This is a genomic window from Pseudomonas silensiensis (genome assembly GCF_050434865.1).
GTDB lineage: Bacteria > Pseudomonadota > Gammaproteobacteria > Pseudomonadales > Pseudomonadaceae > Aquipseudomonas > Aquipseudomonas fluorescens_W.
The window spans coordinates 326,860-423,125 of the sequence record NZ_JBNDJH010000002.1 but is presented as its reverse complement, the minus strand read 5'-3'; the positions used below and the strand labels follow the sequence as shown (position 1 = coordinate 423,125).

118 protein-coding genes (1 of these 118 running past the window's edge) are annotated in these 96,266 nt (G+C 54.9%); 30 read left to right on the top strand and 88 right to left on the bottom strand.

The window, feature by feature from the left end:
- The first annotated feature begins 341 nt into the window (after positions 1-341).
- The 3 genes from QF010_RS04620 to QF010_RS04610 are packed head-to-tail and all read left to right on the top strand — an operon-like array spanning position 342 to position 1,787.
- On the top strand, positions 342-1,016 hold the full coding sequence (locus QF010_RS04620) for a hypothetical protein (protein ID WP_429532496.1): 675 nt from the start codon (positions 342-344) through the stop codon (positions 1,014-1,016).
- Between the two features lie 58 nt (positions 1,017-1,074).
- Entirely contained in the window at positions 1,075-1,335 is a 261-nt protein-coding gene (locus QF010_RS04615; RefSeq protein WP_429532495.1) for a hypothetical protein, read from the top strand.
- Between the two features lie 47 nt (positions 1,336-1,382).
- Positions 1,383-1,787 carry a hypothetical protein gene (locus QF010_RS04610; protein WP_429380899.1) on the top strand — a complete coding sequence of 135 codons (405 nt, stop codon included), beginning with the start codon at positions 1,383-1,385 and terminating at the stop codon, positions 1,785-1,787.
- A gap of 36 nt (positions 1,788-1,823) precedes the next feature.
- Here the strand turns inward: QF010_RS04610 and QF010_RS04605 are convergent, their stop codons facing one another.
- The 7 genes from QF010_RS04605 to QF010_RS04575 form a co-directional block, all read right to left on the bottom strand.
- Positions 1,824-2,468, bottom strand: a complete 645-nt coding sequence (locus QF010_RS04605) for an SOS response-associated peptidase (RefSeq protein WP_429380901.1) — start codon at positions 2,466-2,468, stop codon at positions 1,824-1,826.
- Between the two features lie 55 nt (positions 2,469-2,523).
- On the bottom strand, positions 2,524-3,825 hold the full coding sequence (locus QF010_RS04600; protein WP_429380903.1) for a phospholipase D-like domain-containing protein: 1,302 nt from the start codon (positions 3,823-3,825) through the stop codon (positions 2,524-2,526).
- A 66-nt stretch (positions 3,826-3,891) separates the two neighbouring features.
- Positions 3,892-4,338, bottom strand: coding sequence for an RES family NAD+ phosphorylase (locus tag QF010_RS04595; protein WP_429380905.1), 447 nt, complete (start codon positions 4,336-4,338; stop codon positions 3,892-3,894).
- Entirely contained in the window at positions 4,335-4,784 is a 450-nt protein-coding gene (locus tag QF010_RS04590; RefSeq protein WP_429380907.1) for an antitoxin Xre/MbcA/ParS toxin-binding domain-containing protein, read from the bottom strand. The genes QF010_RS04595 and QF010_RS04590 overlap by 4 nt, the downstream gene beginning before the upstream one ends.
- Positions 4,785-4,898: 114 nt before the next feature.
- The gene (locus tag QF010_RS04585; RefSeq protein ID WP_429532494.1) at positions 4,899-5,678 is read right to left on the bottom strand and encodes a hypothetical protein; all 780 of its coding nucleotides are present in this window, start codon (positions 5,676-5,678) and stop codon (positions 4,899-4,901) included.
- Positions 5,679-5,739: 61 nt separating this feature from the next.
- Positions 5,740-6,453, bottom strand: coding sequence for a hypothetical protein (locus QF010_RS04580; RefSeq protein WP_429380911.1), 714 nt, complete (start codon positions 6,451-6,453; stop codon positions 5,740-5,742).
- A 74-nt stretch (positions 6,454-6,527) separates the two neighbouring features.
- Positions 6,528-6,872 carry a DUF3085 domain-containing protein gene (locus tag QF010_RS04575; protein ID WP_429380913.1) on the bottom strand — a complete coding sequence of 115 codons (345 nt, stop codon included), beginning with the start codon at positions 6,870-6,872 and terminating at the stop codon, positions 6,528-6,530.
- A gap of 632 nt (positions 6,873-7,504) precedes the next feature.
- On the opposite strand from QF010_RS04575, the gene QF010_RS04570 reads away from it, so the two are divergent.
- From QF010_RS04570 to QF010_RS04540, 7 genes are all read left to right on the top strand, one after another.
- On the top strand, positions 7,505-7,774 hold the full coding sequence (locus QF010_RS04570) for a hypothetical protein (protein WP_429380915.1): 270 nt from the start codon (positions 7,505-7,507) through the stop codon (positions 7,772-7,774).
- On the top strand, positions 7,771-8,169 hold the full coding sequence (locus QF010_RS04565; protein ID WP_429380917.1) for a hypothetical protein: 399 nt from the start codon (positions 7,771-7,773) through the stop codon (positions 8,167-8,169). Before QF010_RS04570 ends, QF010_RS04565 begins: the two co-directional genes overlap by 4 nt.
- A 318-nt stretch (positions 8,170-8,487) precedes the next feature.
- Entirely contained in the window at positions 8,488-8,757 is a 270-nt protein-coding gene (locus QF010_RS04560) for a hypothetical protein (protein ID WP_429380919.1), read from the top strand.
- 109 nt (positions 8,758-8,866) lie between these two features.
- Entirely contained in the window at positions 8,867-9,319 is a 453-nt protein-coding gene (locus QF010_RS04555; RefSeq protein ID WP_429380921.1) for a hypothetical protein, read from the top strand.
- 366 nt (positions 9,320-9,685) lie between these two features.
- The gene (locus tag QF010_RS04550) at positions 9,686-9,898 is read left to right on the top strand and encodes a hypothetical protein (protein ID WP_429380923.1); all 213 of its coding nucleotides are present in this window, start codon (positions 9,686-9,688) and stop codon (positions 9,896-9,898) included.
- A 93-nt stretch (positions 9,899-9,991) separates the two neighbouring features.
- On the top strand, positions 9,992-10,543 hold the full coding sequence (locus QF010_RS04545; RefSeq protein WP_429380925.1) for a hypothetical protein: 552 nt from the start codon (positions 9,992-9,994) through the stop codon (positions 10,541-10,543).
- Positions 10,540-11,772 carry a hypothetical protein gene (locus tag QF010_RS04540; protein WP_429380927.1) on the top strand — a complete coding sequence of 411 codons (1,233 nt, stop codon included), beginning with the start codon at positions 10,540-10,542 and terminating at the stop codon, positions 11,770-11,772. The genes QF010_RS04545 and QF010_RS04540 overlap by 4 nt, the downstream gene beginning before the upstream one ends.
- Before the next feature lie 30 nt (positions 11,773-11,802).
- Here the strand turns inward: QF010_RS04540 and QF010_RS04535 are convergent, their stop codons facing one another.
- The 13 genes from QF010_RS04535 to QF010_RS04475 all read right to left on the bottom strand — a co-directional run bounded on the left by QF010_RS04535 (position 11,803) and on the right by QF010_RS04475 (position 19,570).
- On the bottom strand, positions 11,803-12,102 hold the full coding sequence (locus QF010_RS04535; protein ID WP_429380929.1) for a hypothetical protein: 300 nt from the start codon (positions 12,100-12,102) through the stop codon (positions 11,803-11,805).
- 16 nt (positions 12,103-12,118) lie between these two features.
- Positions 12,119-12,472 carry a hypothetical protein gene (locus QF010_RS04530; protein WP_429380931.1) on the bottom strand — a complete coding sequence of 118 codons (354 nt, stop codon included), beginning with the start codon at positions 12,470-12,472 and terminating at the stop codon, positions 12,119-12,121.
- Positions 12,472-12,834, bottom strand: coding sequence for a hypothetical protein (locus QF010_RS04525; RefSeq protein WP_429380933.1), 363 nt, complete (start codon positions 12,832-12,834; stop codon positions 12,472-12,474). The genes QF010_RS04530 and QF010_RS04525 overlap by 1 nt, the downstream gene beginning before the upstream one ends.
- Before the next feature lie 16 nt (positions 12,835-12,850).
- Positions 12,851-13,114 carry a hypothetical protein gene (locus QF010_RS04520; protein ID WP_429380935.1) on the bottom strand — a complete coding sequence of 88 codons (264 nt, stop codon included), beginning with the start codon at positions 13,112-13,114 and terminating at the stop codon, positions 12,851-12,853.
- 5 nt (positions 13,115-13,119) lie between these two features.
- On the bottom strand, positions 13,120-13,572 hold the full coding sequence (locus QF010_RS04515; protein ID WP_429380937.1) for a hypothetical protein: 453 nt from the start codon (positions 13,570-13,572) through the stop codon (positions 13,120-13,122).
- A gap of 172 nt (positions 13,573-13,744) precedes the next feature.
- Positions 13,745-14,323, bottom strand: a complete 579-nt coding sequence (locus QF010_RS04510; RefSeq protein WP_429380939.1) for a hypothetical protein — start codon at positions 14,321-14,323, stop codon at positions 13,745-13,747.
- A gap of 351 nt (positions 14,324-14,674) precedes the next feature.
- Positions 14,675-15,709 carry a protease SohB gene (gene sohB / locus QF010_RS04505; RefSeq protein ID WP_429380941.1) on the bottom strand — a complete coding sequence of 345 codons (1,035 nt, stop codon included), beginning with the start codon at positions 15,707-15,709 and terminating at the stop codon, positions 14,675-14,677.
- Between the two features lie 276 nt (positions 15,710-15,985).
- Positions 15,986-16,360, bottom strand: coding sequence for a hypothetical protein (locus QF010_RS04500; RefSeq protein WP_429380943.1), 375 nt, complete (start codon positions 16,358-16,360; stop codon positions 15,986-15,988).
- Between the two features lie 193 nt (positions 16,361-16,553).
- On the bottom strand, positions 16,554-16,916 hold the full coding sequence (locus QF010_RS04495) for a hypothetical protein (RefSeq protein ID WP_429380945.1): 363 nt from the start codon (positions 16,914-16,916) through the stop codon (positions 16,554-16,556).
- 62 nt (positions 16,917-16,978) lie between these two features.
- Positions 16,979-17,227, bottom strand: a complete 249-nt coding sequence (locus tag QF010_RS04490; RefSeq protein WP_429380947.1) for a hypothetical protein — start codon at positions 17,225-17,227, stop codon at positions 16,979-16,981.
- Between the two features lie 208 nt (positions 17,228-17,435).
- Complete coding sequence (locus QF010_RS04485) at positions 17,436-18,005, bottom strand: hypothetical protein (RefSeq protein ID WP_429380949.1); 570 nt, start codon at positions 18,003-18,005, stop codon at positions 17,436-17,438.
- Positions 18,006-18,233: 228 nt separating this feature from the next.
- Positions 18,234-18,920 carry a DUF4262 domain-containing protein gene (locus QF010_RS04480; RefSeq protein ID WP_429380951.1) on the bottom strand — a complete coding sequence of 229 codons (687 nt, stop codon included), beginning with the start codon at positions 18,918-18,920 and terminating at the stop codon, positions 18,234-18,236.
- 98 nt (positions 18,921-19,018) lie between these two features.
- Complete coding sequence (locus tag QF010_RS04475; protein ID WP_429380953.1) at positions 19,019-19,570, bottom strand: hypothetical protein; 552 nt, start codon at positions 19,568-19,570, stop codon at positions 19,019-19,021.
- 326 nt (positions 19,571-19,896) lie between these two features.
- Between QF010_RS04475 and QF010_RS04470 the strand changes: the two genes are divergently transcribed.
- Positions 19,897-20,370: a hypothetical protein gene (locus QF010_RS04470; protein WP_429380955.1), complete on the top strand. Its 474-nt coding sequence runs from the start codon at positions 19,897-19,899 to the stop codon at positions 20,368-20,370.
- A 15-nt stretch (positions 20,371-20,385) separates the two neighbouring features.
- On the top strand, positions 20,386-20,898 hold the full coding sequence (locus tag QF010_RS04465; protein ID WP_429380957.1) for a hypothetical protein: 513 nt from the start codon (positions 20,386-20,388) through the stop codon (positions 20,896-20,898).
- 581 nt (positions 20,899-21,479) lie between these two features.
- Here QF010_RS04465 and QF010_RS04460 read toward each other — a convergent pair.
- Positions 21,480-21,689: a hypothetical protein gene (locus QF010_RS04460; RefSeq protein ID WP_429380959.1), complete on the bottom strand. Its 210-nt coding sequence runs from the start codon at positions 21,687-21,689 to the stop codon at positions 21,480-21,482.
- 186 nt (positions 21,690-21,875) lie between these two features.
- Positions 21,876-22,418: a hypothetical protein gene (locus tag QF010_RS04455; protein WP_429380961.1), complete on the bottom strand. Its 543-nt coding sequence runs from the start codon at positions 22,416-22,418 to the stop codon at positions 21,876-21,878.
- Between the two features lie 216 nt (positions 22,419-22,634).
- Here QF010_RS04455 and ligD point away from each other — a divergent pair, with 216 nt between their 5' ends.
- On the top strand, positions 22,635-23,588 hold the full coding sequence (gene ligD / locus QF010_RS04450; protein WP_429380963.1) for a non-homologous end-joining DNA ligase: 954 nt from the start codon (positions 22,635-22,637) through the stop codon (positions 23,586-23,588).
- A gap of 19 nt (positions 23,589-23,607) precedes the next feature.
- Positions 23,608-23,892 (top strand): hypothetical protein, encoded by a 285-nt coding sequence (locus QF010_RS04445; RefSeq protein WP_429380965.1) that lies wholly within the window; start codon positions 23,608-23,610, stop codon positions 23,890-23,892.
- 113 nt (positions 23,893-24,005) lie between these two features.
- Here the strand turns inward: QF010_RS04445 and QF010_RS04440 are convergent, their stop codons facing one another.
- From QF010_RS04440 to QF010_RS04430, 3 genes are all read right to left on the bottom strand, one after another.
- Positions 24,006-24,677 (bottom strand): hypothetical protein, encoded by a 672-nt coding sequence (locus tag QF010_RS04440; protein WP_429380967.1) that lies wholly within the window; start codon positions 24,675-24,677, stop codon positions 24,006-24,008.
- 96 nt (positions 24,678-24,773) lie between these two features.
- Positions 24,774-24,983, bottom strand: coding sequence for a hypothetical protein (locus QF010_RS04435; protein ID WP_429380969.1), 210 nt, complete (start codon positions 24,981-24,983; stop codon positions 24,774-24,776).
- 10 nt (positions 24,984-24,993) lie between these two features.
- Complete coding sequence (locus QF010_RS04430; RefSeq protein WP_429380971.1) at positions 24,994-25,620, bottom strand: hypothetical protein; 627 nt, start codon at positions 25,618-25,620, stop codon at positions 24,994-24,996.
- A 576-nt stretch (positions 25,621-26,196) separates the two neighbouring features.
- On the opposite strand from QF010_RS04430, the gene QF010_RS04425 reads away from it, so the two are divergent.
- The 6 genes from QF010_RS04425 (at position 26,197) to QF010_RS04400 (ending at position 30,291) form a co-directional block, all read left to right on the top strand.
- Positions 26,197-26,448, top strand: coding sequence for a hypothetical protein (locus tag QF010_RS04425; protein ID WP_429380973.1), 252 nt, complete (start codon positions 26,197-26,199; stop codon positions 26,446-26,448).
- Between the two features lie 142 nt (positions 26,449-26,590).
- Positions 26,591-27,322, top strand: coding sequence for a riboflavin biosynthesis intermediates N-glycosidase (gene ybiA, locus QF010_RS04420; RefSeq protein ID WP_429380975.1), 732 nt, complete (start codon positions 26,591-26,593; stop codon positions 27,320-27,322).
- Positions 27,323-27,673: 351 nt separating this feature from the next.
- The gene (locus QF010_RS04415) at positions 27,674-28,333 is read left to right on the top strand and encodes a hypothetical protein (protein ID WP_429380977.1); all 660 of its coding nucleotides are present in this window, start codon (positions 27,674-27,676) and stop codon (positions 28,331-28,333) included.
- A gap of 530 nt (positions 28,334-28,863) precedes the next feature.
- A complete protein-coding gene (locus QF010_RS04410) occupies positions 28,864-29,616 on the top strand; it encodes a hypothetical protein (RefSeq protein ID WP_429380979.1) in 753 nt (250 codons plus the stop codon).
- Positions 29,617-29,749: 133 nt separating this feature from the next.
- Positions 29,750-30,046 (top strand): hypothetical protein, encoded by a 297-nt coding sequence (locus tag QF010_RS04405; protein ID WP_429380981.1) that lies wholly within the window; start codon positions 29,750-29,752, stop codon positions 30,044-30,046.
- Positions 30,047-30,063: 17 nt separating this feature from the next.
- On the top strand, positions 30,064-30,291 hold the full coding sequence (locus tag QF010_RS04400) for a hypothetical protein (RefSeq protein ID WP_429380983.1): 228 nt from the start codon (positions 30,064-30,066) through the stop codon (positions 30,289-30,291).
- A gap of 261 nt (positions 30,292-30,552) precedes the next feature.
- On the opposite strand, the gene QF010_RS04395 is transcribed toward QF010_RS04400, so the two are convergent.
- The 18 genes from QF010_RS04395 to QF010_RS04310 form a co-directional block, all read right to left on the bottom strand.
- Positions 30,553-30,867 carry a hypothetical protein gene (locus tag QF010_RS04395; protein WP_429380985.1) on the bottom strand — a complete coding sequence of 105 codons (315 nt, stop codon included), beginning with the start codon at positions 30,865-30,867 and terminating at the stop codon, positions 30,553-30,555.
- A gap of 273 nt (positions 30,868-31,140) precedes the next feature.
- Complete coding sequence (locus QF010_RS04390) at positions 31,141-31,443, bottom strand: hypothetical protein (RefSeq protein ID WP_429380987.1); 303 nt, start codon at positions 31,441-31,443, stop codon at positions 31,141-31,143.
- 57 nt (positions 31,444-31,500) lie between these two features.
- A complete protein-coding gene (locus tag QF010_RS04385) occupies positions 31,501-32,040 on the bottom strand; it encodes a hypothetical protein (RefSeq protein ID WP_429380989.1) in 540 nt (179 codons plus the stop codon).
- A gap of 128 nt (positions 32,041-32,168) precedes the next feature.
- The gene (locus tag QF010_RS04380) at positions 32,169-33,074 is read right to left on the bottom strand and encodes a hypothetical protein (RefSeq protein WP_429380991.1); all 906 of its coding nucleotides are present in this window, start codon (positions 33,072-33,074) and stop codon (positions 32,169-32,171) included.
- On the bottom strand, positions 33,067-33,249 hold the full coding sequence (locus QF010_RS04375) for a hypothetical protein (protein WP_429532493.1): 183 nt from the start codon (positions 33,247-33,249) through the stop codon (positions 33,067-33,069). The genes QF010_RS04380 and QF010_RS04375 overlap by 8 nt, the downstream gene beginning before the upstream one ends.
- A 193-nt stretch (positions 33,250-33,442) precedes the next feature.
- Positions 33,443-34,480, bottom strand: coding sequence for a DUF5131 family protein (locus QF010_RS04370; protein ID WP_429380993.1), 1,038 nt, complete (start codon positions 34,478-34,480; stop codon positions 33,443-33,445).
- A complete protein-coding gene (locus tag QF010_RS04365; RefSeq protein ID WP_429380995.1) occupies positions 34,477-35,004 on the bottom strand; it encodes a DUF7688 family protein in 528 nt (175 codons plus the stop codon). The genes QF010_RS04370 and QF010_RS04365 overlap by 4 nt, the downstream gene beginning before the upstream one ends.
- A 77-nt stretch (positions 35,005-35,081) precedes the next feature.
- Complete coding sequence (locus QF010_RS04360; RefSeq protein ID WP_429380997.1) at positions 35,082-35,906, bottom strand: hypothetical protein; 825 nt, start codon at positions 35,904-35,906, stop codon at positions 35,082-35,084.
- A 174-nt stretch (positions 35,907-36,080) separates the two neighbouring features.
- A complete protein-coding gene (locus QF010_RS04355; protein WP_429380999.1) occupies positions 36,081-37,001 on the bottom strand; it encodes a class I SAM-dependent methyltransferase in 921 nt (306 codons plus the stop codon).
- Positions 37,002-37,350: 349 nt separating this feature from the next.
- On the bottom strand, positions 37,351-37,602 hold the full coding sequence (locus QF010_RS04350) for a hypothetical protein (RefSeq protein WP_429381001.1): 252 nt from the start codon (positions 37,600-37,602) through the stop codon (positions 37,351-37,353).
- Positions 37,603-37,636: 34 nt separating this feature from the next.
- Positions 37,637-38,089, bottom strand: coding sequence for a phage protein NinX family protein (locus QF010_RS04345; RefSeq protein WP_429381003.1), 453 nt, complete (start codon positions 38,087-38,089; stop codon positions 37,637-37,639).
- Between the two features lie 10 nt (positions 38,090-38,099).
- Positions 38,100-38,303, bottom strand: coding sequence for a hypothetical protein (locus QF010_RS04340; protein ID WP_429381005.1), 204 nt, complete (start codon positions 38,301-38,303; stop codon positions 38,100-38,102).
- Between the two features lie 86 nt (positions 38,304-38,389).
- Complete coding sequence (locus QF010_RS04335; RefSeq protein ID WP_429381007.1) at positions 38,390-39,439, bottom strand: hypothetical protein; 1,050 nt, start codon at positions 39,437-39,439, stop codon at positions 38,390-38,392.
- On the bottom strand, positions 39,429-39,839 hold the full coding sequence (locus QF010_RS04330; RefSeq protein WP_429381008.1) for a hypothetical protein: 411 nt from the start codon (positions 39,837-39,839) through the stop codon (positions 39,429-39,431). The genes QF010_RS04335 and QF010_RS04330 overlap by 11 nt, the downstream gene beginning before the upstream one ends.
- A 38-nt stretch (positions 39,840-39,877) precedes the next feature.
- Positions 39,878-40,114 (bottom strand): hypothetical protein, encoded by a 237-nt coding sequence (locus tag QF010_RS04325; RefSeq protein ID WP_429381009.1) that lies wholly within the window; start codon positions 40,112-40,114, stop codon positions 39,878-39,880.
- Positions 40,111-40,470 carry a hypothetical protein gene (locus QF010_RS04320; RefSeq protein ID WP_429381010.1) on the bottom strand — a complete coding sequence of 120 codons (360 nt, stop codon included), beginning with the start codon at positions 40,468-40,470 and terminating at the stop codon, positions 40,111-40,113. Before QF010_RS04320 ends, QF010_RS04325 begins: the two co-directional genes overlap by 4 nt.
- Before the next feature lie 274 nt (positions 40,471-40,744).
- Positions 40,745-41,062, bottom strand: a complete 318-nt coding sequence (locus QF010_RS04315) for a DUF5983 family protein (protein WP_429381012.1) — start codon at positions 41,060-41,062, stop codon at positions 40,745-40,747.
- Between the two features lie 121 nt (positions 41,063-41,183).
- A complete protein-coding gene (locus QF010_RS04310; RefSeq protein ID WP_429381014.1) occupies positions 41,184-41,714 on the bottom strand; it encodes a hypothetical protein in 531 nt (176 codons plus the stop codon).
- Between the two features lie 145 nt (positions 41,715-41,859).
- On the opposite strand from QF010_RS04310, the gene QF010_RS04305 reads away from it, so the two are divergent.
- Entirely contained in the window at positions 41,860-42,195 is a 336-nt protein-coding gene (locus QF010_RS04305) for a hypothetical protein (RefSeq protein ID WP_429381016.1), read from the top strand.
- Positions 42,196-42,304: 109 nt separating this feature from the next.
- Here the strand turns inward: QF010_RS04305 and QF010_RS04300 are convergent, their stop codons facing one another.
- The 5 genes from QF010_RS04300 to QF010_RS04280 all read right to left on the bottom strand — a co-directional run bounded on the left by QF010_RS04300 (position 42,305) and on the right by QF010_RS04280 (position 47,482).
- Complete coding sequence (locus QF010_RS04300; protein ID WP_429381018.1) at positions 42,305-42,961, bottom strand: hypothetical protein; 657 nt, start codon at positions 42,959-42,961, stop codon at positions 42,305-42,307.
- A 336-nt stretch (positions 42,962-43,297) separates the two neighbouring features.
- The gene (locus QF010_RS04295; RefSeq protein ID WP_429381020.1) at positions 43,298-44,284 is read right to left on the bottom strand and encodes a ParB/RepB/Spo0J family partition protein; all 987 of its coding nucleotides are present in this window, start codon (positions 44,282-44,284) and stop codon (positions 43,298-43,300) included.
- Positions 44,285-44,613: 329 nt separating this feature from the next.
- Positions 44,614-45,255 (bottom strand): hypothetical protein, encoded by a 642-nt coding sequence (locus tag QF010_RS04290; RefSeq protein ID WP_429381022.1) that lies wholly within the window; start codon positions 45,253-45,255, stop codon positions 44,614-44,616.
- A 122-nt stretch (positions 45,256-45,377) separates the two neighbouring features.
- Positions 45,378-45,998 carry a hypothetical protein gene (locus tag QF010_RS04285; protein ID WP_429381024.1) on the bottom strand — a complete coding sequence of 207 codons (621 nt, stop codon included), beginning with the start codon at positions 45,996-45,998 and terminating at the stop codon, positions 45,378-45,380.
- Positions 45,999-46,342: 344 nt separating this feature from the next.
- A complete protein-coding gene (locus tag QF010_RS04280) occupies positions 46,343-47,482 on the bottom strand; it encodes a hypothetical protein (protein WP_429381026.1) in 1,140 nt (379 codons plus the stop codon).
- Positions 47,483-47,673: 191 nt separating this feature from the next.
- Between QF010_RS04280 and QF010_RS04275 the strand changes: the two genes are divergently transcribed.
- A complete protein-coding gene (locus QF010_RS04275; protein WP_429381028.1) occupies positions 47,674-49,233 on the top strand; it encodes a GGDEF domain-containing protein in 1,560 nt (519 codons plus the stop codon).
- A 60-nt stretch (positions 49,234-49,293) separates the two neighbouring features.
- On the opposite strand, the gene QF010_RS04270 is transcribed toward QF010_RS04275, so the two are convergent.
- The 4 genes from QF010_RS04270 to QF010_RS04255 form a co-directional block, all read right to left on the bottom strand.
- Positions 49,294-50,526, bottom strand: coding sequence for a hypothetical protein (locus QF010_RS04270; RefSeq protein ID WP_429381030.1), 1,233 nt, complete (start codon positions 50,524-50,526; stop codon positions 49,294-49,296).
- Between the two features lie 12 nt (positions 50,527-50,538).
- Complete coding sequence (locus QF010_RS04265; protein WP_429381032.1) at positions 50,539-51,321, bottom strand: hypothetical protein; 783 nt, start codon at positions 51,319-51,321, stop codon at positions 50,539-50,541.
- A gap of 310 nt (positions 51,322-51,631) precedes the next feature.
- Complete coding sequence (locus QF010_RS04260) at positions 51,632-53,008, bottom strand: hypothetical protein (RefSeq protein ID WP_429381034.1); 1,377 nt, start codon at positions 53,006-53,008, stop codon at positions 51,632-51,634.
- The gene (locus QF010_RS04255; protein ID WP_429381036.1) at positions 53,005-53,736 is read right to left on the bottom strand and encodes a helix-turn-helix domain-containing protein; all 732 of its coding nucleotides are present in this window, start codon (positions 53,734-53,736) and stop codon (positions 53,005-53,007) included. The genes QF010_RS04260 and QF010_RS04255 overlap by 4 nt, the downstream gene beginning before the upstream one ends.
- 465 nt (positions 53,737-54,201) lie before the next feature.
- Between QF010_RS04255 and QF010_RS04250 the strand changes: the two genes are divergently transcribed.
- The gene (locus tag QF010_RS04250; RefSeq protein ID WP_429381038.1) at positions 54,202-54,546 is read left to right on the top strand and encodes a hypothetical protein; all 345 of its coding nucleotides are present in this window, start codon (positions 54,202-54,204) and stop codon (positions 54,544-54,546) included.
- 2,323 nt (positions 54,547-56,869) lie between these two features.
- On the opposite strand, the gene QF010_RS04245 is transcribed toward QF010_RS04250, so the two are convergent.
- Positions 56,870-57,307 (bottom strand): hypothetical protein, encoded by a 438-nt coding sequence (locus tag QF010_RS04245; protein WP_429381040.1) that lies wholly within the window; start codon positions 57,305-57,307, stop codon positions 56,870-56,872.
- Between the two features lie 606 nt (positions 57,308-57,913).
- On the opposite strand from QF010_RS04245, the gene QF010_RS04240 reads away from it, so the two are divergent.
- From QF010_RS04240 to QF010_RS04230, 3 genes are read left to right on the top strand one after another with little or no spacing between them, the layout of a single operon-like run.
- On the top strand, positions 57,914-58,930 hold the full coding sequence (locus QF010_RS04240; RefSeq protein WP_429381042.1) for a hypothetical protein: 1,017 nt from the start codon (positions 57,914-57,916) through the stop codon (positions 58,928-58,930).
- Positions 58,931-58,947: 17 nt separating this feature from the next.
- Positions 58,948-60,006: a ParM/StbA family protein gene (locus tag QF010_RS04235; RefSeq protein WP_429381044.1), complete on the top strand. Its 1,059-nt coding sequence runs from the start codon at positions 58,948-58,950 to the stop codon at positions 60,004-60,006.
- Positions 59,993-60,586 carry a hypothetical protein gene (locus tag QF010_RS04230; protein ID WP_429381046.1) on the top strand — a complete coding sequence of 198 codons (594 nt, stop codon included), beginning with the start codon at positions 59,993-59,995 and terminating at the stop codon, positions 60,584-60,586. Before QF010_RS04235 ends, QF010_RS04230 begins: the two co-directional genes overlap by 14 nt.
- A gap of 21 nt (positions 60,587-60,607) precedes the next feature.
- Here QF010_RS04230 and QF010_RS04225 read toward each other — a convergent pair whose 3' ends face one another.
- The 27 genes from QF010_RS04225 to QF010_RS04095 all read right to left on the bottom strand — a co-directional run bounded on the left by QF010_RS04225 (position 60,608) and on the right by QF010_RS04095 (position 85,024).
- On the bottom strand, positions 60,608-60,883 hold the full coding sequence (locus QF010_RS04225; protein WP_429381048.1) for a hypothetical protein: 276 nt from the start codon (positions 60,881-60,883) through the stop codon (positions 60,608-60,610).
- A 130-nt stretch (positions 60,884-61,013) separates the two neighbouring features.
- A complete protein-coding gene (locus QF010_RS04220; RefSeq protein WP_429381050.1) occupies positions 61,014-61,562 on the bottom strand; it encodes a hypothetical protein in 549 nt (182 codons plus the stop codon).
- A 2-nt stretch (positions 61,563-61,564) separates the two neighbouring features.
- Positions 61,565-62,509, bottom strand: coding sequence for a hypothetical protein (locus QF010_RS04215; protein ID WP_429532492.1), 945 nt, complete (start codon positions 62,507-62,509; stop codon positions 61,565-61,567).
- 186 nt (positions 62,510-62,695) lie between these two features.
- Positions 62,696-64,918, bottom strand: a complete 2,223-nt coding sequence (locus QF010_RS04210) for a proline-rich domain-containing protein (RefSeq protein ID WP_429381054.1) — start codon at positions 64,916-64,918, stop codon at positions 62,696-62,698.
- Positions 64,918-66,384 (bottom strand): hypothetical protein, encoded by a 1,467-nt coding sequence (locus QF010_RS04205; protein WP_429381056.1) that lies wholly within the window; start codon positions 66,382-66,384, stop codon positions 64,918-64,920. Before QF010_RS04205 ends, QF010_RS04210 begins: the two co-directional genes overlap by 1 nt.
- Complete coding sequence (locus tag QF010_RS04200) at positions 66,381-67,268, bottom strand: TlpA family protein disulfide reductase (protein WP_429381058.1); 888 nt, start codon at positions 67,266-67,268, stop codon at positions 66,381-66,383. The genes QF010_RS04205 and QF010_RS04200 overlap by 4 nt, the downstream gene beginning before the upstream one ends.
- A 6-nt stretch (positions 67,269-67,274) precedes the next feature.
- Complete coding sequence (locus tag QF010_RS04195; RefSeq protein ID WP_429381060.1) at positions 67,275-68,072, bottom strand: sel1 repeat family protein; 798 nt, start codon at positions 68,070-68,072, stop codon at positions 67,275-67,277.
- Positions 68,041-68,790, bottom strand: a complete 750-nt coding sequence (locus tag QF010_RS04190) for a lysozyme family protein (RefSeq protein WP_429381062.1) — start codon at positions 68,788-68,790, stop codon at positions 68,041-68,043. The genes QF010_RS04195 and QF010_RS04190 overlap by 32 nt, the downstream gene beginning before the upstream one ends.
- On the bottom strand, positions 68,742-69,398 hold the full coding sequence (locus QF010_RS04185; RefSeq protein WP_429381064.1) for a hypothetical protein: 657 nt from the start codon (positions 69,396-69,398) through the stop codon (positions 68,742-68,744). Before QF010_RS04185 ends, QF010_RS04190 begins: the two co-directional genes overlap by 49 nt.
- A complete protein-coding gene (locus tag QF010_RS04180; RefSeq protein WP_429381067.1) occupies positions 69,382-70,737 on the bottom strand; it encodes a hypothetical protein in 1,356 nt (451 codons plus the stop codon). The genes QF010_RS04185 and QF010_RS04180 overlap by 17 nt, the downstream gene beginning before the upstream one ends.
- A gap of 2 nt (positions 70,738-70,739) precedes the next feature.
- Positions 70,740-71,117, bottom strand: coding sequence for a hypothetical protein (locus tag QF010_RS04175; RefSeq protein ID WP_429381069.1), 378 nt, complete (start codon positions 71,115-71,117; stop codon positions 70,740-70,742).
- Positions 71,101-73,974 (bottom strand): VirB4 family type IV secretion system protein, encoded by a 2,874-nt coding sequence (locus QF010_RS04170; RefSeq protein WP_429381071.1) that lies wholly within the window; start codon positions 73,972-73,974, stop codon positions 71,101-71,103. Before QF010_RS04170 ends, QF010_RS04175 begins: the two co-directional genes overlap by 17 nt.
- Complete coding sequence (locus QF010_RS04165) at positions 73,967-74,443, bottom strand: hypothetical protein (RefSeq protein WP_429381073.1); 477 nt, start codon at positions 74,441-74,443, stop codon at positions 73,967-73,969. Before QF010_RS04165 ends, QF010_RS04170 begins: the two co-directional genes overlap by 8 nt.
- Positions 74,431-74,754, bottom strand: coding sequence for a TraV family lipoprotein (locus tag QF010_RS04160; RefSeq protein WP_429381075.1), 324 nt, complete (start codon positions 74,752-74,754; stop codon positions 74,431-74,433). Before QF010_RS04160 ends, QF010_RS04165 begins: the two co-directional genes overlap by 13 nt.
- 13 nt (positions 74,755-74,767) lie before the next feature.
- Positions 74,768-76,294, bottom strand: coding sequence for a conjugal transfer protein TraB (locus tag QF010_RS04155; protein ID WP_429381076.1), 1,527 nt, complete (start codon positions 76,292-76,294; stop codon positions 74,768-74,770).
- Positions 76,291-77,085: a hypothetical protein gene (locus QF010_RS04150; protein ID WP_429381078.1), complete on the bottom strand. Its 795-nt coding sequence runs from the start codon at positions 77,083-77,085 to the stop codon at positions 76,291-76,293. The genes QF010_RS04155 and QF010_RS04150 overlap by 4 nt, the downstream gene beginning before the upstream one ends.
- Positions 77,082-77,717: a hypothetical protein gene (locus QF010_RS04145; RefSeq protein ID WP_429381080.1), complete on the bottom strand. Its 636-nt coding sequence runs from the start codon at positions 77,715-77,717 to the stop codon at positions 77,082-77,084. The genes QF010_RS04150 and QF010_RS04145 overlap by 4 nt, the downstream gene beginning before the upstream one ends.
- A 1-nt stretch (position 77,718) precedes the next feature.
- Complete coding sequence (locus tag QF010_RS04140) at positions 77,719-78,102, bottom strand: hypothetical protein (protein ID WP_429381082.1); 384 nt, start codon at positions 78,100-78,102, stop codon at positions 77,719-77,721.
- Position 78,103: 1 nt separating this feature from the next.
- Positions 78,104-78,493, bottom strand: coding sequence for a hypothetical protein (locus QF010_RS04135; RefSeq protein ID WP_429381084.1), 390 nt, complete (start codon positions 78,491-78,493; stop codon positions 78,104-78,106).
- Complete coding sequence (locus QF010_RS04130) at positions 78,490-78,843, bottom strand: hypothetical protein (protein ID WP_429381086.1); 354 nt, start codon at positions 78,841-78,843, stop codon at positions 78,490-78,492. Before QF010_RS04130 ends, QF010_RS04135 begins: the two co-directional genes overlap by 4 nt.
- 94 nt (positions 78,844-78,937) lie before the next feature.
- On the bottom strand, positions 78,938-79,282 hold the full coding sequence (locus tag QF010_RS04125; RefSeq protein WP_429381088.1) for a hypothetical protein: 345 nt from the start codon (positions 79,280-79,282) through the stop codon (positions 78,938-78,940).
- 40 nt (positions 79,283-79,322) lie between these two features.
- Positions 79,323-81,122 carry a type IV secretory system conjugative DNA transfer family protein gene (locus tag QF010_RS04120; protein ID WP_429381090.1) on the bottom strand — a complete coding sequence of 600 codons (1,800 nt, stop codon included), beginning with the start codon at positions 81,120-81,122 and terminating at the stop codon, positions 79,323-79,325.
- Positions 81,097-83,178, bottom strand: coding sequence for a helix-hairpin-helix domain-containing protein (locus tag QF010_RS04115; RefSeq protein WP_429532491.1), 2,082 nt, complete (start codon positions 83,176-83,178; stop codon positions 81,097-81,099). The genes QF010_RS04120 and QF010_RS04115 overlap by 26 nt, the downstream gene beginning before the upstream one ends.
- Before the next feature lie 125 nt (positions 83,179-83,303).
- Positions 83,304-83,795 carry a hypothetical protein gene (locus QF010_RS04110; RefSeq protein ID WP_429381094.1) on the bottom strand — a complete coding sequence of 164 codons (492 nt, stop codon included), beginning with the start codon at positions 83,793-83,795 and terminating at the stop codon, positions 83,304-83,306.
- Positions 83,796-83,923: 128 nt separating this feature from the next.
- A complete protein-coding gene (locus QF010_RS04105; RefSeq protein ID WP_429381096.1) occupies positions 83,924-84,196 on the bottom strand; it encodes an HU family DNA-binding protein in 273 nt (90 codons plus the stop codon).
- A gap of 118 nt (positions 84,197-84,314) precedes the next feature.
- Entirely contained in the window at positions 84,315-84,644 is a 330-nt protein-coding gene (locus QF010_RS04100) for a hypothetical protein (RefSeq protein WP_429381098.1), read from the bottom strand.
- 32 nt (positions 84,645-84,676) lie between these two features.
- On the bottom strand, positions 84,677-85,024 hold the full coding sequence (locus tag QF010_RS04095; protein ID WP_429381100.1) for a hypothetical protein: 348 nt from the start codon (positions 85,022-85,024) through the stop codon (positions 84,677-84,679).
- 160 nt (positions 85,025-85,184) lie between these two features.
- On the opposite strand from QF010_RS04095, the gene QF010_RS04090 reads away from it, so the two are divergent.
- The 3 genes from QF010_RS04090 to QF010_RS04080 all read left to right on the top strand — a co-directional run bounded on the left by QF010_RS04090 (position 85,185) and on the right by QF010_RS04080 (position 87,762).
- Positions 85,185-85,598: a TraR/DksA family transcriptional regulator gene (locus tag QF010_RS04090; protein ID WP_429381102.1), complete on the top strand. Its 414-nt coding sequence runs from the start codon at positions 85,185-85,187 to the stop codon at positions 85,596-85,598.
- Between the two features lie 476 nt (positions 85,599-86,074).
- Positions 86,075-86,308 carry a hypothetical protein gene (locus QF010_RS04085; RefSeq protein ID WP_429381104.1) on the top strand — a complete coding sequence of 78 codons (234 nt, stop codon included), beginning with the start codon at positions 86,075-86,077 and terminating at the stop codon, positions 86,306-86,308.
- Between the two features lie 278 nt (positions 86,309-86,586).
- Positions 86,587-87,762 (top strand): hypothetical protein, encoded by a 1,176-nt coding sequence (locus QF010_RS04080; protein WP_429381106.1) that lies wholly within the window; start codon positions 86,587-86,589, stop codon positions 87,760-87,762.
- A 207-nt stretch (positions 87,763-87,969) separates the two neighbouring features.
- Here the strand turns inward: QF010_RS04080 and QF010_RS04075 are convergent, their stop codons facing one another.
- The 8 genes from QF010_RS04075 to QF010_RS04040 all read right to left on the bottom strand — a co-directional run bounded on the left by QF010_RS04075 (position 87,970) and on the right by QF010_RS04040 (position 95,124).
- Complete coding sequence (locus QF010_RS04075; protein WP_429381108.1) at positions 87,970-88,926, bottom strand: hypothetical protein; 957 nt, start codon at positions 88,924-88,926, stop codon at positions 87,970-87,972.
- Between the two features lie 63 nt (positions 88,927-88,989).
- The gene (locus QF010_RS04070; protein ID WP_429381110.1) at positions 88,990-89,295 is read right to left on the bottom strand and encodes a hypothetical protein; all 306 of its coding nucleotides are present in this window, start codon (positions 89,293-89,295) and stop codon (positions 88,990-88,992) included.
- 521 nt (positions 89,296-89,816) lie between these two features.
- A complete protein-coding gene (locus tag QF010_RS04065) occupies positions 89,817-90,881 on the bottom strand; it encodes a hypothetical protein (protein WP_429381113.1) in 1,065 nt (354 codons plus the stop codon).
- Between the two features lie 13 nt (positions 90,882-90,894).
- A complete protein-coding gene (locus tag QF010_RS04060; RefSeq protein WP_429381115.1) occupies positions 90,895-91,911 on the bottom strand; it encodes an AAA family ATPase in 1,017 nt (338 codons plus the stop codon).
- A gap of 142 nt (positions 91,912-92,053) precedes the next feature.
- Positions 92,054-92,491 carry a hypothetical protein gene (locus QF010_RS04055; RefSeq protein WP_429381117.1) on the bottom strand — a complete coding sequence of 146 codons (438 nt, stop codon included), beginning with the start codon at positions 92,489-92,491 and terminating at the stop codon, positions 92,054-92,056.
- Positions 92,492-92,585: 94 nt separating this feature from the next.
- Positions 92,586-93,359, bottom strand: coding sequence for a hypothetical protein (locus QF010_RS04050; protein ID WP_429381119.1), 774 nt, complete (start codon positions 93,357-93,359; stop codon positions 92,586-92,588).
- A 71-nt stretch (positions 93,360-93,430) separates the two neighbouring features.
- Positions 93,431-94,744 (bottom strand): type II toxin-antitoxin system HipA family toxin, encoded by a 1,314-nt coding sequence (locus QF010_RS04045; RefSeq protein ID WP_429381121.1) that lies wholly within the window; start codon positions 94,742-94,744, stop codon positions 93,431-93,433.
- Positions 94,738-95,124: a helix-turn-helix domain-containing protein gene (locus QF010_RS04040; protein WP_429381123.1), complete on the bottom strand. Its 387-nt coding sequence runs from the start codon at positions 95,122-95,124 to the stop codon at positions 94,738-94,740. Before QF010_RS04040 ends, QF010_RS04045 begins: the two co-directional genes overlap by 7 nt.
- A 408-nt stretch (positions 95,125-95,532) precedes the next feature.
- On the opposite strand from QF010_RS04040, the gene QF010_RS04035 reads away from it, so the two are divergent.
- On the top strand, positions 95,533-96,266 hold the 5' portion of the coding sequence (locus QF010_RS04035; protein WP_429381125.1) for a hypothetical protein. It continues 631 nt past the right edge of the window; only the first 734 of its 1,365 coding nucleotides appear in the window; the start codon lies at positions 95,533-95,535; its stop codon lies off the right edge, out of view.

The window sequence follows — 96,266 nt, the reverse complement described above, 5'->3', positions numbered from 1 at the left end:
GAACTGCGTGTCCTTGAGGATGGATGGCGTGCACTTTCGTTGTGCCAGGACCTCGTCGTTTTGGTCGCAAACGCGGAAAGCAGACCGTTAACCCCTGAAATGCTTCGTGAGTGCTTGAACACTTCTGGTTTTGAAGATGCGACTGAAACCTCACGGCCCTCTGTCTAGAGCACCGGCAGAAAATGAGCGTCACACCTTTTGTTGACTGTTCCACCCTCAACGCTGAATGAACAACAAGGAAAATCATGCGCGGCCTTCTATCTATCGCAATCGCGGCAACTTTCGTTTCAACTCCCATTTTTGCAGCTGGCGGTTCGCACGGCTTTGACGGGTTCGGCGGGGTGTACAAGCACTGGGAACCGGACACCAAAAAAATCTTCACCCTGATCATCGACGGCGATAAAGCCACGTTGAAAGGCCAGGGCCTGACACCGGAACAATCCGAAGGGTTGACGGTTGAGGTGTCCAGCGATGGCCGTACAGCTGTTCTGAAGGACGCCACCGGCAAAAAGGTCGCGGGTTTCAGCCCTGAAGCTGGCGATTACACCTACGGTTCACTGGCAAACGGCGGCTTCGCCAAGGGGTACGGCATCTGGCAGGGCTTTTGGGTGAAGGAAGTGGCGGTGGGCTCCACGGACAGTTGGAGCAACCAGGGTGCCCTCAAGGAAGGCGTTTACCAGCCTGTTGGCTTCAACCTGCAAAACACACAAATGAACATCGCCTACGCGACGCCTGGCAAGTTCACAGACGGTACGTTCCTTCGCATGAGCGCCGATCGTGCGAAAGATGACCGAATGACATTCAGCTTCAGACGTCGGGTTGAAAACAACAAGCTCTTGCTGACGCAGTACAGCGTGGACTACTCGACCACCCCCCTCAAAGAGGTCAAGGGCGTGACAGTGACCTTCGACATGTCCGACCCCATGAAGCTGACGTGTCTGGATTGCGACGTGGTTGATACCAGCTTCCCATCGGTTTGGGTTTTCACCAAGCCGGCCAATGTAGCGTGGAAGTAGGTCATTCGTTTCCAATTGTTGGGCCGCATACGGCCCAACCTGAGCAGGAGTGAACACCGTGATTCAAACCGTAATCAAAACGCCGGAGTCCCACCCGGCTCACCGCACAATTGGTCGTACGTTTCATGCCTGGGACGGTCACCAGTATTACTGCGACTCCTGGGAGTCTGGTCGCGGCTACTGGATGACCCGGGTTGATACTCAGCCTGAAGTCAGTGACGTCGCGCCTTCGGCGTTCCGGCGCAACGTTTCTGAGCAAGCGATCGGACGTAACTTTTACCTGGTCCCCGCCCAGTCAAGGTCGCATACCAGGCACTGACCTGAAACTGGGCCAAGATCTCAAAACTCAATATTAGGACTGAACACATGCTTAAAACTCAGCGTCATTCACACACTCTGCTGATTGCTTTTGCATTCGCGTGCATTTCGACTGCAGCAGCTGCCGCCGAAGAAGTAATCGCCCCTATCCAGGATATCGATCCAGAGGCCGGCCAGGTTGTGTCCCTTGCTAGCGCCGATGGCTGCCGGTATCTCGGCGAACTGTCCAGTCAAGCGGCACCGGAAGCAACCGGGTTCTTCGCGCGCTTGTTCCAAAAGGTAGCGAAAACCTTTGATCAGGAGCCATTGAAGTACTGGATTTTGACCGTTCAGCGTAAGCAATGTGGCAGCGCAAACGTCGTTGAAGCTGTAAACGGAACCATCAGGCTGGGTGAGTTGCCGGAACCCATACCAGCTGGCACCAAGATGAAAGTCACTCTCCAGCCAGGCTAATAGAGGGGTGCCGCGCGGCGTTGTCGCCGGCGTCGACTACTTTGGCTGGGCTTCGGCCCTGAGTCGATCAGCGGGGTACATCCGCAGGAATTCATGGCTTTCTTCCGCCGTGGCATTCAACCAGTCCTTGATTACCCCATTGCTGAGGATCACCACCATTCGTTTCTCATCTTGGGGCTTGTGATAGTTTTTCATGAGCTCGTGGTCGCCGGCCGCAACTGTCAACATCGAGTAGCTGTGCACTATCTCGCCGCTAGGGCTCCGCCATTGCTCCCATAGCCCGGCGATCGACATGACGCCTTCGTCGCTGCGCGTAATCCTGGTCGGTACCGCCTTGCCGCTTCTCCAATCGGGCTCGTAGATCGCTGCGGCCGGTATCACACAGTGCTGTGCCTTCTTCCACGCAGACTTGTATGAGGGTTTGCTGTCGGCAGTTTCTGAACGAACGTTGTACGTGCGCCGGCCCAGGGTTCTGTCCTTGGCCCAGAACGGGAGCAGGCCAAACTGCCCGGTCAGTGCCTCGAACTCGTGGTCGCCGTCATCCATGGATTCCTGTGCGCGGGAACGAATAAAGGGTCCGGTATAGGTTGGCCACAGGTCATTTTTGAAGGGCTGGTCAGGGGTTACGCCGTAGCCGAACAACAGGCGGTCGGCCGTGGGCGCTTCGTAGTGGCTGCACATTTCGGGGCTCTCTCAGCGGTCTGTTCCTAGGATAGACCGCAGGAGGCCCATCCTGTTACCCGTGGTTTTCACGCGGTGTGACGTACAGGATCGGATGCTTGCCGAACTTGGTGACGCTCACATTGACTCGAGTGCCAACCTCTCCAAAGAACGCAGAGGCGCTGACGCCGGCCAACTTCCTTCCTTCCGCATAGGTGAAGCTCTCAGTGGCGCGCTTGCACACGAGCAGCTCAAACTTTGTTTTATTGGCGGCAATCCAGGTTGTCACCTCCCTGGATAATGCCGGGCTGGCTGGTGGTGGCGATGGTAGGTGGCCAGGACGTCTTGGGGGACGAGGAAATTTCGGCCGGCGCGCGGGGAAGGCAGTGACTTCATCGAGCAAGAATGACACCGGTACCGTGCACACCGATTTCTTCCCGTCTAAGAGCTTAACCACTAGGTTGGTGCCGTCAGGCTTCCCTACAAGATCCTTTGGGCGCACCGACAGCACCATGGTCAGGGTAGGGAATTCCTTGACCGTGCCTTGGCCGTATTTGATATTCAATCCGATCCGGGTAATTTGCTTCTCAGCAACCCTGGCCCATCCGAAAGCGTTTGAGTCCAGGAAACATAGGTAGCGCATCCCCTTGCGCAGTTCAATATCGTTCCCGCGCTGGCGCTCCCACGTCAACAGGCTCGCATTGTTATCGATCTTGAGAAATGGGGTGGAGACCACGTCCTTTCTTGTCACCAGTCCGGTCTTCGTCGCACCCGAAGATAGGGCTTTATTCAATTTGGCCCCGATCACCGCCCGGTTTTTCGCTTGCGCCGCCTGGCGCTCCCGGCGCGCGTACTGCTTTGCCGCGGCATCAACTTTCCCCTGATGCTTGTCACACTCTTCCTTGAACTTGCGGTACATCGCCCGGAGCCGCTCGATGTCCTTCTCCATGTCCGCGACCATTGCTGGCGTGATCAGGGTTGCACCCTCAAGCCAGGGCTCAACGATGGCCATTGCTTGTTGGCGCGCCGGTTTATCCCAGAGGTGTACGCTGAGTTCATTGTTGAACTGCCCGCCTCTGGTGAGGTTCTGGCTGCCGACGGTGACGAAGCTGGCGTTGTCGGTCACTAGCTTGGCGTGCAGGCCATCTAGGCGATACACCTGGTGGTCTTTCATTAGCCGCTTGATGTCGTCCAGGGACGATCCGCGGGCAACGAAAACTTCGGCCTCGAAGAGTGTGTAGATCCGGGCGTGGGCTTTGCCTTTGACCAGGTTGAGGGCTACGTCACCTGTGATATACGGCGAGAGGATGGTCAGTGGTTTGGTCGAACGCTTGGCGTCCTGTTTCCAGCGTGGGGAGATTTCGTCATACATGCGCATCGATGGCTTCTTCCTGAAATGCCGCTTGTCCTGGGCTGCCAGCCAATCCCAGGCGTTGGAATGGAATTAGGGTTTCTTGAAAAGTCGATTGTCGAACCTGAATGCCTCGCCCGTGAGTGTGGCCCTCGCTGAATCGACGTGAAGCGGGTTGAAAAGATAGTTGACGGCGTACGGCATGATCGCGCTCGGCACCGGCAGTAGCAGAGAAGGGCAGCCTTTTAAAAAGGTGTCACCTAAGGCCTTGGTGTATTTCATGTCGGCCTCCCAGTCCGGCTTGAGAGATGGTGTCGCACCGATATGGACATCGTCCGGAATCTCGACCCTCAGCAGTTGAAGCGTATCTGGCAGGTCCTCCTGGTCCACTTCTAAATGCACCAGGATCTCAAGCAAGGCCCCGGCCGGCGTGCCAGCCAGATAAACAACAGGCCGACCAGCGTTGTGCCACCGCCCGCCGGCCAGCACGCCACCGCGGCCTGTCAGATCTGCAAAGGCGCTGATACGCCAGAGGATCAAAAAGAATACCCCTCGGCCAGCTGGATGAGCATTTCCTCGACCTGCCTCGTTCCTTGGACGGTGGACAACATTGCCATCGGGCTGCGCCCTGAGAACCGGTCCTTGGGTTTGGACAGCCAGCGTTTAGCCTTTTCATCGTTGCCAAAGACGGCGTCGGCCATGGCCGTGATGTGGGCGGCACGGAACAGGCGATCACTCTCATCAACTGTCAGCTTCTGCTCTTTGGCCACTCGGTTCTTGAGCGTCTTGAGTGGAATGATCTGGTCTCGCTCAAGAGGCGTCATCTCCCCTTGGTCGCAGAGCGACATTAAGCGGCCAGCAGCGAACCCGTCCTGGATGATGTCGTGGATCTCCAGTTCGGATGCGTCGGTGGGGATTTGCAGCAGGGCGTTCAGCCGGATGCGGTACGCACCGTAGGCCGGTTCACGCATGACTTCGGCTAACATGGCCATCTCCTAATTATTCGGCATATGCCGGATATTAGTCGGCATATGCCGATTTGGCGAGTTGTCTTCGACCACCGGTACCCGCCATCGAGAACCGCCACGCCCTGAATACCCTTACTTGGCGGTTACTGGAAGGGCGGCGATGTCTTCCAAATCGGTGATCCTCACGTCAACTTCGCTCATAGTGAGCATGCTCGCTCCGCGGCTCACAGAATTGGTGATTCCAACGATCTTCCCTGAGGGGAGTCGCGAGGTAATCAGGGCGGCCAGTACCTTACGGCTGGCATCGTTGTCGACGACGGCCACATCTCCATTGGATGACTCCAGTTCGAAACCCCGATCGCGCAGGCTCTCGTACCACAAAGCTTTGCGTTCCTTGTCGGTGATCGGGGTCGGAGAGTCAACGAGTGGAAAGTCACCGTACAGATGGCAACACAGCTTTGCTCGGCAACCATAGGACTCGAAAATAACTTCACTCACGTGCCCGAACCCTTCCAGCTCCCACCAGCGGGTCAACTGCTCTTTGAGGCTGCGCAGCGCCAGCAGTGTTGTTGACGGTGTTTGGGCCTGGCCGAGTTGTGCTTCCAATGCACGCACGCGTAGGTTGGCGGTGCGCAGCTTGATGTGGCGCTCCTCAATCGCCGCGGCCGTTTGCGTCTCTACTTTGAGGATGCCTCCCACTTTCTGGATCGTGTGCTCCACACTCCGTAGGGCCATCGCGGCGGTCGCATGGGGAATTTCCCTGCCACTCGCCGCCATCTGCACCAGCATGCTCAGTGTCGAGGCCATGGACTTAACCTCTTTGGCGACTACGGCCTGCTCATCGGCGTTCAAAACAATGTCCGGGAGTGGGGTAGAGGCTGCCGAACTGGCCGATTCAATTCCGATACTCAATGGGGATCTCCAATTTGGGTGGGCGCTTGTGCCTGAAGGTGAATAACACCTCCAGCACGCTTTACTGCTCTAGCGAACTGGATACGCAGAGAGAATTCAGTTCCTGGATTGCGTAGGCCAGCAGTTGCCAGTCAGGCGCTCGCTTGCCAGCAGTCCAGCCGCTGCCGAGTATGTCGGGCCGGACACTCACAACATAACCTCGATCTTCGGCACCCTTGCAGAAAAAGTAAGGAGACCGGAGGGCCTCTGGCTTGTTCAGCATGAACCCCAAGTGGCATGGACGCTGGAGAGCAGGGGACTGACACAGGCGGATATCGATTCCGACCTTTGGGACCGTCAGCGTTTCGCCCCGGCTTCCCAGTTCGAACCCTTCGCAGAGCTCAATTGCGATCAAGAATGTTTGGGACTGGGTGCGCAGAACGAACGATTTGAAGCGATCCTCGTCCGCCATCGCGCACGCGTAGCGCTCGGCACTCCCCAATTCCCATTCGTTGCCATGGGTGTAGCCCTCCTTGACCATCCACTGGTGAAGGGCAATCCACCCCTTGATCTGTGAGCCAACATGGCCGGCGGCTGCGTTGGCCAGGCTCTCAGAAATCACCGTTTCAATAAAGCCACTGGGCTTGGTGAAGGCACTCTGGAGAACGCGGCTCAGGACCTCAGTCAGCAACTGCTCACCTCTGGGACCCGTTGCCCGGGATTCGATCAGCGACAAGACGTCCTGAGTGGTTTGCTGGGTGTTGACACGGTGTGCATCGTATTCAGAGAAGCTCATTGATTTGGCCTTTGGTAAACGTGCCAGATCGCAGCATCGAGCAGTGCCCGGTTGTTTGAGCTGGCACTGACGAATCAGGAAATCATGATGATTTTGATTTGGCGGGTGGTGACCACAACTTCAATAGCGGTCATCGTCGTATCAGCGAGCGTGCTTTTGAGGGATTCGATGTCCTGCATTTCGCTGAAGTCATCACCACCGAACTTGGCGCGCGCAGTGTCGTACCAGTCTTGGTCTTTTTGAGGGTCGCAACCCTTGAAGAAGAAAATCCATTTTTGTTCTTCCGCTGGTCCAGCCAACGCGCCGACATACGCGCCTTGGTTCTTTGCGATAAACCACTGTTTGAGGTTGTGCTTTTCGCAGTGATCAACCAGTTGCTGAACTTGAACGCGGGACAGTTCGATTTTTTGAGTCTTCATGTATTTCTCCAAGGGATTTATCGAAATTCGATGTGGCAATCCTATGGAGTGGTGTCCTGTGCCAGAACCGGCATACGCAACTTTTCGAATCACTTAGATCGTCGGGCCCAGGGGCTATTTAACCACCAGTCAGCCGTCATCCGGCTGCTCTTGAAGGTAAGGCGTGCGGCGTTATGCTGGCGGCTCACAACTCATCTGCCCTTTGGAAATACGAATGCGGACCGAGCACCTCGAACGCTACGCTGCCCGTTTACGAGCTGAGGCGGCCGGGCACTATTCGATAAACGTCGATGTGCCCTATATGAGTGGGCGAAAACGCCGTCAGGCAGGGTTGCCATGGTCATTTGCCGGAGTGCTCACGTACCGGGCGCAGCGGTTGGCTCGCTTGGGGTATGTAGACGCTGCGCGGGGTTTGCCGGTACGACCGGAGTCTGAGGCTTGGCCATACACTGATCATTGATTGTAGGGCAACAGCTTCGCCTGGAGCACCTAATCGAGGTGCTGGCTTGTGAAGCCCGGTGTTGGGAAGTAAAGGTAGAATGATCCACTCATCCCCCGGATGTACCCGACGCCCACAGGGAAGCCTGAAACACCAGTCGCCCTGAAACCTAACAGCTGCAGGAAGGAACCCAATGGAATCCGATTCTGACTTTTTAACTAATTGGAAGCCCTGGGAGACCTGTCGGTTTAATGGTCAGGTGTTCATCATCAAGTTCGACAATCCGCTGGTCACCGGGGAATTTTGCCCAGCGAATATGGATGATCCTTTGTTTAAGGACCCTGACAAGGTAAACCCCGGGGCGCTTCAAGCAATCAAAGACATGCTCGATCAGAGTTACGCGAAATACCTCGGTACCCGACCAACCGTTAACCCACTTTCAGAAACGAGGGGTGAATCATGATCTATCGTGCGGTCGCAAGTTCTACGGCTTCCAATTGGAAGGACCGTAAAGCAATGGAGCGCGTCGTATTCTTTGAAGCGCCGAGCCGGCCAGAGGCCCGTCGATTGTTAAGGGAACTGCTGGTAGCGATTTGGGAGGTCAGTCCCGACTCCATCGAGTACTACAACCTGGATGACGAAAACGATCTGTTCGCTAACTCAATGGGTGGTGAGGAAACCGGCGATCTTCGGTTGTTTGAATGTGGTGTGGCATGTGGGCAAGCGATGTACACCGGCGGCGTCGGTCATCCCTTGATGCTTCTGGATCGGAGCCTTGACCGGGTGATGACTGCTTACCTTTCTTTGCCCCATCGCGGCGAGGCCGGTTTGCGCAAATACCTTGGCAAGATCGACTAGCCAGATAAGCCCAGCTGATGAACAAATTAGTGAAAGGAAATCATGATTATTCGACCTGAAACGCTCAGCGAAGCGGAATGCGCGTTGGTGTTGCAACACCGAGCCCGTCAAGCCTCGAAAACTCGTCGGTTTGTTAGGTATCTCGCAAGCGCTGCGACCCTCGGTACTGCAGTTCTCATAGCCATACTTTGGGTTCAAAGCGCAGAGTTACAAAGCGAGTTACTACGCGATGGGTACCCCGGTGACATTCCTGCACCCCTGTCCTGGATTGTCGCTGTCATCCTTGGCGGAAAAAATTAACGGGCTTTGGAAAGTCGTATGGACAAATTGATAGAACTTGCCGTTGTGGGATTCAGCATTTTGATTGTGATGCTGATTGCCTGGCCTTTCTTGAAGAAAGGGGCACAGTCAGATGAAGAACTGGCTGATCGTAGGAAAACACTTTGGCAAGGTGGGCTTATCTGCTGGATAGGAGCCGTCGTTTTGGTTCAGGTTGTTGGCCATCTGCGTCAGGAAAAAGAGTCGATCGACCGGAATAATGAAAACCGCATGCAGCAGATCAATGAGCAATATCGGCAACAGAATTGACCCGGGCCCTGAGCGGCTAACTGCACACCTCGGCCCTTGATTGGGCTTTTGGTAGAATCTCATCACCAGGGTGCGACATTCGCGTCCGCGATTTGCAGGTAGACCTCAAATGAACAAACCAGAACTCCCTGATCGCATCAAAGCCAAGCTCACAATCGAACTGGATTTCGCCAGGGAAGATCAGCCAATGATTGGTCAAGTGTTGCTGAACATCATCGACTGCCTTGGGATTTCAAGCTCAGGTAGCGGCTCCCACACCAGGCAAAGCCACTACAGCTACAAACTGGAGTCGAACCTTCCTTCCGAGCCTATGACGATGGATCACCTGCTAGACATGGCTGATGAGGCCTGCGAGCCAGGTGAACCGACCGCCAGGGAGCGAATCGCTGAATCCATGCACCCGGACTACGAAGAGGCAGACGCCTGGTGGGAAGGTCTGACCGAATCCCAAAAGGAGTGGTTTATCAACAAGTATCCCGGAACGAAATTGGTGACTGTGGCCTGGGCAACGCACAAACAGATGGATTTTGCCGACCGGGTCATTTTTCAGGCCCTAGAGTAAGGCCGCTCCAGCCCCGATGAGACACGACCTGAGTTCGCCGCGTTGATTGACACCCATTTCCGCTTCCACTTACCGATAGGGATTTTATGAGCCGACTTGACACCACAGCCTTAAACTTTGCTTCCATGCTCCTTGGGTTCGCCATTTACTTCACGGTCGCAGACCAAGGCAATTCGGCGTTCGTGGTCATGAGCAGCTTTATCACCCTTGCCTTTTCTGGGATGAATGGGTTCTATTTTGTCAGGGGAGCATTGCTGTATCTCCGAGAGGGTGAGCCGGAAAAAGTTACTGAAGGCACTGAGCCTCGAGCTGAATAGGTCAGCCTCGGACTGACTTTTGACATCCGCATTTACGAGGGATTGCTACATGGCCACCATCGCCGAGATTCGTCAAATGCTCGTCCGCGGCGAGACCGTCAGTTTGCAGCGACGGTATGTCGCTGCGGTATTGGAGGGATTGGCAGCTGATCCGCAAGGAACCGAGGTATACCGCGTGACGCCCCGACCTGGGCGAATGAGCGACATCGTTCTTGAGCCGCAGGTGCGAATCATTTCCGACCTTCAGAAACAGGGGTACTGAGTCGGATCTTACCTGTGGTTCGTCAATTGTGGCCGCGTGGGGGCATAACCGCCGGGTATAATCGCCAGATCGATTAAAGAGCCCAGACCTCCAATGTCTTCTGCCCCTGCTGATTCTCTTCACCTGTCCTTCCCTGAAGCGCCAGCGTTGTCGGCCACCGTCGAATACATGTCCCGCGTGCTGACAGCAGATGGGTACCCGGTGACCTCTTCCCGACGGCTTCAGCTGCTGCAAGATCTGCCATCCAAAGAGTCGAGCGGGATGCTGCTGGAGCACTTGCCGGCGGCGCTGGCTGATCCGGATCTGCCTTTACACCCGCTTTGCATGCTGCCTCTGTTCCTCGCTTGGTTTCCACTGGTTGGGAATGAGTTGGGATTGTCGCCGGTGCCTGGTAGCCACCCTAACAGCTGGCTGCCCAGTGCCATGACGCACACTCAAAGCATGGTCACAGAATGGATGAGTTACATCCGGCTCGTTGCGGCTGAGTTGAAGCGGGTAGCGGCCGCTGAGCTCGGGGTTTCAACCGGTGAGCCTTCCTCGCTTGCGGGTGCGACTGGTGTGAGTTTAAACCAGCTGGAAACGCGGCTTCAGTTCCTACGGTCTGGCCTGACGGTCGCTGATTCGAGCAAGGAGCTGGCGCGATGATTACCGACGTCCGCATGGACGATTTCCCCCAGATCTACTCGGACCTGGTCCACCATTTTGACCGCAAGCCTTGGATGAAGACTGTGGAGAATCTTCAGTACCAGGTGAAAGCCAACTCGCTCATGGAAGACTGGATACTCCGGGTTTATATGATCGCCTACGGTTTGGTCGAGTTCGACAAGTTCGGCCTTGGGGCGGCGTACGGGCCGAAATGGGAGTCGGTTAAGCACGCCATGGGCTTTGCCGCGCAGGTTTTGGCAATACTGGATGTCTCCACACCCGACAATGCTCGCAAAGCCATAGCGCGCGTAGATGGTGCTTTACGTAAGCCAGACACGATGCGCGGGATCGAGTTTGAATTCAGCATCGCCACCCACTTAAGTCGTTTGGGGTGTTCCATTGAGTGGCGGGAGGAAGACAAGCCCGGCAAGAACTTCGACATGCTGGTCGACGTGCCCGGAATCGGGTTGGTCGATTTCGAGTGCAAGACGTTCGATTCCGATACGGGCGAAGCCATCCATGAAGACACCGCCCTGGAATTCATCAATCGCTTGATGCCTTGGGCCTTGAAGGCCCTTCCTGATCTCCCGCAGCACTTTTATGGCATCTCGATCACTATGGAGAGTGCCATTCCCTCCAATGTATCTGACCAGGCACAGTTGGCGCTTGCCGTTGGAGAGGCCCTCGCGCGTACTGATCATCATTTGGATGGGGTTTGTCGGATTGATTTGCAGGGCGGCGACATTAGCAAGCTGCCCGCCGGCATGGAGGATGAGGCGCTCAGATCCCTCTCAAATTTCTTGCTGGGTGACCATCCGTCCCACCAGGTCATCACTGAACTGCCTGACGGCAGCCATTTGGCCATCCGGGTTGGGTGTGTGATCCCAAGCACTCTTGATAAACAGATGAAGAAAAAAGCCAAGCAAGCCGTCCGCAAGCAGATGACTGGCGAACGCCCGGGTTGTTTGGTGATGCGTGTTGAGCGCCATTCGGCTGAGGATCTAAAGGCCGAAGCGGGTGCCGAGGAAAACGACTTGTTCAATCTGGCCAAGTATCTGTTTGAGCATGCCGAGCATCCCCACTTAGCCGGAGTTGTGTTCGTGAGCGCGCCGGCCTTCACTCGTTTGAGTCCAACCAGTGAAAGCGGTCAAAGTTGTACCTACGCATTCGACAGTCTGTGGGGCCGATATCCGAACCTCGGCTTTCAGCGACTATTCATTGGTCGTTGAGTTGTTCGCCTGGCCGGCAGGTGAGTCCGGTTAAAGCCCGGCTTCTTTCACTTTTTCCCAGTCGATGCCAACTGTCCTCGGTACGTTTGGCGGGAAGTAGCAGACCACGGTGCCTTTGGCAGACAGCTCATGGCATGCACCGCCGGCATTTTGGCCATCAGCGATCAAGCCTGCAGCCTTGTCCTGGTGCACGCCTTGAAATTCTTCCCAACGCTCGGGGGTGGGTTGGTCAATTTTGACGGTCGTGACCTCAACCGGGATATCAATTCGCTGAGCCCCTTGGGCAAAGCCTGATACCAGGACTAGCGCGATTACACCTTTCAACTTCATTGCCTGCTCCGCTTTTTTACTGTTTCACTGACGGTGCGAACTCGCGCAGGACCTGGGCAAAGCGCGAAAGCTCATCCTTTTCCGGGTCACTGAGGGTGGCAGGCTTTGGGGAGGCGGCGACCTCGATTGCCGCGCAGGCTGAGAGGGCGATCAATGAACCCATTGCACCGGCCAGTTGCGCCACGGCAGTGGCCGCGCGCTCCAACTCTGCATCGGCACTGACCGATTCGCCGGCGACGATTTTCTCCAGGATGTTGGCTGCTGTGAGCAAACCCTCTGCATCGATTGGTGGGAGGGTTTGAGGATGAATCACATCGACGGTGCGGGTGCCGGTGTCAAGGATCAGGCCTTCGTGCTTCGTGGGGGACATTAAGCTTCTACCTTCGAAAAAGGGTCTTTAAGTTTGATGGTCGCGATATTTTCACGGTGGACGCGCACAGGCTCCCGGGCCTGGCCATGTTCGTCAATTGAACCGTCGGGTCCATAAACAACCACGGAACCCGCGTGATACTCATTGACGGCACTGACGTGGAACACCGAACCATCCTTAAGCGTCACGATGTAGTCCTGGTACGCGTTGGGGTTAAATACCTTTCCGCAACCCCTACCGCAGAAATTGGCCGATTGGCCCGATGGGGTAACTCTCGGGGTGTGGAACCCAAAACGACAGGTCAGGGCGCGATGAAGGTCAATATAACGTTCACGGCCGAGGATAAGCTCCAGCAGATTCATGCTGCTTCCTTTTGTTTTACTGGCTGGCGGCCAGGCTGGGCAACTGCCAGGTGTGAGCTTCGCTGCAGGTTGCAATCATGCCGCTTGGCAGAGCCTTCACACTCTCCGCGCTACAGGAACCCTGCATCTCTGCATTGTCCCTGGCCTGGGCAGCATCATGCTGTTCACGAAGTGCCGTGGTCACCGCTTCTGGGTCCCGGAGATGCTCGGGTAACTGTTTCGAGGCCAACCATAGGTAACCAATCCCAAGGCCGAGTAAGGCGCCCAGGACGGCGCTCATGAACTTCATTTTCCTTCGGTCGCGTCGATTGCTGCCTGCAGCATGGTTTTGACCAATGGTAGGTTGGCCACGAACGCATCTGCGTCGGCATTGCCCTGGATCAGGCCGGTCTCAATCAACGACTGCATAGCAGCCTTCACCATCACGTCAGTCACGAGTGAAGGCAGCGGCCGCGCCTGGTCATTGAGCTCAGGGGCGATCTTGAAGGCAGCTTCTCGGCGCTCAATGGGATAAACCTCGCCAGCTTCTGAGGCTGCGATCACCTCGGCACCGTGGATGCCAATGTCCGAGCCGTCGGCGAAGATGAGGTGCAGAGAGCGACGCGGGTCGGATAGGTCGGAGGACTTGCGATGGCTTACCGCCGCCGCCACTTGGCCTTCCGGTACCGCGACAACGTGAGTAGCCCGGAATTGCGCGAGAACGGTTTCCGCGATCGAGGGCGATGCTGGCTGCGACATTTTAAATCCTCAGGTGAACTGCGAATATTCGTGCACTGGTACCGCCGCTGCTGGCGCTGGAACCTTGTGCTGCAAAGCTTCATTGGTAGAGCGCCCCGGTATGACGTTTGATTTCCCTCTGAGGCGTTGGCTCTCGCGGGCAATCGGTACTCCGGGGCACTCTCCAATGAAGCTATCTGAACAGTAGGGGTAAGTGGTGCTGTGCCGTAAGTTTTTCCCGGCGACCGGCTTTCAACGCTCTGTGTTCATTGGCAAGACGATCACGCCTGATGTTCAGTTTGAAGCGCTCCATCAGTCTGTTTTTTGTTTTGAGGTGCCTGCTAACGTCGGCGGCCTCTGCATCCAATTCGGTAAAACTCAAAGCTTCCCCCGTTGGCCAGACGTTCTCAATGAAGTCATCTGTGGTACGGCATTTGTAGGCAAAGTTATAACTGTAGTAACCGAGTGCCTTGGCCAAAAACTCATTGATGACCGATATTGGGAGTTTGTTTCCTGATTCCTGGGATAGCACCTTCACCCTCATGGCCATTCGCTTGAACTGTCCAAGGTACAAACCAGACGTGGCGCTAATGATCAGTAGAAGGTCGGCGATCCGGTCATCCCGAAGAACGTAATCGTCGTCCTGTTGCCAGCCGGAAATGTTGTTCGCAGCGAGGAATGCGTCCCAGTGTTCACCAAGTGAACGAATGACGTGTCGAGCAGTGATCTGTGAAGGAATTTCCTCGCTTGGAAGAATCGTGACGTCAACCATGAGTTGTAAATCCTGATTATTTTTTCGGCGTATCGAAGACTATGTTCATGCACCGATCGGAATCGAAGTTCCTATCGACGCCCGACAGAATGATTCGGCTCATTGTACGCTCACGCACAAGGGCGTTAGTGGCTATGGCCGTGAGGCCGCAAACAACCACAATCAGCAAAGCTGCTCCACTGAAAAGTTTCTTCCGTTCAACTTTGATGTATCCCACGTTATCTCCAGCCAAACAGGCTCTCCTTCAAGGATTTTGGTGCAGAACCCGCATCCTTTACGGACTTAGCCCCACTTTTTAGGGCAGGGCGTGTTCGGGCCGGTAGAGGGCGCGGTCATTATGCTGAAAATGAATCAGGAACCAATACGGCGGTTCGCAAAGGTTGCCAGGGCATCCTGCAAGACCGTCGCCATGGTGATACCCAGGCGTGCTTTCAGGCCGCCGGCCTTAGGTAACTCGTACTGGATGTGGATCACATCCGAAGTGTTGACCTTCTCCTGCAGGTATTCGTCACTGGTCTTTAACTCGTCAGCCAGCTTCTGGTCGAGTGCATATTGGCCAAACCAAGACTCGCCGGTGGCCACCTTGTCGGTATCCAGCGTTGGTCGGTATTTGCTGACGAACCCCTTGAACAGGTTGTGAATGGCTGTGAGGTCCTCCTTGTACTTCTCGCGCCCGGCCTCTGTATTTTCGCCGAGTGTTGTCAGGGTGCGTTTGAATTCACCGGCGGTTATGGTCTCAACGTCGATATCGTGCTTTTTCAGCAGGCGGTGCACGTTCGGGAACTGAGAAACGACGCCGATCGAGCCGAGCAGGGCGAAGGGCGCGCACATCACCTTGTTGCCGAGACAGGCCATCATGTAACCGCCGCTGGCGGCAATCTTGTCGACGCAGATGGTCAGGGGTATGCCGGCGTCACGGATACGCACCAGCTGGGACGCGGCCAGGCCATAGCCATCGACAACGCCACCCGGGGATTCAAGGCGCAGCACGATTTCGTCTACCTTCTTGGCGTGGCCCAGGACCGCCGTCACCTCGTGGCGCAGCGACTGCACGGAAGACGCATGGATATCGCCGGTGAAGTCGATGACGAACACCTTCGGCTTGTCGGTAGAAGACAGGCCTTCCTTCTTCAGCTGTTTCCCAGCTTTGGCCTCGGTCTTCTTTGCCGCTTTGATCTCGGCCTTGGACAGCAACACGTTGCCCACGGCCTTGTGCAGCTTGGTGTAGAAGTCGTTGAGTACGCGTACCTTCAGGGAGCCTTCACCTTTCTTGGGCTTTCCGCTGCTTCTGGCGGCCGCCAGCATGGCGACGAAGATTCCAGCGGCGATGAGCACAGTCACCACCTTACCCAGGAAACCGATGTAATCCCAAAAAACAGCCAGCATGGTGAATCCTCATAAATTCTGTGGTGAGCGGCAGACGTCATTGAAAACGCCGCCCTGTTCTGCCGCACTCATCCGTGCTGGCAGAAGGAATATTCAGGGGGAGGCGATTGTGCCAACAGCGGGGGGGAAGAAAAAGTTGAAACTACCCCCGGTTTTTCCAGCAAGCGCCGGGGGAGGGGATCACTATCGGGCTTCGGCAACGACGCACCGGCCCGGGACCAGGATCAGTTCTTGTCGGTAACCGATGTTCTGGCTGCAGATGGTTAGGCGGGTCGCCTAACGAGGAAATATTTCATCAAACATTTCTTTCGACTGCCCTGTTCCCTCTTCAATTTCTGCGCGAAGTTGAGCCAGGGATAGGGCGGCAGTCAGGCTGGATTGCTTTGCCATCACGATTGCCAACTCATCACGCTTCTGAATGGCCGGCGGATAGAATGTCTCCACAAAGAGATTGATCAGCCCAGAGTGGCGAAGCTGTTTTGATTCACCAGCCTTGGTAATGGCAAAGCCACTGTCCATCCAATCGATGAGCACTGGGTACTTGTTGTTGTCGAAGATCCATTTGGCCACCTCGACCGGGTCAGGACTTTCAAAAACCACCTTTTCCCCGCCAAAGGAAATCTCGGCAACTCTTAAATTTCCATCAGACATTGGCACTTCCTTCATAGTCGATTAAGTCGGGCCATCATGCCGGCGCGTTACCGCCGGGCGAGAGCCGGTCATTGTTTAAAGGTTGTGGCAAAGACGGGGAGGGATACAAGTCAAAATCCCCCCGATTTTTCTGGAAAGAACTGGTGGACACTTCCGGGTTTCACCAATAGCCCACCCGCCCAGGTAGTGTGCCTTAGGCCGCCGTCTGGTGGATCGCGAAGGCTTGCTCCATCACAATGTTTGCTTCGCTGAAGTGGTTGCCAATCCGGCGCATTTCGTCGCCAGAGAGTTTGAACTTTCCGAGCCGCAGATCCGTTGACACTTGGTTGTAGGTTTCCTGGAAGCTGGAAACCTCGGCTACAAATTTCTGCTGGCCCGCCTCTGCGTTGAGTGGGTGATTAGGCTGGGTTCTACGCGCCTTGGCTTGGTCCATTAGGAAATCGGCGTACACCTTCCAGTTGGCCACGTAGACGAGCAACTCAGATTTGCTTGATGGCTGTTGACCAAGAACGGCGACCAAGTTTTTAGGCGTTTCGAATGTTTCGTTCAAATTCAAAATACGTTTCCTGTCTTCAGTGGTAGACGCTAAACCGGTGCATAAATGGCCAGGCATGGGACTCAGGCAGCGCGCACGTTGCACTGCTTCATGTCTACCCGGCGGACAACGTACAGATTGGCTACCACGCGCAAATACCGAGCGTCGCTATGGCAGAAGTGCTCGAGCAAGTCCCGCATGGAAGGGGTGACTGCTATCCCTGCTTCAGCGGGTGCGCCCTGTTCAATTGTCTCAACGATGGCGCACAGCCCTTCGAAGAATGCCTTGACGCCCTGTTCTGATGTTGGGGTGAGCGGTATTGATGCGGCCATTGTAGTTCCCTGGATTATTGGATCTATCGAACAGTCGTTGAGTTTAACGGATGGCCTGCCAAATCCCACGCATCCCTTGAAGGGCCGCTCTTCAGCGCCTTGTGCCCCAGCGATGAGGTGGGCACCGGGCTCGAACGAGTGCAATCTATCCGTCTAACAATGGGGCGATCGCACTCATAGCCTTAGTGGTGACCTCAGGCGTGCCTGCTCAAGTGGTTTCCTTCTCGAATTCGAACTTGATGGCGGCAATGGTGACGTGTGCGGTCACTTCGCCGAGCACGTTGAAGCGCGAGAACGTCTTGCAATCCCGATCGACCTGCAGGCGGTCACCGTCATCCAGCCCCAGTGACCATTCACCGCCATGGAGCTGCGCGAATCCGTAGTACTCAGGACTTTCGCTGAACCGTCCGCATTCCGATATGGTCGGGTCTTGGATGTGGTCTCCTTCATGCTCGAAGCACACAGCGTCGACGTTGAAGTCGCAAAGGTTCGCAGGCACCAGTGCGACAAATGCCGGCGTGAGGACGGCATTGATGGCCGCATCAACTTTGTCTTTGCTCCAGTCCCCGGCAGCGGCCACAAGAGCGTTTGCATCCAATTTCGTGGCGTTGCCGAGATCAACTTTGCCTTCCGTAACTGGTGCAATGAAAAGATTGTTGTCCCGCTGCAGCGCAACGTGCACGTCATTCAGTAGCAGTGCTTGACCAAGGCTATTGGACAGCAGGGCGTTGTATGCCATGCAGAGCGTGGTGAGGTTCAGCTGTTGATCTGTGAGCATGATGGTTACCGATTGGCTGTGATGTCCTCATTCTCAGCGCGGGTAGGTAGTGCCAGAACCACCCGCCAAAATAAAATGCCCCTCAGTAAAGCATTTTGATTTGGCCGGGCCACTGGCGGGCTGGAGTCAGTTTCTAGGGGAGGGGGCCGAAACCTGGGGCCCCAACTTTGGTGCTGAATGAGCCGGTCTGTCGACTCTTTCATAGACTGTGCAGCGTTTAAGGTTGTTCTATGCCAGCGGGCGGGGCAACCGGGGTTGTGGCCAACTTTTGCTGTAGCCCTGCTCGTCGGGCAACAGGTTGTTCTTGTCCGCGATGAGGATTTGATAAACGCGTTTCACTTCACCCCGGGTTTGTTTCACGAATTCCCCTGTGGCGACCCGCGCTTCGACCAGAATGCACTTTGTCCGCACGCCGTAGCCGGGTGTAGAAGCCATTTCGATGACGTCGTTGCGCTCTTGCTCGATGCGTTCGTGCGCTTTGGCCAGTTCTGCATAAGCACCCACTACATGCGCGAGCAGATTAGGGTCTTGGCCCGCGATCGCGAGCAATTCAAATCCTACCGCTCCGGTCAGGCCGATGCTGTAAGCGAATGCCGGCTGATCCTCATGTGCGAAGACGCGCTGTACTGCATAGCCATATTGTGCGATGGCACCGTTTACAGCAGCGTCCATGCTTGGGCGCAATTGTGTCATTCGAACGGTGCGTACAATATTGACCAGTTCATCAGCCGTAGCAGCGTCTTCGTTGACTAGGAGTTGAAGGTAGTCGCGGACACTCGCGTCCGGAGCCAGCAGAAAGTCCAGGTTGGTAGCGATGGTGTCCAACTGGAACGCGTTGATGCGCTCAGCGATCTGCGGTACCAGCAGTTTTACCTCGGCCAGCTGTGCCGGGGTAGCGTTAAGTTCGTCGGCCATAAAGGCTCCTAGGGCTCGTCATTTCGGTGATGTTTCACGTTCCAGCTGGTGCGCATTGTCGTTCTCCACGATCGCCTCGCAAGCCGGGCTTTGCCTGTTTAACGTTTGAATTCGATCTCATCGAAGTAGTGTTCGACGTCTTGGTTATCGCCGTAGCCCGTGGCGCTCATTTCGGAGAGAGCGACTGGTTCACCCTCAAGTGTCACGTAGCCGTGCTTGCAGTCTTCCACGTCGGCCTGGTCACGGCGAAGGATCACGATGTCCAGCGGGTGGTTGGCGTAGGTGGTGTGGATGGTGCCGCCAGTGTTGTCGATCACCAGTCGTACCCGGGCCTGTGGCGAGGTACTGCTCGAAACAATGGCCTGTACGTCCATCGGCTGGAACAAGCCAGCTTCAGACAGTGCTTCCATCGTTTCCACGCCCCGCACTTTGTATTCGTCTGCGTTCATGGCGTCGGTACCTTCGTTTGCGGTGGCCAGCAAGCCCTGAACCCTATCCAGACGCCCTTGCAGCGCGGTCAGGGCTGCAAGGAGAGCCGTTTCACGGACGTTGATGAGCACTTCGACAGAGTGGGCCAACTCGCTTGCTTGGCCGCCGGTTACGTAGCCGGTGGAACGAAGGGTTTTTTCCAAGTCATCGTAAAGCGACATGCTGGCTTTCCTTTGGGTCTGATTTCGTTATGGGTCCATCTTGAGGGGGGACTAAGTGAGCCAGAACCCCTTCGCGAAGAAACGAGAGGGCATTTACCCGAGGAGGAAAATTGCTTACCAGTGCCAATCCTGACCATTGAATTTCCAGCCCTGGTTTTGACTGGCACCCCCATTCAGTTTGAATACAGTGGTCGCTGTTGAATGGAGCCCTCTGGGGGGGGGGGCGCTGAATTACGACTAAGCGTGCAACGCGAGAACACGAGACACACCCTTGGCCCGCTTAGCTGGCCTACGGCAATAAAAGCCCTGGCACCTGAGGATTTCAAATGAAACAAAAGCACGCTCACTTCGCACTTGCCGCCGCCTTTGTTGTGCTGGCTACCGGCTGCGCGTCTTCGCCAAAGCAGGATCAGGCGGACCTTCCACCGCCGAAAGATTTGCATGACACAGCCGAAGGCATCCAGATCGAGGCGCAGGCAACACCGCAGGGTGAACCAACACCGGTTGTGCTTTCAAAAAATGGACATGAGGTCATGTACATCAAGCGTACTTACCCTGGATCAGAAGGCATGACGCCGCAGCAAATCGAATGGTCCAAGGCGTTCGGCACTTACGAGGATCTTCAAAAAAGCATTGCAGTAGAACAGGGCCACGTTTGGGTTGGCGCCGTCGTTACGCTGGCGGAGGGCAAATGCACAGAGTCGACCAGCTCTATTGCCGAGATACCAAGAGTACCCGGCGAGCCAAAAATGAAGGTTGTGAACAAGATTATTCCTTGTCCGACTGCCCAATCGAATTGAACGGGGAAAATCACGTTGAACCACAACTGCCATGGTGAATTCATCACCGTCAACGAAATGCACCGGTATCGCTGCTTTGCGGACGGTTCGGTAATTTCTTCCGCCGTCAGCAACGGTGACCTCTGCCCTAATTGCGGCAGAACCATAGTCGGTGTCAATGCGACCGCCGAAACGGCCACTACGGCGTGCACCAGCGATATTGGGCCGAGTTGGTCCAGGGTACTGCCAGAGGTTGAACTTTGGGCATCCAAGATGGCGGAGTTAGCGCGCTCAAAAATGACCGGAAATATCAGCGCCTCTGTCTGGCCCTACCGTCTCCGCCGCACAGAATATCTGTCCGTTGACATGACTGGTCAGGGCGGTGGCGATATGAGCATCACGATTGCGACAGGTGCGGACCGGACTGATTACAGCTTCGATGACTTGGAGACCACTTGCTTCGACGTTCCCGATATGACAGAGGCGTTGACCATGGTTTCGCGCTTTCTCCTTGCTGCTGATGCAACCATTTCGTTAGCTACACGCTGACCAGGGAAAATAGTATGAACATTCGGCGTATGGCTATGTTCGGTGCGTTATTGTCCGCATTGATTCTGGCGGGCTGCGCGACACAATCGGCTGAAACAGTGATCGCATCGGCCCCAGGATTTTTTACGGGTGTGTGGCATGGGCTTATCGCGCCTATCTCCATGATTGGGCACCTTTTCGACAGATCAATTGCAATCTATTCAGTGCCCAACAATGGTGGCTGGTACGCCTTCGGCTGGATAGTTGGAGTGGTCTTATCTTCCCTTGGCTGCAACGAGTCGAGGAAGCAGGTATTTCGACCCCGATATCTCGACCCAATATACAGAGACGACCGCGACAGCAAGAACTGAGCGAAACCTTAAATCCCGAATTGCACGGAAAAAAACAGGTGTTTTCGGTGTTCAGCGTCACACACCGGTTAGCAGACCTTCCTTTCTTCCTCCTGGGGCCGAAACCCACATTTAAACATTGGAACCAATTCAGTTCCGAAGCGTGGGACTAAACGTACCCCGAACTTGAACACCGAGGATCGGATTTGAAACCGAACCTCGGCGTTCTTCACGGCGTGCTCCAGGCTCAACTCACTCCCTGTTGAATTTCCTCTCGAAAACCCGACGGGGGCAGATGTCGCTGCCGCCGTCGGGGCAGCTCTCCCATTGATCGCAATCAACTTCTGTTTGGCTGTAGGACCTTGAGTTACCGATTTCGATTAACAGGCCAAGGAGAGGCTTCTTGGTGAGCGTGGCGGGGCGATCGAGCAGTGGGCAATGGATACGGCGGGTGGTGGTCATGGTGAAGTCTCAGCTATGGGTGAAGGCTTGAGCATGCCGTCACGACCAATTGCAGATGCTCCCTCAATGTAGAAAGCCCCATCCATCACTCCCTAGTTTCGCCGTTCAGCGTTTGTGGGAGGAGGTTGGGGCTTTCTGTTGTCAGTGCCTGTTTGCCTGAAGTGTCCGGGCGTCTGCAGCAGCTCCTTAGAGGCCGAACATGTCCAGCACCGCGTTGTAGTCGTTACCGTCGGGCGCTCGGCCTGCCGCATTGACCTTGTCGTTGTAGGTCCGCACCTTGTCGCGTGCATCTACCATCGACTGCAAGGCAGCACAGATATTGCGAATGCCGGCCTCATCGTCGCCAGTCGACAGTGTGAAGGCGTCATTCGGCTTATCAGATGCGAAACCTTGAACTTGCCAGACGACACCACCGTATTCTGCCGACGGCAAGCTGCAAGCTGGATCTGTGAAGGAGTTGGCAATGTGGTAGAGGTCGTCGCCCTCTTTGACAATCATCGCGAATTCCTCGCCTCCAATGTCATTGACGATCAGTTGCAACCCATCATCGGGGCCGTAAATGCGTGTTCCATTCGGCCCGGAGACACTGGCGAGCAGGGCTTCGTCTTGGCGGTCGTCGATCGGGAGGTGATAACTGTGATTCAGGCCCACCAGCAGAATGCTTCGCTGAACCTGGAACTTGGTGAAGTGGAAATTGGCGGTGTTTGCGTCGATGACAGTGGCGGTCACGGGATTGGCCTCAAGTTGTTTCTGCAGTTGATGAGCAAAGTCTGAGCTCAGGTCGTTTGTGCCAGAAGGGGCTGACGAAACGATATCAGCAGGGGCAGGCAGGATTGCTCCACGGTTTGAGTACCTGGGCCGAGATTTAACGCCGAGTTGAGGTTCTCGGACCTTTTGCCGCGCGCCAGCATCCACTGCATAGGGGTGTCCGTGACTGAGAGCGCTATGGCATCGAAGAAGACAGCTTTCCCGGAGCGCATCAAGCCTCAACTGGTAAGTCTGGTGGGCCGGCCGCCGGCGGGCGTTTGGTTCTGGGAAAGTAAATTCGATGGTTACAGACTCCTAGCGCGTATCGATACCGGGGTATCGCTATTCACTCGCAACGGTTTCGACTGGACGCATCGAATGCCGCGTCTCGCCAAAGATCTGGCCCGTCTGCCAGCACGCGGCACATGGCTGGACGGTGAAGTAGTTGTCCTGGATGAAGAAGGCATACCCGCCTTCCAGCCGTTACAGGCGGCATTCAGCAGTGGCCAGACGGATCACCTTGTCTATTTCGCTTTCGATCTCTTGTTTTTTGATGGTACCGACCTACGCAACAAGCCCGTAGAACACCGCCGCGATCTGTTGCGAGTGCTGCTGGAACAGTGCGACCTGGAATGCGTGCACTTCTCGGTCACCCTTGATGCTGACCCGGCCTCGCTATTAGTCAGCGCGTGCAAGCTCGGACTGGAAGGGCTTGTGGGGAAACGAAAGGGCAGTCGGTACACCGGGGAGCGCGGCCCGGACTGGGTCAAGCTCAAGTGCAACAACCGTCAGGAATTCATTGTGCTGGGCTACACCCGCGCCGCTGCAGGCATAGGCTCGCTCCTTATCGGCCTGCATGACGACGCAGGCCAACTGGTCTACGCCGGTCGTGTCCGATCTGGGTTCTCCAATCGGGAGCTCGCCCAGCTGCGGGTCAGACTGAGTTCGCTTGAACGCGACGCCCCGCCGTTGAGCTCGCCGCCTGCGCTCAAAGGTGGCGTCGTGGTGTGGGTGGAGCCGCTCGTGGTGGTGGAGATCAAATTCATGGAGATCACCCCCAGTGGCAAGCTGCGACATGCCGTCTACGTGGGCATGCGTGAGGACAAACCGGCGGCTGGAATCAGCCTCGAAAGTGACACGGATCTGCTGTAAAGCAGCCGGGAGGGTGAAAGTGTATGAGGTGACGATCGAGGCGGAGGCCTGCGTGCTTCAGTGCGAGGTCACCAGCATGCTTGTTGCCGAGGCCAGCCCATCAGCTTGGAGCAGTGATTGGGATGCTGAAGGCTATCGCGAGTTGGAATTTCAGGTCCTGTCCGGCATCGTTTTCGACGAACAGGGTGAACCCTCGGACCTGGGCCGAAATGGCTGTGCCGAGATGGCCGACCGATATGCCGAGTTCATTGAAGAACAGATCTGGCAACAGTACGACGCTCGGCTGCGGGAGGGTGTCGTTTAAGTGGCCGGGTACCGAAACCGGGTGCACCAAAGCCGCCTTCGAGAGCGCGGTACGCTCAGCCATTGATTGTCAGGATCGGAAACCAACCCTGACTGTAGGCCGCCTGCCCGTGCCTATCCGTTCAGGAGGTCCGAGCAGTATTCGCAGCTACACCGTGCGTCGCCTTCGACGTGCAGGCCCTGCTCGAGGAACAGTAGGGTACAGCGCGCGGTGTCGATCGAGCTCTGGTAGACCTCATCACGGGTCCAGTCAGGGAACACAAGCGGGTTAAGCATGCCGTAGGGCGAGATACCGTTGGCAAGGAGTTGCTCATCTGACTTCGGTTTCAAACCGAACAGATAGCACATCTTCTCGTAGCCGGCCCGGCCGGTGTCGGCGGTGATCTCGCTGTTGATGCGGTTGACCACTGCCTTCATTTCCGCTCTCAGGGTTGGAAGATGCTCGGCGGCCACCTTGGCATGATGAATCTCGCCCTGCATCTGCTCCAGCAAGTCTTTCACCGTGTGGACGTCTTCAGGCGCGTTGTTGAGGTAGTCGATGGCATAGAGCCCGCCGTTGTAGACGGTCAGGTGGACGGCGTGCACCGGCGAGCCCTGTTGGCGGTACAGCGAAAGGATCACGTAGGCGTTCGGGCGATTCCCGTGCTCATCAAGCAGCCAGTAGTTGGCCGCGCAGCTGTCCCCCAATAGGACAGGTATCGTTCCGCTATCGAGCAGGCAGGGCAGGTCTTGACTGCCGAATGTGGCGGGTCGAACGTCGGGGTGGGTGTTGATGATCCAAGTCATTGCTGGCGCTCCGGATGTTTAGAGCGCCCATCGTCACGCCGGATGGAGAGTGCCAGAAGCCTGCATTCAGCGAGCTTGATTCCCCATGGCTGGTTCTTATTCTTCCGAACTTTCGGGGTCGCTGATTGGATCGCGGCGTTCAAAGTCCCTGAGACAGGCATGCGCCGCGCCCAGTGGGTGGCTTTTGGGAAGGTCTGAACCCCCGCAGTAATCGACCACCTCGCGCAGCGTGGCGAGGAGCCGCGCCTTATCACGCTCCAGTTTTTCAATGTGCTTGCGCGTCAATTTGGCGTTGGAGAGTCCCATTTTCCGCCCCTTACTCAGAGAACAGCGAATAGTTGAAATCGACGATCTCGCAGTCAGCTACGGTCAGGCCGTAACCGGCATCGCCATAGGTGTCGATGAATTTCTGAGCCGCGCCAGCGTCCACAAAGCGCTTTTCGTAGCCAGCGCGAGAAGTGATCTGAACCATACCGAGTGACTGGTTGAAGTCGGCAACAATCCCGATCTTCGTCTTGATGACTTTGGGAACAACGTGCTCCGGCCGGCCATTGAAGTTGCGCATGAATTCTCGGGCTTCCTCCTTGGATGCGCCATCCAGCAGGTCTATCCATTGAAGGTCAGTGGTCAGTACGCTAACGCCATGGAATTCCCCAGCGTTCTTGTTGCTAAAGCAGACGGTTTCACCGCTGCGCCGACGCGCCGCTGCGGTCAACTGCTCGTCGCTCAGCACTTCAGCTACTTCAGCTTCAAAGGCTGGGTCTACAACATGCACCTTTTTGGAGAGGGCGATGGCCGCCGCGAGGTCTGAGCCCGCGTCTACAACCACACACTGCTCTGGGTTCTTGCAGGTGCGGTTGACGTGGTTGCGGGCCTTGCGAGCGGTGCTGTTTTCCAGTTGATCGATGCAGGTGCCGTTGAAGTAAACATAGAAGGTGGTCATGTCGTCAGCCTTGGGATGTTGGTTGGTGGCTAGAAAGTGATTAAAGAATGAGGGCTGAGCGGGCGTGCCAGAAGCTTAGGTGGAAGAAAATTAAGGAGGTTTGCGTCACGATTCTGGACCTAGGATGAAGTATGAGCTGCATCCTTTGGCTACCGAGCGGCGATCACGCCCGGACGGTGCCAACACTCCAGAACTGAACATCCGGAACGTATCCTGGCTGGTGATGGCTGTTCCCTAACGAGTTCCAAGCTTTGGAATCGTGAGGGGGGGAATGGCCAGCGGCCTTAAGTCGGAAGAATTCGAGATCCCCAGCCGGTGGTGCCTGTTCCCCAAACGAGTTCCAAGGTTTGGAATCGCGGTGGAAAACTCCAATGCCGCATTACGCTGAAGTGCCAGCTCTTTCCTGTGTCCCAGCGCTGCCGATTTTTGGTTTAGGGGGCGTCTGCCAGGCCGCCGCGCGCCGAGCAAAAAAATGTTTGTTATGCCGGTGGTGGCACGCATTAGGTGTCCGCAAGATGGACATCAGATCCTGCAGCAACCGCAGGCGAATGACAGCAACCACCAAGGAAAACCCGTATGGGCAAACAAATTAACAGCACCGAACTCACAGAGACTCTAACGCTCTCGGAGTGCAGTGACGGATTTTGGCTGTATGACAAGACTCGCGGCATGAATCTAAGTATGCGGGCAAAAACGCCACAGGATGCCTTCGTAGAGTGCATTTGCTACTACCAGAAGCGCCTCACCGAGGTGGAAAGTGACCACCGTAAACTGACTGCCAAGGTTGACGCTTTTGTGAGCCAGTTTGTGGAAGTCGAAGACGCCTAACGGCTGCGCTTAGCATAGCCAGCGAAGTGATCGTACAAAAATCTTGCAATGCCGGTGGTGGCACGCATCAGCTGTCCGGAAGATGGGCATCAAATCCTGCCGCAACCGCCGGCGAATGAAAGCAACTACCAAGGAGTGACCGATGCACACCAAAGGGAACATGACATTTTTCTTCTCTGAACGAGATCAGTTTTCAAACTGGTTCATATCGGAATTTGAGGTTAAAGGTGTGCGTTTCAACTGCGTTGAGCAATTCATGATGTATTGCAAGGCGAAGCTCTTTGGCGACGAATCGACGGCGAACGCAATCATGGCCGCAACTCATCCCCGTGATCAGAAGGCCCTCGGTCGCAGCGTAGCCGGTTATGACGATGCCGTATGGTGCTCACGCCGGGCTCGAATTGTTGCTCATGGCTGCTACGCAAAGTTCTCTCAGAATGAAGTTCTGCGTAAAGCCCTTTTGGATACTGGCGACACCGTATTGGTGGAGGCGAGCCCGTATGATCGCATTTGGGGAGTTGGCCTTGCGGAGCATGACCCGCGAGTCCTTGATCCTCGGCAATGGAAAGGTCAAAACCTGCTTGGTGTTGCGCTGATTGAAGTGCGGGAAAAATTGGTCGCTGAATTATCAGCAAAGACCACCACTGAGACGGATGAGCAGTTGCTTCGGTCTCTGGCGTTGGTACCGAAGTTCGGCATCAGTAAAGTCCAACGCCTTTGCACCTGGGGCTACAACCGTGCGGCACGAAAGGTTGATGAGCTGCTGTTGTCGGGTAAGATCCAGCAGGTCGGTGAAACCCCCTACCTATACCGCGTGTGCGCCTCGCTCGCTGGCGACATCACTTCCCAGGCACTAAATCCAAAACACGAATAGCCAAGCACTTAATACCTGGGTGCCAGGATGCATCCGACTATGGCGTGCCAGAGCCACTGCGGCTACGCGTGCCAGAATCTCCGGGGGCTGACCTAGCCCTCTCAGTAGCAAAGGCATCTCAACGTTTCAATTACCGCACCGAGGCCATAATTTTCCTCGTTGTAGAAAACCTCATTTGGGGATTGAATGCCGCCCGGTCGTTCGCGAGCCTCTCTGTGGTTTCGGAGTGCCAGCGTCCGAAGTTGGATCAGGCGATTCAGGCATTCAGCGAGCCAGGCCCCAGCCTGACGGCCCAGCATTGAGTAGACTCAGGCTAAGATGACTAGGCCTAAATACCGAGGAAGTGACCCGATGGCGACGATTGATGAGACGGCCGTAGATGCTGCAATCATTGGGACAAGTGGTCAGGTAGACGAAAACGATTTTGACGATGATTGTGTCGAAATTGCAGATATCGATCAGCCCCCGCGATATCTGAACTGGGGTATTCACGAATCGTTGTTGTTGACGGGTGAATACAGGATTCTCATCAGCTACGGGATCGCAACCGAGGATCAGAAGCGTGCAATGTTCCCAAAGCGGTCTGCTAAATCTGGCGGCTTGTCCCCAGGGAACTTTAGCGACGTCAGATGCTATGAGCTTTGGAACGATTTCGACCTGGTTGGGCTTTGTGATGTTTCTGTCAGTGGCTTCCACTTGGAAAGCTCAGTTCATTTACATGCCAAATTGGAATCTGTCTATCTGAAGCCAAAGTTCAGAAAAAAAGGCTTGCTCAGACCCTTTATTGAAGTGTCTGGCCAGGCAATCAGTCAGGAATTGATGACCTCTATGCTGCGAGAGTTTCAGAAAGGCAAGACAGGATTCCATGTCACCGTTGAGGCCGATCTTGAATCTAATGGCGGCCAGGCAGCCGTCCGGATTTTGGGTTCCCAAATTGAGGATGATCTTGAGCGGGCAGCTTCCTGCACCGGCCTACCAATCGAACTCGATATCATCGATGACGCCTGGTAGTGGTGGTGGAGATAGGTATGTCCTTTCCTCTCCGTGATGGAGTCCCACCAAAGGTTAAGCGGTCGCACGATGGCATTCTGATTGCCTTGGCCAATTTTATGGCCTCAGTCAGCCAGAAGTTCGAGAGCCAGAACTGAATCGTAGAGTTGAAGGAAATGTCGCTGTACCACCAATCCCGCCGTTGTGCGGGCTAAGCCCGTGGGAGAGGGACCGAACAGGAAAACAGACATGGGTGGTAATGCGCTGTCCTCACCCGGCTCGGGCGTTACATAAGTTCCAATCATTCGAAATGGAGCCTAAGAGGAAACCTCAACTCCTAGCTATCCGCTGAAGTGCCCATCGTGGTTCGCACGCTGGCGATTTGCGAGACATGGACATCTACCAGGCCCCCGCGCGGGTTACAAAAAATCTTGTAATGCCGGTGGTGGCACGCACCAGGTGTCCGGAAGATGGACATCAGCACGGCAGCCCGGCGCTGCACCATAAAGGCGGCGTTGCGAGTCGCTGAAAACATCTAGGAATGGAACATCATGACCACAACCACGAAGGCCGCGCCTACAAAGAAGCCGACCCTGAGCCAGCTGCGTCAGCAGCGTTGTATCAACGCCAATGAATTCCTACAGGTTATTGCCAACTGTGGCCGTAACTTTTTTCGCAACACTGGTTCTGGCCATGATGGCTACCTGACCATGAACGAACGAAGCACCATCGTCTGGTTTCACGACGACTTCACCAGCGCCCGGCTTAACGTGTCTAGGGAAGGTTACTGGGATGGGTTCTCCCACGGCGGGACGCTGAAAAGCCTGCTCGGGTCCGTTGGGAAGCATATCTTGACCGGAAAGACCATGCGCTACGGCTATTTTCAGCCGAAGATGGACAACGGCTTTGAGAACCCGTGGGGTTACGACGATGACATTTTGCTGGTATGCGATGCCGGCGTTCGCTTGGGGTTGATTACCCCGCCTGTAACGGGCGCGGCTCAACAAGGGAAAATCATGAATAACGAACAGCCCGTACCGGCAGTGACTACAGCGGTAGCAAAAGACAGGACAGTGCATAAAGTCGGCTGCCCAGCGCTGAACGAGCGCCCTGGTTGCACCTGCAATACCGCCTATAGGACTTTGACCGTAGCCGAAATTTGCCAGCTCAATGATCTGTCGGTGGTGAAGGCAGAAAAGGTGCTGACCAACTTGCAAGAAAAGGGGCTTGTGATCGGCTTCGTTCCTGGTGATGTGCATGCTCAGATCACTCTGACCGCTGACTCGGCCAAATACTTCGATTGATATTGGAAGCGAACGCTGCATAAAAATGTTGGCAATGCTGGTGGTGGCACGCACCAGGTGGCCGGAAGATGGAAACAGATTCCAGACACCGTTGGGGCGATGACCCCACACCGAATTAAATAAGGAAGCCAGCATGCCAACCTGCCATCTAATGACTCTCTCCTCCGGGGTGACAGTACCCCTGATGGTGCCCAACGCTGTGATGAACGCCGATGGCTTCTACGTCAGCTTCAACGACCATGACACGGCCCCGTCCCTGTTTGGGGACGTAACGACGGCTTTGGTCTTTGGCCAGATGCAGGCTTTCTACATCCTCAACGGCGACCACCGGGCTGGCTATGCCGGGCTGCTAAGCCAAGGATTCGATGCTTGCCTCGAATATTTCAAAGCGAACATTGACTCCATCAATAAACGTAGCGAACGCCCTTGACCGTTAGAGGTGACCTGATGAGCCAGAACGAAACAGAAATGAGTGAACTCGACAAAGCTAACGTCGAGGTGCAGCGCATAACGGCCCAGCGCGATTTGCTTCTGCTGGCTCTGGAGTCGCTGCTGGAACACGAAGGAACCGTTGACTCCACAGGCATCGGCGACTTCCCATCGGAGGCACTGGGTATTGCTCGCAATCAGGCCATCGCAGCTATCGCCGAAGTGAAAGCCGTCCTTTCGATGTAAACGCGCTTCGCGCCCCTAATCGCCTCACTTTCCGCTCGACGCAGTCAAATCCAAGTTTCAACTATGGATGGGGGCGTCGTGTGGGGATGCGGGGATGCAGTACAGCCTGGGGCCAGCAGCTTGCGCAATGAGTTCAGATCATCGGCAACCAATACGTCGCTTGTCGGCGTCGGCGGCAAAGTTGCCAGCCAGCGCCGTGCAATGAACTGGGTCGGGTACTCGATAGGTCTCTCATAGACCGTCCAGATCGACATGTGCTGTTCAGCCATGCGTCGACTTGCTCTGTGGGTGTGTGGTGATGGTGGTTACCCTCAACGCTCGGACCAGAAGGTGGCTGCGGATCTTCCAGGCGACCCAGACGATTGCCACCGCCAGGCAAGCATGGGTTTCGTGCGGGAAGAAGATCGCCTTCACCGGCGGTAGGTCCTTCCAGATCAGCACCAGATCAGCCAGCCCACTCAGCGCAAACAGTCCCACCACGTAGATCAAGAAGATCCGCGCCACACCCCAAGTCCTGAGCGCAATGGTGCGAAGTAGGCGGATCGCGGCTTGATCCTTTAGGGTTGCTGATTCCATTTTTCAGATCCGGGGTCAGGGTATGAATTTGACAATTCGTTGGTGCTGGCGACGTTACCAACCCGGCCCAAGGCCTGCCATCCAAAACCCCCGTCGATTTTCCGATGATCCAGAGATGAACACCGCGCGACGGCCGCATACTCCCAGCACGCTTCTCCTGAAATGCCGCTTTTGATCCTTATCCCCGGTTGGAGAGCGTGAAGATTGGTTCCGCTGGCACAAAAAAGCCCGCGAGACGGCGGGCTGATGGTTGGCGTTAGCTTGGGCGTACGACTACAGGTTGCAGGCTTCTGCGATCACCTGAGAAACCGTGAGCTGCTGTTCCTTGAGGCCTTTGACGTAGGCATCACAGGCGAGATTTTTCCCTTTGTCGGTATACAGCGCAAAGGACTCTGCTACGTCCTTGTCCCGCTTCAAGTTGTCATCGATTTCAGCATTGGTGAGCTTCGGTTGTCCTACCGTCTGAGCAGAAATTTCCGGCTGCACCACATAGGTGCTGAAAACCAGGCCCAGCGCGATACCGAGTACCGGGCCGCCAATGAATGTCATTACCAGGGCTGTGCGTGTGTTCAGCATTTCATTTTCCAGTTCCGTTCGTGTTGAGTGATCAAGCGACAGCCAGCTGGACTGTCGCTACAGTCCGCACTCAGCGTTCATCGCCGGCGGCGTCTTCAGGTTCTCTTGCTGGTACGACTGGATGAACATTTCACAAGCGGCCTTTTTGGCCTTGGGGGCAAGAGCCGCCATGGTAGGCAAGACCTTTGCCATGAACTCGTCCGCTTGTTCCTGCGTGGTCTGGGGAGTGGTGTCTTTGTTCAATTCTTCCCACGGGATCACGCATTCGCGGCTGATGCTTTCGGGAACGGGTTTGTTGTCCGCCGCGAAAGACATCACGGCTTTGCCGCACTCGGCCCTTTTCGACGCGCCGGTGATCTTGGAAAGGCTATTCGCGAGTTTCTCGGTCGCGAGTTGGCTTTCTACTGAATCAAGTCGTCGCTCAAGTTCCGTCAAACGCTCTGCGCCGGTGAGCTCGGCCGGAGTGTCAAACTTGAGGATGCCCTGGTTATACAAAGTGAATGCAGAGACAAAAATGACGACGACAACGGAAACTAACCCAACGGAAACCCAAAACTCAGCGTCGCGGTGGGGGAAGCTCAGGCTTTTCAATTTCAAATAATTTCTCCGTCAGCATGCGAGGCACCTGGGCGCGCGATGCGTGATGTAAATGCCACCGATCGACAGGGGTCGAATTCTACCGGAATGTGATTCCGATCATTGGGATTCAACCCCGGTCACCATTGTCAGATTTTTGGATGAAAGTGGTTACCGATTTTGCCGTCGAACCAGCGCGGGGCATTTGCACAGTCGCCACCGCACTTCAACCACTCTGGCGTGCAGGGAACCCACCCGGTCGGTGGCTGGTGTTCCTTGAGCGGCCGCCAGGCCTCGATGTCATCAAGCGTGAACAATTCGCCAGTGAGGTCGCCTCGGAACCAGCGCTTGTTGTCCGGCTGCAGGCGGTTGACCTCGGTGCAGGGGTGGTGCTGATCCGCTGCCAGTATCAGGTATTGCGCGCCGGGCTCGTACGCGGGTAGATCCACCACGTCATACCATTCCACAGGCTCGATGTTCGGTACCGGCACCGGCGGCAGTGCTTTGATCCGCTCGACCAGGTCCACGCTTTCAGCGTCTACCGACTGCTCCAGCAGGCGAGTTGCTTCGTTGAGATGGGTTTGCTGTTCCAGCAGTTGAGCGCGCAGTTCGTCGACCTCGGCATTTTGCTTGACCAGCGACTGTTCTGTGCTCAGTAGCTTGCCTTCCAGAACTGCCAGGCCGCTGTCGGCGTCATCCAAACCACGACTACCCACGAGACATTCCCAGTTTCGGATAGCCAGATCGAGGCGGCGGGCGACGTTGGTGTCCTGCCCATGCTCTTGCAGGTGCCGGCGTGCAAGATTGGCCATTGAGGTGCCAAGGGACACCAGCACACTTCCCGACACAATGTCTGGCGCTTGGTCAGCTTGCCCGATACCAACCAGAACCATTGCGCGGTAGGCACGCACCGGGTCCGGCGCTTCCTTGGTCAGTTCATTCCCGTATTTCCACGCCGCCGAGATCATTTCAGGAGTTGGCTCGATTGGAAGCCGAATATGGCCAAGCTTGGTCGGCGCTGGGGCTTGCTTCGTGCCCTGGTCAGTTTCAGTCATTGGATCTCCGTGTATTCAGTTGGGTGATGTGTCGAGGCTGGTAATGGTCGCCGCCTGCGCTGTGTGCCAGCACCCTCCAGCGCTGGTTTATTCCCGGTACCAGTGTCGTTACGCCCCGGGCTGCTTCTTGCGCCGGAATCGGTAACCAGCCTTCGATGAACTCGACCTGGTGCATCGTTCCGTCCAGCATTATCTCTGGCGCACAACCGGGCTCGTACTCAAAAACCGACCTGGTTTTTCAAGCGATGCGTTTACCTGCAATCGGGCGAGATGGTCGGAATCGTGAAGTGTGGGCGAGGGTGGTGACTCAGGTGGGCGGGCGTAAAGCGGACAGAAACATGGGCTCCGTGTCCGCTTTACGCTTGTGCTTAGGGGGCGGCTGCTGGCGCTGGGTAGTTGTCGTGCAGCGCGCCATCGATCAGGCGGCCAGTCACCCGTTTTCCGAGGCGAGACATGAGGCGTTCACCGGTGACCGGTGCGTCGCCCTGGACGGCATCGCGGGCCGTTCCGTCTGGTGCCACGATCGCTTGCCGTGTGGCGCTGTTGAAGATCAGCCCTTCGGTTGGCGCATCTTCAGGCGTGACCCACTCTCCCCACTGCTTCATCAGGAACGGTACATTCGCCGCCGCGCACTGGTCGCGGATCAGCCGGGGCCACTGTGGGTGCATCGGCCGGGCCTGTGGTCCCGATTCGCCGCCGGCAACGACCCAGTCAATGCCGGTACCCAGCCAGGCGCTGACATCGACTGGCCCGAGAAGTGGTTCCATGCTCAACCACCGAACTGCCGCTGGGGTTTCCAGCAGCAACGGGATGCGCTCGTTGGCCGCGTCCTGGTTCTCAACGCTGACGCCGATCCAGACGTTCGGCAATGGCCACGGTGCCCGGAATCCGGACGCACCCAACTTGCGTGATAGATAGCGGATGTTCAGAACCTGCGTTGGCGTGAACATGCCCTCCATCGTCTTGGGTGCCCATGAGTCGGCAGCGGCTTGCAGGCCCTGCATGTACTTCAGCATCCGCTCTGGGCGCTTCGTCAGGATTTGGAACGTGTGCTGTGAGGCCTGGGCCATGATCGCGAAAATACGGTCGATGACGTCGTCGCTCACGTTCTCGTGGAATAGGTCCGACATGGAGTTCACGAAGATCGCCCGGGGTTTGCTCCAACGCAATGGCTGATCCATCACAGCGGGCACAACCTTGATTTGACCGTTCCATTGGCCACCTTTGGCCAGCAAGCCATCGTAGGAGCCTTCACCCTCCGCAACGCCGCGGCCACGCTCCATTCGAATGATCCGAGCGGCCTGGCCCTCGGCATAGCAGTGACGGCAACCGTCTGACACTCGCGAGCACCCGCGGATGGGGTTCCACGTCGCGTCCGTCCACTCGATCTGTGTGTTGTCGCTCATTGAAGGACAGCCTCGGCTGTTGGGAAGGTATGGGTGAGGAGGGCAGTGTCATTGCCGGCGACGTGGTAGGTCAGTACCGCCCCCGCCGCCTGAAAGGTGAATTCACGCTCCATCATTTCCAGATATTCAGCATGCGTGAACAATCGGCCCGGACTGGGGTGTTCAAAATTCGCGCCATTGAGGTTGCGGAAAACGATGCGAATACTTGAATCGCCGCTCAGGAAGTTCTCGCCGTTGATGCGCAGCTCATAGCGCACGCTGTCGGTGATCCGCTCCGGCGCGCAGTGCACCAGTCCGGCATTGACGGTGTAGAAGTGGTGGCCATCGGTCACCGCGTCGGTGTCGTTGGCGTCCATGAACGACTGGATCTGGGTCAGCGCTTCAGGCTGGATGTCCAGTTCGGCCCGGTCGGTGATGAATGAGCCCCAAGCTTTGGGATCGGAGCGAGGCAGGAATTTCATTGGCACGGGTACCAGGGTCAGTTGCTGGCCGGCGGTGCTTTGGATGTTCAGCGATGGCGACATGGTGTGGGGTTTCCCTTCGATGTTGGTTCGAAGGGAAGTGTCCTGCGGGTTTGAGCGTGCCAGAAGCCAGTGATGATCTATGCAGCGTGCCGGGCTATTTGCTCCTGGAACACCTGAGTCAACTCGTCTTTTACGCTGGCCAGCATAGAGCGCCCAATATTTCGGCTGCCACTGCATCGCTGCTGGATCTTCCGCAAGTGCGGGAGTCGCGAGTAGGTATTGAGGTAGGCCAGAATCTCGTAAGGGGTGTCTTGCCCATACAGCGATTTTGTAATCTGGTATGCATCAGTATCGAAGATGACTAAGGTCAGAAAGGCGACGTTTCTCCGCGCTTCGTCCAGCTTCAAACTCAAGCTCCAGCATTCATCCACTCGGCCATTTGCATAGGCGTCGGTCAGCGCCAGGTCCAGCTCAAGCACCGGCTTTCGGCACGCACTCAGCGCGCAATGAACAGCAATGTTCATGTTGAATCGCCCTTTGACCCAATCAGGCCGGGTGCCCAAGATTTTGGATTCCCACCATGACTGCTCAAATGCTGATTTCGTGAAGTCAAACTCGAGACGACGTTTCGCCATCGATTCCTTAATAGCCTCTAGCTGGCGCTCCTTAACCGCCTGATAGGCCTCATCTCCAAGCGCCCATTTCAGGGCATCAACAAACTCACGCTCCTGGTAGATGGCGAGCCGATCCGCTGCCGCTCGATAGAGAAATTTGCCCTTTGTATCGAGGATTCGCTGTCTGTTGACGTCGTTCGCCTGGATAGCCTGCCGTAGCTGATCGTTCAGCTGCTTGATGGCCTCATGAATGACTGTGAGTACCATCGAATGCTGTGGGCTTTTTAGGATGAAATCAAAGCAGAACTGCTCGTCCTGCAACACGTCGTCAACGGTGAGTAGCGTCATCGCTCGGGTCCTTTGTCACTGATGGAAAAAGCTTAACTGCTTCATTCCGGACGCCGTACCCAAAACATGCCCTGGAATTTCAGTTCTCGCCAAAGGCCGTTCGGTCAGAAATTCGACCGCGCGCCAGTCCGGTGACCATGCTGCTGCGCTATCGATTTCGTTTGTGCCTTGCGGCTAGGCTGCATCGAACAGGGAAAGCTGAGGGTGCGATGGCGAGGGACTGTGGACCACTTTCGCCGGTGCTCGCTTTGTTACCGTGCTAGTTACCGGGGCGGACTCAACCACCGGAGCGGACTCAACCACCGGAGCGGACTCAGCCACGGGGGCAGGTGTCACGACGGGGGCCTGCTCAAGCACCCGCACTTCCTCAGTTTGGCATCCAGCGAAGTCACACAGGACGATCTCGCACACAGGGCTCACGCCATGCCACTCGTTCAGGTAGGCCGACGTGTCCAAACCGCAATTGTGGCCGAGCACTATGCCGGACTGGGTCATGAATTTTTGGCACTCCTGCGTGACCTCCTCGCGGTAGGCCCGCTCTCCTGAGTATCGGAACGGCGCGGAAGACTGCGGGACGATGAAGACACCGTACTTAGCGATTTTGCTGGCCACCTCGATGAGCTTGTATTCGAAGCTCGCGCCGGTGTATTGCCCGTTGAATGCGGTGCCTGTCTTCACTGCCCCAAATGGCGGGTTGGAGATGGCCACATCGAAGCGCCCCAGATCTCCGAGGGTGAACACGTCGCTGATGATCCACTCTGCCTCCGGTAAGACGCGCTTGCCGACCTCCGCGTACTCGGGGTTCAACTCGACACAGACGATGCGCTCAGCACGCTCTCGCGACGCAAACGCCAGTCGACCGATGCCTGCGCACAGATCAATCATCGACTTGCAGTCCGGAACCTCGACACTGACATCGTTTGCCAGTCCCTCTGGGGTGAAGAACGCGCCGGCCAAGCCATTCATGTTCGTGGCTGATTCGTGGAAGTTATTCAAGATGAAATGGCGATCCTCCAGGCGCAGGTGCTTGTCGGAGTAAACGAGGTCGAGAGCCTGTGAGTGCAGCTTCGCCGCAACCTTGGATAGCTTGGCCATTTTGATTCCTTAACCCGCCGCGGGGAGATGTCTATTTGATGGGAGGAATTTTCCGGCGCCGGCGGGCGTGCCACTACCCACTCATTTAGAAATGATTTTCGCGGCGGAGCGACCTTTTGCGCGAATCGTTATTTCCGATTTGAGCGCTCGAAGTTTCCGGATTGGCGAGTTGGAATCTTGATTGATGCTTTGCACCTAAGCTTTGGGGATGAATGCGAACCCGCGACACGGTTCAAAGCGATGGTGGGAACGGGAGCTTCCGAGTGGCCGCTCCGTTCATTCAGTGACGATCCCCGCGTTGCTTCAGCCTGGAATCCCAGGCTATCTGAGGTGGGGGGAGGGTGACGGGTTAGTTCGCGCTGTCTTTATTGGCTGGCAGGACGTCGCGCAGTGGAAGGTTGATGCTGTGCAGAACAAACCACGTCGCAGCTGCCAGCAAGAGCCCGCCGACAAGCCAGACGTGGAACCACAACAGCAGGTACGCCCCCAACAACACTGTGAAAGCGGTCAGTCCGCGAATACGGTAACCCCTTGCCGCGAGCTTCCTGCCGGCCATGACCGCGGTGAAGAAAAGAACCAACAAGTTTAAAAACGTCATCATGGTGTTCGACCCCTATTAATTTGGAACCCCGGGTTCAGCTCTCAACAGACGGACGGCCTTCACTCGTGCCGGGGCCAGGCAAACTCACCAGGCAGGCTGGAACGCTGACTGTGTCGCCAAGCTTGGAAACGACGATGGCGCGACAGATAGCGATTAGGGCTGTCCGCCCTGTCGCGTCTGCATCCGAACTTCCCTCGTCAATCCAGAATGTTGGGCTTTCCCCGCGCAGTGTCGCAGCTACATTCCCTCCATCCACCTCGTACACGGCAACGCGGTACTTATCGCGCAGCGGTCCGCCTTGGCTCCAGTCGGTGGATGGTCGGTAAAGCGGGTCTGTGTCGACGATGTAAACCAGGCTCTCGCCATCGCCATAATTTGGTGGAGTGAGAGCCGGTTTCAGTCCCTCAGCCACTGCCACCGCCCAGTCAAGCGCCGCTCGAGAGAGTCCTCTGGCTGGCACCTCGACCATTACGATTTCGGTTGTCATGGAGTGATCCTCACTTCGTTGGCCAGGGCGTTGGTTTTTTGTAGCCTTTGGTTTGGGACCGTGGCTTGATCATGATGCAATTCAATTTGTGGCCGATTCGGCTCTGCTTGAGGAGGATGTCGTCAATCAACTTGTCCGCCAGCCCGCTCGATCCATGGCCCATGCCTGCCATTTCCACCTTAAGGCTTTGTACATCTGCCGGTGCATCCGTCATCAGCGCTCTCCTGTTAGCCAATCGTTTCCAATCTCTGGTACCGACAAAGCCCCACAATTTGCGAGGCTGTGTTGTCACATTCGGGTTCAGCGGTGCGTTGGGACGGATGCCTTCTTCACGCTGGTGTGGCAGTAGATGGGGTCGCCCTCATTGAAATCGCCCCGGACAATTCCGTCCTTCCAGCGGATACAGCCCGCCGCTTCGGGATCAAATGTACCCACTGCTACTTCACCGCCGGCCTCTGCCACGGTCGTCAGTAGCGATTCAATCTGCTGAATGACCTCTTTCAGTGGCGGTCGGTGAAAGTCTCGCCCGATCATGCAGGGGCTATCTTTGCAATCGACCTGATCGGATGGCTCGTTACTGCCGAAGCATCCCGGACATTTTTCTTTGGGCTCCAAGTGCTCCTTGAGGTTGGCCACGTACTCGGCAATGGCACGCTCACCCGGACCGGGATTGGCCTTGTTCGTCACCAACAACAGTCGTTGAAGTGCCTGAATGCAGGTTTCATCGGAGGTATGGCACACGCCGCAGTGTGGGCAATGGCCACGATCGCTCGTGTTGGTGGTGCTCGTCGCTGGCGCTGCGTCGAGCATCAGGCCCCAGGCGCTCACAGCCCGGCCACGCGCAAGGTCCTTGTCCTCAGCCTCGCCATCAACTGCCTTGACCATCTCCGGCGTGGGTTTTATCGGTACAAGCTTCCAGCCCGGCGGCGGCCCGGGCGCGAGAAACAACGGGACGTTTTCAGTCTGGCCAGCTTGCCGCGCGGAAACCTGCGCATATCCGCTGTTCGGGAGCCTGAGCCATTTGAGTACGGTGTCATTCGTCCAGGCCGCCGGCTCGCCGAGCTTGAACAGATCAGCCATAGCACTAAGCGCATCGAGCGCTGCGATTACGTCACTGTCACCGGTGCCGTAGTGCGTATGCTTGCTCTGGCCGTAATGTTCGAGATCCGTCTTGCCATTGGCGTCTGTGGCGTTGCTACAGGCGTATTCGGGCGCTTTACCGCCACCCATGCTGGCGACCGTCAGAGGGGCTCCACAGACCCGGCAGGGTGGCAATGGTGTGGTGGTGTAGCGTTCACGCAAGGCTTCGATCTGTTCGTGCGTTATCGGTGGTAGTCCGTTATTGCTCATCGTTGACCTCCGGTGCTGGGATCTCGACCAGGCTGATTTTCTCTCCGAGTTCCAGCCACGCAGGAATCGGTTCCGATTTTGGTAAACGAACCTCCACCAGATTCATACCCGGCGTGTACGCGGATACGTGGCCGGTGATGGACCGGCGCTGGCGCTGCGCGCTCATCACCAGGTGAAGCAACGTCTTCACCTCGTTGCAACCGGTGTCGCGGTTTTTCAGGTAGAGCATGGCCCGACGCAAGGCGGTTTCACTCGGGATTGCGTCACTCGGCTCCGCGGCGGAGAGCTGCTCGGCCATGGAGAGGTGGGCCACCAGGTCCTCCCGAGCTTTCACCGCGTCAGGATGTCCCGGGGGATTATTCAGAAGGCTCTCTACGGGCTCGCGGGGAAGGTTGATCATTGGGTTTTGATCCATGACAAAGAGTGCTCCGGGCAACATCAAAATTGCAGACGTGCTTTGAGGTCGTTGTATTGGTCTTTGGTCAGCTTGTAGTTGGCGACGGCTTCATTGACCAGCGTTCTCGCCGCGGCCACGTGCACTGGCGACCCTGACGTGACAAACCGCTCCACAATCTGCTCAAACTCCCCACGAGTTCTGAACGTGATCCCGTTTGATTCCCATGGGAACGCTCGGCTGGGACTTTCTACGCCCGTAGCGCGCACCTGGGCACTCATTCAGATGCTTCCTTGGCATCGGCCAGGGCGACGGCCGCGCGGATGGCTTCTTGTGCTGTCCGACCTTCGGCACTGGCGATGGCTTCGGGTTCGTCACCCCAGACGGCCGCAATGGTTGGCCCTTCGTACTCGTGCTCGATGGAGATCCGTCGCGTGTTGATGATCTCCATCAATTCCGCGTCGTCGGCGTTGGACACAAGCTGCTTACGCAGATCCGCTTCCCGGGCCATGCCGGCGTCATAGTCTTGCAGCAGTTCAAGGATCAGTGCAGAGCGAGGATTGGTCGCTCCCTGTTTCTGCGCTTCTGCTCGCAGTTCTTCGCAACTGTCCCGTAGCGGTTTGTATTTGTCGTTCATTGAGGCTCCTTTGCTTCTCGAAGCTGATCTTTGACGCGTGCCTTCCAGAAAACGCCCGGTGGCCCGCGTGCATGGTGAGTATCCTACCGGCGCCGTCCAGCCTCACCCAGTCAAAGTCAGGGCTAAAAATTCAGAACGGCGTTCAGTGGCTGATGGGTTTGTAGTTGCAGGGAGGGTGCCGGCTTCACTTCTGTTCGAAACAGCGCTTTACCTGAACAGCCTGCCTTTGTTGGATGCGGTAGGGCGCTCCGTCACGCCCCACGCTGAGTGCTGCTTACCAGTCGTAGGCTGCCAGAGCCTCGACTGCGTCGGCGTCTTGATCCAGTCGTACCCAGTCCGCACGGGAAGTGGTGTTCCCGTGGGCGCTGCGCAGGTTCTTTGCGCGCAGCCAATTGCGAATGTCGTACAGGCACTGCGGAATGGTGACGGTTTCCGACTCCCGCACTTCCAGCTCGTCCAGGTGCAGGAAGAAGCCGTGTTCCCACGATGCACACGGGCACCATGGATTGTTGTTGCCTTCCTTGGTCAGGAGTGCGGCGACTTCCTGGGTGAGGTGGGCAGTGCTGATGACGGGCAGGCTGTGGATTTCCATGAGATGTCCTCGGTGGTTGTTGGTCAGTGGAGAAATCTTCTCCCGACGCCGCGCGTGCCAGCAGCCCTTGAGGAAAAGTTTTGTGCCACTGAGTCCAGCCCCCTATAACCGGCATCCACTCTCACACTCCGGCTTCCAATGCACGTTGGGCTGTAGGGCGCACAGCGGCCTCAGTCCTCACCTGTTGCCACTCGAAACTGAAACCGAGATCAACCAGCTGCTCCAACCGCGCCGGCCCGGGCACATCAACCCATTCGGCTTTCTTGAGCCATGCGAGGAAATCCTCTGCCGTTTGCCCGGATCGGCGCCGAAGCCACGACACAGGGCCACTGAGATTGATTTCTGCCCATTCCCCAAACTCGTCGTCGAAGCCGCCAATCTCCTCGATTTGGTCCTTGTCACGCAGCATCAATGCGATGTGGCCACCGTAGTAGTTGGGCGAGGTGCCGTTGCGCCAACCTGCATCAAGCAGCAGCGCTTGCTCGATGCTGTCGGTGATGCTGTAGAAGTCCGGGCCGCCCACACTCGCCTCACTGACGAAACGCCAGTACAGAGGCCCCAGGCTTGGATGCGAGGAGGTGACGACGACACCCGTGCGAGTGCGGGTGTTGCCGGCCACGTCGTTGGTGGTGTCGAAATTTGGGTTTGTCATGGAGTAGGCCCATCAGTAGGTTGATGTGGCCATGTTCTACCGGCGCCGAGTGTGCCAGCAGCCTAGTCTAGGCTTAAAGCTTCCCATCACCGGCCGGCCTGCGCGGTACTTGCAGGTAGAGCCCCCACTGACTGGAGCATGCAGCATGGAACAGGAACGCGTTTTCACTGAGCTTTCGTTTCATCTCAACGGAATCGGAGTGCCCGCCTCCGAGGTCGATTGCCAAATGTTCATCGGTACCCGCATCAACGGGGCCGTAATGACGTGGGTGGTGGTTGTTAACGCGGCCACTTCGAACGCTTTCGAGCTGCCCGGCGATTTCGAACCAGACAAGGTGGTCGCCATAGCCCAGGCTGTCATCCAATGGGACATGTCCATGATGGAAATGATCCCCTTATCGGAGGAGATGAAGCTGGTGCTAGCCGCCGGGGCGCGGTCCATGCTGCCGTGTGATTTGCGCGAAATGCTAATTGGGGGGTAGCCCTCCGTGTCACCCAAGGCGCGGCCTCTCGTTAGAAGGGCCATGAGGCCACTCGCTGTGTCTGGGACTGAATCAGTCAGCTGCGACTTCACCAGTCCCATGGGGCTGGTCAACCTTTTGGAAGGTCGCAAGCTGCCACACACGCCAACTCTTCTCCGTCGGCATTCTGGAGTCCTACAAGCGACGAACCCCAGTCCTCAAGGTCCGGTGTGTCCGCGCCGCCGTTGTCAGTCAGCATCATGGTGCGGCCCTCTCCCACGTCGCGATACAGGCCAGTGCAGCCGCTGCCGGTATCCATCACTTGGAAGCCATAAGTCACCGGGTCAACAGGCGTTGTGCCATCCGGGGACAGGAAGGGGTTTTGAATCAGCTTGCCTTCATGAGTAAAAGCAAAGGACGGCAGTGATGGGTTGCAGGCGATTCCTTTTGGCAGATCCCCGGCAGCCACGTTAATGATCACGCCTTCTTGGTAATCCTGAAGACCCCCCAACAGTTCTTCCCACTGATCCCCTTCAGGTTTGTTCAGGAGCCCTACACGGGAGGATTCCCATTCCTTGAGGTCAGGAGTGGAATTGCCACTGCAATCGGTCAGGAGCATGACGCGCCCGTCGCCCAGATCCCGGACAAGCGCCGCGCACCAGCCGCCTGTGTGGGTTTCCACGAAGCCGTAGTAGCGAACCGGATCTACGAGGTGTGAACCGTCCGGGGTCAGAAACGGATTGCGAATGGTTTGGCCATCATAGGTAAAGACAAGATCGGTCGACATAGGAGTTCTCCAGTAGGTTGGTGTGGCCATAATCCTGCCGGGCACGCCGTGCCAGAACCGTTGCCTACAACCGTTTTTACTTCGGGCCGTCGCTTGGCCATGCCGTGCCGACACCTAAGTTCGGATGGGAAAGCAGAGTGTGGTTGGTTTCGCGGGTTGGGCATCGACCGGCGCTGCCTACCGCCGCGTCACTTTCCGATCTTCGGGGCTGAATGCGAACCCACGGGGGGCTTTCGGAATTCCTGGTGCCGCTCCTGACTTTTTGGGCTTCGCTTGTCCACATGAAAAAAACCCGGCACTGAGGCCGGGCTGAAGGGGTAAGGACTGTCCTTGAGGTTAGCCCACCATCACGCGAGTGCTTACACCCTGATTGGCCGATACGTGGGCGGCGCGTATGGCGGCCAGCGAGCGGAACAGTTCAGCCATGTCGCCGTTGAGGGTTACTTGCACGGTCACCTCCGACGGGATGTCACCCATGAGCGGCAGGGACTGTTCCAGCTGCTCTGCAATTGCCAACAGGGCAGGGAGGGTGTTTTCCAGATCCTTGCGGCTGTACAGCGCTGAGGCCTGATTGGTGCTCTTCGGCGTGATCGTCGCCGAACCGTTGCTGTGTGCCACTGCGAGCTGCTTGGACAGCACCTCAGCGGTGTCGGTGCCTTCCTTGCGGCACTGGCGGGCTACCTTCATCGCTGTGGTGGGCTTCACCGCGCCGGATGCGATCATTTCCTGAACCTTGGGCTCTGTGGCGCTCAGTTCCAGGTAGTAGTTCACATGCGTTACGTTGCGACGCATCTCTGTAGCGATCTCCTGCACACTCATGCCGTCTTCCAGCAGCATACGGTAACCATTGGCGCGCTCCAGTGGGTCCAATGCTTCTTGGGTGTTGGAGAGCAGCTGATACGTGATTTCGGAGCGACGGCCACCAGCTACCTGAATGACGCGTACCTGCTTGAGTGTTGCTCCTTCGGAGAGCGCCAGCATAAGTCCCTCATAACGGTGGAAGCCACCCACCACACGGAGGGTGCCGTTCTCCGTGACCACCGCCAGCGGGTCTACGTGACCTCCGGCCTTGTAGGTATCCGCGAAGCCTCGCACCTGCTCTGGGTTCAACGTTTTGCGGATCGAGTCCTTCATGTAGCAGCGCAGCAGTGCCACAGGCATCTCGAAGGCGTTGTGGCGCTTCGGATCGAAGTCCAGACCCAACTGCTTGTCCTGGATCAGTCTCTTGGACACGTCATGCATGTTGCGCACACTGGAGCAGCCGGCCAGAGCCTCGCGGGCGGCATCAGACATTGCGTTTGCAGCGATAGTGGTCTTGGTCATGGGTAGTTCCTCGTCGGTAAGTTGATGTGGCCATCTTCACCGGCGCCGACGCGTGCCACGAGCAGTCAGAAAAAACTTTTATGAGAGTTTTTGTTGGGGCGATTGAGCCCGCCGGACAGGTGATGGATACCGAACCTTGGCTTTGATTTATGTACCAGCAGAGAGTGGGCATGACCGCTCCAGTTCCGAACATCGGGCTTGAATGCGAACCCTGTGCCGCCCTGGTTATGCTCGGTTGTTGGTGCCCAATGCTCGCCGGTTTAGGGCACCTGAATGCAAGCGCGGAGCGAACACCCTCAGTCATTCGCTCCGCGCATTGGTATAGGGGCTTACTGTGCTGCCGGGAGTGGGACGAACCTGGCGACTGACGCGGCATAAGCGACGTGGCAGTCCGTAGAGTCCTTGCCCATTTCCACGTCCTCGGCAGTGAAAGTAGTCGCTTCGGATATCTCGCCGGTCCAGACCGGATGGAAGCCGCAGAACTCGTTCACGTCTTCCAGATAGCGGGCGCGTTGTGGTGCTAACGTATCTACCCATTCAGCTTTACGAAGCCAGTCGATGAACTCGTCGACACTCTGGCCGCTTTTCTCCTGGTATCTCCGGAGCCCACCGTGGAGCGTGGTAATCATGATGGGGTCTCCGTGTTCGTTGAGTTCGCAGGTCTCCTCGTCCCATGGCTCTCCAAAGTCATTCAGGTTGGAGCTGATCTGATCTTTGTCGTTCCAGATCTGGCCCATATGGGATCGGTGCATGAACGCGAGAGGGCCGTCGCGCCAGGTCCGCGATAAGGTCAGTACGCCTTCTTCTTCGACATCATCGGTGATGGTGTAGTAATCCGGGGAGTTGCAATCCGCGCCGCTGAGGAATTGCCAGTACAGCGGGCCGAGTGTGGGGTGCGTGGCGCTGACGTTGACGCCAGTGCTGACGCGCATTGCAACGAATTGAGTTGGATTTGCGGATGGGGTCGTCATCGGTGCGATCCTCAGCGAAATGGACGAATCATGCTCAATCTGAACAGCCGGGCTTGTAACCTTCCTAAAAACGGACACAAATCCTAAGACTGATGTCCATTTGGCAACACGCCATCGACTAGCTACCAGGTCCCATCCCAAAGACCCTGAACCTTCACCGGGACCACCATCGCGGCTTCTGGCTTGAGGCCTGCCCACGGCGAAACGCTATCGAGTTCAGATTGGCTTTCCTCATCATCGTCACAGTCATCTCCCGATTCGATCAGCAGCAACACCTCTGCTGGCCGGTTGGAGACAGTTTCAATCTGGGCACCATCCAAAACTCGAACGGCAACGCGTGCCGGCTCCAGCAATCGTTGCAGGCTCATGCATGTGCACAGAGCCGAGTCTTGACAGTCAGTGGTCGCCAGCACAAAGGGATCGTTTGGAAAACCATCCTCGTAGCCCACTACGCGCCACCATACGCCGCCGTAATCACCGTTCACGTACAGGGCACCCTGCGCACGATTCGCCTCAACAACCATTGCGAAGCTCTGACCATCGATCTGCGTTTCGATCAGGCTGTAGTCGAAGCCAGGCCCAAAACCGATGTCAGCCGCGATAGGTTCCAGAATGGATTCGACCTGCCGGCTGTCGATTGGAAGAACGAAATGGCCGTTGCCGTCTACCAGTACACGGATGCAGCGTTCCACTGCGAAGCTCGTGAAATTCATTGGGCGAATATGGGAGTCGTTGATGGTCATGGGGGATCACCTGGATGGCTGAAAGTTGTTCCCCCATTCTCATCAGCTTTCAGCGTGCCAGAAGCCGCCTGAAAATTTGTGCAACTGCCGACCGCTACTGGTCGCCAGCGTGTCAGGCTTAGAAATCCGAGATCAGCGCCTGATTGCATCCATGATTGAAACCCGAGGGCCGGACCTGAATCCCGTTACCGTTCTGCCCCCCCATTGCTGGTTTTGGTCATTGAATATGCGCCTACCTTGATTTCCGGTCTTGGACATTGAAATCGAGCCCCAGATGGCGGCGGCCGGTGGCGCTGTTCTGCCTGGAACAGAAGGGTAGGGTAGGGCCGCTACCCTGGTTACCATCAGGCCGCCGCGCCCTCGATGTCGTCCGGACGGCGCATTACAGGCAGTCCTGGGGCATCCTGTACTGTTGGCTCCAGATTCCTGATGCGCGCGTAGGCCCGGTCACAGGCCTCAAGGTAGCGTTCAAACTCTGGTTCCACGCCTTCGATCTCATCAGCCAGCGCCAAGCAGTAATTCACCAGCAAGAAGGGGGTCTCGAATTTGTAGGTGTGGCCAACCTCATACTGGTAGCGAATCTCGATAGCCAAGGCGCCGTTCATGGGCGAACGCTGTAGGCGAAATTGGCCATTTGATTCCTGTTTGAGGCGGCGACTCACCGTTGCCTGGTGGTACGTAGTTACGCCGTCCAAGATTGCGGCCAGGCGTCGAATAAGTTCGAAATTCGTAACCCATGAAGCGCGGGCTTCATCGTTCCTTCGCTGGTGCTCAGTGGCAAGGCGCGCTTCGTATTCAGTGACAGGGAGGTGGCGATGTCTGACGGCATCCAGAAGCCTGACCTCAAACCGATCCAAATGGCGGTTTCGGGTCCCTGAGATGTACTCAGCCAGGAGGTGCATGCATTCGAACTGGCGAAGCCGATCGATCTGCTGTTGCAGCGGGTACCGCGGATTCCACATCCAATCCAAGGATAGGCATTCGATCTGAAATCGAATCTGCTGCGCCCGGGCCTGCGTGTCTTTCAAGATCTGGGTCCAAAGATCGACGGTGACTTCGCCCGCGGCGTGTTCCAAAGGCAGTCGGCTGAGACGGTTGCTGACGGAGCACGCTTCATCTGCCACGTCAGGGATTGGTTTGACGCCAAATGATTTCCCACCTTCGGGCTTGAATTTGAGCCGGAATTCTTCAAACGCCCGCGCCTCTGATTGGATTTCAATCAGCCAGGGAGCGCGTGACGCCATTTGCCGCAGCCGGCCATGCTGGTCTTTGCTGAAGGTGAGGTCGACGCCGCGCGGAATTTCGAACCATCCCGCGGCGATCGCCTGGATGATTTCGAAGACCTGCGACACGAACTCGTCTGGCACCTGCCGGCGGCGAACGGATTCGCAAAAATCCATACCTGCTTTGGTGTCCAGATCTACCTTTCGGGCGTGAATGAGGGCCGCGCTGTTGGTGAGTGCTTCAAAGTTGATCGCCTGCAAGACAGGTCTCCTTTTTTAGTCCTCTCCATTTCACCTCATCCAGAACGTGCCACCACCAGCACTCATCACCGCCTGAACTGCCCGCTTTTTCTTGGCCGGTACCCCTGGGCCGGATTTATTTTCAGTTTGGGCCTCCAAATGGCAAAAAATGAGTCACTCGGTAGCCACTATTAAGGTTGGAGGCTCCTTGCATGAATCATTCGTCGCTAAACATGGCCCTGCAGACCACCTGGCGATTTCAGGTACTGCCGCGGCCAAACCACTTCACGTTCGAGGCCTTTCGCACCGTTGTGTTCAAGGCAAGGCGTGACGTGAACCAGATCCGAGATCAGGATTTTGCCGCAGTGCTGACAGACCTGATTGGGTTGGTCCGGCGTACGCAATCATTCTCAACTCACGACCTAGAAGGTATCGATCAACAAATGGACAGGCTCCAGGAAGCAAGCCGGCGGGCAAGCGATGCCCGCGCCGGTGATCATGGCCCAGCAGTCATTTACCTTTCCGGATACGGGAAGCGTGCGGATTTCGTCGCCGAAGGCTTGGGCTCAATGGGTATTAAAGTCCTCACAATGGACCCGAATGCGAGCCTTGGCTTTGCATCCGATCTTGAGGGACGAATTCCACGAACTGGCCTGCTGTTGGTGGGGAATGGGGTGCTCGACGACCCGGCCGGTGTGGATGCGTTAACGGTCCTGGCCACCCATCACGACTCTGACCTGCTTGTAATCCTCGCAACGGATGTCGACCTGACCTTTGATCAGCGCATGCAAGCTACGGCATTTGGGCCGGTGACGCTGTTCGGACCCGAAGCCGATCTCAAGGTTTTGCGCAGCCTGGTGCGAGGTCGTGCCAAAGACTCCCAGTTGAATGGCTTCAAGGTGTTGTTGCTCGATGACTCCCGCACCGACGGTTACCGTGCGTGTATGTACATGCGTGAAGAGGGCCTTGAGGTAAAGCAAATTCAGGACCCAAGGGAAGTGCTTGATGCCATCGAGGAGTTCCGGCCCGACCTGGTTGTGACCGACTTCCACATGCCCGGGGCCAATGGGGATCAGGTGGCAAGCATTATTCGCCAAGATCGAGAAGCAACGATGCCCATCATTTTTCTCAGCAGCGAGGACGACGCTGAGACTCAACTCATGGCGCTGGCCAAAGGGGCTGACGGGTTTGTCCAGAAACCAGTTCAGCGAGGGGCCTTCATCAAGGCGCTCAAATCCCTGATCTCGCGATCGAAGAGTTACGAGACCAGGATGCGGCGCGATCCCCTGACTGGGCTGCTGAACCATGGGCAGTTCATGGCGTCGGCCGGGAGGGTGACTGCGAAGGCCGGGGTACCGGTAAACTCGATTGTCATGATCGACATCGACCATTTCAAACTGGTCAATGACACCTACGGCCATCAGGTTGGGGACAAGGTCCTCGTGGCCCTCGCAGAAATCCTCAGCGACTCCTTGAGGTCGACAGACTATGTCGGCCGGCTGGGAGGGGAGGAATTCGCGGTTGTCATGGCGGGAGCTGATCTTGAAGCGGCAAAGGTGGTCATTGACCGGCTACGGGATCTGTTTTCATCCGTTCGGTTCAACTCTGAACCGGGGGAATCTAGCGTCCCTGATAATGCTTTTAGCTGCACGTTCAGTGCAGGGATTGCGGTTCTGGGTGGAAAGATATCCGAGAGCATCAAGGCTGCTGATGAGGCGATGTACCTGGCAAAGCACAACGGCCGGGACCAGGTCGTCATTGCTGGTCGGTAACCAGTTCTTGGGAATAAAAAAAGCCCTGCATCATCGCAGGGCTTTTTTCATTTCCGAGGTTTAGGCTTGGAGCGAGGCTTGACTCGATGGTTGCCGAAATTGAGCCACATTCGACGGGGGCACTGTGGTCTCGGGTGAGAAATTCACAGAATCAAGGCTTTCGACATCAAAGGTTTCTGGTTCGTCGTGGGTGAGTTGCAACAGAGCTCGTTCCATTACCTCGTTGGTGTCGAATTCTGCCCGGGGGAAGTCGCTCGGCAATTCAACTCGATCGATGATGTGCTTGATGTCCTCAAACAGCAGGGTAGTCCGACCGCGCATCAGTCGGATCAGGTCGAGGATCAGAGCATGGTTCTGCCCAGCTGCGGCGACACAGCGCGAAAGTACGCTTTTGCGGATCATCATCAAGCGATTGGCTTTCATGGTGGCTTCGACCTCAGATACCGGCCGGAGGTATGTACCGTTGCCCGAGAGCGCCAGGTACTGAACAGCCAGATCATCAAAGTTCTGCAGGTCGTCGAGCGCTGCGTCAGAGCTGGTGCCGCGAATGACCTGTTCGGCAGCTGTACCCATCATGAGCATGTGCAACCGCCAGTAAATCATCTCCTTGGTGGAGAGAAGGTTCATGTCGCTGAAGATCTTGCCTGTGCGGGCGTTGAGATCCAGATAGGCGCTGAAGCTGCCTGAGATGATGCAGTTGCTGCCCTGGTAAGCAACGATGCGCCCAGCCAGATGTATGAGCAGACGCGTTTGGTCGGCCATAGTCACCTGAAATGCCGGCCTTTGATCTACCGATGGCGCGAAGTCTTTCGGCAGTGCGAGTGCGGTACTTGGAAGCCCGGTCATGGCATCAACCATTGGTTCCTGTTTTACGCGAATCCCAGATGCCCAGTACGCAACGCCGAGAACAGCCGCCACTACAGCAACCGTTAGGCTGTTGTAGAGGTTTTCTGAAACCAGGCGATACGCTGGCAATGCGCATACATACATGAACAAACTGGTAGCGGAGCAAACCCAAACGTATGTGAGTCCGCGGTGAAAGCCTTCGCCCACTGCCGTGAGCACGTTGCCGGGTTTGGCCTTCACAATCGCGCTGACAAGGAAGGCAAAACCGGCCAGCAACGAGAGGACAATGGCAGTCAGCGAGGCGAGTGCTACGAGTTCGTGTGGTTTTTCGGTGGCTGTGTAGCGCGCAAGCACGTACAGGCCGATCACCGCGCCCGACATCAGAAATGGGAAGAACCATGCTGGGAGCATTCGACCCGCGTCTTTCAGATTATTCCAACTGCTCATTGTCCAACTCCGTTACGAAAGGGCAGGGGTCGCCGCTTGGGTCTTTTCAGCCGCTGGCTTTGGCTGCTGAGCGACTTTCGGGTTTTTACCTTGGCCGTCCTGCTTTGGTGCTGCGGGAGATACTTTGGCCGGTGGTTGTGGGGCATCGCCTTTAGGCGCGTCCTGTTGTGCAGCGGGCGCGTTCTGGGTCGCCGGAGCTGGTGCCTGGGTTTGAACGTTGGTTGCTTTTGGTTTTTTCTTGCGGTTTTTACGTTTCTTCGCCGCTCCCGGGGCCGCTGCCGCTGCCGCTGCCGGTGCTTGAGCCTGAGTTTGGGGCTGTGCGGGTGAAGTTGCCTGCGGTTGTGGTTGTAGTTTCTTCGCTGGCGCCTGTGGTTTTGCTGGCGCGGCCGCAGTATTCGCAGTTTCGGAAGCAGCTTTCTGTTGTACGACACCAGCGACTACACGCTGAGTGGCCGGTTTGCCTTTAGGTGCTGGGCGCTTCGCTGTTTGCGAACCCTGGCCTTCCTGGTTGTTCTTGTTCGAGCGGCTGGTAAATGCGAGATCTTTTTCGATCTGATCAAGAGCGTTTTCGAAGTCACCGATTGCTTTGGAAAAACCCTCATCTCCGAGTCGGAACTGTCGACGCGAATCCGCGTTGGTGCTCAAAGACAGATCACGCAGTCGTTTATCAATTCGCCCGACACGAATTGCGTTCGTAAACAGACGACCAGTTCGCTCGCCGTCAATGCGCAGAACGCGTGTTGGCATTCCGGATTGTTCGACGTTGTCGCCGTTTTGGTTAGCTTCGTTAGCCATGGGGGTACCTTACTGGTTAGGGCCAATTGTTCTCAGCCAATCCCAACCGGCAGTCTGTTGGGTGCATGAGATGAAAAATGTGGTCAGGTCGCGCGAGTGCTTGATGTAACTCGCGTTGTCGTCCGGAACGAATGCCCCCCATCCGTCGACCCAAACCCAATGGGCGACTTTATGGGGGAGGTAGCAAACCTCAACGTATCGATACTCCGGTGCTCGCAAGCAGATCTTCCCCACGTAGAAAATGAGGGTGATTAAGAAGAGCACCGTGAGTGAGGTCGCGATCGGGCCGCGCTGGGAACTTCCGCTTCCTTCAGCCATTTGCGGTAGCCAGTTCAAAGCGGATGTTTAAACCGGTGCGCTTTTGGACTTGATACAAGCTGTCGGTCATTGAGAGGCCTGCGTTGATGTAGCTGGACAAGAGATGCACAGCTTGCTCCTGAGGGTCGATGTGAATTCCAAGGCTTCGGCTCATGTCATCCCAACGGCGGGCTGACACTGGCCCGAGGCATCGGGCAGCGTTTCGAACTCGAGCGACGCCACGAAGATCTGGTGGAGATTCGGCGAGGAGGGCGGCGCAGTAGTGAGCCAAGAATTCGCCGGCGTTCAGTCTGTTCGCGATCATCTGGCGTAACTCGTTTCCCTTCCCGCTTTGACGCATGGCATCGGGGTCATCCAGGCCTTTGCCCAACGCGACAATCCCAAGGGTGATGCCCACTGACTCGCACGCCCTGATTGAAGACAGCGCACCGTCGTACCCGGCGTGATCTCCGTCGATGAAGTGGGCTGCTTCCTCTATGCCCTGGGTTACGAAGAAAGCAGCTTGAGCACTATTAATTGAGGCCTGGCCGATTCCCACACCCCAAATTTCCTCGAGCTGGAGAGCCCAGGCGTCAATGGTCCCCTCGACGGCCACGAGAACGGTTTGTTGCCGTTTGGAAAAGAGATATGGGATGTCTTTCTTCAGGCCGTCAGCGAATCGATACTTGGGGTTCTGCTTATCGCCCTTGCCTGTTGGCAGGCGCCCCCAAAGACGAACGTCGCCATCAGGATGTGGCCAGTAACCGATAACCCGACCAGCCATGCCGCTCCAAAGCCTGTTCGGGTTGTTGACGTCGTAACCGATGTAGCCTTTCTCGGCAGCAACTTCTTTCGAGATGCCCCGGGCTTCTAGCAGTTTCATCACCTCGTCCGCGGTGGTGTAAACGCCGAAGCGCATGGCCTTCATGTCCTCGTCGCTATAGCCGCGGGCGGCTTGTAGGATCGACAGGATTTTTGGGTTCTGCTCGGCCAGGTATTGGGTGACCTGCATGATTGCCTTGCCGGGGCTCATGCCCGCAGGACGATTGTTAGATCCTGTTGCCCCGTTACCCTGCGCTTTGTTATCTGGCAATTCGACGCCAGCCTTTTTACAAAGAAGGTCAAGGATCTCTTTATTCGTCATGCGTTCAGCAACGAGCACATCCCAGATTGAGGTGCTTACACCACATTCAATCTTGCGGTTGCATCGAACGTGGCTGCTGTTCGGATAGTAAAAAGCCTCGCGCTCACCACATTTAGGACAATCCAGCTTGTGAGCACCGTTTGTTGACTGGGAGGCTGGCTGAAGAGAGTTCAGCAGGCCTGCGTCCACGGCGTCGAGATTCGGATACACCTTTTCCTTTATGAAGTCCGAAATTGGGCTGCTCATGCTGTTTCCGCCTGGATTGCTTTCTGGTGGATGCTGGCGACGTATTTAGGGCAGGCGCCCTGAGCAATGGCGATGTCTGCGAGGCGCCGATTGAGGGACCGGCGGACTTTCCAAACCTGCCGTTTGCCAAGGCCAAGCATGTCGCTGATATCGGTGGATTCCTGGCGCTCAAGAACCGACAAGCGCAGGATCTGATGCTCGCGTGGCGTTAGGTACCGGCGGATCTGCTCGATATTTTGATGGCGGATTTGGAGGGCTTCGTTGCTAAGGACGACGCCGTCGGAGAGGAACTGGGGTTGGGAGTCCAGGCCTTCGGTGAAATTCGAACTGCTTTGCATGTATTCATGCTGCAGCGCGTGGGCACGGGGGGTCTGTTCGATGGTGTCCAGTTCAGCCACGTTGTAGCTGTTGGCGCCAGGAACCTCATCAACGACCAGGGCCAGACCATAAATGCGGATGTACTTAAGTGCATAGCCGCACAAGAAGTTGCCGCGGTTTTCGGCGGGTCCATCGCCATAGTTCTTTATTGCCGCTTTAACGGTGCTGAAGAGACCAGGATAGAGAATCGATAGGATCTCGTCATCCCGAAGTCGAATAGACAGCTTCTGCCGAATCTCGGCCAGCCACTGCTCTTCCGACTCAGGATGAATGACGAAATCCCACGGATTCAATTCGTTGAACTGATGGCAGGTTAGGCCTGTCAGCCAATTGCTCCTGATGAGGCGCATGCCTCCCTCCTCCGGTCGTGAGACCGGCTCCTAAGCGCAGTGAGGCCGAAACCTGCAACTGCTTTTGCGGCCACCGCGACAGTGTCCGCCCCTCCTTCTAATTGCAGCGAGCTTTGCCCTGCTGCTTCGTTCCGCTGGCCATCCGTAGATTGTCCAGAGGTATTTGTTGGCGATTCTATGGGGCGCAGATGGGACAGGCAACTCAAAAAACAGCCAGTTTTTCCAAGGAAATCCGCTACCTGCAGCGGAATGTGAGACACGATGGATAAGACTGTGTGCAATAGCGTTCACAGCGAAAAAGCCTGAAAGCCTTATGGTGTAAGGATATTGACGCCATAAAATGGCCATTAGTGGCACATTAATGGCAAGTGCCGCAGGTTTTCAGTCCTCGACTACCGTCCGTCGAACGATGGAAAATATTTTTCTTGCCGTTATGTTCTTTGCACCAGTAGTGGAGAAAAACGCTTGAACGATGCAAATGAGACTGCGCTTAAGCTCGCCCGCAAGGCTGAACCTGAAACCCGGGGGCGACTCCGTGCTTGGATGGTTCGCGTGTTGGATGGGTATCCGACGCTGATAAATCTTTCCTATATAGAAGAGGGCGAGGTGGTTGCATCTGTGATTTGGATCGACCGTTTGCGTCTTGCGGATCTCGACATGGTTGCTGGCCATATGAATGCCGAGGTCGGCGTCGGCGACACCATGGTGGATATGCTCACATCCCAGTACGCAAACAAGGCAGCCCTGACCTCAATCCTCAAGACAGAGCAGCCGGACAATGGAGTCAGATTGTCGGTGGCCATTCACTGATTCCTGACCGGGTTAAAAAGAGGGTGCCAGGGTGAGCGCCTTTATAGTTGATCGGGCCACAACTGGTTCGGTCCTTTGCGCGCGCCCGTGATGTGATATCCGCTGAAGATAGCGAGTGCTGGTCAGCCTGATGGATTCGTTGCGCCGCGCTAACAGGTTCGGCCTCGCCAGCATGCCCGTTCCAAGGGTGAATCGATTAGGGCCGCCAATGCACTGTTCTTGCCGCATGGCATCCTGTGTCCGCACTTTGGGCACACATGCACACATGCACACATGCACCGGCGTTTTGAGCACCAAGGACAACAGCCCCGTACAGCTTTGCGATGGTTTGATTTAGTCCGTGACGACTTAAGCAGAAGCGTACCGACCGCTACCGCTTTGTCCGCAACCATCGGTGGAGATTCCTCCGGTGCTGGAATAGGTGCTTATCAATATCCTCATGACCCTAAGTGCTCCGCCGTGCCCACAACCGCTTTGCCGAGCATGTGGCGAGGTTCTACAACAAGCCACTGTTCGGGCACCGTAAGTACGTTGTGGGCCGTGCGGGAGGGGCGGCGATGAGGGGGAGCGTGGCGACATCGATGCCCAGGGCACCGTAAAGCGCGCCAGTCAGCTGCAAAAGCCAATTCCAAGTTAGATCCTTCCGCTTTGCCCCACTCCTGACCGATCCTCATTGATCTATTCGTCCAGGAAGGGGGATAGGGTTCGAGAGTCCCGTTCCACCTCAAGGGGTTGCCAATGGATGGTGGCGGGTGATGGTTTGCCTGGCATTGGCTTGAGGTGCCGGGATCGAGCAGAAAGCGCATCACAAATCGTAAGACGCCGGTGCAGGGTGTTAGCCGGGCGTGTGATCAGTGCCCTGGTTTTCCTCGGTCTTCTTCACAGCGTCACAAGTGCACCAACTGACGGTTTCGCAGCTGACCGCCGTGACACCATACCCATTCCCGGGTTGGTCGACCGGTACGTTACTAATGTGAACGAGCACGCATGGCGCGTATGCACGGTTCAATCTTTTGGCGAACGCCCGGATCTGTCTTTGCATTCTCGATCAAGGCCAGCTGCTGACCCCGAGACATTCTCGAAAATGATCCGCAGAAGAGTGCGGTATGTGCGCTCTCATAATCGGCCTGGGTCGGGTTCTGGTTCACAAGCAGCTTTTGATCTGTGGTGAGATGTTCGGGCATCGGCAACTCGCAACAAGCCTCAAGCGCTGCCTTTGTTAAGCGGGGAAAGAACGGAAGCGAGAAGGTCGCCATCTCGCCATTTTCGGTAAACCTGCCGTTATGACTCGTGCAGTCTAAGGTCACCCGCAGAGTCTGCCTGCCGTCGAGCGCGAGAAACCTAACGCCGCGGCCATCACGGACGGCGGAAGACGGGTCGAGAAGAACCTGCTCGCCCACTACCTTTGGTGTCGTAGGTCCTACTTCACGAACATGGACTGGCGCTTGTCTCAAGCTGTGCGGTTCACTTGTCCCTACGCATGCACTCAGCACAAGGGGCATGACACCGATAAATGCTGCCACTTTGAAAGTGGTTGGTCATCAAGGTCCTCGTAACCGAATCCAGAGTTACACGCAAAATACCACGCGGACGCCTGGGCGCCCGCCGCCAAGCGTAGAGTCCCGAATGCATAGTGCCGCTTTCCCCTCAGTGACAATCGAGCCTCAATGGCCGCGTCACATATACACCTACACGACTATCCGTGCTCAAGGGCTTCACTGCTCAACCTTGTCGTGCCGATCATTTGGCCCGATGCGAAGCGAGGCGGAGTCTTTGAGTCATCTGGTCAGCCAGCCGGAAAGTCAGCTTTAGCGATCGGGCGGGAAGTCGCAGTTTGGGGTGGCTGTTTCAGTTCCTCATGATCAACCTCAATCACGATGCATTTGATAATGCCCCTGCCGACCTTCAATGGCTTCACAGGTAGAGCGTGGCTGGTATCAAAACCTGCTTGAGACCCGATCCTGAAACGTAGACCAGGTTCAGCGAACTCACAGGACAGGCCGTTCTACCGAATTCCGCATTCCGTTCACGCCTGCTGGTGATGCAGTGCGGCGTTAGAGATCTGTCGACGCCTGGCTGATCTGATTCGCCATGGGGGGATGTCGGGCCTCTGGGTGTGCTTGAACACACCAGTCCAAACTCAGGGCAGATGAACGTACCTGAGGGCGAAGTTCGCATCTTGGCCGGTGGAGTCAGGTACAGAAGAAGGTTTGGTTTTGGTGCATGGCTCATCCTCCTGGAACGGTATGGATGAGGATCTAGTGGCATGAGGACGGGTGAGTCGAAAAGTGAGGGTGGCCAGGCAAGGGCAGAAAATTCGCCCCTATGGCAACAACAGCACAGCGATACCTGAGTTACCACAGATGTCGATCACCGTTTGCACGGCATGAGCAGCATGGTTCTTAGATGGTAATGCCAGCGCAGCCGGTTTCTGCTCCACCAGGAATACTGCGAGTTCGGCCAGGGCTTCAGCGCGATTGGAGGATGAGAGTGGTGATACCACGCACCGATATCCCAGCAGCGTTTGTCCCGGCAGGACGGTAACAGCCATCTCCGGGAGCATCGAACATTCAACCAGTGCAACAGATCCACTTCGTGAGCTGCCAAGTCGGTAGCTATCAAGCGTCGACTTGTTCCATAGCTTTCTACCGGAAGCGGTTAGCGAATCAGGCGACAGTCTCCCATCCTCCGCCATGCGTCCAAGTGTGTGTCTGGAGACCATCAGATACTCAGCTGCCTTGGTGATTGTGAATGACTTCAAAGCGGTTAGTCCTTGTGTGTGGCAGAGAAGGGAAGGCTTCCGGGTGCAACAGCAAAACCGAAATGGCAGATGTGGTCGCGGTTTCTCACTTTTACTGCTTTGCCGTTTGTGAAAAGTACCTCGGGCTAACGCGCAATTTAGCCGATAACAGAAAGGTAATTAAATAAACGGCTCCTGCATAATTACATTAGACGGGGCTTTAGGGTATTCCAGGTACAGCGCGGATGTTCCCGGGCGGCCAAAAAACTCACCCCTTTGTGCCGATTATGGTTTAGAAATGCCGTGTTTGCACCCAAAGTCCGCCGCGGAAAATTTCCTGAATTTCTAGGGTGCATTTTGGGGTGCGTTACGGGGAGTATTAGGGATAAATAGGGCAGAACGGGGAACTATGGGGTGTATTGGGGGTTCTTGGGGGGTTTGGATTGAAGCAGGGCGTCATAAGTCAAAGACTGATCGGGGTGTTTAGAGGTCATTCAGGGGTATAGATGGGGCGTTTAGTGGTGTATTCGGGGTCTTTTGGGGTTTTTTGTGGTGTTACGTGGCCTAGGGATACCCAAATGCTACCAAAGCAACGAAAACAAATGTTTTTAGGGTGATTTTGCAACTATGCGTCGGAATATTCGTGATCTGGACCATGTAGGTCCTTTTGTGGAGAAACTCAATTCTGCTATCTCCGCACGGCACGTCTTGCTTCACGAACTCATCGAACAGCTCACTTTCTCCCACGAGAAACTGTTGCAGTCGGCAGAGGCCCTCATCGCACAACTCGACATGTTCCCTGCAAATCATGATGGTGAGATTCACTCCATTGTTTGGCGCTGGCGTCCGCACAGCATGGCGGCCAAGGTTCGATCTGTTGAAGTACTCCTGTGCATTGATGATCGAAGCAAAGCTCAGCGTGTGCAGAGGATGATTTCGCTACGTGAGCATTCAATCCGGGTTGGCCTGTTGGCACCTTCAATGGGCAAGAGGAAGGCTGCTCATTTCTCCAAAGGGTTGGATAAGTTTTTGGTCCAAGCCGATCGCGCAGTTCGCTGGGCAAGCGCTGGTGATCAACCGTCAATATTGAATCAGGCAGGGGCCCGTTCTGGTCTACTCAACTGGATCGAGGGCGTTTGCATGACATGTGAAAATGTAGGAAAGCGAGTAGCCGGAATCGCCGAACGCTTTCTCGATCTCGACGCGGAATTAAATGCCCTTACATTCGAATTCAATGAGGCACGGCAACCAGTAAGATTTCACTCAATTATCTGCCGGCGGGACGTTCTTGCTTCTGATCTCCTAGCTCCGTCAGCACCCAGGTTCCGGGTGGTCACGTTCTATGATCGGCGGAGCGGAAAGAGAAGTAGCCGCGATGTACAGTCCTACAAAATGCAGATGGCTACATCCAGGGTTACTGGAGATTTAAGGCGGTTGTTGGATCGTGAGCCAACGAAGGCTGAGGTAGAATCGCGTCGGGCTGAACAGCGAATGAGAAGGCCTAGCGCGATGATCACGGCAGAGCTGATCTCGCATTGCAAACTTGGTAAACACTCAGCTGGGATACTCCGGCTGCAAAAAAAAATCGCAGATGCTATGGGCGAATGGGAGGCTCAAAGAGCCTTTCTCCAAGCGCTGCTTTGAAAGGGGTTAGAAGGAAGATGTCCGATAAGATCGAGCAGTTGATCGCCATTGACCTTGGCAATGGGGTTACCAGTTACCTGGCTGGCAACGGAGCAAGCGGGAATTTCGCTTCCCTTGTCGCGGAGGCCAAAGGCTCTCAAGGGTTGGGGGCCGGCTTTACGCGAGAGGCCTTTAAATTGAAGGATGGCGCGTACTACGTTGGAGATGACTGCCGCGAATCCGGTGCTCTCGTTCGGAGTACCGACTCCAGCTTCTACAAGTCGAACGATATCCGAGTGCTTTTCTTAAAAGTGCTCAAAGAAGTCGACGTCAAAAACCCGGTGATCGTGACGGGGTTGCCTACGGAATTTTTCAACAACCACCGAGACGAGTTCGCGTCTCGACTAAAGCAGTGGGCAACCGATGAAGGATTTCAACCAAGTAAGATCCAAATCTTGCCTCAGTACGCAGCGCCTTGGTTCGATCCAAACCTGCTCGACGAAAACGGGAATCCGATCGAGCCTGACTTTGTCCTGCGCGGTAAAATTGGGATTCTCGATATCGGTCATGGCACCACTGACCTCGGCCAATTTGAAGACGGGAAAGTCGCTAACCATCGGTATGGTGAGTCCAATGGTGTTTCGAACATCCACAAAAATCTGTTCACTCAGTTGGGTACCCCTGATGTCCTGAATGAACTGATCAAGTCACCAAAGTCGCGGCTGCCCAAAGATTTCCGCCTGGATTCGCAGACCACCGTATTCACGATGGATAAGTGGATGCGTGCTGGCAGTATCCCTTGGCGTGGTGAGAAGCTTCCACTCGATGATATTAGCTTGCCGGCTAGGACCAAGTTCGCTGACGAAGTCTTGCCGCGGTGCATCACAGCACAATGGGGCACAACTGACTTTTTGGACGCAGTCATCTGCGCCGGTGGAGGGTCTGAAGTCCTGGGCATCGATCTGCTGAAGAAGCACATCAAGACGAAGATCCTGCGTGCTAAAGACCCAAGTCTTTCAATCGTTCGTGGGTTGTATCGTTTCTACGTAACGCAATTCTTCAAGCAGCATGCGGTGGTGCAGCATGCCCGCGGATAAGCCAGGGAAAATCCAGATCAGGGAGTTTCTCTACCCTGGCCACCACGATGAATTATTGCGTGTCTTACATGAGCACAACCGGAGAGCTGGTAACCAATTGGTGCTCTCAATCTCGGAAGCGTGCGTATCCGTCTGGCCTCTGAGCTTGTCGGACTATGAGCCGCCATCTGATAAGTTGCTGGAGCGAAACAGGGTAAAATTCACCATTCGAGAAGATCGGCACCCAAATCTATTTCACCTGTATCACTCCATCGGATTGGGATCAAAGGGGCAGATTTTCTGTAATTTGTTCAATCGCCATCAGATGCAGAGGGCTGTAAATTTTGAAAGTGTGAATGAAGCGGTGGCGAAGATGCACGAGCGCCAACTTGAGGTGCCGGCGGCAAAGGCTGAGGAGGCTAGCCTTTCAGCAGCTGAGCCAGCATTGAAGGTCGAGGTAGGGCCAACTCAAGTAATGGAAACCCATGTGGAATTGGAAAAGGTTGCCCGGGCGGAGGCAGCCCGTGAGTCGGACCAAAAACCTGCCCCAGCAGTCATACCCGATCCGTTTGCTGGTATGCCACCGATGACCTTTTCCTAGCTGGCCAGCTAAGGCCCTTCGCTAGAAAAGCCAAAAATCCAGGAGTCCTTCTTCTTCCCAGAGGACTCCGATTTTTAACTCCCCATCCCAGCCTTCAAAACTGCGTAGCAACGTCTTCAGTTCATCTTCACCCCCGGTAACCGTGGCAAGAGGGGGCCTGGCGTTTTCCTGAAGCTCCTCTACCACTCCTGTCGACGGAGTGAAGCCAAAGCAGTGTTTGCTGTCTGTTTGTTTCCGAGGGAGGTGGAGCATCCGCGCCGCCGCCGCTGCGAACATATCCTGTTCAGCCACTTTCATACCTCCATCCAGAACTGCCAAATCGCATTTTGTGGGGCAGGGATACCGCGCCGTCTGTTGGCAAGTGGTTGCATAATTTCTTTTAAAAAATGAACCGTCACAGCTGGTGGCACAGATATGAGTTAGTAATCTAGGCAGATCGAACCAGCGCCTTACGGTAGACCTTCATGTTTGACATCCACCCTGCAGACACATACACAATCGGCGGTAGGAAGATCCCGTCGCCTACAGCCTCATGGATGTTTGCGTTGAAGGTCGTACACAACGGAATTTCAAAGATTCCGTTCTCCCCCAGCTTGTCTCGCAGCATAGCTGCCTGTTCCGCTGGGAGAGTCGGGAATAAGCTGATTGCTTCCTCTACAACCGCCAAGCTCTCCTTTAGCGCAACTGAGCTCACGAATGGGTGCTCTGCTTGCCGCAATTTTCCGTTCGGATACAGCGAAGAAATATGCGGCAGTGCTTCTGCCACAAATTCCAAGCGCGATACTACTTCCTCAATAGTGATCGTCCATGGGAACGGGTTCTGGAGATCTGCGGCTTTTGAGACCAGTTCAACAGAAAACGGGATTAAGGCGTCGCTAGCACCCTCACCACTGCAACGCACCAGGTTGCCTAGACAATCGAGTACGTATGCAGGGTAGGGCTTGCCGTTGGATGAAAAAAACAGGTCACCGATCATGGCTACTTCTTTTCTACGATCATTTTGAAGGCTTCCAGCACGCGATCAACGCCTGCCTCGATGTAGTATTTGCCGTAATACCCGGCAGAGGGAAGACCAGCAGAGTGCCTGTTGTCGGCGACTTCAAGCTTTTTATATGGGCCTCCAATGTCAGTGACGATTGCAGCCTCTACCCGACGCACAGTGGCAGTGTCGTTTTTCTGAGGCAACCACGCACGCACCACCTTCCCCTCTGGGTTGACAAGGAAAACCATCGTGGGCCAGTAGTCGTAAAACGGGCTCGACTCGTTGGCACTGCCTCCCAACTGCTCAATTACGTACTTTTGCATCGAAGCTCGCTCGCTATCACCCTGGGGCAAAAAAGGAGCGATCCAATCTTTGTACGCCAGACGGCCGGTACCCGAGTATCGAGCAGCAGGGGACACCAGGTAGTTGTCGACGCACATCCGAAATGCTTTTCCGCACGGTTCATTGTCAAAAGACAACCAGTAACCATACGAGTTGTCGTCTCGGTTTACGAGTGAGTCAGGCAGGCTGTCGTAGCCGAGGTAATTGATTTCAACCGGTATCTTATTATCCCGGACGTACTTACTGATCTGAGCCAGAAACGGAGTTTCATCTTTCGAACGCTGCGCGGCCGAATCCGCTTTCCTGAAACCTTTGTTCAGAAAACTTAGGTCTCCTTTCGGGGCCTTGGAGTCCGAATAAACGTTCGATGCAATCCAAAGCGACCAACCGCGTGGGTTCCAAGATGTGCGCTCAAAAAACCATTCACGCTTTGTCGCAGCATTTTCGTTCGGCTTGAAATTCAAGCTGTAAACGGAGCCTGGTAACCTGAAAGCAGGGGACCCATGAACATCGCCCCCAATCTCGGGCAACTCACGATTTTCATCCCCACACCCATAAAGTGCGAGTGCCATAAGGGCGACAGCAAAATATTTTTTCATCATTCATCTCCAATCAGTGGACGTTAATCCGTATAACGGCCAATGCCCGGATTCCAAGATCAAAATCAAAAAACAAGGCGGAAAATTTAAGCCTTAGGGCTGCTTCGTCCCCGGCGTTGAAGATCCTACCGCTCAGCGCCAAGGATCAGAAACAAAAAACCCGTCAAATAGACGGGTTTTTTGTAATTAAGGTTTTTTCGGCCCACTAGGGGTTGGAGGTTTGGGGTGGTCCGGATATTTCCCGGCGCTTTTTGGCGGCGTCTGGTCACTGTTACCTGGTGAATTGCGCCCGCCTCCGGTAGGTGTAGCCCCCCCAGATGGTGGGGGTGTCCGACCGGAACTTCCTCCGTTCTGATTTGAACCGCCGCCTTGATGACCGCCACCGCCACCACCTGAAGCACCTCCCCCATTATTCGACGGAGGCTTCGGCGATGATTTAACTGGATTGAGACCGATGCTGTTTCGCGAACCGCTAGAGGCGTTCGGAACACTGTAGTTGGCGGTCATGTTTCCGTATGCGCTTGTAATAGAGGCGACGCTACTCCCTCCACCCGCAATTTTGCCACCGGCCGCCGCTGCACCACCAGCGATCGCTGTTCCACCCTTGGCCAACATTTTTCCGCCACCAATGGCCATACTTGCAGCTTTAAGAACTGCCCCAGATATGGCAAGCCCAGTTGCTGCCATACCTGTAGCAGCTCCACCTGGGTTGAAACCTGAGAGGCCCTTCACGTCATCCCAAATCAGCATTTTGGCGATGATTATTTCAACTGCTGTCAGCGCTATAAAGATGATGTACTGGGCAGAAGCTGCCGAGATGAGCAATGCCCAGTTTTCCGTATAGTTACCAGCGTTGTATCCCTCCATAAGCTCACCATTCATCGCAAGAAGTGATGAGGCCATTGTTAAGCACATGTCGTTAATGAACGGAACAGTAAACGCAAAAACAAGGAGCTTTACGTAACTAATAAGAATATTTGGTGATATAAAAACTGCAAAAACACAGATGAGCGGGAATAGAACGATCAATATTCCAGCCAGCATAGCGCAGCCGTTGATCATTGCCGGTATTTTAAATTTCAGCATCCATTCTCTAAATTTCATCCCGATATCCTGCATACCGGTCATCGTGCTATCAGCCACGGCTGATAACAGTGATGGTGTTTCTTGCCCAGGGTACAGCTGGTTTGCATACGGCCTCATATTTTGAAGGCTTGTGCTTTTAAGTTTGTCTTGTGCGATCTTTGCGTTAATTTGTTGAATCAACATAGTTTGCGCGGACATTCCATCGCGCATTAAAGCCGTTTTTTGACCGCCCATACCAACGGCGGCCGCCGCAGCGTTGTAGTTTTCTACGCCTTTTGCGACGAGGAGATACATTTGAGCGCAGTTTTTTGGGTAAAAGGATTGTCGTTGATCGGCTGGCACAGGTGGGCCGCCAGCTGAATCATAGGCGCTACTCTGATATGCATTTCCGAACGCCCCAGAAACAGCATCTTCCATTTCGGGCCCAGAGCCTTTTCCACCTAACAGAGTTTGCCAATAGGCTTGGGTGGGTAGCTTGTAACCACCAGCAGGATATTGCCCGCTGAAGTAAGGATTGGCATCATCAGGAATGCTATTCAGCATGGTAATACCTTTGGCAATTCCGTCCTGAATCTTATTTTCAGAATTAGCCACTGTCATGCTTTCGTCATACATCGTAAATGGAACTGAACTTGACATGTATTTCGTAAGGTCTTTGTCCTTGTTTTTAATCGCTTCAAGCATCTCCTTGCTCATTGTAAATTGGGCTTCAGATTGACCAATGCCTGAGGAGCCAAAGAGTCCAACGGCCCATCCAGTCTTCCTGGTCTCTTCAGTCGCTGTACCTGACGACTCAATGGCATTCTGACAACGCGAAATATAGTCGCTCATCATTGGGGCTAACGGACTGTTAGCATATCGATCCACTGTTGCAGCATTAGTTACGTGATATGCGTTATTGAACGCAAGGGCGTTAGCGCCTTCTTTGTTGACGCTGTCTAAGGCGCTTTTAAATAGTGCGTAAATGCTACCTATGATTGACAACGAATAGCCGGCCCCTGCGGCTAATCCAACTTGGCTTTGAGCAGGTCCAACCTTATAGTTTCCAGGCTGAAGCAACATGCCAGTTAAAAGAACAATTGTCATTGCGCCGGCAGCAGTTCTAAGTTTGTCCACTGGGGCTTTTAAGGCTAAAACCCCAACCCAGGCGATACCACCATACATAACCAGATCCATTGCAACCTTGGTAAAAACCTGGTGGTACGCCTGCCATATATTTACGTAGTGGCTGACAATATCGAGAAAGTAGCCGTCAACGAGCTTTAAGAAGTCGTAATTGGCGATACCTGTCTCGATGTCAACTGTAGTATCTGATCCAGACATTATTTTATCGCCTCCATAGTGGACTGTAGGAACTGATTCCGTTCTTTGTCATGGTCAATCTTGGCTTTCAAGGCGTCGTATTCTTTGCGAAGTCCGTCAACAGAGAGATTAGTTCTCGCAACATTGTCGGGACTAAGTAGCTGGCCGTCAGCTTGGTTTGCTACACCGGTTGTTACTCCAATCTCAATTTTTGATATAACACCATCGAGTTCTTTCATCATTGCAAGCGTTGCAAGGTTTCGCTGGGTCGAAGCAAAAAGGGCAGGGTTGTTTTTCGCTAAGCCACGCATCAGCGTGTATTCAGAATCCGTGACAACAATGTCCGCTTTGTTCACGAGATCTTTATATTCTTTGCTTTGTTGGAAGTTACTCCGGTCGGCGCTATAGATGCCATGGTACGTTTCCATGTAATCGTTAGTCATTTGTTTAGACAAGATATCGAGATTAGTTGTTCGAGGCGCTACGGTCGTCGCACCATCTTGGGAGCTATACGATGGAATCAATCCTGAATATTTTTTAATGTCATCACAGCCAAGCTCCGAAGCAGCAAGTACAAGGGCACGACTACCCTCAGTATCAGCATTGCTGCATGACTTACCAGTGATCTTTGCAGTATTGCCGCCAGAACCAGAACCAGAACCTGAACCCGAGCCCGAACCAGAACCAGAACCTGAACCCGAGCCCGAACCAGAACCCGAGCCAGAACCCGAACCAGAACCAGAACCAGAACCCGAACTACTGCCTCCGCTCTTAACGCCAATGAGACCACCAGTTGAACTGGATACTGTGCCCATTAGACTCTTGGCGCGTTCGGTGGCCATAGCCTTCATTTCGCCCGCTTTTTTAACCAAAGAGCCTGTAATACCTTCACCGGTCATGCAGTCTGTACTTTTGTAACCGGCATCTGCTGTACAGTCAGCCTCTGCGAGCTCTTGTTTCTTTTGCTCGTAAGCAAGATCGGCCTTCTGCCGGACTCCACTACAGGTCATGTTGGACATATCCAACCCGAATTGACCTACGGTGTTCAGTTGGTCGATCACAGATTTAACCGTGGGCTGACTGTATGCAAGGTACATAATCGCCAGGCTTGGAGCTTGTTGGATAAATTGCTCGACCATGCCGGCGTATTGGCTAACCTGCCCGTCGAGAACTCCTCCAAGATTTAAGCCGTTGCAACCAATACCAACTTCAGTAGATCCGTATGCACCCACAAGCTTTGTTTGGCTGTTCTGAAATGGAGTAAAAGTGTCGCTGCTATAACCAACGCCTGCTTTTGCATCATTTACAGCGCTGCCTTTAATCCTTGTTCCGAACAGTCCAGTTACATCGGACATCCGCAAATCCCAAGGGGAGTCCTCACCAGCTGGCGGGGCTGCCGGGTCCTCATAGCCATAATTTGCAAATACTTGGGATGAAGTTGTGAGCAACAAAGCTACAAGTAAGTGTTTAAAGGTACTAATCTTCATTTAACGGATTCCTTACTTGCGGATTGTATGTACGTCATGGCTTGCAGTCTGTCTTCAAGCTGGCTAAGTGTCTTGTTTCCTACCAGTGTCGTTCGTGCGGACTTCGTGTTGTTGTCAACCCAAGAAATTGGCCATGCAGTAATACCTAACGTTTCTAATTTCGCTCGCTCTGCACCCGAGACGATGCGCCCCGTCAAACCTCTGTTAGTGACGTGTTTTGCAAAAGCGTCTTTATCTGTGTCCAGCTGGAATACCTTGATTTTCAATTTTGGATATTTCGCTTGAAGACTTGACAGAATTCCAAGTTGACGCTCGCAAACCGGGCATGTCGACTCGACAAAAACAGACATGCTAATCTGGTCAGTGTTGATGTATTTCACAGCTGTTGCTTTTTCTTTTGCGGCATCCAGCCCCTTCATGTTCTGAAGTTCGCCGGCCTGCCAGGTCGCCATCTTATAAAGTTCAGCGGATTTGGTGTATTCGCCCCATGTTTTGTCCATATACATGAGGTAGTCCTTGGCGGCTTCCGGGCTTTGCTCAAGCTGCAGCCGAATCATTGCGCTGGGGGTTCCTGGGGAGAAGTTGAATTCCAAACCTGTCTTATTTACGAATCGCATGGGGGCCGATGGATTCTTTTTTGCTGCTCTGTTCATCTCAGTGCAGTTTTTCATCCATTCCATGTTCTGGCAGTCCAGAATATTCGGAAGCTTATCAACAGCCTCATTTTCTCGATCTTTGGAATACTGATCTACTTTTGCCATTGCGTTCGCGATTGCATCAGCAAGTACATCATTTGGGTTTGATGCATTTGAGAACACGCTTGAGGCGTTAAGAGCTATGCCGCCGGCAATGAAAGCAATTAATAGTTTAAATTTCTGGTTCATGAGTAATTACCTTAGAGCCGTGGATAATTCGCTAATTACGCTTTGGGCGTCATTGATGATTTTTGCTTTCCCGTTTGCCTGAATAAGCACAATTGCGGGGGTGGATCGCACTCCATACTTTCGTGCTTCATCACCATTTAGATCTGGCCTGAATCCCACCATCGGTATCGAACCCGAGGCGGATGTAAAAACACGTTTTGGGTCCCAGTTTTGAGGATCAATAAGTATGAAAAACTGGAAATCTACCTTTTCGCCAAAACGGGCCTTTGTTTGTTCAGAGATTTCAACTAGGTCCTTTACAGACGCGGCATTGTCCGAAATGAATGCCTTTATAGTTGCCTGAGGTGGGACTGTTGGTTGGAGCAGTTGATATTTTGCAATTTGTGCCTGGGCTTTCGCGTATGCGGCCTTTGCTGACTCGATGTCTTTGGGCAGTGGAACGCCACTGGTGCCACCTATAGTAGGAGGGGCCCCGTCAGTGGCCATTAGCGCTTCAACCTGTTTCAACATTGCAGCACTGCCTTTGTGCCCACGCTCAGCTGCGGCGGAAAAGAATTTTTTGGCTCTTTCCAAATGGTCCGGGTATTCGGTAGAACGAAGCATCAACATGCCGAGGTGATACATGGCGATCACATTTCCGGCCTTTGCTTCCGGGAATAGAATTTTCCATGCTTTTTCTTTATCGCCTTTCAGAGACAGCATTAACCCCTCACCAACGCGCTGGTCCTGGGTTGTTGGCTGTGGCTCTGCATAAGCCATAGTTGTCAATAAACTAATGACCAATGGCCAGTGATACGGACGCATTCCGTTTCTCCGCGTTATATTTCGGCATGAAGTCAGCGAGGTAGCGTTTACGATGGGCTGGCGTGCTGGAGTGGTAATACCCAACAGCAGCTAGATCGCTGCCATACTTTTTCTTGAGATCGGCCAGATGATTGGCTGCGAAATTCAAATTGAAACGTGGGTCAAACCATTGCTGAACTGTCGCTATGCCCTGGCCGTGCCACCTGTAATTCACCTGGGCAATTCCAATATCAGTGTTGATGAGACGTAGTTGTCTTACACGAATCTGACCCGGCTCAACGTCTTTGCTATCGTCCGTTCGTAGCGCAAATGCCCCTCCATTGTTGGCACTTGAGCGTCGCACCGTTTCTGCAAAGCTTTGCGCTTCAAGCTGATTGGAGAAGAAACGTCGAGTCATGACTTTTTTGTTGGTCACAAACTTGACCATCCATGGGAATCTGGTCAGCGCCCAAAGCGTTCGCACAGCCGTGTCTTTATCGCCGAACTGAAAGCCTTCACCGTCTGCATTGAAAGTCCACGGATTTTTTCTGGATTCCTGTGCGGTGATGGTTCGAAGGACAATCGGATCTACTCCGTGCTGAGTTGCGACATAGTCGATCAGGGGGTCATACGGCGATGCCGATGCCTGGTTGGCAATAACCAGGCTGAATAGAATTAGTGGTAGGTATTTCACGTTGACCCACCCTCCAACGTTGTGAACTGGTGTTTTTTCAGCCACCGGACACACCGTTTACGTTCTGGAAAGCAAGCCTCTAGCCGGCGAAAAACTGGTGGATGCGGGTCGCTTGGATCGGTTCCGAGGCCCTTGTGCAGCATTTCGTGATGCAGGGCATATCGGATTACGCATTTTGGGGCGTCATATCCAATGGATTTGCTCAGGCTCTGGTGAATGATGATCACCTCTTTACCCCCGCGTGATTCGGTGCTGCCCGCCGGCACATAAAGCGTGTCAGTGCTTACTCTGTTGATGGTCTTTGCGATTTGCTCCCATGAGGAGTCGCCCAGTTTCTGAAGAACCTTCACGAAGAGTTTCAGCGCTTCGGGGTGCCGTATATCAACGAGGGGCAGTAATGCGTCCTTGGCCTGTGAGTAGTCATTACAGGCCATACGACTCAGTGCAAATTGGAGGCTTTTCTTCTGGCCATCGGTGAGCGTGTCAATGTCCATCTTCGGCTCATCTGCCTCACTGGCACTGGGTATGCCCCAGAGCACGGTGAGATCGATTGTTGAACCGAAAAAGGATCGGTTAACGTCATCGGCTAACCAGAGCAGTGACGCCTGGTCAGCCTCGGAAACCTGCTGGTGGACGTTATAAAGCGCACCCATTGTTTGGTTGACTCCAGAACTTATGCATTACCTGTCCATTCGAGTCCTGAAGGTCGAGCCGATCGCCTGTGATTGAAACGCGGTACCCGTGAATGCTGTCGCCCTGGCCAACCATGTTCTCTTCGCCTGAATCGACGATGAACGCATGTGCTACGCAGGTGACGCAGTTTCGGGCAGCTGGCGCTACCGCTTTCACACAGATTTTCGGCCTTGTCTGGATCATCGCCACTTGCTTGACCTGCGGCGGTGTTCTCTTCGCAATTGCTGGGGTGTGCTTTGCAGGCGCCACTGCTTTAGGTTTTGCGGTGCTCGATTGCGCCTTGACTGGCTTATCGTTCTTCGCAACTTCTAACTGTTTTTCCAATGACTTGATCAACTCGTCTTTGGTTTTGAGTTGTGCGCTCAACAAAGCCACGTCTGCACCTGAATTGCCCTGCAGTCTCGGCTGGTTACCACTATCCGGGTTTGAAATTTGCGTGCCAGCCAAAACAGGGTCTGTTTTTCCCAGCATCGTCGGGGTCATCATCGTCGGTTCAGGAGTAGCAGCCGGTGCTGGTTTTTGGCCGCCAAAAGGATTGGATTCCGCCTTGTTTTCGGTGTTGACTGAAGCCGGTGGAGTTACAGTCGAGCCAAACAATTCTGTGGGTTCGGATGACGCGGCTACCGTTGCTGGCTGCACATTGGTAGACACTGGAGCGGTGGTCGCTTTCTCGGGACTGGCTGGGAAACCAAACGCATCCAGGGCAGCGGGCTCAGCGGCCGCTTTACCAGTCCCTGCCAGGTCAGCTTTTCCTTCTTGGCCATGGCCTGGAGGATCTAGGTTCAATTCATCAAGTGACTTACCGACGGCTTCGTCGTCTTTTGTTTGGTCACCGAGAGTCGAGGTAAGCGATGAGGGCTCGCCCTTTTGGTCAGAACTGTGGCCGAAGTCAATGGCCATCTCGCCTGCTTTCGCATTCGAGTTTTGGTTCTCATGTGGAGTCGTCGGAGCAACAGCGCCTGGTGGGGTGACCATGGCGTTTCTCACGACGAAGAAACCGATCAGTGCGACTACACACAACAGCGCTTTCTTTTTGGCAGAAAGGTTTTTTAAGCTTCCACCGGCCTTTGATTTCTTGTCGGCAGCGGGGCTCGCTTCAGGATCGACAAGCAGATCATCGTCGGTGGCGGACCGCTGCTCCATCTTGTTCTGAGGCGCCGACTCCGCTTCGATGAAGTCTTCTGTCAGGGTGGGGTCTGCCGGTGCTGTCTTGTTTCTACCGGCACCCTTCATGCCACCCAAACCGTTCTTCAAATTGTTTACAAAGTCACCGAGGCCGCTTTTTTTATCGTCACTCATGTTCACTGCGCTCCTAGGACTGGCAGATAGGTTGGTGCTTCTTCGGTCCAGCGGCCGGGGGCGATCTGGACACACTCTTCATGTTCTGGAATTAGCATGCCGTTGACGACACGCCCCGGAATTTTCACGCCGCAGTTAACTTGAGGGGCATCCCAGGAAAAGCGGTCTCGCGCGCGCATTTTCCCTTTCATGTCCGTCAAAACCTGGCTGACGCCTTCAGCGTAAGCTCGGCGCTCCATCTCTGATTTTGGCGCGTAGAGTTCTTTCACTGGCTTCGGTTCTTGATCAACTATTGTTTCGCGCGGTTCGTATTTCTCCGAACAGCCAGCCAACAGTGCTAAGAGTGCGGCGCACACTATTGCTTTAGGCAATTTGGCCATAACGGGCTCCATATGGGTGTGTAGTTGAAAGTGAACTGATAGCTTTCTGGCGCGCCAGTGTTTCGTCACCATATTGCCCCATCAACTCCTGAGTCTTTAGTTCCCGCATGCGATAGTCATCAGGATGGGAACTCGCGATCCAAAGTGTCATCGGACTGGAGAACAAACGGTAAACGCCTGAGTAATAAAGGCTTTGGCTTGTACGGATACGGTAAAACACTTCCGAATACATTGGAGGAAGTGATGCTAACGACTGCCACAAATCAATTTCTTCTTCTGTGAACGCAAGCTCTTTCTGAGCAATCATGTAGTCAGACTGTGAGCAGGCGAGGAAGAAATAATGGCTCGTGTTTTCCAGGATGCCGTCCTGCGTGTCTCCACCGCCGTTACTTTCAGCACGGATGAGATTGACGAAGTCTTTAACAGTTTGGCTGATGAGTAGGCACCCAGCGCCGTACCGGCGTAGTTCTCGGTAAAAACTGGCCAGCGCGTTTGCGGCGTTCGGATCTGAAAGGGTTGCCCAAGCCTCATCAACTGCAACAACCTTTTTACGACTGCGCTCAAGCTTGAACTTGCAGTAGATATCGATTTGACGGAATAGGGCGAGCGTTACAACCCCCAACGCTGGCGATTTTGCCATTCGTTGCGTTTCAAGAACTGTGAAGTCGTTTTCCCAGTCAACCTGTAGGAAGCCGTCAAACAAGGCAGCGAAAGGGCCATTCCCATAATATAGGGTCAGGTTTTGTGCGAGTACGTTGCCCTTTTGCTCTTCGAAATCGGTTTTCTTGAGGTATGGGATGTAATCGCCAAACCGAGGCTCTTTGGTTGGATTAGTTTCGATCCAGTCCGTATAGAACTCAGCCATCGCTTGATATAGCAGCGACACAGTTACTTTGGTGAGAGACGATTTGGTGTTACTTGAACCATCCCCAGCTTCCATCATCATGATTAACATGCGTGCAATGAAGAACATGTCTTCAAGCGATGGCATAAGATTTTTGCCGTTTTCGTCTTTTTGAAGATAAAACGGGTTGATACAGATAGGGTGGATAGTACGGTCGGTAACTGGATCAATGAATGGCTCTGTCGCGAGCCTTACATAGTTCCCACCAAGAACCATACAAAGGCTTTCGTATGAATCACCCTTGTCGATGATCCAAACCTTCGGCTTGTATTTGACACGAAGCGCCATCAACAAGTTGTTGAACGTGAAGCTTTTGCCGGAACCAGTTGTCCCACAAATGAGTGAGTGAGCCGTGTTGACGTTACGGCCCCACAGGTCAAGGAATATTGGCTGGCCCGCGCGGTTATTCATCAAAATTGCAGGATCTGCAACACCCTGGTATTCAACGAACAAAGGTGCAAGGTGAGATAAGCTTTCAGTGAGGTGCGGAATATCGCGTTTGAGTAACGTCATGCTGCTTTGACGGAAGTTAAACGGCAGACTGTTTCGCACTACCACGTCACCGCGCAGATCTTCTTTGTGCCCAATACGCCAAAGCAGATTTTCAAGCTGCATTGCTTGATCATCAATGTTCTCTTTGTCGAAACCCATTAAATTGACATGGATGGAGACATCAAAGAACTGAGACCTGTCGTTCACGTTTTCAGAACTGATCTTGTTCTTAACGGCGTTAAGGTCGTTTTTCTGTTGCTCCAAGGTAACCTTGTCGCCGACACGCATCGATTCTTTTGCCGCAATCATACGGCCACGAACCGCCAGTCGCGCCATAACCAGAAGGTTGCTCGGGACACTCCAGTTCAGGGTGATCAGGCACTCCGATTCAACGCCAGCCATAACCTGCTGGAGCATGCCAGGTGTGCTGCGCGTTGGTTTGCCCAGAACCGAAACTGGCCGAATGTAATACGGAACACCGCGGTCATGAATGGTCCAACCTTCGGGCTCAGATTCGACGTGTGCGAAGCTAGCGGTGGCAGCCAGATTTTGTCTGTGGTTGACCAGGTTCGGATTTTGAAGCGCTTCCAACACCGGGATATCGACCCGATATTTTGGGGGCTCGATTTCGAAGCTGCGGATAGGGTTGAGCAGTTGGTAATGAAGGTTGATATACCCTTGCCCAGTCAAAACCTCTGGCTGGAAGTTAAACGTCACCATGCTCTGTTCGATTTCGTGACAGTGCCGACCAAATTCCTTGGCGTGCTTGTTGTATGCCTTCTGCACCATTTTATTCGCGTCTGCCAACCCAACGGCGGCCAGCGATGCCTTGACAGTGGAATCGATAAATTTGCCGAACATGTATTCTGGCGACCACATGAACACGAGGTAGAAGTCGTTGGTAAAAGGAAACCGACCTTCACGGACCTCGCGCTCGATGGCGCGGGTTGCTGATTCGCGGACATCGTCATCGGCGTCATCTAACTCCGCCAGGGCGTCGTCCTTCATTTGTTGCATGACACTGTTAGACGCTTGGCTGAAGAAACCCTGGGGAGAGCTGGCCGCTCGGGCCTGGCGATCGATGATGGAATAGGCAATTTCTGCTGCGAACTCGCCAGCTTCAGGATCGATCTGATCCTTGTAACGACCCAGGACCTCGCGGATGTCGCGATGGGTATGTCGTAGCATTTGCCCGGAGCTGCCAGCAGGGTATTTGTTCAGTACGTCAGCAAAGTAACCAGTGATCGAGAACAACTGGTTGTTGTTGAGCATCGAGGCATCCACGCCCGAGAACTTCCAGATCTTCGCAAATCGACCATCAGTGGTGTGGAAGTAGCGGCCGTTCGACTCGTAGACGAACGCGTCCGACAAAAGTTGGATCGGCATTCCACCTTGGTAGTTTCGACGCGCCAGACCCTGCAATTCAGAGTCGTAGATGTGGAGATCAGCCTTTTCAGCCATTGGTCGATACCTTCTTCGTTGCCATGATGGTCCGCGCCTCTGGGTACACCGTCACGTCGGCGCGGCTGACACGGGTTAGGTATTCAGCAATATCGCTGAGCGAGTTAGGTTGGGTGTTGAGCTTGACGATTTCGTCTTGGTTAACCTGAGGATCAAATTCCGCGTCGTAACCGCTCGCGGCACCGGCAAGTTTCAGAATTTGGCCCAGCGAAAGGTCCTGATTTTTGAACAATTGCGGCCATGGAATTTCGTCTGGCGCAGGCAGTTCGCGAGAGTCCAGTGTGTTTGGCTTTGCAAAAATCTTGCGGTACAGCTGGACGTCGACCTGACGTACAGTCAGATCTTTTCCGCTGCCCAGGATCTGCTTTTCGTAGTACTCACGAATGCCATCTTTCTGTTCTTGTCGGATGCCATCTGCCATTGCGTTCGAGCAGGCGAGGAGGGCGAGGACAACGATTAATTTGCCCAATCTGCTTCCTCCACAACGATGTAGTCCCAGCTGCCACCGTGCTTCACGCCAGTCTTCCGATCTGCGTAAGGGATGATCCAAACGGGAGCCACGACGTCCGGGTTGCGAATGGGGTAATACGGTTCTGAAGCGCCAAGCTCTGGACGTGCCCGCAACCCTTCACGAAGGAGTCGAACGGTGTCCTGGCCTCCACTGCTGTTGACCGTCTCGTAGATCTTGTCCATGGGCGCACTGTTTTTGAATGGCTCCGGTTCACTAATGCAGCCGGTGAGGAGGAGTGCAGCTGCGGTCACGAAGAGTGTTCTTTTCATGTTCACGTCCGGATCAAATCAAGGTGTCGTACATCGAGGAATCGATGTCGAACGGTTCAAGAGGTTTGAGAACACTGATTGGCTGGTCGCTCACGAACTGGAGGCGGATACCAGGCTCAACGAGAATCGTGTCGATGGCAGAGTTCGCTTCTGCTTCGAAGCGCTCAGAGATCTTTTGGAACATCGCGCCGATGCCCTGGGAGACTGCAGCTTTGGTTGCGTCACCGGTAAGTTGGCTGGTAGCAGAGGAGGTGCCGTTTTGAACTGAACTGGTATTGGTGAATTCGCTGGAGCTAAGCGTCGTGGCAAAAGCTGCCGCGGCCGCTGCAGCAGACTGCAATGCCAATGTGCGCCCAGAAGCCTTGTCGACTTTCCCGTAGACGTCCTGCTCGTTGTCACGGACGTCAACGATGTAACCCGTTGCAGGAACCATCTGCGCGCCGCCGGTTGCATCCCAATAACTCAGCTGCTCAACCCGGATTGTTGCCCGGCCGGTTGTCGAGCTAGAGGTGCGACGACCGGAGCAAAGCCCCATCAGGTGAATTGTTCCCAGATCACGAACCACACCGTTCGGGCCGTGGAAAATTCCGTGCACGGGTAAAACCACAGGTCGGGCCGGGATCTTGGAGCTGCTCGAAGCACCTGGTGCATTTGCGCCGATCGGGCAGGCGACACCGTGAAGCGTGGTAACTTCGACGAACGAGAATGCTGGAATGACGTAGGTGTCGTCCTTCAGCTTTTTCTTGGCTTGCTCGTCAGAAGATGTAGCGCCTGGGCGTGCAGTTGGCGTCTGCTGTGCAGGTGTATCTTGTTGTCCATAAGCGCCATTGAATTTGGCATCCATGCTGCCGCTGCTTTGCGTACCCGAACGCCCGTTGGCGTTCGAATCTGGCGAAGACATGTCAGCAAAGAGTTCGCTTTCGGATTGCGAGCCTTGACCGCCACCGCTCTTGCCCTTGTACGAGGCCTGGGTTTGTGGCTTCAGTACAAAGTAGTTGGGACCGTATGGGTTGGCCGCGGCCACTGGCGCAGACGGGCCAGTAGCTGGTCCAAGGTCAAAGTCGTTGTCGAACGAAAGCCCGCCGTTAGGGGCTGTTGGCAGGCGATCTGGTAACTTGGGCCCTTTGTCTTTTCCATTGATGCCTTGGTAAACGCCCTCAATCTGATCTTTGCGAATGTCAGCCATCGCTTCAGTGAGGGTCCGAACCTGTGCGTTGTTTTTCTGCTCCAACTCACGCAATTGCTTCTTAAGTTCAGCGTCGCGTTTAGCCGCATCAGCTTCCGAACGACTCAGCTTGTCCTTGTACGACTCCATCTGTTTCTGGAATTGAGTCAGAGCCGCGTCTTTGTCTTTGGCAGTAATCCTGTTGATGTCGTTATTGCCAAGTTCAACAGTAGCAGCAGCCTGCTCGGCTTTTTTGGGCGCGACTTTATTGTTATCAAGAAAGCCGTTGTAGAAAAGTGCGCCCACACCGACTATCAAAAATCCAAGTATGATTTTTTTGTTTGGCCTGCTAGGAGGATTTCTATCATCGCTCATTGAGTTTTCTCCGAGACGATGAATAGGAGGCCGCGATGGGAGGCGCCGTACACTTCAGAAATGAATTCAGGCGAAGGGCCGAGTATTCGGGAGCTTGGGAGCATCGCCGCTTGGCGAGCAATACCAATGGAGGCCTTCACGTCCTTGTTGGAGTAGTCAATCTGGTCTATTGCAACCTTGAACGGAGTCCGGCCATTGTTGACTACTTCGTAGGTTGTTCCGACATAGGTCGGGCCCACAACCTGGGATTGAAGAATGAATTCAACCGAACCCTGGCGGAACACAACACGTTGATCCCGCGTTAACTTTGCAAAGTCGTTTTTGCGATAGCCGTTGGGGACTTTTCCGCTATAGAGATAGTTCATCAGGCCTTTGACGCGACCGCGAGAGTCCTTTGAAAGCTGCGACCGGTCGGCAGGCCCACCGTTGGTGATTGTTACTTGGCTATCAGCGCAACCAGGTCGCGTAATGAGCTTAATCAAGTATGATTTTGAAGAGTCACCATCAACGGTTACCAAGCCTGTATAAAGTGGGTCTTGGCTCTGAAATGCCAGTTTGTTAGGAATCGGGTTTGGATAAATCTCTACGCCTTCACGAACTTCAGGGTTATACCCTTTCAGCTCGGATTCAGGGAAAATGACTTCTGCACGCTGAGTGTCATTGGAAATGAAAACCTCCACCGGGGAGTTTTCGTACACCACACTGCGCGGGGAACGGTTGCATTCCTCATTTGCATAGACGTTAGTGGTTAGGGCCGCGGCAACCATCGCGGCCAGCAATGTTATCTTCACTGAATGATCTCCTGCTGCTGCATGTCGTCGGCGACGACCGCCCACTCAAAGTGCTTTGAAACCTTCACGGGTTTAATCAGAATTTTGATGTTGTACTTTCGACGGTCGAAAACAGTGCTGAGCGTCGCGCGGTATCTCGATGCTTTGAAGGAGACGACGTAGCCAACAGCTTTGTCGTATTCGATTTGGTACTTGGTTGTGCGTACGAAAACCTGAGTGATTTGTTGGTCTTCAGATTGCTTGGCTGTATTTTTCAGTCCGTCTTCCTGAAGTGCGCGCATTCGTGGGGACATCAGGCGCAAAGCTTCGTTGGCATTGGCAAACGAGGATTCAGGTGTGAAGTTGAAAAAGTTATCCAGGAATACAGATGTGAACGCAATGATGTGCTTATCAGGGATCTGCGATTCGCTGATAAAAACGCCTTCGGAATTTGGAAAGCCATACATGACACGTTGCGCTTGGAGCTCAACATTTGTTCTTTGCAGTTCAAGGTTCTGATTAACGAGTGACCAAATGACTGCGGACAACACTACAGTCGCGGCGATAAACGCAACAATAATACGCCCGGATCGCAACTCACCCTTACCGAGTAAGTTGAAGTACCTCAGCGGAACGCCGTAATTATCGCTCATATTAAGGCTCATACCGATTGCAATATGTTGGCGATGGCAGTAATCCCCGTTCAATCCAGAGATTTGACATCATTCTGTTTAGGCGATACAGCAGCTTTCTGAGTGCTGGTAACCGCATGGCCAAATCACTCTTCAGCCAATCACCAATGAGCAGTGATGTATGAAGAAGGAGATGGCCCTTTGGTTTTCTTCCTGTGATCTTTTTATAGAACCACAGCGTCGTGCAGCCAATGACAAAGCAATAGAGGCTGTCGTCAACTAAATTGTTGGAAACAGCCATTGGAATCATCCAGATCAGGAGGTCTTCCTTTTCCAGTCCGCCAAAATTGATTGGCGAAGTTGCATAGGCCATTGTGTCGCTTTCGGCTGTAGTTCTAAGGCGCATATTAAGTTCCTGGAACGCTGACGCCGCCGCCGGCAGTGTTGAACTCAGCCCAACTTGCGACTTGAGTAACTGTTTTTTCGCCAAACAGGCACAGCAGGAACACACACACGGGTACCCACCACCATTTGCCACCAGCGAAGAAGATGGAAAACATCAGGCCCGCGAGCGACAGATAAAGCCCCCAGCCGGCTACGGTTTTCCACCATTGTTGAAGGCTGGTGGTGGTGTTGTTTTTCAGGTCCGAAGTTGGACCGAAATTGCCGCTCCATTCGGCGTGGGCCATTTGAGGGAAGAAAAGAAACGTGGCGACCATGATCAGCAAAAACAAACTGGTCATGAACCGCCTCATTTCCTCCTGTCGAACGTTGGTGTGGAATCCTTCGACGGTCATCGTCTTTCTCCGATTCGGGTAGGGGTGAAGTACTGTCCATCAGGCGTGAGTTCCTGATACCGAAGGCGCTTGCGCTCGGGGCTCAGGACGACGTTGATGGTTTCTTCCATAGGGCGGACCTGACTCAGCATCCGTACGAGGTCGAGCCCTGGAAGGGGGTGGTTGGCTTCTGCGAGTTTGAGTTCTGTCTGGGCCAGGCGAAGGGCTTGGGCCGCGCTCGACAGGTGCTCAATGGCAGCCTGGTAGCGTGGATCGCGCTGGTCGATGACATAGGAGTCAGCAGCATTAGCCTGCGCCCCCACAGTGATCGCGGAGATTGAGACGCAGAGAGCCAGAAATTTTGGGATCATTAAGAAATCCTCCTTTCCGGTAATAGTGGGAAGGGAGTGACCTCTTTTTGGCTCTTTGGAACAAAAAACCCGGGTTGCCCGGGTTTTTTTTATTTCAGGCCGCTGGCCAGTTCCTTCGGATGATGTCGGCGATCCACCGGCGGGTCCTGTGGAACTGGGCCATCAGTACTTTTGCGAGGTAACCAACGAACTGGACGATGAGGAGAACGAACACGGCTTGAATGATGGTGAAGAACATTTTGACCGTGCCGGTCACGATGTGCGAAGTGATCGTTCTGGTCGCTGGAAAACTCAGACCGATACCAATTATGAACGCTGCTATGGCGATGTACGCGGACCACCCTGCACGCTGAATGTGGAATTCAGCAATGTCCAGGAACCAGTTGAGCACCGGCCCTAGGCTGTAATCCCAGTGATTGATGTAGTCGAGCCAGTTCATGGATTTCCCTCAAAAAGATTCAGCATGCGAAATGTTTTTTCTAAAGTTGTAGGAGCCGGCGGTTGCTATCAGTGAAGGAACTCCACGCCCCCACGCCTTCACGGCCGCGGCGGTGACGCTTCGTCAGCTTCATGTCCCTGAAGTGCACAGACGGGAATGTGTTTCTCACCATCGGCATCCGGACGCGGTAGGTGCCCGACTTGGCAATGATGATGCCGTCACCCTGGTCCAGGGTCTGGAAGTCTTCCGGCTGAAGCAGGTCCTCACGTGTGGACTTAGCCCCAACGCTTGAGCTCGAGCCTTCGTTGTCGTTGGTGATGAGGCCGGATTGTTCAGTGCTGAGGCTTGACCCCTTACTGGTAGCCTCGGTCGTTTGCTCAAATGATCTGAGTACCGTACCGGCGAGCTTGCAGGCGAATTCTCGTGTGGCCGTGTCCCTGACGTCGCAGTAGACGTGTGTCCAGCAGTTACCCAGTACCTTCTCTACGAAGTCCGGCGAGATGCCCTGTAGGAAGCCGACGCCTTGGAAAGCAATGATGATCGGGACGTTGGCGCTTCGTGCGAGTTGGAACAGCGACACTTGGCTCTCATCCATGAACGAAGGGTATTCGTCGAATATGGCCGGGCAGATCATCAGCGGCTTGCTTTTCTCAAGCTGGATTTCGCCGACTGCCCGGGCCAGGTCCGAAATGAAGAGTTTGCCGAAGAGTTCCACACCGTCTTTGTCGGCCAGGGACGACATCGAGAGGATGACCACTTCGCCGTTGAGGATCGACTCTTTGATGTCGACATCTGGGTTGTAGGTGTTAACGATCCGCGAGTATTCGGAGTGTGCAAAGGCGGAGAGTTTAGAAATCGCGCCTTGGAGTAGCGTCTTGAACTTTTTGGAATCCCATTCTTGTTTGTCATCGTCCCACCAGAAGCGAAGGTAGGAGAGCAAGAATTCTTTGCCGTCAGCATGAGCGATCGAATCAGTTTCTCTGATCCGGCCCATGAATTTTTTGAGCAGATCAAAATCAGACAACAGCGCCATCAGGTCTTTGATGTGGAACGCAGGTTCGCCTGGCTGCAGCTTCATGCAGAGGATCGCCGCGGACAGCGAGTAGCGGTTGACGTCCTTCCAGAACTCCTCTTTCGAGTTGGCCTGCATCTTCATCGCGGTGGACAGGCTTGCCCGGACGCCGCCGTAGAAGAAGGGGTTGTAGGTATGGCTCTGCTCTGGGAATTCGAAGTTGATCAGCTTCAGCTGATCGAGTCGGCCGGCGGCCTCCATCATTGCGTAGATCGCACCCGCGAAGTCAGAATCTGATTTTGCTTCAACCAGAATTAGGCCCGCGCCTTTTTTGATTTGCTGCTGAATGATGCTGAGGATAAGTTCGGTTTTACCGGTACCGGTCGCGGCGAGCAGCGCGACGTGCCTTGTCATGATGTCGTCGGACAGCAAAAACGGGATCATTCCAGGGTAGGCATCGAGCAGGGTGGTGCGTACATCGTCCGCCGTTGCTACACCATTGGCGTTGGTTACCGTATCCAAGCGTTCCTTCCACTCTACCCATGGCAAGGTCTTGCCAAAGAAGGTGGAGCGCCTGAGATCGCAATCCGGGATGTCAGCCTCGGTGTAGCTGCGGTCCCATACCATCGGGGTTTCGAGCTCTTCTTCCTCCCGCTGCAGGAACAAAGTCCATGCTGCGCACGCTGCGGCAATGGAGAGTGCCAACGGCAGGGACAGGAAAGGGATAGCTGCCCCCACCAGCGGGATACTGATAGCGATGTTGCGGCGGCGCTGGATCTCAGCCCGTTGCTTGTCTAATGCATCAAGCCGAGACGATCTGATCGCCATTCTGAGCCATCCATTTGGGTAAGGTTGAGCGCACGCGAGTCGTTTCGCTGCCGGGGAAGTGTTCAACGATGCCGTCGATCTCGCCGACCAGTACAAGGGTTCGTTTGGTGCTGTTCAGGAGCGTGGATAGCAATTCAGCGTTGATGAGCTTCAGGTGTTCCTGCAGCACCACCAGGACCACAATTTCGTACACGCGGCCGCGGATGAACTTGGGTGTCATCACAGCGCCGTGGAAGAGGTTCAGGTTGCGTTTTAGGTCGAGCTCGATCGGGTGGCCAGTTCTTGGACTTGCGACCATCCGTTGCGGATTCAACTCAGTAGCGGTGAACACAGAGAACGCCGGGTGAATGCGAGATACAGGTTGCCGCACGACTACAGGAAGCCCCTTAAACAGCTCCTTGCCGTGAAACTCGACAGGTTCGTCCTGGCCTACGAACTCTTTAGCGATCGCCTTCGTTAGCCACGTCACAGCGTCTCCTGTGGGCACGTCGGCTTGCTGCTTCACCACAACCGTCTTGATGTCATGCAACGGGTCGAGTTCACACTCTTCGCTGAACAGCTTGATGACTAGGTTGAGTGCCTCAGGCAGGCTTTCGCGTGGGGCTTTGATCCAACTGATGGGCTGCGCCGGGTCGAAGGTTGCATTGGGTTGAATGGCCCCAGACCAGACCATGTTTGCGGCATGACGGTGCTCTGAGCCGGTGGGCATCCAGAAGCTGCCCAGGAATTTGCGGATCTGCTTAACCTCAGCCAATTCATCAAATGGCTGGCCAACGGTTTGAGCGGGGAGATCCTTGGGGATACCGAGGAAGAAAATTCGCCCGTTGGCTGGCATGGCTTCGAGGACAAAATTCGTCTCCTCGATACCCAGGGCATCCGCGCCAACGAAAACCACGACGTCCGCGCTGATGGGGCTGGACTTGTTGTTGAAGGGGACGCCTGTGTCCGGGTCGATCCCAATCAACTCGGCATAGCCTACGGCCGACGCTTCCTGGCCGACCGTCTTCTTGAGTTCTTCAACCATCTCAAGCGTGTTGGCAGTGAAGACGACGTCGGTGCCGAACGCCTTGAGAATGAGGTAGATGCCTCGCACGATGGCCAACTGGTCATGCAAGGTTTCGCATTGGATCAATGCCAGGCGTTCTGCGAGAAGTGAACATAAACCCCCGGCTAATTGTCGGGTTGCTGGTACACCCATGTTCATGGGCTTGAGCAGCTTTAGCGCCATTTCCTCGGAAGGAACGATGTCACCGAGCTCATCGGCGTTCAGTTCAACCCATTCGATGGTTTTCTGAACCAGTGATTTTTCGATCTCGTACAGGTTGTAGAGTTGGAGTTTTTTGTCTTCCGCATGCGCAACCTTTGCCTTCGACAACTCGGTCACGGCGTCGGCGATCAGTGGGCGCAGCTGGTCCCGAGTAATCCCGAGCAAACGACATACAGCCTCCATCAGAGGGCTGCCAGCGATGTAGCTATGACCAAGCCAGGCTTCACGCCTCAGGATGGCCACAATGGCTCCCTTGACGGCCGAGAGGCTGTCGTTACGCACCCTGAACCGTTTGGCCAGGCTCTGGGCGGTAGTGAACAGCATGTCGTCAAAGTGTACGTAAAGAAGGTAGGGGTCCTCACGTAGGACCTGACTTAGGTCGACGTTGTAACCGAGGCGCCTTTGGAGTGTGGAAAGCTTCGCCGGCGGAATCCCCTCGAGGTCAATTTGCGCGAGCGCCAGCTGCTCCGATCGTTGCTCCGCCCAAGTGGTGCCCAGCCGTTGGGCTTCTGCCTCGGACAGGCCAGCCTCTACCAATCGGCCCGGTGCTTTCTCCAGGATGTCGAGGAGGTTCTCACCGAAATGCTGAACGGCCTTGTTGGTGCTGGCGCGGGACACCCGGGTCAGGGTCGAGAGATAGCTGGCCATCGACTCCATTGATTTAGGCGGCATCGAATTGAACATCGATGTGTCGAAGTCGCCACCCGGGATATCTGGGCTCCACTTACCGTAGAGAATGAAATCCTCATACAGGACGGCATTGCCAAAGCTGCCGGTGCCGTTGAACACGGTACCGTCCTCCCGCTTGAACGTACAAATGGACCAGGGTCCACTTGGGTCCGTGAATTGGATGGCTACCAGAGTGGCCTGTTCGCGAACCATGCCATCGGCTGTGTCGGTTACTCGTGCCATATTCATCCTTGCTCGAATGGTCGCCCGCTGTTGACGATTCGTGTCGCGCGCGCAGTCCGGACAAGAGGGCGCATGGTGATGATCATCGCCTTCTTACGCATGTCCTCCGGGCTCATGCCGAGCTCTTTCGGATATTTGTAGGTAAGCGCCACGAGCATGTCGAAAACGGTGATGAGGTCTGCTGCAGAGAGGAGTGTGTTCCAGTACCACATGCCTTCTGGATACGCGTCTGCCGGCGTGTAGCCATCGAATAGGCCCGCGCACTCAAGGTGAGCATATGGCTGCAACATCTCACCCAGTTTGGCCATCGCGGCATCAATGCCACTGGTGAAATGGGTGGCAGCGGTGGAGCGCTCATGAATGCGGCAAGCGAAGATGACGCTTGATCCGTCATGGAGGAATTTACGAAGGGTGCCTCGCCGTAGCGTCACGTACTTGAAGGCGTACGTGTCGTCGATCAGCGATTTGGCTTCGTCGGTATAAAATCTGTGCATTGCACCGCCTTTAGGGGTCTCTACCTCAAATAGTGGGGTCGGAGTGCTCCATTTTCGTTGGTTTAGAAAAATCCGGGCAAAAAAAACCCGCTCGAGGTGAGCGGGCGTCTTTTGATCGAGCGGTGCGCTTAGTTACATGCGTCTTTCAGGCCTTTACCGGGCCGGAAAGTTGGGATTACAGCGCTGGAGATCTGAATTTCTTTACCGGTTTGCGGATTGCGGCCCGTGCGCGCTGCGCGTTTTTTTGTCAAAAATGTGCCGAAGTTCACCAGCACCACTTCACCGCCGTTCTTCAACTGGTCGGTAGTCACGCTGATCACTGCTTCGAGTGCTGCTTTGGCCTGGGTCTTGGATAGGTCGCTTTTCTCAGCGATCGCGTCGATCAATTCGGTCTTGTTCAAGAGTTAAGCTCCGTGCGGCTTTTGTAGGAATTTGGGTGTCACCAGTCCGAGTATATGGGCCGATTTCCAAATGAAAATCCAAAGTGAGGTCCAGAAATTCAACGGGGAATTCCGCGACTTACAGCCAGAAGATTTTGATGAGGACGCCGGCCAGAAAACTTACGGCGATCAACCCACACGAAAAAGCGGTGTCCCGATGCCCGGCTCGTTTGAGCGCCCAGCTACCGAATGCGGCAATCGGGATGAGCAGCAGGGCCCAAATCAATTGTGGCGTTGCCAGCTTAGAAATACCGGTACCGCCAACGTTGCTCGTCGGGAAGCCGAAACTATCAGCGAGCACAAACGCCAGCGCAGCCAAGCATCCCAGCATCGCAAGGAAGCGGTTGTGAGTGAAGCAGAAGCCGCCGATCTGAACTGCCCCTTCGTTGTGTTTTGTGCTGGTAAGCATGTTCGTCTCCTTTGTACCTTCTTCCACAAAGATTACGCCGCTGCGGCCAATTCTTCAGCCTTTTCCATCACCGCTGTCAGCATATCAAGTGCTTCGTGTTCTTCATCAAGGTGGGCGAGAGCTTCGGCGGCGCGGCAGATGGCTTTGCTGAACGTCTTGGGCAAGTTGACCAGGTCGAAGCGCTTCTGGAGCTCGCTGGTGCCCGCCACCGGTGCGAGTACCACCAGGCCATTGTCATAGAGACGTGATTCCCAGGCGGAGGGTTCTTCTCCAGCAGAAATCCCGTACGCCATGCTCAATTGATTGCGGACGCTGGGGGCGGCCTTGCCGTAGAGGTTGTCGAAATGAGTGCTGTCAGTGGAGGTGGTTCTGAAGTTCACGATGTTTATTTCCTCGGGTTTGTGAAGTCAAAACCATAACGCCAACGAGTCCGTCTACAAGGCGTTGAATCCCTGAAATTCCAACCCTCGTTTTGGGTTGAAAGCCATTGTTAGGCGGTTATCCTCAGTCCATTCCTGAGGTATCCACAGAGATAAGCACATGATCGTTGATGAGACAGCACTACTGGCCATGCCAGATGATTTGTACATGTCCGCAGTCCAGCTGGAATTTTTCCATAATCTCCTGCAGACCAAACGACGTGAGTTGATTGCGCGGATCGGCGAACGTGAAACCTCGTTGACCGTCTGTGAACAGGTTCCTGATGCCGCTGATGCCGGCAGCATCGAGGAGGAGCGCAACTTGACTATGGGCCTGCTCTTGCGTGAGCGAGCTGATATGAAGGCGATCGACCAGGCCCTCGCGCGGATTGACGACGGTGACTACGGCTGGTGCGTAACTGGTGAGCCAATTGGCCTTCGCCGACTGCTCTTGAACCCGACGGCTGCGCTGTGTGTTGAAGAGCAAACCCGCTTGGAACAGACCGGCCGTCACGTACGCAGTGTTGCTGCGTAAATCAGGATTGGCGTCACCGCTCGTTCGCGTGTGATCGAGCTGCAGTTATTAACCGCGCCATCGAACTCTGGCCTTCACTCAAGGAACGTCACATGTTTGAATCACTCTCCGACCGTATGGCTCGCTATAACGCCAGGGTAGTTCCAGACGCAGGCACCGGTCACACGGTGTCTCAGCGTCATGGCAATCCCGGAGAGGTGTATCGCTGCCCCGAGCATGCTGGTGTCGAGTGCGAACTGTGCGGTGGCAGTGGCTACCGTGCGATTTGTGACAGTTCGGCGTGCCATGAATATGGCTGCCAGTCAGGTTCTTGCGGGCGGTCGGAGGAGGATTATCTCCACGGGAAGCGCTCAGTCACATCAACCAGCGCGACCTAAGAGTACAGGTACTAAATACCAAGCCCCGGTCTTAAACTGGGGCTTGTTCATAGGAGGGGCGTAAATTCATCGAGCGCCCACGAATGAGGCGGGAGAACCATGGTACACAATGAAGAAGAATTTGCTGAGCAGCTTAAACACCTTCGCCGCGTTGCCCCGGACACTCTGTTAACGAGTGACCTTGACCTTGAAGCACCACAAACCCCAGAAGAAGAGCTCGCTCTTCTTCGGCGCAAAAGCGAAGAACTCACCGAAATTTTCAAGGTGTGCCAAAGCGTTGGTTACTACGGTAAGACCTCGTTGGTTGAGTTCATCAAACAACGTCTCAAGTAATTTTTGAACGGCCTCCAGGCACAGCAGCGCAATCCGCTGGCGCTGCAGCTTGAGAGAGGCCTCTCTACCTTCCTAGCTCTATCGCGCCGGTGCCGGGCTTCCCTCCCACGAACGAAGATCAGCCCAATAGCGGTCATCTTCTTCGCCGGCGAACGTCTATATTTGTGAGTTGCAGTACGGACCCTGATAGGTCCGTTCAATAACTGTTGGGCGCGTTGAGAAACACCAGCCGATTATCTCGATGTCCGTGTTCATCCAAAAGAAAGCGGAGAACTCTCATGGCCTTTAACTTTCACTGTGACGCCGATCTGTCTGCTCTAAACGTTCGTAAATTTCTGAACGATCGAGACCAGAAAACCTACACATCCCCAGTTCCGGGTGCTGACGATCCCGACCTGCTTCTTGTCCCAGGACCTGACGCGCAGAAGCCTCTTGGTAGCTTTGTTGATGCGGCCGGAAATCCCTTGACGCAACTGGCTGGGGAGGTGGCTTGCCGTTACGACTTGTTCGAAAAGCAATCGCTGATCAGTTCGAGCATCAAGGCCGTTCCTGTCACCTACACCGTTGATGTGCAGTTACACGCGCAACTATTCGTACGGCACGGCGCCGAAGCCATCATCGGCGACATGCAGGTGGCATTGGCCGCCTTCGATCCGCAGACACAGAGCGCGGAGGATATCGCCGACCAGCTGGCGACTCGGGCAGTGAACCCGATCAAGCGCGACCAATACCTGGTGAGCGTGTTCTACGTCATTACCAAGGTGGACCGGGGCGAGTTGCATGACGAACTGCCGCGAGACTGGGAAACATCGTTGAACAAGCAATGTGCAACCAGCGACAACAAGACAAGATCCACGATCAATGGTGCGGAAATGTGTGCGACTTTGCAGGATGGCGGTTATCGCACTGTCATCACCGAGTTGGGGCCGGATGTCACACCTCCAGCAAAGACTAAAGATCCGGTGCATGAGGTAGAGGCGAGCGATCCCAATGACCCCGCCGTAGTTAAGAAGGCCTACGACGGTGTAGTGGCCCTAAACAGCCCGGCCGATTGCCCGATGTTGACGCGGGAAGATCCGATCAGAGTCGCCGAAATCTTCAGCTACCCGCAGGTCAAGATCGAGTGGGTGACAGCTACTTTCAAGATCGGCTGTGTTCACATTACAGTGACGTATCCAGTGCTGCAGTGGCGACTGGCGACTATCGTGTTGTACGCGCTGCTGGCACACGCGCCAATGAATTTCGACGATTGGACAAAGAAGCAGGTCGTCGAGGTCATCATCGTTTCAGCTGTGCTTGCGGCGATCGTGTTCTACGCCACGGAGAATTTCGCAGTTGCCTATGAGACCTTTAAGGGGGGAATGACTACCGGCCTCAAGCGGGTCTTCGGTGACATGATCAAGTGCCTACTGCCAGAAATTATTGTGATCACGGAAACCGGCAATTGGACCTGAGGCACATACTGGTTTTCACGAATCGCCGGCCTATAAGGGTGTCGTGATTGAGGGCCCGCTTTTGGCGGGCCTCTTTTCAGCCAAAGCATCTACTCCTGAACTCCCCAATTGCCGCTTCACGCCCAGAGAAGGTCAGTCAGCCATAGCAAGAAACGATATCGGCCTGGTCTGAGTCTGGAGAGTGGATTAAGCACGTCGGAAACATGCCTATTTCAGAGCCATCGGCGTGGCTTGGTCGCCAAGCGCCACTGGATTTTCTGGGCGGATGTTGGCCGCAAGCTCTGCAAACGACCGTCCCTTCATGACGTCAACAAGCGCTTCAATCCGGGGTTGGATACGCTTTAGGTGGGCCACCTGGTCATTAAGGTCCCTGACCGGCAGCAACGGCTTCAGGCCTTCCGGCAAAGCGAGCGGCTCATCTTCCTTCGTTTGAAAATGGTGCACGAACTCAAGCCCGCGTTTGAGCTTCTCATAGCCTTCTTCAACCCCTTCAAAGTAGGTCTCTTGCTTCCCTCTCCAGACCGTATGTTCATAGAGCGCTTCGTCAAAGCAGAGGTCATTCTCAGCATTGAGGTACAAACCTCCCATCCAATGCTGGCGGGGTTTCAGGACATTGTCCGCCTTGATAAAGCCGATTATTGTTCGGCGAATTGGGCTATCGGCTGGTGCCTGGTTGTGGAGTGTGATCAGAAGGGCCAACGGTACCGATTCAACTGCCGGTCCTTTCGGGCGGAACCGACTGCACAGGTCTTTCAGGTACTGGCCGACGTTAGGTTGCATGACGTTGATTCCAACGTAGCAACGCTCGCTATTGAGCATAAACGTCAGCTGCTGATCTGCCTCCCTGAGAAACCCGAGCAAGCCCGAAAAACTTTCGTCGTCGAGTGGACCATTGGTTGCGGGAAGGTCCTTGAGCAGATCCTGGCATATCGCTTTCTGAGTGTACTCACAGCACGGGCAAACGAGCTGACTTCTGCTCGCCACCAACATGCCTGCGACGCCGGCAACGGGGTTGTGCCCGGTGCATTCGTGATTAGGGCACAGCATGGGCGAGGGCGCCGCTTGTGCTCCCGCATAGCCGGTCAGGACCTGATTGACGTTGAAGGTCCGCACCTGGTCCTCAGTGAGTGGGAAATCAATCAAGCGAGGTTCGATAGATGTCATGGGAGCTGGCCGCCGAGATGAAATAGGAGGATGTGGTGAGCATTACGATTAAGCGCTGCTGGCTCAGGTTTTTGGCGTCTCTGGGCTTGAGGAGGGTGCTGGAACCGAGGTGTCGTTCAGCGGAGATTGGATCGGTGTCACCGGTACCGCCACAAGGCTGCCACCGATCATGGCGCAGTTACCCTGGAACACCTTACCACCCTTCAAGGAGTACTCGACTGCGGCACCCTCCGTCTCGCCCTCGCAAGCCTGGACGGCGATCGCCGGCGGCGTTTCGGTACCGCCTGTTACTTGCGCTTCGGAGGCCAGCGCAATACCTGATGCGCTGCTGAGTAGAAGGGTTGTCAGCAGGAATAAACGTTGTTTCATATCGGTTCTCTCGGTCGGGGTTCTATGCCGCCGACTCATCAGTTGGCTGGCTTCGGTGAGGGTTGCGGTTTGGTAGGGTGGGTTCCGTGTCGGTGTGCCGGTTGCAGTGCCAAGCGGCCGCGATACTCCAGGCAAACACCGTGAAAAACCTGCCCGTTGTCGCCGGGTATATCGATGAGGTCACGTTCGTTGTGGCCCTCACAAATTCTGAATGCGTCCTCAGATGGAGCTGGACCATTGTCACGGGCAGACTGGTCAGCTGGCGCATCACTGAGTACAAGACAAAGACCGAACAGCGTCAGGTGGGGAGTAATGCTGCCTGACCACGAAAATCTCATCGGCGTCTCTCCTGGGCAGAACGGATCTGTGATGGCAGGTTTGTTGGTTCCTCTGTGTCAAAGCTTAGGCTATGGAGTGTGGGTCTTCAGGCTGGCCGGAGGAGGGGCACTTTGACGGTTCCCTCCATGGCATGTTGCCCTGCAAGCTACCTTGCAAAAAGTTTTGTCGGCCACCGACTGCTATCAGGTGGGACGCAACTCTAAATTTGACCACCCACTCGGTCCTTCAATGCCGAAGACCGTCCCCGAAGTACCCGGCGGCAGCAGGTGCTTCTGACGTGCGATCTCGAACATCTGCTGCAGGTACAGGTTGCGATCGGCAAAAATGGTTATGTTGCTTTCCTGGAAACTGGTGGTCATCAGGTTTACGAGGAGGTCGCCGACCGACGTGCAGGACTTGTTCAGGAATAGGTCCTTCCAGTCACTGTTGATGACGACTGACCCGAAGCACGAGTAATAGTCCCCATCCTTCTTTCTGCAAACCGAGTTCTCGTAGAACACGATTCCCGGCGCGCCGTTACCACCGAGCAGCTCTGCGGTTGCGAGGGCCGCGGCCAAATATTCCACGAGTACTTGGTCGTGTGCGTGGCCGGGGGTTGAGCTGAAACCGGCCACGAAAACCGGGACGCGGCCGAGGTCTGGATCTTTGACAAAGCCAATAGGCTCGGCAACGAACAGGTCATGGTCCTTAAACACTGTGAGCTGATGATCCACGTCGCCGGCCAGTTCAAGGTTCCAGCCAAGAAGCTTACAAAGTCCGATATGAGCGCCGATCTCCGGGCGGCGGTGAAGGCGTGCCTGGCCTTGTTCGGTGCTGGTGCAGAAACCCATGTTGAGGGCATCGAGCTCAGCATAAATCTGCTCAAGGTTCGGAGGTTGGCCATCTTGGAGGAGGGCGGACGATTCAAGGGTATGCAGCTCCCAGAGGTAGAAACCGGGAGGGATGAGCCACGCCACATGGTTCGCTACAGAAGGTCGCATGTTGAAAGTTTCGACCAAAAGTTTCCGCATGCGAGAACTTTTCTGAAGGCGGAGCTCAATAGGTAACGCTTCGAAGTTGAGGATTTCGGCGCTCGGGCAGCACGACTCCACCATCACTTCCCAATCTGCGTGCCCAGTCAGCGTGAGGTAGATTTCACGCGCGAGATCCTTCAATTCTGGGAACCCGTTTTGAAAGCATGCCACCCAATCCAACGCATAGAAAGGATGCGGCACGACAACGCTATTTTCTTGCAACTGATCGATCAAGGGCAAAACTCGCTTACGCAGGCAGAAGAGGGGCCTGGGCCCTTGAGATAATGGACTGGATTCCAGCACCTTGATAGAGAGCTTGGTCGCGCCGTATGCGGCGACACAGCTTCACAAGGGCATCGAGATTCGCAAGATCGAGTGCGGCCACCGGTGCCACCCACTTGCTCAGGTCGGAGCCGGGGGTCAGGGTGGGTGAGAGTTCTTTGCTCGCGAGCCTTTCACGAAGTGCCCGGGTTGGTTTGCCCAAGGACATCTCGCAGTCGAAGCGTCGGCGTGCTGCCCCATCAATTGTGCTCAGTTTGTTGGTGGCAGCGATGAACACCGTATGAGACGGCAATTTGTTCAGTGATATCAGCAACTGGTTGGTAACGCGCTGAGCTTCCCCCACATCATTGGCATTGCTGCCTCGTTGAGTGGCAATGGTGTCAAACTCGTCAATGAACAACACGCAAGGTTGACTGGCAGCATACTCAAAAATCTCATCGAGCTTCTTGCCGGTTTCACCCATATAGGAAGTCAGCAAACCACTGAATTTTACCTGGATGAACAGGAGGTCGAGGGAGTGTGCCAAGGCTTCGGCCAACATCGTCTTGCCATTGCCTTCGGCGCCCTCCAGCAGGATCTTGTGCCGAGGTTCAAGGCTAAACGCTTGAAGTTCGGCACGACGTTGTTGCTCAAGCAGCAGTTCCTGAACTTCGACCTCGAGGTGATCTTCCAGCACGACGTCGGCGAGAGGAATGGTCGGCATCCCGATGTGTGCCAGATTTTGAGGGGGCTCTTTGAACTGAACGGCCGAGTTTTGCGTGCGCATTATGCGCGCTAACTGATCGTGCACCCGCGGATGAGCCCCGTCGGTCGCGGCCAGCAATTGGTTACCAATGGAAATCATCTCCCGCTGATTACGGTAGATCGCCGCTTGGATCAGTGCCGGAAGCAGCTTGATCATTGAAGCGTCAGTGGCCTTTCGCACTCGCTTGTCATCGGCTTTCGAAATCGCTGGTGGCACGGGTTCAATGCAGCTATTCAATTCAGCGTTCCTTATCGGGTCCAGATTCAGCGCTCAGAGATTAACGGCCGGGTTCGGGGTTTCAAGCCGAGATCCCGACGTATTTCGTGGCCTGACATGGCCAATGAATCAAGGTGTACGGAAACCGGCCGTGGCCGGGTTGCTATACCTCACCGGTGGCCGTTGAAGATTTGAGTGAACTGATAAAGAGGAAACCGCCGACAAGCACCTGGCCCAGCAGCAGGCACAGGGCGACGGAGAATCCGAGGGAGCCCAGGAGTCCGACCAGTACCGCAACCCGATTGGGGCTTAGAAAAAATAGGGACGTGATAAGCGTGAACGAAGGTAGGGCCAGGGGCAGCCACCAAGCGCTGATGGCCAGGGCCGCCGGGACCGGATGCTTTTTCGCCACGAGCAGCAGGCAGCCCACGGTGCCGATCAATCCGATACCAATGCTTTTGCTCCAATAACTGAGAGGGAAGCCTTGTGCGACGGTGGCGAATTTCACGAGGTTCAGGACCACTCCGTCGACGGCGAAACAAACGAGGAGGAGGGTGCCCAACGAGAGGAGCAGAAAGGACATAAACCAGTATGGGCGCATAACCGAAGACCTCTGTTTGGGGACTTCAGTTTGTCTGCCTGGTTGCTCGCTGCAAGCCAAAACCCTGGCCAAAAATTCGGTGGCCACCGCAGTATTAGGACTGCCCCAGCACTACCATCACCAGCGCCAAAAGTCCGACACCCAGCACGCCGATGATCCCAAGAAGAAATTTAACCGTTCGAGCTTTGGATCTGTCCCTTTGCGCGATGACGCGGTCTTTGCCCTGCAGGCTTACAGTCAAATCGCGACTCTGTTTCTTCAGCTCGCGTTGCTTCTCAACCATCTGCCGCAACGTTGCCTCGACGGTTTGTTCTTCCATTGGTTTCTTGCTTGCGTGGGGTTTGAGATCGGAAACGCGGATGGGGTTTGAGTACGCTTCGACAACCCCTTCATTGGATTGGTCGTCGCTGAAGAGAATGCCAAAATTGGCATAGAACGCATTGCGCCTGGTCTGGTTTTCTTCTGTAGCATCAGTAGCGGCGACTCTGATTGGTATTACATTAATCGCCGGGTCATGTTTTTTCGCCCAGCACACCACTTTATTGAACAAGAATGTGCCGATGCCTAAGCCACGCATGCGCGGTACCAAATCTACGGCAGCGTTGGTGAGCTTTACCGTCTTGTTGTGCGTGTCGAGGTGGCCGCCCATTCGACTAATGAACCCTGCATCGAAGTTGCTCTGGGTAAACGGGCCGTCGATGTAGGTCGCAAGGACTTCGAGGGTCACCACTTGCTGGTCTTTGTTATGCAGTTCGAATGTAGCTGTTCTGCAAGACACGGTGATCAGGATAGTGTGTTCCGTACCACCGTCGGCCGCCACCTTAAGGATCGAGGATTCGAGGGTGGTTTCTACGTTTTCTATCGACATAGCTGCCTTGCCATGTGGGGCACCAGGGGTGCCCGATTTTGGGATTGGTTCTATGGCTTTGGCCGCGGTGTTTAGGCCAACGATTCACCAAGGTAGAGGCGGTGTGTCACCTCTACATCGTTGATCATTTCCGGTGCCACACCAACTTTTTCAGCGATCGCGCGCCATTGTTTAACGGCTGCACAGACCTCTTTGATGATGGCGTGAGCATCGATGCCTTTGACTTGCTTTGCCACGGCTTCCAAGTCCGCGAGCTCAAACTTGTCGCGTTTCCCGTTCACTGTCATTTGGTGAGAATCAATCCAATAATGGCCGGGTTGGTACGCCCAACAAACATCGTAGGCGGGGGAGAGTGTCCAGTTGCCGCTCTGATCCATCAAGAAGCTGATGTTCTTTGTGTGGTCGTCTTGATTTCGGGCCACGACATTGAAAACCAAGCGGCGATAAAACTGAACAGCCTCCTCGCGGGACAGCCCAAGTACTCTGAGAACCCCAAAAGCCTCCTCATACGAGTAGCCACCAGGCTTCTTGTAGTCGGCGTGGTCCAACGCACACAAGGTGGCCATGTGGATTTTGTCGCCATTATCAGTCCGGTCAAAGCGTTTCGTGAGGAAGTGCGCGCGCCCACCTTCCTGCAGCAGTTCACATGGGTTCATGGTGACGCCGGCTGCATGAGCCATGACCGAGTAGGCATATTCAAGGCGGCCAAAACCCTGGGAATCCGCCAAAACGTCGGTTTCTTTTGCGACGTCGAACTTCAATAACCAATAGGTAAACCCTTTTGGTGCCTTGACCTGTCCTGAGCGAATCTCGCCGGCCTCGTTCATCGCAATGACAGCTTTTGCCCGGGCGCCGCCGGCACTGGTGCCAACCTGGATCAAGCGTTGAAGCGCTTTATCATCGACGCTTGGGTCGTGCTTTGCCAGGCGGTCGGCCAAGCTTTCCCGTTGCGAGAGCACTTCACTGGCGAGTTCCACCAGCGCTTGGATCTGGAAACTCTCACTGGCTTTGGCTGCACCGTCGAGGGCTGGCCGGTATTCCATCCCGCCCATTCCTCGGGCGCCCTGATACAAAATTCGTTCGACAGCAGTGAAGGTCGCCTTGTCACGACCCTCTTTCGCCAGCCAGGCGTCGATCAGTGCGTTACCGAAATCATCCGGCAAGGAATCCGCCAGAATTGCCGGGAGGCCTTTGTAGGTGTCTCGATTAAGGCTAGGGAATGAATAGGTTTGGTTCGCTGCAAGTGGCATATGGATTGGGGAGATCTCGATGCCTGTCTTGACGAACTCAGGGTCGTACTCGAACAGGCCCAGCGCTGTTTCTTCATTCCAAAGAAGGCCCCCGACAAACTGATCAAACAGATACACCTTTGCAGTAATCACCAATCAACCCCCTTCTTATGAACGCCCACCCTGGGGGGCGAAACTACCTTGTTTGTGGCCGAACCTTTGGCGGCCATAGATGCACTGCGGACACCGGTGGCCCGCACGCGTTTAGAACCGGCCATCTTGATCACCTGTAGCGGGCTTGGCTGGACCTGTTGGATAAGCGAGGCCACCCGCTCTAATTCACCAATGGCGCGAAGAACGGCCACCAGATTCACCATGGTGCCTTTCCCGTGCATGAGATTGATCAGGGTCTGGCGGCTAATGCCGGCTTCCTCAGCCACTTGCTCCTGGCTCAGGTTCCTCTTGAGACGCAACTCTTGCAGCCGCGCACCGATGGCGCTGGCTATGGCATCGTCAGTCATGGCGTGAAGGCGCATAATGTCTAGATTCCTATGCCAAATGGTGGAGAATGCAGGTTTATGTACTTAATACTAGACGTTATCCATAATTGGGCATATCAAGGCAAAATTCAAGCGCAGCGTCTAGAAACCTAGACCTTAAGCGGCGTAATGAGCATTTATGTCTCATTTTCTAGGCCTTATCTTCTTTCTATGGCCTAAAGCCTAACCGAAATTCTGATAACGTCTAGTTCTGCGTACAAAAGAGGTCTTTCGGAGGCCTACCGTCTAGATATTTAGGCAGTGTTGTGAGTTCTGTAAGTCTAAGGCTTTTAGCCAATTTTCAGACTGGAACGGGGGGAAGCGAGATGCAAGGACCGGTCTACACTCAACGCGAGCCGGCGGGGGACGGCGAACAGATCAACGACTACTCACGAGTGGGCACACATGATGACGTTGAAATCGATCGCTGTCGGCCTCGCAGTGGCCATCGTAAGCCTTTCCGCCAACGCGTACGAATCGGACTTCCACTTTGGCCTGACCTGGTGGCTCGCCCGCCAGGCCGGATTCAACCCTCAGCAAACCCAGGAGATCGCCAGGCAGGATGAGCTCACGGACACCGGGATGCTCGATGCGAAGCACGCGATGATCTGGAAGCTGTGTCTAGCGCAAGATACACGCGCAAGTGATCTGGCCAGGGCTATGCATTTCCGCTCCAAGAAGGCACCGCCCGCGGAACCGCCAGAGCGTCTGGTCACCGATGACAGTGTTTATGCTGAAGCACAGACACGGAGCATCATCTTCACGCCCGATCATGAAAACCTCAAAACGCTGGGTTCGTTTGGCCAGGCGCTTCACGGCAGACAGGACGCCTACTCACACGCCGGTCAAAGCGAAACGTTCTGGCCGCCCTGCCAAACAATGTGGCTTTGGACGCACCCAGTCGATAGGACCCCTCACGATAATGGGGGAATGTTTTCACACAAAGCCGACAGAACTTACAAATTTCCGGCCAAATGCTTGAGCGCGGCGCTGAAGACCTATGACCTCATGCTCCAGTTTCGGTCAACGATGAAGCTCAGCAGCACACCAATGAAACCGGACGATCTAAAAGCGCCGATCGGGAAATTTTGCGAGGCCAAAACCAAGGTTGAGAAAGCGCAGTGGTTTAAGAGCGAGGA

Coding starts and splice junctions, on each gene's coding strand:
- QF010_RS04610 (WP_429380899.1), top strand. CDS start 1,383: ATGCTTAAAACTCAGCGTCATTCACACACTCTGCTGATTGCTTTTGCA.
- QF010_RS04605 (WP_429380901.1), bottom strand. CDS start 2,468: ATGTGCAGCCACTACGAAGCGCCCACGGCCGACCGCCTGTTGTTCGGC.
- QF010_RS04600 (WP_429380903.1), bottom strand. CDS start 3,825: ATGCGCATGTATGACGAAATCTCCCCACGCTGGAAACAGGACGCCAAG.
- QF010_RS04590 (WP_429380907.1), bottom strand. CDS start 4,784: ATGTTAGCCGAAGTCATGCGTGAACCGGCCTACGGTGCGTACCGCATC.
- QF010_RS04580 (WP_429380911.1), bottom strand. CDS start 6,453: ATGAGCTTCTCTGAATACGATGCACACCGTGTCAACACCCAGCAAACC.
- QF010_RS04575 (WP_429380913.1), bottom strand. CDS start 6,872: ATGAAGACTCAAAAAATCGAACTGTCCCGCGTTCAAGTTCAGCAACTG.
- QF010_RS04570 (WP_429380915.1), top strand. CDS start 7,505: ATGGAATCCGATTCTGACTTTTTAACTAATTGGAAGCCCTGGGAGACC.
- QF010_RS04565 (WP_429380917.1), top strand. CDS start 7,771: ATGATCTATCGTGCGGTCGCAAGTTCTACGGCTTCCAATTGGAAGGAC.
- QF010_RS04560 (WP_429380919.1), top strand. CDS start 8,488: ATGGACAAATTGATAGAACTTGCCGTTGTGGGATTCAGCATTTTGATT.
- QF010_RS04555 (WP_429380921.1), top strand. CDS start 8,867: ATGAACAAACCAGAACTCCCTGATCGCATCAAAGCCAAGCTCACAATC.
- QF010_RS04550 (WP_429380923.1), top strand. CDS start 9,686: ATGGCCACCATCGCCGAGATTCGTCAAATGCTCGTCCGCGGCGAGACC.
- QF010_RS04545 (WP_429380925.1), top strand. CDS start 9,992: ATGTCTTCTGCCCCTGCTGATTCTCTTCACCTGTCCTTCCCTGAAGCG.
- QF010_RS04540 (WP_429380927.1), top strand. CDS start 10,540: ATGATTACCGACGTCCGCATGGACGATTTCCCCCAGATCTACTCGGAC.
- QF010_RS04535 (WP_429380929.1), bottom strand. CDS start 12,102: ATGAAGTTGAAAGGTGTAATCGCGCTAGTCCTGGTATCAGGCTTTGCC.
- QF010_RS04530 (WP_429380931.1), bottom strand. CDS start 12,472: ATGTCCCCCACGAAGCACGAAGGCCTGATCCTTGACACCGGCACCCGC.
- QF010_RS04525 (WP_429380933.1), bottom strand. CDS start 12,834: ATGAATCTGCTGGAGCTTATCCTCGGCCGTGAACGTTATATTGACCTT.
- QF010_RS04520 (WP_429380935.1), bottom strand. CDS start 13,114: ATGAGCGCCGTCCTGGGCGCCTTACTCGGCCTTGGGATTGGTTACCTA.
- QF010_RS04515 (WP_429380937.1), bottom strand. CDS start 13,572: ATGTCGCAGCCAGCATCGCCCTCGATCGCGGAAACCGTTCTCGCGCAA.
- QF010_RS04510 (WP_429380939.1), bottom strand. CDS start 14,323: ATGGTTGACGTCACGATTCTTCCAAGCGAGGAAATTCCTTCACAGATC.
- sohB (WP_429380941.1), bottom strand. CDS start 15,709: ATGCTGGCTGTTTTTTGGGATTACATCGGTTTCCTGGGTAAGGTGGTG.
- QF010_RS04500 (WP_429380943.1), bottom strand. CDS start 16,360: ATGTCTGATGGAAATTTAAGAGTTGCCGAGATTTCCTTTGGCGGGGAA.
- QF010_RS04490 (WP_429380947.1), bottom strand. CDS start 17,227: ATGGCCGCATCAATACCGCTCACCCCAACATCAGAACAGGGCGTCAAG.
- QF010_RS04485 (WP_429380949.1), bottom strand. CDS start 18,005: ATGCTCACAGATCAACAGCTGAACCTCACCACGCTCTGCATGGCATAC.
- QF010_RS04480 (WP_429380951.1), bottom strand. CDS start 18,920: ATGGCCGACGAACTTAACGCTACCCCGGCACAGCTGGCCGAGGTAAAA.
- QF010_RS04475 (WP_429380953.1), bottom strand. CDS start 19,570: ATGTCGCTTTACGATGACTTGGAAAAAACCCTTCGTTCCACCGGCTAC.
- QF010_RS04470 (WP_429380955.1), top strand. CDS start 19,897: ATGAAACAAAAGCACGCTCACTTCGCACTTGCCGCCGCCTTTGTTGTG.
- QF010_RS04460 (WP_429380959.1), bottom strand. CDS start 21,689: ATGACCACCACCCGCCGTATCCATTGCCCACTGCTCGATCGCCCCGCC.
- ligD (WP_429380963.1), top strand. CDS start 22,635: ATGGCATCGAAGAAGACAGCTTTCCCGGAGCGCATCAAGCCTCAACTG.
- QF010_RS04440 (WP_429380967.1), bottom strand. CDS start 24,677: ATGACTTGGATCATCAACACCCACCCCGACGTTCGACCCGCCACATTC.
- QF010_RS04435 (WP_429380969.1), bottom strand. CDS start 24,983: ATGGGACTCTCCAACGCCAAATTGACGCGCAAGCACATTGAAAAACTG.
- QF010_RS04430 (WP_429380971.1), bottom strand. CDS start 25,620: ATGACCACCTTCTATGTTTACTTCAACGGCACCTGCATCGATCAACTG.
- QF010_RS04425 (WP_429380973.1), top strand. CDS start 26,197: ATGGGCAAACAAATTAACAGCACCGAACTCACAGAGACTCTAACGCTC.
- ybiA (WP_429380975.1), top strand. CDS start 26,591: ATGCACACCAAAGGGAACATGACATTTTTCTTCTCTGAACGAGATCAG.
- QF010_RS04415 (WP_429380977.1), top strand. CDS start 27,674: ATGGCGACGATTGATGAGACGGCCGTAGATGCTGCAATCATTGGGACA.
- QF010_RS04410 (WP_429380979.1), top strand. CDS start 28,864: ATGACCACAACCACGAAGGCCGCGCCTACAAAGAAGCCGACCCTGAGC.
- QF010_RS04405 (WP_429380981.1), top strand. CDS start 29,750: ATGCCAACCTGCCATCTAATGACTCTCTCCTCCGGGGTGACAGTACCC.
- QF010_RS04400 (WP_429380983.1), top strand. CDS start 30,064: ATGAGCCAGAACGAAACAGAAATGAGTGAACTCGACAAAGCTAACGTC.
- QF010_RS04395 (WP_429380985.1), bottom strand. CDS start 30,867: ATGGAATCAGCAACCCTAAAGGATCAAGCCGCGATCCGCCTACTTCGC.
- QF010_RS04390 (WP_429380987.1), bottom strand. CDS start 31,443: ATGCTGAACACACGCACAGCCCTGGTAATGACATTCATTGGCGGCCCG.
- QF010_RS04380 (WP_429380991.1), bottom strand. CDS start 33,074: ATGACTGAAACTGACCAGGGCACGAAGCAAGCCCCAGCGCCGACCAAG.
- QF010_RS04375 (WP_429532493.1), bottom strand. CDS start 33,249: ATGCACCAGGTCGAGTTCATCGAAGGCTGGTTACCGATTCCGGCGCAA.
- QF010_RS04370 (WP_429380993.1), bottom strand. CDS start 34,480: ATGAGCGACAACACACAGATCGAGTGGACGGACGCGACGTGGAACCCC.
- QF010_RS04365 (WP_429380995.1), bottom strand. CDS start 35,004: ATGTCGCCATCGCTGAACATCCAAAGCACCGCCGGCCAGCAACTGACC.
- QF010_RS04360 (WP_429380997.1), bottom strand. CDS start 35,906: ATGACGCTACTCACCGTTGACGACGTGTTGCAGGACGAGCAGTTCTGC.
- QF010_RS04355 (WP_429380999.1), bottom strand. CDS start 37,001: ATGGCCAAGCTATCCAAGGTTGCGGCGAAGCTGCACTCACAGGCTCTC.
- QF010_RS04350 (WP_429381001.1), bottom strand. CDS start 37,602: ATGATGACGTTTTTAAACTTGTTGGTTCTTTTCTTCACCGCGGTCATG.
- QF010_RS04345 (WP_429381003.1), bottom strand. CDS start 38,089: ATGACAACCGAAATCGTAATGGTCGAGGTGCCAGCCAGAGGACTCTCT.
- QF010_RS04340 (WP_429381005.1), bottom strand. CDS start 38,303: ATGACGGATGCACCGGCAGATGTACAAAGCCTTAAGGTGGAAATGGCA.
- QF010_RS04335 (WP_429381007.1), bottom strand. CDS start 39,439: ATGAGCAATAACGGACTACCACCGATAACGCACGAACAGATCGAAGCC.
- QF010_RS04330 (WP_429381008.1), bottom strand. CDS start 39,839: ATGATCAACCTTCCCCGCGAGCCCGTAGAGAGCCTTCTGAATAATCCC.
- QF010_RS04325 (WP_429381009.1), bottom strand. CDS start 40,114: ATGAGTGCCCAGGTGCGCGCTACGGGCGTAGAAAGTCCCAGCCGAGCG.
- QF010_RS04320 (WP_429381010.1), bottom strand. CDS start 40,470: ATGAACGACAAATACAAACCGCTACGGGACAGTTGCGAAGAACTGCGA.
- QF010_RS04315 (WP_429381012.1), bottom strand. CDS start 41,062: ATGGAAATCCACAGCCTGCCCGTCATCAGCACTGCCCACCTCACCCAG.
- QF010_RS04310 (WP_429381014.1), bottom strand. CDS start 41,714: ATGACAAACCCAAATTTCGACACCACCAACGACGTGGCCGGCAACACC.
- QF010_RS04305 (WP_429381016.1), top strand. CDS start 41,860: ATGGAACAGGAACGCGTTTTCACTGAGCTTTCGTTTCATCTCAACGGA.
- QF010_RS04300 (WP_429381018.1), bottom strand. CDS start 42,961: ATGTCGACCGATCTTGTCTTTACCTATGATGGCCAAACCATTCGCAAT.
- QF010_RS04295 (WP_429381020.1), bottom strand. CDS start 44,284: ATGACCAAGACCACTATCGCTGCAAACGCAATGTCTGATGCCGCCCGC.
- QF010_RS04290 (WP_429381022.1), bottom strand. CDS start 45,255: ATGACGACCCCATCCGCAAATCCAACTCAATTCGTTGCAATGCGCGTC.
- QF010_RS04285 (WP_429381024.1), bottom strand. CDS start 45,998: ATGACCATCAACGACTCCCATATTCGCCCAATGAATTTCACGAGCTTC.
- QF010_RS04275 (WP_429381028.1), top strand. CDS start 47,674: ATGAATCATTCGTCGCTAAACATGGCCCTGCAGACCACCTGGCGATTT.
- QF010_RS04270 (WP_429381030.1), bottom strand. CDS start 50,526: ATGAGCAGTTGGAATAATCTGAAAGACGCGGGTCGAATGCTCCCAGCA.
- QF010_RS04265 (WP_429381032.1), bottom strand. CDS start 51,321: ATGGCTAACGAAGCTAACCAAAACGGCGACAACGTCGAACAATCCGGA.
- QF010_RS04260 (WP_429381034.1), bottom strand. CDS start 53,008: ATGAGCAGCCCAATTTCGGACTTCATAAAGGAAAAGGTGTATCCGAAT.
- QF010_RS04255 (WP_429381036.1), bottom strand. CDS start 53,736: ATGCGCCTCATCAGGAGCAATTGGCTGACAGGCCTAACCTGCCATCAG.
- QF010_RS04240 (WP_429381042.1), top strand. CDS start 57,914: ATGCGTCGGAATATTCGTGATCTGGACCATGTAGGTCCTTTTGTGGAG.
- QF010_RS04235 (WP_429381044.1), top strand. CDS start 58,948: ATGTCCGATAAGATCGAGCAGTTGATCGCCATTGACCTTGGCAATGGG.
- QF010_RS04230 (WP_429381046.1), top strand. CDS start 59,993: ATGCCCGCGGATAAGCCAGGGAAAATCCAGATCAGGGAGTTTCTCTAC.
- QF010_RS04225 (WP_429381048.1), bottom strand. CDS start 60,883: ATGAAAGTGGCTGAACAGGATATGTTCGCAGCGGCGGCGGCGCGGATG.
- QF010_RS04220 (WP_429381050.1), bottom strand. CDS start 61,562: ATGATCGGTGACCTGTTTTTTTCATCCAACGGCAAGCCCTACCCTGCA.
- QF010_RS04215 (WP_429532492.1), bottom strand. CDS start 62,509: ATGAAAAAATATTTTGCTGTCGCCCTTATGGCACTCGCACTTTATGGG.
- QF010_RS04210 (WP_429381054.1), bottom strand. CDS start 64,918: ATGTCTGGATCAGATACTACAGTTGACATCGAGACAGGTATCGCCAAT.
- QF010_RS04205 (WP_429381056.1), bottom strand. CDS start 66,384: ATGAAGATTAGTACCTTTAAACACTTACTTGTAGCTTTGTTGCTCACA.
- QF010_RS04200 (WP_429381058.1), bottom strand. CDS start 67,268: ATGAACCAGAAATTTAAACTATTAATTGCTTTCATTGCCGGCGGCATA.
- QF010_RS04195 (WP_429381060.1), bottom strand. CDS start 68,072: ATGCGTCCGTATCACTGGCCATTGGTCATTAGTTTATTGACAACTATG.
- QF010_RS04185 (WP_429381064.1), bottom strand. CDS start 69,398: ATGGGTGCGCTTTATAACGTCCACCAGCAGGTTTCCGAGGCTGACCAG.
- QF010_RS04180 (WP_429381067.1), bottom strand. CDS start 70,737: ATGAGTGACGATAAAAAAAGCGGCCTCGGTGACTTTGTAAACAATTTG.
- QF010_RS04175 (WP_429381069.1), bottom strand. CDS start 71,117: ATGGCCAAATTGCCTAAAGCAATAGTGTGCGCCGCACTCTTAGCACTG.
- QF010_RS04170 (WP_429381071.1), bottom strand. CDS start 73,974: ATGGCTGAAAAGGCTGATCTCCACATCTACGACTCTGAATTGCAGGGT.
- QF010_RS04160 (WP_429381075.1), bottom strand. CDS start 74,754: ATGAAAAGAACACTCTTCGTGACCGCAGCTGCACTCCTCCTCACCGGC.
- QF010_RS04155 (WP_429381076.1), bottom strand. CDS start 76,294: ATGAGCGATGATAGAAATCCTCCTAGCAGGCCAAACAAAAAAATCATA.
- QF010_RS04145 (WP_429381080.1), bottom strand. CDS start 77,717: ATGAGCGATAATTACGGCGTTCCGCTGAGGTACTTCAACTTACTCGGT.
- QF010_RS04140 (WP_429381082.1), bottom strand. CDS start 78,102: ATGCGCCTTAGAACTACAGCCGAAAGCGACACAATGGCCTATGCAACT.
- QF010_RS04135 (WP_429381084.1), bottom strand. CDS start 78,493: ATGACCGTCGAAGGATTCCACACCAACGTTCGACAGGAGGAAATGAGG.
- QF010_RS04130 (WP_429381086.1), bottom strand. CDS start 78,843: ATGATCCCAAAATTTCTGGCTCTCTGCGTCTCAATCTCCGCGATCACT.
- QF010_RS04125 (WP_429381088.1), bottom strand. CDS start 79,282: ATGAACTGGCTCGACTACATCAATCACTGGGATTACAGCCTAGGGCCG.
- QF010_RS04120 (WP_429381090.1), bottom strand. CDS start 81,122: ATGGCGATCAGATCGTCTCGGCTTGATGCATTAGACAAGCAACGGGCT.
- QF010_RS04110 (WP_429381094.1), bottom strand. CDS start 83,795: ATGCACAGATTTTATACCGACGAAGCCAAATCGCTGATCGACGACACG.
- QF010_RS04100 (WP_429381098.1), bottom strand. CDS start 84,644: ATGCTTACCAGCACAAAACACAACGAAGGGGCAGTTCAGATCGGCGGC.
- QF010_RS04090 (WP_429381102.1), top strand. CDS start 85,185: ATGATCGTTGATGAGACAGCACTACTGGCCATGCCAGATGATTTGTAC.
- QF010_RS04085 (WP_429381104.1), top strand. CDS start 86,075: ATGGTACACAATGAAGAAGAATTTGCTGAGCAGCTTAAACACCTTCGC.
- QF010_RS04080 (WP_429381106.1), top strand. CDS start 86,587: ATGGCCTTTAACTTTCACTGTGACGCCGATCTGTCTGCTCTAAACGTT.
- QF010_RS04075 (WP_429381108.1), bottom strand. CDS start 88,926: ATGACATCTATCGAACCTCGCTTGATTGATTTCCCACTCACTGAGGAC.
- QF010_RS04070 (WP_429381110.1), bottom strand. CDS start 89,295: ATGAAACAACGTTTATTCCTGCTGACAACCCTTCTACTCAGCAGCGCA.
- QF010_RS04055 (WP_429381117.1), bottom strand. CDS start 92,491: ATGCGCCCATACTGGTTTATGTCCTTTCTGCTCCTCTCGTTGGGCACC.
- QF010_RS04050 (WP_429381119.1), bottom strand. CDS start 93,359: ATGTCGATAGAAAACGTAGAAACCACCCTCGAATCCTCGATCCTTAAG.
- QF010_RS04040 (WP_429381123.1), bottom strand. CDS start 95,124: ATGCGCCTTCACGCCATGACTGACGATGCCATAGCCAGCGCCATCGGT.